The sequence below is a fragment of the Nonomuraea sp. NPDC050680 genome, assembly GCF_040654555.1.
Classification (GTDB): Bacteria; Actinomycetota; Actinomycetes; order Streptosporangiales; family Streptosporangiaceae; genus Nonomuraea.
In genome coordinates this window covers 110,941-195,599 of sequence record NZ_JBFAIF010000001.1, presented here as the reverse complement: position 1 = coordinate 195,599, position 84,659 = coordinate 110,941, and the positions used below count along the sequence as shown (strand labels likewise).

The following is an 84,659-nucleotide window of genomic DNA, read 5'->3' as shown; positions in this document are numbered from 1 at the left end:
AGCGAGGGGACGTGAAGCGAGGGGACGCGAAAAGGGGTGGGACGCGTCCAGGTGACGCGCCCCACCTCAGGTCCACCCCAACCGGCTCGTCAGGCGCGGCGCAGCTGGAACGTCAGCCCCAGGTCCGTCTCCGAGTGCGACGGCAGCCCGTCCTCGGTTCCCTCCGTGACGGTCGTGGCGAGTACTTCCTCCGCCACCACCTGCCACCCCGACCGCAGCGCCTGGGCCAGGTCCGGGTCGGAGGACGACCACCACAGGGAGATCCGGTCCGTGATGGTCAGGCCCGTCGACTTGCGGGCCTCCTGGACCAGGCGGATGACCTCGCGCAGCAGGCCGGCCCGGCGCAGCTCGTCCGTCAGCTCCAGGTCGAGCGCCACCGTCTCGCCGGTGCCCGTGTCGACGGCGCCGGTCTCGACGGCCCAGCCCGAGCGCGGCTGCTCGGTGACGATCACGTCGTCGGGGCCGAGTGACACCGTGCCGAGCTCCGGTACGTCCACCGTGACAGAGGCGCCGGAGCGGAGGGTGGGCGCCAGGGAGGCGGCCTCCGCCGCGCCGACGGCCGCCGCCACCAGCTTGGTCTGCGAGCCGAACCGCTTGCCGAGGGCCCGGAAGTTGGGCTTGACGGTGTAGGACACGAGATCGGCGCTGAAGCCGGACATGTCCTCAAGAGCCTGGACGTTCAGCTCGTCGGCGATCAGGTCACGCAGTTCGGACGGGAGCGAGGGCCAGCCGTGCGCCCCGACCAGGGCCCGGCCCAGCGGCTGCCGGGTCTTGACGCCGGAGGAGGCGCGGGCCGAGCGGCCCAGCTCGACCAGCCGTCGTACCAGCGCCATCCGCTCCGACAGCGCGGGGTCGAGCAGGTCGTCGCGTACGGCGGGCCACGAGGTCAGGTGTACGGAGGAGGGCGCGCCCTCGCCACGCAGCACGTCCCACAGGTAGTCGGTGACGAACGGCGCGATGGGCGCCATCAGCCGCGTGACCGTCTCCAGGCATTCGTACAGCGTCGCGAACGCGTCCGCCGACCCCTGCCAGAAGCGGCGGCGCGAGCGGCGCACGTACCAGTTGGACAGGTCGTCCAGGAACTCGGCCAGCCGGCGCCCGGCCCGCTGGGTGTCGAACTCGTCCAGCGCGCCCGTGACCTCGGCCACCGTGCGGTGGAGCTCGGCCAGCGCCCAGCGGTCGAGCAGCGGCCGCTCGGCCGCGGGGGTCGCCTGCGCCAGCCGCTCGGGTGTCCACGACTCGGCGTTGGCGTAGAGGGTGAAGAAGGACGCCGTGTTCCAGTACGTCAGCAGGACCTTGCGGACGATCTCCTCGAGGGCGTTGTGCCCCACGCGGCGGGCCGCCCACGGTGAGCCGGAGCAGGCCATGAACCAGCGCAGCGCGTCGGCGCCGTGCTCGTCCATCAGCGGCATGGGCTCCAGGATGTTGCCCAGGTGCTTGCTCATCTTGCGGCCGTCCTCGGCCAGGATGAGCCCGAGGCAGAGTACGTTCTCGTAGGAGGACTGGCCGAACACCAGCGTGCCCACGGCCATCAGCGAGTAGAACCAGCCACGCGTCTGGTCGGTGGCCTCGCAGATGAACTGCGCCGGGTAGAGGCCCTCCGGCTTGCCCCGCTCGCCCCACTGGGCGAACGGCATGGACCCGGAGTCGTACCAGGCGTCGATGACGTCGGGCACGCGGCGGGCCTCGGCCGAGCACGACGGGCAGGGGAAGGTGACGTCGTCGACGTACGGGCGGTGCGGGTCGAGCGCGGACACGTCGCGGCCGGCCAGCGTGCCCAGCTCCTCCATCGACCCGACGCACGTCACGTGGGACTCGTCGGCGGAGCACACCCACAGCGGCAGTGGGGTCCCCCAGTAGCGCGAGCGCGACAGCGACCAGTCGACGTTGTTGCGCAGCCACTCGCCGAACCGGCCCCACTTGATGGTGTCGGGGTACCAGTTGGTCTTGGCGTTCTCGGCCAGCATCTGGTCCTTGACCGAGGTGGTCCGGATGTACCAGGAGGGGAGCGCGTAGTAGAGCAGCGCCGTGTGGCAGCGCCAGCAGTGCGGGTAACTGTGGTCGAAGTGGCCGCCGCGGAACAGCAGACCGCGGGCCCGCAGGTCCTCGGTGAGGCCCTCGTCGGCGTCCTTGAAGAACTGGCCGCCGACCATCGGCACGTCGTCGAGGAAGCGGCCGTCGGGGCCGATCGGGTTGACCACCGGCATGTCGTAGCGCTTGGTCACCGCCAGGTCGTCGGCGCCGAACGCCGGAGCCTGGTGAACCAGCCCGGTGCCGTCCTCGACCGTCACGTAGTCGCCGAGCACCACGTAGTGGGCACCGGGGATGTCGACCAGCTCGAACGGCCGCGTGTAGGAGGTGTGCTCCAGCTTGCGGCCGGTGAAGCGGGCGACCTCGGTCGCACCCTCGCCGAGCACCGACAGCAGCGGCTCGGCGACGACCAGCACCTCGCCGTCCGCCGTACGGGCCGCGACGTAGGTGACCTCGGGGTGTACGGCCACGGCGGTGTTGGAGACCAGCGTCCACGGCGTCGTCGTCCACACCAGCAGGGCGGCGCCGAGCTCGCTCAGGGGGCCGGAGGTGACGGGCATGCGTACGTAGACCGACGGGCTGGAGACGGTCTCGTAGCCGCCGGGCTGGCCCAGCTCGTGGTCGGACAGGCCGGTGCCGCAGCGCGGGCAGTAGGGGGTGATGCGGAAGTCGCGGAACAGCAGGCCCTTGTCGAAGACGACCTTGAGCGACCACCAGACCGACTCGATATAGGACGGGTCCATGGTCCGGTAGGCGGTGGACAGGTCGATCCAGTAACCCATCCGCTCGGTCATCTGCTCGAAGGCGTCGACGTGGCGCAGCACTGACTCGCGGCATTTGGCGTTGAACTCCGCGATGCCGTACGCCTCGATGTCCTTCTTGCCGGTCAGGCCGAGCTCCCGCTCGATGCCGACCTCGACCGGCAGGCCGTGGCAGTCCCAGCCCGCCTTGCGAGGCACGCTGAAGCCCCGCATCGACTTGTAGCGGGGGAACAGGTCCTTGAACACCCGGGCCTCGACGTGGTGGACGCCGGGCAGGCCGTTGGCGGTGGGCGGGCCCTCGTAGAAGGTCCAGGAGGGGTTGCCGTCGTTCTGCTCGACGGAGCGCTCGAAGATCTTCCCGTCCCGCCAGCGATCGAGGACCTCGCGCTCGAGCGCGGGCAGGTCGACCTGCGCGGGAAGAGGGCGGAAAGAAGGGGAAGACATCTCGGGCGGGCCTCCACGCGATCACTGACTGACAGGTGAGCGTGAAGGGACGAAGCCTTGCGGCCCCGCGGTACCACCCTTCTTGACCTCGATGAGGCCCTCTTCGTTTGGTCTGCGGCCGGGTCTAGTGAGCTCGTGAGAGCCGTTCTTCCGGCGGCTCCGGGGTGATGTCCGTCACAGACGGGCCCCATCAACGCCTTGCAGCTTCACACCATAACGCAGAGTGGACCGCAAAGCTTCCGGGTTCGCGGTCGGCAGGTAGTGAACTCGTAAACTCCGACAAAGTTGTGGGAATGGGCACCTCTGAGGAGGAGTTGAACGAGCGGGGCGGGATATTACGGGAGAGGTAAATCGTCCGGCGGGTCGTTTGCTGTTCTGTTATGGGGGACCTAAGCTGCCCGCACCATTTACGGCCTTGTTCCAGCATGGGGAGGTAGCCATGGCGCCAGTCACGCAGACCGCTACACCGTCGATGTGGTCTGAGGAGGAGCTCGCCGACGTCCGCGGCCGGCTGCAGAGCGAGATCGACGAGCTCAACGCCGACATTCTTCGCCATGAGTCCGAGATCGCCTCGGGTGACGTCACCCAGGGGGCCGGTGACGACCAGGCCGACGCGGGTGCCAAGACGTATGAGCGCGAACGCGAGATCGCCCTTACCCTGAATGCGCGCGACCTCGTCGCGCAGAACGAACGTGCGATCGCCCGGATCGACGCAGGGACCTATGGAGTGTGCGAATCGTGCCACAAGCCGATCGGCAAGGAACGCCTGCAGGCGTTCCCGAGGGCGACGCTGTGCGTGGCCTGCAAGCAGAAGGAGGAGCGCCGGTAGAGGGACGGCGCGGCCGCCTTTTCGCGGTCCTCGTCGTGCTGGCGGTCGTGATCTACGCGGCCGATCTGATCACCAAGACGCTCGTCCTGCGGACACTCGAGGGCAAGGCGCCCCTGGTGGTCATCCAGGATGTGCTGCAGTTCCGGGTGATCTTCAATTCCGGTGCCGCCTTCAGCATCGGCACCGGAATGACGATCATCTTCACGTTCATCGCGGCGGGCGTGGTGGTGGCCATCCTCCGTACGGCCCGCAAGATGCGCAGCCTGCCGTGGGCGATCACGCTGGGGCTGCTGCTCGGCGGGGCGCTGGGCAACCTGACCGACCGGCTGCTCCGCTATCCGTCAGGGATCGGCAGGTCCGTGCAGTTCCAGGGGCATGTGGTCGACTGGATCGAGGTGCTGCCCGGACACTTCCCGGTGATCGACTACTTCCCGGTGTTCAACGTGGCCGACTCGGCGATCGTCTGCGGCGGGATCCTCGCGGTGATCCTGGCCTGGCGGGGCTACCAGATCGACGGCACCAGGGAGGGCGGCAAGCGTGGCTGACCAGCGCAGTCTCCCGGTGCCCGACGGGCTGGAGGGCGAGCGGCTCGACGCCGCGATCTCCCGCCTGTTCGGCTTCTCCCGCACCCGCGCCGCCGAGCTGATCGTCGCGGGCGAGGTGCTCGTGGACGGGCACGCGTCCGCCAAGTCCGACCGGGTGCACGCGGGCGCCTGGCTCGATGTGACCCTCCCCCCGCCGGTCAGCACACCCATGCCGGTCGCCGAGCCGGTGCCCGGCATGTCGATCGTGTACGAGGACGACGACATCGTCGTGGTCAACAAGCCGATCGGGGTGGCCGCTCACCCGACCGTCGGCTGGACCGGCCCGACCGTGATCGGCGGCCTGCTCGGCGCCGGCCACACGATCGCCACCAGCGGCGCGGCCGAACGACAGGGCATCGTGCACCGGCTCGACGCCAACACGACCGGCGCCATGGCCGTGGCCAAGAGCGAGCACGCCTACTCCCACCTCAAGCGCGCCTTCAAGGAGCGCACGGTCGACAAGCGCTACCACGCGCTCGTACAGGGACATCCCGACCCGTTCAGGGGTACGGTCGACGCGCCCATCGACCGGCACCCGTCGGGCGACGGCCGGTTCGCCGTGGTCGCCGGAGGCAAGCCGTCGGTCACCCATTACGACACCATCGAGGCGTTCCGGGCGGCCTCGTTGCTGGACATCAAGCTCGAGACCGGCCGTACGCACCAGATCCGGGTGCACATGTCCGCGCTGCGCCACCCGTGCGTGGGCGACCTGATGTACGGCGCCGACCCGACGCTCGCCGCCCGGCTGGGCATCACCCGGCAGTGGCTGCACGCGGTGTCGCTCGGCTTCGAGCACCCGAGCTCTGGCGAGTGGCTGACGTTCACCACCGACTACCCCGATGACCTGCGGCGTGCCCTCGACATCGTGCGCGAGGAGTCCTGACCGGCTCCCTTCCCCGGTGTGGGACGGCGTCCTAGTCGGCGTTGTCGGCCGGAGGGACGTCGACGGGGTCGGTGGGCTCCTCGCTGGCCTTCGCCGAGGTCTTGGTGCTCTTCTTGGGGGTCTTGCTCTTGGTGGGTTTGGCCGAGGGCTGCTTCGTCGGCTCCTTCTTCGTTGGTTTCTTCGTGGGCTGCTTCGTAGGCTCCTTCTTCGTCGGCCTGCCGGTCGGGGCCGGGGTGGGCTCGCCGGTCCGGTGGCTGGAGGGCGGGGTGCCCTGCCGTTCCTGGTTCTGGTCGGTGGTCGGCTCGTGCGTCTGTGTCTGTGTCTGCGTGGGCGTCGCCGAGGGGGTCGGGCCCGAAGGGCGGACGTTGGTCGTACGCACCACGGCCGGGACCGTCGTGACCGGCTGGCGGGCTTGGGACTGCCGGTTCGTCCACCACGCCGCGCCCGCGGTCAGGACGACGAGGGCGAGCGTGCAGGCCGCGATCGCGGTGAGCGGCGGTCTGCGACGCCTTCTGTGTCGCGCCGGGGCCGCTTCAGCGACCACGTCCGGCTCGGCGGCCGGGTCGGGCGCGACCATGGCTCCGGGCCCGGCCATCGCGCCCGTTTGCGGCATCGGGTCCCGTTTGGACACCGTGGGCGGGGCCGGGACGTACACCGGCGCGGTCTCCTCCGGAGAGCTGCCGATCAGCAGTCGGTGGATCCGCTGCTCGGCCTCGTCCAGCGCCATCCGCTCGGCCGGGTCCTTGCGCAGCAGCCCGAGGATGACCGGGGCCAGCATGCCCGCGCGAGCCATCGGGGCGGGCTCGGAGTGCAGCACCGCGCCCAGCGTGGCCAGCGCGTGGGGGCGCTGGAACGGCGACTGGCCCTCGACGGCGTAGTACAGCGTCGCGCCCAGCGCCCACAGGTCCGAGGCGATCTGAGCCTCACCGCCGGACGCCCGCTCCGGCGCCATGAACGCGGGCGTGCCGAGCAGCACCCCGGTCCTGGTGACGGGCGCCTCGCCTTCGGTGGTGGCGATGCCGAAGTCGGTGAGCACCGCCCGGCCGTCCGGGGTCAGTAGCACGTTGTCCGGTTTGACGTCGCGGTGCAGGACCCCGGCGGCGTGCGCGGCCCGCAGCGCCTCCAGTAACTGCAGCCCGATGTCGGCCGCCTCGGCCGGGGCCATCGGCCCGTCCTCGCGTACCAGCTCGCCGAGGGTGCGCGAGTGGACGAGCTGCATGACGATCCACGGATGGCCGTGCTCTTCGAGCACGTCGTAGACCGCGGCGACGCCGGGATGCGCCACCCGCCCCGCGGCCCTGGCCTCGCGGAAGGTACGCACGGAGAAGACGTCTCGCTCGGGGTCGGTCAGGTCAGGAGGGGGATGGATCTCTTTGACCGCCACATCTCGGCCGAGTACTTCGTCGTGGGCTTGCCAAACGGTTCCCATCCCACCCTGGCCGATGGTCCTGATCAGTCGGTAACGTCCGCCGACCAGCAGCGCAGAATCGGACATGCTCCGCCGTCTACCCGATAAAAACCCGGACAAGCGCGGTCACTATGGCTGCTGTCGCCAGAATCACCAGGAATGGGGCGCGCAGCAGGAGTGCGACCACGGCCGCGCCCAGCCCGGCCGTGCGGGCGGCGTCGAAGTGGAGCTCGCCGTGCTCGGTGAACATCTGCACCGCGATGAGGGCGGCCAGCAGCGCCACGGGAACGAGCTCGGCGAAGCGGCGGACCCGGGGGTGGTCGAGCACCCTGCGTGGTGCCGCCAGCCCGGCCAGCTTGAGGGCGTAGCACCCGGCGCACACGGCCGCGATCGCCCACCACAGCGTCATCGGACCAGCGCCGCTCATCGGACCAGCACCGCCAGAACGACGATCGCCGACAGCAGCACCGGCACGCCCGGCGGGAAGAACGGCGTGGCGCAGAGCGCGACCGCCGCGCCGGCCACCGCCAGCCACCTGAGCTGGGCGCTGCCCGTCAGGCGCGGCCACAGGATGGCCAGGAAGGTGGCCGGGCCGACCGCGTCCAGCCCCAGCATGCCCGGATCGCCCAGGAACGACGTGCCGAGCGCGCCGGCCAGGGTGGTGAGGTTCCAGGTGACGTACAGGCTGGCGAAGGTGGTCGCGAACGCGGTGCGCGCCGCCTCGGGCGAGGGCTGGGCGAGCGTGACGGCGGTGGTCTCGTCGATCACGCCCTGCGCGGCGAGCAGCCGGCGCGGGCCGCGTACCCGGAGCAGGTCGGCCAGGCGCAGACCGTAGAGGGTGTTGCGGCCACCCAGCAGCAGCGCGCCCGCGGCGGCCGACACCAGGTCGCCGCCCGCGCCCACCGCGCCGGCCAGCGCGAACTGCGAGGCGCCGGTGAACGCCAGCAGGCTCAGCACGCACGCCTGCGCCACGCTGAGGCCCGCGGTGATCGCCGCGGCGCCGAAGGCGAGCCCGGACAGCCCCACGGCCAGGCCCACGCCAAGACCGTCCCGTATTGCGGCGGAACGGTGTGTTGTCTGTCCCATGAGACTTGAGGCTAGGTGAAGTGGAAATCGCCGGTCTTGTACGTTCCTGCTGACCGTTGGTAGGCCGCGGGTGGTACGCCCACGATGCGTTTGAAGTGCCGGTTCAGGTGGGCCTGGTCGGTGAAGCCCACCTCAGCGGCCACCTGCGCCGGCCGGACGCCGGAGTCCAGGAGACGGCGGGCCCGCTGGATCCGCATGGAGATCAGGTAGGCGTGGGGCGGCAGGCCGGTCGCAGCCTTGAAGGCGCGCAGCAGCGGGAACGGCCGCGCCCCGACGGCCTGCGCGAGATCGTCCAGGGACGGCGGGTCCACCAGGCTCTCGTGCAGGACGTCCAGCGCCTCGGCGACCGCCCGTCCGCCCTCGGCGGGCAGGACGGCGGACGGGCGCGGCGTGGCGTGCCGGATCAGCAGGCGGGCGAAGAAGCCGCGCATCAGCGACGAGGCGGCCAGCGCGTCACCGCGCTCGGCGGCCAGGTGCGCCCGGCCGAGCAGCGCCGCGACCGCCCGGTCCCGCACCACCTGCTCGGGGAAGTACGGCGTCGTGTACGGCAGGCCGAGCTCGGCCGCGAGCTCCGAGAGCGCCTCCACCGAGGGGTAGAGCATCCGGTACGACCAGCCGTCCGCCGTGCCCGCCTGGCCGGTGTGCACCGCCTCCGGGTTGACCAGGACCACCTCGCCCGCGCCCGCCCGATGCAGGTGGCCGCGGTAGTCGAACTCCTCCACGCCGTCGAGGATGAGCCCGATCGCGTAGCCGTCGTGCACGTGCCGGGTGAAGCGGTGGGTGACGTAGTGGGCCTTGAGCAGGTCCAGCTGGGGGAGCGCCGGGTGACGCCAGAAGCGCGCCCGCTCCTTCGCCGCCTCGTTCGCCACGCCGTTCGCCCGGTCGTTCGCCGCCTCGTTCGCCACGCCGTTCGCCGGGTCGTTCGCCGGGTCGTTCATTGGGGCCTGAACGTCTTGACGAACTCGTCGAAGTAGTGCCGGTCCTGATCCCACGACGAGTCGGCCGTGTCCCAGTAGAGGGCGAAGTGGCGGCCGTCGGCGGTGCGGAAGCCGCGGTTGATCACGTGGATCATCATGCTGCCGCGCACCCTGGTGAACTCCCAGTCGGCGGCCGGCCGGCCGAGGTAGGTCGTGGCCCGGATGCCGATCCGCTTGTAGCGCTGGAACTCCCCCTTGGCCTGGATCTCCTTCTCCAGCTCCACCCAGCGGTTCTCGGGGTCGGCCGAAGGCTTCTCGGGGACGGTCCACTCGACGATCATCTGGCCCGGTGTGCCGGGGCCGGTGATGGTGACGCTGTCCCTGTTGGGGTTCTTCCTGGCCTGCCAGCCCGCCGGCAGGCCGATCGAGAAGCGCCCGGTGGAGTTGACGAGCCGGCGCCAGCCGTCGGGCAGGCGCGCCGGGGTGGGGGTCGCGGACGGCTCGGCGGTGCGGGTGGGCGGCGGCGTCGTCTCGCTGGAGGTGGGGGTCGGGGTGGCGCTGGGGGTGGGGGCCGGGGTGGACGTGCCGGTAGGGGGCTGTTGGGAGGTGATGACGTACCAGCCGCCCGTGCCCAGCGCCACGACGGCGATCACGACCGCGGGCACGGCCATGACCCACCCGCGCCGACGGGCCCGCACGGGCACGGTCCCCGCGGGCCCGAACCCGCCGGGCGGGGTCATGCCTGGGGCGGACCCACCAGGGGCGGACATGCCCGGCGAGTAGCCGCCTGACCCGGGCATGCCTGGTACCGGCCCGCCGGGTTGGGGGGTCGGATGTCCGGCATATCCGTACACGATGGGTTCGGCGGCGGCGGCCCGCAGCAGGTGGGCGGCCTCGTCGGCGGACATCCTCGCGGCCGGGTCCCGGTGCAGCAAACCCATGATCACCGGGCCGAGCACACCCGCCCTGGCCGGTTGCCCGGGCAGGTCACGCAGCACCGCCGCGACCGTCGCCGCCCACGAGTCCCGCTTGAACGGCGGTGTGCCCTCGACGGCCGCGTACAGCGTCGCGCCCAGCGACCACAGATCGGACTCGGGCCGGGCGGGCTCGCCGTTGAGGCGTTCGGGCGGCATGTAGGCGGGCGTGCCCACCAGGCCCCCGGTGGCGGTCAGACCTGCCTCGGCCTCCAGCGAGGCGATGCCGAAGTCGGTGAGCACCACCCGGCCGTCGTCGGCGAGCAGCACGTTCTCGGGCTTCACGTCGCGGTGCAGCACACCGGTCGCGTGCGCGGCCCGCAGCGCGTCGAGCACCCTGCCGCCGATCGTCGCGACCTGGGCGACCGGCAGCGGGCCGTGCTCGCGGATCACGTCGGCCAGCGACCGCGAGCGGATCAGCTGCATGACGATCCACGGGCGGCCGTCCTCCTCGACGACGTCGTGGATGACGATCACCGAGGGGTGGTCGAGGCGGCCCGCCGCCCTGGCCTCCCTGATGGTCCTGCGGTTGAGCTCGGCCCGCTTGTCCTCACCGACGCCCGTGTAGCGGACCTCTTTGATCGCCACCGTACGGTCGAGCAGCTCGTCGTAGGCACGCCATACCACGCCCATCCCGCCCTCGCCAAGCGGTTCGATGAGCCTATATCGGTTGCTGACCTGCCTTTCCACGCAGGGAAGCCTACTTGGCCGGGGTGAAGGTCGCGGCGAACGTGTCGAAGAAGTGCTTGTCCTTCTTCCACCGGCTCTCGAGGTTGTGCCAGTAGATCGCGTAGCCGCGGCCGTTGGCGACGAAGCCGCGGTTGCGCACCCTGGTCGGGCCCGTGTTCGTGTTCCAGGTGAAGTCCCAGTCGGCGGCCGGCCAGCCGCGGTAGTCGACCCCCTTGATGCTGATCTTGTCGTAGCCGCCGAACCCGTACTTGGCGGTCCGCTCCTGATTCTTCCAGTCCTTGACGGGGTCCTTGCCGGGGCTCGTCGTCATCTCGAACATGATGTACGCGTTGCTGCCCGCCCCCTCGCCATGGAAGGCGATCTGGTTGCCGCTGTGCCGGTACCTCGTCCAGCCCTTCGGCAGCGCGACGGAGAACTTCAGCTTCTTGTTCGTGTACATCTTCCAGCCGTCGGGCACCGCGGCGGCCGTCTTGGTCGGCGTCGGCGTCGGCGTGGCGGACGGGCTGACGGACGGCGTGGCGGATGGAGCCGCGCTGCTCGGGGTGGCCTTAGGCGGCTCGGCGGTCGCCGCGGGCGGCTTGGCCGACTCCTTAGGGGTGCCCGCAGGAGACGTGACGGACGCGGACTTCGTCCCGTCCTCCGGCCTGCCCGTGGCCGAGCGCAGGCCGAGATAGCCGCCCAGGCCCGCCACGAGCACGACCGCGACGATCACGGCGACGATCGGGCCCCACCGTCGGCCGTCGTGCCGGACGGCGTTCCGGGTGGACTGGGCAGGCTCCTCGGGATGCGCGCCGGTCGCCGGGGTGAGCCGCGCACCGGTCTCGGGTGGGGCGGCGGCCGCGGCCAGCAGGTTGGGGTCGGTCGGGGTCTCGTCCACGGCCGGCGGGATCACCGCGGTCGGCGCGGGCGCGGACATCGGGGACTTCCGTGGCCGTTGCTGCGTGATGACGGCCCGCAGCAACTCCCCGGTCTCCTCGTAGCCGAGGCGCTGCACCGGCTCCTTGGTCAGCAGGCCACTGATCACGGCGCTCAGCGGCCCGGCATGGGGGGCCGGGTCCGGTTCGTCGGTCAGTACGGCGTGCATGGTCGCGAGCGCCATCCCGCGCTCATGTGGCGAGCGGCCTTCCACCGCCGTGTAAAGGGTCGCGCCGAGCGACCACAGGTCCGACTCGCGCCGTGCGGGCAGCCCTTTGAGCCGCTCGGGCGCGATGAACGCCGGAGTGCCCGCCAGCCCCGTCACCGTGAGCTGCGTCTCCGTCTCCAGCGTCGCGATGCCGAAGTCGGTCAGCACCACTCGGCCGTCGTCGGCGAGCAGTACGTTCTCCGGCTTGACATCCCGGTGCAGGACGCCGGACTCGTGCGCGCGATGCAGCGCGTCGAGTACGGCCAGGCCGATCTCGGCCACCCGCTTGGGCGGCAATGGCCCGTCCTGCTTGATCACTGCTCCCAGGGAGCGTGACTGGACGAGCTGCATGACGATCCAGGGCCGGCCGTCCTCCTCGATCACGTCGTGTACGACGATCACGTTCGGGTGCTCGAACCTGGCCGCTGCCCTCGCCTCACGCATCGTGCGCCGGTTCAGCAGCTGCACCTCGTCACCCAGGGCGGCGGCGTATCTGACCTCCTTGACCGCGACAGTGCGGTCGAGAAGCTCGTCATGGGCTCGCCAGACGATGCCCATGCCACCCCTGCCGATGGGTTCCTGCAGCTGGTAACGACCGGCGATGCGGCGTCCGTCCCGCTTGCGATCCGACATCAACGGCCTCGTAACCTCCTCTAGGCCAGGAAATACTCCCATAGCGAGGGATCAACGGCGACTCGCCTGAAGGCTAGTCCGCTATGTGAGAGGGGGAGTCCAGCAGGTGGAGGGCCGGTGTAAAGTTCAGACATGACTTGTCGCTACGTGTTTACCGAGCCGGCTCCGGGAGGGCCGGTCGTCGGCTAGCGACCACCCGGAGTCGGCAACAGGCAGAGACGCCATCGTCTCTGCCTTTTTGATTTCCTGCCGGTTCCAGGGGAGCCGGCCGATGTGGGGAGCCGAGATGTCATCGACCTTGGAACGGCACGTGGTGACCGTGGGCGGCCTGCGGGTGGGCGACGGCCCGGCCGTGGTGATCGACCGCCGGATCAGCCTGCGCGGACTGGACGGGATGGCCGGGATGGCCGGGGCAAGCGGGGCAAGCGGGTCTGGCAGGTCTGGCGGGGCGACAGGATGGGACCGGGTGGAGGCCCGGCGGGACGGGGTGACGCTGGTCGAGCCGGGCTCGGCGGCCGACCTGCCGGCGATCGCCGGGGCGGCCGACGGCGTGGTCATCGGGGCGGCGTGGACCCGCGACATCCCGCTGGTGCGGGCCGTGGCCGGGCTGGGACTGCCGGTGGTGGTCGAACGCCGGGCGTCGGCGACGCTGGAGGAGTGGCTGGGGCTGGCCGACTACTGCGCCCTGGAGTGCGAGGACCGGGTGATCCTGTGCGAGACGGGACGGCTGGACCTGGGGCTGCTGCGGGCCGCGCGGGCGGCGTCGGGGCGGCCGGTGCTCGCCGACGTGAGCGCGGACCTCGGACTGTCGGCGGCGGCGGTGGCGGCGGGCGCGGACGGCCTGATCGTGGCCCGCCCTCCGGCGAACGGCCCCGTTGGGGGTACGGGTGACGCCCGCCGGACGGAAGAGCACGATGTGCGGCTGGCCGAGGAGGCGGTGGCGCTCGTCGGAGCACTGGTCCGTCCCGAGAGGCCCGCCACGCTGCCCGAGTGCAGGCAGGCGATCGACCGGGTCGACGCGGCGCTGGCCACGCTGCTGGAGCGCCGCGCCGAGCTCGCCGGGATCGTACAGACCCTCAAGCCGGTAGGCGGCTTCGCGGGCCGCGACATGGCGCGCGAGCGCGCGCTCGTCGCCCGGATGGCCGAGCACGCCCCCGAACTGGGCGAGGCCCGGCTGGTCCCCATCATGAACGCCGTCATCGAGGCAGGCCTGAGCCTGGCCGAGGAACGCTCGGCCAACGGCCGGAGCTCCCAACCGGAAGCGACGGCCTAGAGGCGAGGAGCTCACGGCGGCGGACGAGCGGCGGCTAGAAGCGGCCGTCGCCGGTGGTCGGGGTCGCGAGGTGGAAGTTGTTCATCGGCCGCCCCGGCCCGGCGGCGATCCGTGCGTTGATCAGCTCGGCGAAGCGCCGGTAGCCGGCGCCCGTCGGATGGAAGCTGCGGCTGTTGACGACCAACTCGTCCAGGTTCAGCGCCAGCCCGTTCACGTACGGGTCGGGCCGCCCCACCTCGTGCCCGGCGAACGCGTCATAGGCGTCCACGTACTCGACGCTCCCCGTCCCCCCGAACGCCACGATCTCCCGGTCGAACTCCCCGGCCACTTGCGCCACCACATCGTTCAACTGCCGCGTCATGCCGTTGAGCCACCGCTGGTCCTCGACGGTCAGGTTGTCGACCCCGTCCGGGGGCGCGGCGGGGAACGGCCGGGGATAGCCGAGCACGATGATGCGCGCGTTCGGTGCCCGGCTCCTGAGCTCCCGCAGCACCTTCGTCATGCTGGGCCGCAGCCCCGCGATCCGCTTGGCCACCTGCGACTGCTGGTCGACGCACGCCGAGGACCAGGGCAGCTTGACGATGCAGCCGGTGAGCACGCTGGTGAACCCGGCGTCGTTGCCGCCGATGCTGAGCGTCACCAGGCTGGCGGCCGTGCCCACGCGCTCGATCTGCGGCTGCTGGCCGTACTGGCCGGAGAAGAGCTGACGCGTGGTGGCGCCGCTGCAGGCCCAGAAGGCGCTGCCGCCGCCGAACCGGTGGGCGCCCGCGACGAGCGGGACGTAGGAGCCCGGCGAGCGGTGGCAGCGGTCGGCGCCGCTGTTGATCGGCCGCGCGGCGCGGTCGTAGACGCCCTCGCCGGAGGAGTAGGAGTCGCCGAGTGCCACGTACGTGCCGCTCTGCGCGGCCTGCACCGGCGACAGGCGGGTCAGGACCGGAAGCCGGCCGGGCGATGGCCGGTCGGCTGGGCAGCCCGCGCCGATGGTGGCGCAGGCCAGTGAGGTGTACAGGCCCAGGGGAGCGCCCGCGAGAGCGAGCGCGGCGCCGAGCAGAGCGGCCGCGGCGATCTGGACGATCTTCCCTTTCGTCCCGTTCAGCGCGGCCTCCCCCAAGCGGTGACGATTCCGCCAGGAAGCCTAATCGACCCATGATCGCCGCGACCTGCCTTCGCGGTGCGGATGCCCGTTCCGTACGACATCAGGACTGTCGGTGGCGGCCACTAGAGTCGGAGCGCGGACCACGATCCTGCCTGGGCGCGTGAGCGACAACCGGCTCGCGGCCACCGGAGGGCGTGAGTGACGACCGGATCGTGACCGCCTGGGCGCGTGAGCGACAATCGGATCGTGACCGCACCGCACTACCTGACCGCGACCGAGATGGCCCACCTGGTCAGGACCCGCCAGGTGAGCGCCGTCGAGCTGCTCCAGGCCCACCTCGACCGCATCGAGCAGGTCAATCCCCAGGTCAACGCCATCGTGACGCTGGTCGCCGAGCAGGCGCTGGACGCGGCCAAGGCCGCCGACGCCGGTGAGGCGACGGGGCCGCTGCACGGGGTGCCGATGGCGCACAAGGACCTCGTCGACACCAAGGGCATCCGCACCACCTACGGGTCGCCGATCTACGCCGACCATGTCCCCGACAAGGACGACGTGATCGTGGAGCGGCTCAGGTCGGCCGGGGCGATCCTCGTGGGCAAGACCAACACGCCGGAGTTCGGCACCGGCTCGCACACGGTCAACGAGGTGTTCGGGGCCACCCGCAACCCCTACGACCTGTCCAGGTCCGCCGGGGGCAGCAGCGGCGGGGCGGCGGCGGCGCTGGCGTCCGGGATGGTGCCGCTCGCCGACGGATCCGACATGGGCGGGTCGCTGCGCAACCCGGCCTCGTTCTGCAACGTGGTGGGGCTGCGGCCGACGCCGGGCCGGGTGCCCGCCCTGTCGGACCAGGCCGCCTGGTACACGCTGTCCGTCCAGGGGCCGATGGCCAGGACGGTCGAGGACCTGACCCTGATGATGTCGGTTATTTCGGGATTCGACGCTCGTTCTCCGTACTCGATCACCGAGGACTTCACCCCTGACGAGCGCGACGTCGCCGGGCTGCGCGTGGCCTGGAGCCCCGATCTGGGTGGGCTGCCGGTGGACCCCGAGACCGCGGCGGTCACCGCGACGGCTCCCGGCGTGTTCGAGGGGCTCGGCGCGCGCGTCGAGCAGGTCGAGCTGGATCTGTCGGACGCCGACGACGCCTTCCGCGTCTACCGGGCGTGGTATTACGCGCTCGCCTTCGGTGAGCTCGACGGGCTGGGCGCCAACACCGCCTGGAACGTCGAGCAGGGCCGCAAGCTCACCGGCGCCGACCTGGCCAGGGCCGAACGCCTGCGCAGCGGCCTTTACCACCGCATGGCGGCCTTCTTCGACACCTACGACGTGCTGATCGCCCCGGTCAGTCAGGTGCCGCCGTTCCCCGTCGAGCATCCCTACGTGAGCGAGATCAACGGGGTCCGGCTGCCCGACTACCTGGCGTGGATGCGCTCCGCGTACTGGATCAGCGTGCTGCACGCACCCGCCGCGTCGGTCCCCGCCGGGTTCACGCCGTCGGGGCTGCCGGTCGGCGTGCAGATCATCGGCCGGCCGTTCGCCGACGCCACGGTGCTGCGCGTGGCCCGCGCCTTCGAGCAGGCCACCGAGCACGGCCTGCGCCGCCCGCCCCTCTGACCGGCCCTTCCGACGATCAGCCTTCCGACGATCAGCCTTCCGACGATCAGCCTTCCGACGATCAGCCTTCCGATGACCAGCCTTCCGGCCCGGCCCCTCCGCACGCCCCTGAGTGGCGACGTCAACCGATCCCGTACGGCTTGCGCAGCGGCGACTCGCGATACCCGTGCATGCCCTCCAGCAGCCCGAAGAAGCCCACCGCGACCAGCGGCCAGGACACGATCACGCCCGTGGCGGTCAGCGCCAGCGACCCGGGGACGACCTTCACCCCGGGCTCGGCCGCGGCCTCCACGACCACCACGCCGAACGTGAACGTCGAACCCACCCAGAGCGTGAGGAAGGCCGCCAGCACCCCGCCGAGGCCGAGCCCCAGCAGGACGGCGAGCTGGTGCCGCCGGCCGAGGAACCAGGCGAGCGCCCCGCAGGCCAGCCCGAGCCCGCCGGTGATCACCGCGTACCATCCGTCGGCGGCGATCAGCGCCTGCGTGGACGGGTCCGCCAGCACCGGCCCCTGCGTCGTGACCTGGTACGGCGCGCGAGGGGACAGGTGGGACCACAGCAGCCCGGCCAGCACCGCCAGAGTGGCGAGGATGAGGACAGTAACCGCAAATGCGCGAACATGCCTCGCCACGCCGCTCCTCCTCACATTTGCCTATTAATCAGGTCGATCGTATCTCCCGGCTAGGCTCGCTTCGTGATTGAAGACAAGGTCTGGCTGATCGAACCCTCCGGTCCCCTCAGGGGTGACGTCGAAGTGCGCGGCTCCAAGAACGCGGTGTCCAAGCACATGGTCGCCGCCATGCTGGGCACCGGGGAGAGCATCATCCACAACGTCCCCGAGGTCGGCGAGGTCGGCATCACGGCGGCGATGCTCGACGCGCTGGGCATCAACGTGGAGATCACCCGGTCGGAGATCCGCATCGGGCAGGGCCCGGAGATCCGGCCGCGGGTGCCCGACGCCTTCACCGGACTGAACCGCATCCCGATCCTCATGCTGGGCCCGCTGCTGCACCTGGCGGGGGAGGCGTTCGTGCCGCTGGTCGGCGGCGACCCCATCGGCCGGCGGCCGGTGAACTTCCACGTCGAGGCGCTGCGTGCGATGGGCGCCGAGGTCGAGGTGGGCGACACCGGGATCTTCGCCAAGGCCAAGCGGCTGAACGGAACCCGGCTGGAGCTGCCGTATCCGAGCGTCGGGGCGACCGAGACGATCCTCATGTCCGCGGTGCTGGCCGAGGGCAAGACCGTGGTGAAGAACGCGGCGATGGAGCCCGAGGTCGTGGAGCTGGCGCTGTTCCTGCAGCGGATGGGCGCCAGGATCGAGCTCTCGCCCGACCGCAGGATCGTCATCGAGGGCGTCGAGCGGCTGCACGGCGCCTCCATCTGGCTTGCCGGCGACCGCATCGAGGCCTTCTCCTACCTCGCGGCGGGCCTGATCACCGGCGGTGAGGTGCGGGTGCACGGCTGCCCGCAGGACCGGCTGGTCACCGCGATCACCACGCTGGCCAGGATGGGCGCCCAGTTCGACATCAACGACGAATACCTGTGCGCCACCGCGCCGCCCGAGGGGCTGCGCGCGGCGGCCGTGCAGACCGACACGCATCCCGGGTTCATGACCGACTGGCAGACGCCGCTCATGGTGCTGTTCACGCAGAGCCAGGGCATGTCGGTGCTGCACGAGACCGTCTTCGAGAACCGCCTGGTGTACGTCCCGGCGCTGCAGAAGATGGGCTGCGAGATCGAGGTGTTCGACCAGTGCCTGGGCGGCCCGGCCTGCCGCTACCACGACACGAACGCCAGGCACTCGGCCGTCGTCCGGGGCGTGTCACAGCTCAAGGGCGCGGACGTGACGCTGCCCGACATCCGGGCCGGGTTCTCGGCCGTGCTGGCCGCAGCGGTGGCGGACGGGACCTCGACGCTACGCGGCGTCAACCACATCGAGCGCGGCTATCACCAGCCGTTCGAGCAGTTCGCGTCACTTGGTCTGAATATCCGCAGACAACAGTAAAGACGCGCGAGGCCGGTGTTTGCCGATGCCTTCCCAGCCGCAGATCAACTGAGTGACTGTGCTCAGATCCATCGGCGTGCTCGCCATGGCCGGGGCGATCGGCGGGATCCTGGCGGCGGCGCTGGCCGCCCCGGTCGTGACCGGGGCGGGTCTGTCCGCCAAGAACGTCGCCACGACGTTCGTCGACCTGCCGCCCGCCCCTCGTGAGGAGCCGCTGTCCCAGGTGACCCGCCTCCTCGACCGGAACGGCAAGCAGTTCGCCCAGTTCTACGAGGCCAACCGGACGACGGTCCGGCTCGACCAGGTGGCGCCCGTGATGCGCAAGGCGATCGTGGCCATCGAGGACGCCCGGTTCTACGAGCACGGCGGCCTGGACGTCAAGGGCACGATCCGGGCGCTGCTCACCAACACGCAGGCGGGCGGGATCAAGCAGGGCGGCTCGTCCCTCACCCAGCAGCTGGTCAAGAACATCCTGGTGGAGGGCGCCCGAAGCGACGCCGAGCGCGACCGGGCCCGCGCGCCCAACCTGGCCAGGAAGATCACCGAGCTGCGATACGCGCTGGCGATGGAGGAGAAGTACCGCAAGGACGAGATTCTGGAAAAATATCTGAACATCGCGTACTTCGGCGCGGGCGCACATGGCGTCGAGGCGGCGGCCAGGCGGTTCTTCTCGACCACGGCCGCCCGCCTCACCCTGACCCAGGCGGCCACGCTCGCGGGGGCCGTGCGCATGCCGTACTCGACCGATCCCTCGCTGGGTGACCGGCACCTGGACCGGCTGCGGCAGCGGCGCGACATCGTGCTGGACCGGATGGCCGGGGTGGGCGCGATCTCGCCGCAGGAGGCAACCGCGGCCAAGCGGACCGGCCTCGACCTCAAGCTCCATCCGGAGCCCGGCGGTTGCGCGCAGAGCGACTACCCGTTCTATTGCTATTACGTTCAGCGGGAGCTCCTGACCAACCCGGCCTTCGGCGACACCGCGGCCAAACGGCAGGCCAGGATGAGCACCGGCGGTCTGGTGATCCGTACGAGCCTCGACCCGGTGGCGCAGCGGGCCGCCGAGCACGCCATCCAGCGGCGAGTGCATCCCGACGACACCCAGGTGGCCGCCGAGGCCATGGTTCAGCCGGGCACCGGGCGGATCATGGCGATGGCGGCGAGCAAGCGCTTCGGCCGCAACCCGGGCAACAAGAAGAACGGCGCCAGGACCACCTTCAACCTGCCGGCCGACATGACGCACGGCGGCGGGATGGGGTTCCAGGCCGGCTCCACGTTCAAGGTGTTCACCCTGGCCACGGCGCTGGGGCAGGGCTGGCGGTTCGGGGACGGCTTTCAGACCCCCGGTGAGCTGTCGCCTGACCAGGGCTATCGCGACTGCCGGGGCCGACGCGTCAACGACCCGCGTACGACCATCTACAACGCCTCCGGCGAGGGCACCGGCGGCCCGCACAGCCTGGAGACCGGTACCTGGAAGTCGGTCAACATCTTCTACATGATGCTGGAGCGCAAGGTCGGCCTCTGCAACGTGGTCACGACCGCCAAGGCGCTGGGCATCGCCCGCGCCGATGGAACGCCGCTGCGCGAGGTGCCGACGTTCACGCTCGGGGCCAACGAGATGGACCCGGTGACGGTGGCGGCGGCGTTCGCGGCGTTCGCGGCCAGGGGGAGGTACTGCCGGCCGCTGGCGATCGTGGAGATCACCGGCCGGGTCGGCGAACGCACCCGGGTGCCGCCCGCCTGCGAGCAGGCCATCGACCGGCCGGTGGCCGACGCGGTCAACTGGGTGCTGGGCGGCGTCTTCACCGAGGGCACCATGCGCGGCCAGAGCATCGGCCGTCCCGCGGCGGGCAAGACGGGCACGAACAACGGCTACACCTCGGCGTGGTTCGCCGGCTACACCCCGGATCTGGCGGCCGCGGTCAGCGTCGGTGACATCAGGGGCGCCTACCGCTACCCCCTGCAGAACGTCCAGATCGGCGACGAGTACTACGGCTCCGTGCAGGGCGCCTCGCTACCGGGCCCGATCTGGGTCGACTCGATGGAGGAGGCCCTGCGCGACATCGCCCCGTCGGGCTTCCCCGGCCCCGACATGGCCCGCTTCGGCGGCGGCTACACCCCGGGACTGAAGGAGGCGCTGGAGGCGGAGGCGAAGGCGAAGGCCCGCGACGAGCACGGGCGGCCCGCCCGCGACAGGCGCCGGAAGTTCGACCACCGCAAACGCTTCACGTTCATGGAGCCGTGGAACCGCCGGGACGTCCGGGAACCACGGCATCGCCGCGACGCCCAGGAACGGCGTCCCGGTGCCGCCCTGGAACCTGGCCGTCCCGAGGACGTCCGGGAACCGCGGCGCCCCGCGGACGTCCGGGAGCCTCGCCGTCCCGAGGGCGTCCGCGAGCCTCGGCGCCCCGATGACGTCATGGGACCGCGGCGTCCCCGTGATCTCCTGGAGCCCCGTCATCGCCGTGAAAGGATCAGCCGGCACTTCCGATAGCGGCGGTGACGGCGCCGGTCAGCGCGATCAGGTTGGCGGGGGCGGTCTCGATCTGCAGCCCCCGCTTGCCCGCGGAGAAGTAGATCGTCCCGAACTCCAGAGCCGACGCGTCGACCACGGTCGGCAGCCTCTTGCGCTGGCCGAGCGGGCTGATGCCGCCGACCACGTAGCCCGTGACGCGCTCGACCTTCGCCGCGTCGGCCATGGCCGCCTTCTTGCCGCCGAGCGCCGCCGCCAGCGCCTTGAGGTCGAGCTTGCCCGAGACCGGCACGACAGCCACCGCGAGCGCGCCTTCCACCTCGGCCACCAGCGTCTTGAAGATCCGCTCGTGCGGCACGCCGAGCGCGTCGGCCGCCTCCTCGCCATAGGCCTGCGCGTGGGCGTCGTGCTCATACGGATGAAGGGTGAACTCGGCCTTGGCCTTCGTCAGCGCCACCGTGGCCGGAGTGCCCCCTTGGGCTTTCGCTCTGCTCACAGGATGTCAGTGTAGCGAATCTACATTGTAAAGGCGCGGCCCGGGGTGTACCCGAGAGCTCGCCGGAACGCGACGATGAAGGCGCTGGGGGTGGCCCAGCCGCAGCGGTGCGCGACCGTGGTGACCGCGAGCCCGTCGGCCAGCAGCAGCAACGCGTGGTGCAGGCGCAGCTGCGTACGCCATTGCGGGAACGTCATCCCCAGCTCGCCCCGGCAGAGCCGGGCCAGCGTGCGGTCGCTGGTGCCGGCCTGCCGCCCGAACTGCGCGAGCGTGCGGGAGTCGGCCGGGTCGTCGTGCAGGAGCGCGCAGACGGCGGCCAGCCGGGGGTCCTTGGCTGTGGGCAGGTGGAACGGCTGCTCGGGGGAGCGGCGGAGCTGGTCCAGCAGGACGGCCCGCAGCCGCTGCCGCTCGGCGCCGCCGTCGCCGGGGTCCGCTCCCACAGCGGCGCCGGTGTAGGCGATGATCAGCTCGCGCAGCAGCGGGCCGACGGCGAGCACGGCGGGCCGGTCGAGGCGCAGGGGGTTGTCGGCGATGGGCAGGCCGACGAGCCGCAGGTCGGTGTCCCCGTGCGCGCGGTGCTCGTGGACGGTTCCGGCCGGCACCCAGATGGCCCGGTTGGCCGGGGCCACCCAGGTGCCCGCGCTCGTCGTCACCGACAGGACGCCCCGGCAGGCGTAGGTGATCTGGTGGGTGTCGTGGCGGTGCGCGTCGATCCCGGTGCCGGGCGCGAGCGGCCGGATCCCGGTGGGCGCCTCCGGAAGATGGCGGATTTCCATCATGGGTTGGCATTTTATCGGAAGCGGGCCAGGTCATCCCGGGGCGACGATCGGAGGGTGAAGGCGAACAAGATCGTGATGCTGGCCGTGGGCCATGCCGGTGTGGACGTGTACCAGGGGGCGGTTCCGGCGCTGGTGCCCTTCCTGGTGGCGCAGCGCGGCTATGGCTACGTCGCCGCGTCGGGCATCGTGCTCGCCGCGACGCTGCTGTCCTCGATCGTCCAGCCGGTCTTCGGCGCGCTCACCGACCGCCGGCGGATGCCGTGGCTGATCCCGGTCAGCACGCTCACGGCCGGGCTCGGGGTGGCGCTCAGCGGTGTCACCGACGTGTACGCCCTCACCTGGCTGGCGGTGGCGCTGTCGGGTCTCGGTGTGGCGGCCTACCATCCGGAGTCGGCCCGCCTGGCCAGGATCGCCAGCGAGGGCAGTCACGTGCGGATGAGCTGGTTCTCGCTGGGCGGCACGCTCGGCTTCGCCACCGCGCCGATCGTGGTCACGCCGCTGCTGTCGCTGTGGGGGCTCGGCGCCTCGCCGTTGCTGGTCGTCCCCGCCGTGGTGGGCGCGCTGCTCACGCTCACCGTGATCCGCTCGCTCTCCCGTCACGGCGAGGCGGCTCGGGCGAGCGCCCGTTCCGCCGGGCGTGACGACTGGCCGTCGTTCGTCCGGCTCACCCTGGTGATCGTCTTCCGGTCGATCGCGTACGTGGGGTTGAGCGCGTTCGTCGCCCTGTACATGGGTGGGGGAGCGGCGGGGGCGGTGGCGTTGTTCGTGCTGTTCGCCGGGGGTGCGGTGGGGACGCTCCTCGGCGGCCGGCTCGCGGGCCGCTGGGGCCGGGTGCGCACCATGAGCCTGGCCTACGCGGCCGCTGTCCCGGCCATCGCCGGGGTGGTGCTGGCGCCGGGTCCTTCCGCGTACGTGTTCATCGCGGCCTCCTCGATCACCCTGTACGCGCCGTTCTCGCTGCATGTGACGCTGGGCCAGGACTTCCTGCCCAACCGTCTGGGCACCGCCAGCGGCGTCACGCTCGGCCTGGCGGTGAGCGCCGGTGGTCTGACCAGCCCGCTCGTCGGGGCGGTGGCGGAGGCCACCTCGCTGCGGGTCGCGCTCGCCGGCCTGATCGCCTTCCCGGCCCTGGCCTGGCTGCTGGCCCGTACGCTCAAGGACCCCGCTCCCGCGGTACGGGAGCCACTGCCCGCTCCCGGCGCATAGCGATCAAGGGCTCAGCCGGCGGCCCAGTCGCCGGTGTCCAGGCGGATCTCGTCGGGCTCACGGTCGGGGCGCAGGCCGCGCCAGGAGGGGTGGCGCAGGCGGCCGTCGCCGGTCACCTCGGCGTACTGGACCTCGCCCACCAGGCGCGGCTCGACCCAGTGGGCGTCGCGGGCGTGCTCGCGGGGCACCGGTACGGCGAACGGTGACTCGGGCCGCTCCAGCGGGGCGAGGCGCTCGTACAGGTCGTCCAGCATCGCCTGGGTGAAGCCGGTGCCCACGTGGCCGACGAACAGCAGCCTCCCGTCCCGGTCGTGCGCGCCGAGCAGCAGGGAGCCGATCGTGCCCGCGCGCCGGCCCGCGCCGGCCTTCCAGCCGCCGATGATCACTTCGACGGCCGTGACGTTCTTGACCTTGGTCCATTCGGAGCTGCGCCGGCCCGGCCGGTACGGCGACGACAGGCGCTTGCACACCACGCCCTCCAGGCCGAGCCGGCGAGAGGAGTCGAGCGCGCCCTCCGCGTGGTCGTGGAACCACACCGGCACCTGCCAGCGGAAGCCGGGCGTCAGGACCCGCTCCAGCAGCTCGCGGCGTTCGGTGTAGGGCCGGCCGATGGTGCTGTCGGAGCCGAGGTGCAGCAGGTCGAACGCCATGAGCGTCACCGGTACGGTCCTGGCCAGCTCGGCGACCTTGGCCGGGTGGCGCTGGTGCATGCGGGGTTGCAACGCGCCGAAGCTGGGTCGTCCGGCGTTGTCGAAGGCCACGATCTCCCCGTCGACGACCGCCGGCCGCCGGCCGGTGGCGCCCGCCATCAGCTGCAGTTCGGGGTAGGCCGCGGTGACGTCCTTGCCGTTGCGCGACAGCAGCCGGACGCCGCCGTCCTCCAGGTAGACGAGGGCGCGCACGCCGTCCCACTTCATCTCGACGGCCCATTCGTCCCCGCGTACCGACGGCAGGGAGCCGAGCTGAGCCAGCATCGGCGCGTAGACCGGCAGCTGCGCCATGACCCCTGGCATACCCCCGCGGCGAGATCGGCACAAGGGGCGGGGGTCCGCAGATGGTCAAGCCGGGGGACGGTCTCCGTCGCGTGGCTCTTCGACCAGTTTGGCCAGGTCGACGCCGTGCCCGCCGAGCTCTTCGACGCGGGCGCAGTAGCCGCGGAAGTAGGCCCGGCCGTTGACGTGCCGGGACACGCGCAGCAGCGGCCGGTTGCCGAGCACGATCGCCTCGACGACGATGCCGTCCGGTCCATGCCACTTTGCCATGCCCTCAGCGTACGAGATTCGTATATAGAAGGACAAATACACATAAAACCGGACAGGGGATGTTGTCCGGAAAGTCCCCGAGCGGGGCATTCGGGGCGACGCGCCCCCGTCCCGGATACTGGACAGAACCGGATTCAGGGAAGGGACTCCGTAAACTGGGTGGGTGATTTCCCGTATTGACATGCGCGGTTCCCTCCCGGCGAACCTGCGCGACGTGCTGCCCCGCGCCGAACTCGACGTCGAGGCCGCCCTGGAGAAGGTGCGGCCCATCTGCGAGGCGGTCCGCCATCGGGGGGCGGCAGCCGTACGGGAGCTGACCGCCAGGTTCGACGGTGTCGAGGTCCAGCAGGCGCGGGTCCCGCGGGAGGCGATCCAGGCGGCGCTGCGGGAGCTGCGGCCGGAGGTCGTGGCCGCGCTGGAGGAGGCGATCCGGCGCACCAGGCTGGTCCACCGAGATCAGCGCCGCGCCGATGTCACGACGCGCGTCGTGCCGGGCGGCACCGTGACCGAGCGGTGGGTGCCGGTCGACCGCGTGGGCCTCTACGTCCCCGGCGGGCGCGCCGTCTACCCGTCGAGCGTGGTCATGAACGTGGTCCCGGCCCAGGAGGCGGGCGTGGAGTCGCTCGCCGTGTCGAGCCCGCCCCAGGCGGACAACGGCGGCCTGCCGCACCCCACGATCCTGGCGGCCTGCGCGCTGCTGGGCGTGGACGAGGTCTACTCCGTGGGCGGCGCCCAGGCGGTGGCGATGTTCGCCTACGGCACCGAGGAGTGCCCGGCCGTCAGCATGGTGACCGGGCCCGGCAACATCTGGGTGGCCGCCGCCAAGCGCCTGCTCAAGGGCCGCATCGGCATCGACTCCGAGGCGGGGCCGACGGAGATCGCGATCCTGGCCGACGAGACGGCCGACCCGGTGCACGTGGCGTCCGACCTGATCAGCCAGGCCGAGCACGACGTGATCGCGGCGGCCGTGCTGGTCACCGACAGCCTCCGGCTGGCCGAGGCCGTGGAGAAGGAGCTACCGGGACAGGTCAATGCCACCCGGCACTCCCAGCGCATCATCGAGGCGCTCGGCGGCCGGCAGTCCGGCATCGTGCTGGTCGACAGCGTCGACGACGGCCTCAAGGTCGTCGACGCTTACGCCGCCGAGCACCTGGAGATCCAGACCGCCGACGCCGCGGCCGTCGCGGCGCGGGTCCGCAACGCGGGCGCGATCTTCGTGGGCCCCTACGCTCCGGTGTCCCTGGGCGACTACCTGGCCGGCTCCAACCACGTGCTGCCCACGGGCGGCTGCGCCTGCCACTCCAGCGGTCTGTCGGTTCAGTCGTTCCTGCGCGGCATCCACGTCGTCGACTACACGCGCGAGGCGCTGGCCGAGGCGGCCGGGCACGTGACGGTGCTCGCCGACGCCGAGGACCTCCCGGCGCACGGCGCCGCCATCCGCGCCCGCTTCGACTGGCAGGTCCCATCGCGAAACGAGGCCCAGTGAATCCCCGCGCCGATCTTGACGTGACGCTCGACGACCTGCCGATCCGCGACGACCTGCGGGGCCGTACGCCTTACGGCGCTCCGCAGATCGAGGTGCCCGTCAGGCTCAACACCAACGAGAACCCCTACCCGCCCTCCCCGGCCCTGGTCGCCGACCTGGCGGAGGAGGTGCGCGCGAGCGCGGCCGAGCTCAACCGCTACCCCGACAGGGACGCCGAGGCGCTCCGCACCGACCTGGCCGCCTACCTGGGTCACGGGCTGACCAAGGACCAGGTCTGGGCGGCCAACGGCTCCAACGAGATCCTCCAGCAGATCCTTCAGGCGTTCGGCTCCTACGGGCGCACGGCGCTGGGCTTCGAGCCGTCCTACTCGATGCACCCGATCATCACCACCGGCACCAGTACGGAGTGGATCTCGGGGGCCCGCGAGCCCGACTTCTCGCTCGATCCGGACAAGGCGGTCGCCGCGGTCGAGGAGCACCGGCCCGACATCGTGTTCCTGACCTCGCCCAACAACCCGACCGGCACCGCGCTGCCGATGGAGACGATCAGCCGGGTGCTCGACGCGGCCAAGGGCATGGTCGTGGTCGATGAGGCCTACGCGGAGTTCGCCCGGCAGGGCACGCCTTCGGCGCTCACCCTGCTGCCCGCGCACCCGAGGCTGATCGTCACGCGGACCATGTCCAAGGCGTTCGCCATGGCGGGCACCCGTCTGGGCTATCTGGCCGCGCACCCGGCCGTGATCGACGCGCTGCTGCTGGTGCGGCTGCCCTACCACCTGTCGACGCTCACGCAGACGGCGGCCCGCGTGGCGCTGCGCCACCGGGCCGAGCTGCTCGCCACGGTGGACGCGCTCAGGCAGGAGCGCGATGACATCGTGGCCTGGCTGCGCGATAAGGGGTTGACCGTCGCCGATTCCGACGCCAACTTCGTGCTGTTCGGGCGCTTCGCCGATCGGCGGAAGGTGTGGGAGGGCCTGCTGGCGAGCGGTGTGCTCATCCGCGAGGTGGGACCGCCAGAATGGCTGCGGGTGTCGATCGGCACCGATGAGGAGATGGCGGCGTTCCGCGCCGCTCTGGAGGGAGTCCTGCTGTGAGCGAGCCAACCAACGGACACGGCGCTTCTGCGGCTCACAGCCCCGACGAAGGTGGGCCGGTGGGCCGGGTGGGTCGCGTCGAGCGCGCGACGAAGGAGACCTCGGTCCTGGTCGAGGTGGGTCTCGACGGCACGGGCCGGGTCGACGTCTCGACCGGGGTCGGCTTCTTCGACCACATGCTGGCGCAGCTCGGCAAGCACGGGCTGTTCGACCTGACCGTCAAGACCGAGGGCGACCTGCACATCGACTCGCACCACACGATCGAGGACACGGCGCTCGCGCTGGGCGCCGCGTTCCGCGAGGCCCTGGGCGACAAGTCGGGCATCAGGCGGTTCGGTAATGCGTCGTGCCCGCTGGACGAGTCGCTCGCCCAGGTGACCGTCGACCTGTCGGGCCGGCCCTACCTGGTGCACGCCGAGCCCGAGGGCATGGCGCCGATGATCGGGCCCGACTACGACACGACGATGACGCGCCACGTCCTGGAGTCGTTCGTCGCCCAGGCGGCGATCTGCCTGCACGTACGCGTGCCCTACGGCCGCAACGCGCATCACATCGTCGAGGCCCAGTTCAAGGCGCTGGCCAGGGCGCTGCGCGAGGCGTCGGAGTTCGACCCGCGCGCCACGGGCGTGCCGAGCACCAAGGGCGTCCTGTGACCGGCAACACGATCGCCATCGTCATGGTGTTCATCGGGCTGTTCCTCATCGGCGGCGTGTTCTCGCTGGGCAGGCAGGGGCTCAAGCTCGGCGCCGCCGTGTGCGCGATCGGCGCCGCGATGGCGATCACCGCGGGGGTGATGTGGTGGTGAAGAACATCGTCGTGCTCGACTACGGGTCGGGCAACCTGCGTTCGGCGGAGCGGGCCCTGGCCCGGGTGGGCGCGAACGTGACCGTCACCTCCGACTTCACCGCCGCGCTCGAGTGCGACGGCCTGGTCGTGCCGGGCGTGGGCGCGTTCGAGGCGTGCATGGCCGGACTCAAGAGCGTGTACGGCGAGCGGATCATCGGCCGGCGTCTGGCCGGTGGCCGCCCGGTGCTCGGCATCTGCGTCGGCATGCAGATCCTGTTCGCCAGGGGAGTGGAGCATGGGGTCGAGACCGAGGGCTGCGGCGAATGGCCGGGCACGGTCGAGCGGCTCGACGCGCCCGTCCTGCCGCACATGGGCTGGAACACCGTCAAGGCGCCCGCGGGCAGCACGCTGTTCGACGGGATCGACGAGGCGACGCGCTTCTACTTCGTGCATTCCTACGGCGTGCGCGAGTGGGAGCTGCACCCGGGTGACGGCTTCGCCGAACCGCTGGTCACCTGGGCGGAGCACGGCGTGCCGTTCGTGGCGGCCGTGGAGAACGGCCCGCTGATGGCCACCCAGTTCCACCCGGAGAAGTCCGGCGACGCCGGAGCCGCGCTGCTGTCCAACTGGCTCGGCACTCTTGAGTAAGGAGCGGGCGCGCCGCCGGGCCGAGCGTGAGGCGGAGCGGGCGCGCGCGATCCTGCTCAACGAGGCACGGCAGGCGCGGGCAGCGCGCCGCCGCGCCTTACTCGGCCGGCTGGTCCCGCGCCCGGTCCGGATCGCCCGGCAGGGCGGTCTGCTCGCCCGCCGCCGCCGCGGCCAGAACGCCGTGGTGGGGCTGCTGTTCGTGCTGGTTCAGGTGGTGGCGTGGCTTGTGTGGGGCGCGCCGTTCCTGAGCCTGGCCGTGTTCGTGTTTTCCCTGCTGCTGGCACCTGTTGTCATGACTCTCGCTTTCGACCGGAGGACCTGATGTCGCTCGTATTGCTCCCTGCCGTGGACGTCGCGGACGGCCAGGCCGTCCGCCTCGTCCAGGGCGAGGCCGGGACTGAGACCGGCTACGGCGAGCCGCTCGCCGCGGCGCTGGCCTGGCAGGAGGCGGGCGCGGAGTGGATCCACCTGGTCGACCTTGACGCCGCCTTCGGCCGGGGCTCCAACCGGGAGCTGCTCACCGACCTGATCGGCCGGCTGGATGTGAACGTGGAGCTGTCGGGTGGAATCCGTGACGACGCCTCGCTGGCCGCGGCGCTGGCCACCGGCTGCCGCCGGGTGAACATCGGCACGGCCGCGCTGGAGAACCCCGAATGGTGCCGCCGGGTCATCGCCGAGCACGGTGACAAGATCGCCGTCGGGCTGGACGTACGCGGCACGACGCTCGCCGCCCGCGGCTGGACCGAGGAGGCCGGGGACCTGTGGGAGGTGCTCGAACGCCTGGAGGCCGACGGCTGCCCCCGCTACGTGGTCACCGACGTCACCAAGGACGGCACCCTGCGCGGGCCCAACCTGGAGCTCCTTCAGGCGGTCTGCAAGCGCACCGACAAGCCGGTGGTGGCCAGCGGCGGCGTCTCCTCTCTTGACGACCTGGTGGCGCTGGCTTCGCTGGTGCCGGACGGCGTGGAGGGTGCCATCGTGGGCAAGGCCCTTTACGCTCAAGCTTTCACGCTGGAGAGCGCGCTGATCGCGGTTCGCGCTTAGTTCCTCGGGAGGGGCCGTGATGGGCAGCATGAGCATGGAAAGCACCGGACCAAGGGTGTTCTCCGGAGGCATCTGGGAAGAGAGATACGGCTACGCGAGGGCTGTGGTCGTCGGTGACCGGGTGATCGTGTCCGGGTGCACCGCCACCGTCGACGGCGAGGTACGTCACCATGGTGACGCCTACCTGCAGAGCAGGACGGCCATGGACATCGCCCTGGAAGCGGTCGCGATGGGCGGCCTGAGCAGGGAGGATGTCGTCATGGTCCGCTACTACGTGGTCGAGCACGGCCACTTCGACCAGGTCGGGCGGGCGATCGGCGAGGTGTTCGGGCGGGTGCGCCCCGCCTGCACCGGCGTCCGCGTCGCCGGGCTGGTGGATCCCCACATGCTGGTCGAGATCGAGATCGAGGCGCTGCGAGCATGACGGTAGCCGTACGGGTGATCCCGTGCCTGGACGTGGACGCGGGGCGCGTGGTCAAGGGCGTCAACTTCGCCAACCTGCGCGATGCGGGCGACCCGGTCGAGCTGGCCAGGCGCTACGACGCCGAAGGGGCCGACGAGCTGACCTTCCTCGACATCACCGCCTCGTCGGGCGAGCGCGACACCATGCTCGACGTGGTGCGCAGAACCGCCGAGCAGGTGTTCATCCCGCTCACCGTGGGCGGCGGCATCCGCTCGGTCGACGACGTCAACCGGCTGCTGCGCGCGGGAGCCGACAAGGTGTCGTTCAACACCGCCGCCATCGCCCGGCCCGAGTTGCTCACCGAGGCGTCGCGGCGCTTCGGCGCGCAGTGCGTGGTGCTGTCGGTCGACGCGCGGCGGGCGCCGGGCACCGCGAGCGGCTTCGAGGTGACCACGCACGGCGGGCGCCGCGGCACCGGCATCGACGCGGTCGAGTGGGCCGCGCGCGGTGAGGAGCTCGGCGTCGGCGAGATCCTGCTCAACTCGATGGACGGCGACGGCACGCTCGACGGTTACGACCTCGAACTGCTGCACGCGGTCAGGGGCGCGGTCCGGGTGCCGGTGATCGCCAGCGGCGGCGCCGGGCGGCTGGCGGACTTCCCTCCGGCGGTCGCGGCCGGCGCCGACGCGGTGCTGGCGGCGAGCGTGTTCCACTTCGGGACGCTGAAGATCTCCGAGGTCAAGGACACGCTGCGGATGGCCGGTCACCCGGTCCGCTAGAAGACCCGCATGTGGTGGAACAGCTCATAGGAGGCGTCCTTGGCCGCGAACGCGGCGGCCTCGGACCGCTTCACGGCCAGGTACGCGCTACGCCGTAGCGGTCCGAGCGCCTCCATGAGCACCTCGTCCGCCTCCAGGGCGTCGAGCGCCTCCTCCAGTGAGGCGGGCAGACGCGGGTAGCGGCCGGGGCGGGTGTCGGGGTCGACGTCGACCGCCTCGCCGGGGTCCAGCTTGCGCCGGATCCCGTCGAGCCCGGCGTGGATGACCGCGCCGAGCGACAGGTACGGGTTGGCCGAGGAGTCGGACGGCTTGAGCTCCAGGTTCGGCTCGCCGCTCTCGCCGAGCGGCGAGCAGATCCGGATCGCCGCCTCCCGGTTGTCGGGGCCGTAGACGGCGTAGGCGCTGGCCCAGGTGCGCGGCGCCAGCCGCCGGAAGCCGTTGACGCTGCCGCAGGTCAGCGCGGTCAAAGCGGGCAGGTGGGCGATCAGGCCGCCGATGAAGCCGGCCCGCAGCTCGCTGTCGTCGGCGAACATGTTCTGGGTGTCGTTCCAGAGGGACAGGTGCAGGTGGGCCCCGTTGCCCGCCTGGTCGGCCAGCGGCTTGGGGGCCAGTGACGCCCACATCGACATGCGCATCGCCACCCCGCGCACGGTCTCGCGGTAGAGGACGTGGTTGTCGGCGGCCCGTAGCGCGGGCGCGTGGCGTACGGACAGCTCCTGCTGGCCCGGCCCGAGCTCGGGGTGGTAGTGCTCGACGTGCAGGCCCTGCGTCTCCAGGGCGCGGATCAGTTTGATCGTGTAGTCGTGGGCGGTGTCGAAGCCGGTGGCGGCATAACACAGCGTGTCGTCGAGAGGCACCAGCCGGTCGAAGCCGCCTGCGGGGTCGGGCAGGCGCCGGCCGAGCGTGAACTCCGGCTCGAAGGCGGCCAGCAGTGTGTAACCCTCGTCCGCCAGCGCGCCGACCGCGTCCTTGAGGAAGGTGCGTGCGCAGGCCGCCCAGGGTGAGCCGTCCGGCTCGCGGAGATCTGAGAGCATCGCCGCGGCGCCGGGAGCGTGGGGGAGCGGGACGAAGGTGGAGGGATCGGGGACGATGCGCACCTCGCCCACCGGACCCAGGTGCTCGACCTCCTGCAACTGGTCGAGCATGTTCATCGCCATCATCGCCACCGTGTGCCCGATCCCGGTGTTGAGCCGCTCGGCGAGTCGTGACCGGGATGCCGCCTTCCCACGGATGACGCCTCCGTGGTCGGCGTACAGGAAGCGAATCAGCTCGATCCCCTCGATCTCGGCGCGTTCGAGGACGTGCCGGGCGTGGGGATCAGGCTGATCAAGGTTGGTGACGCTTGGGCGATCTCTCATTCTGCCTGCGTAACACGATCTGGCATCGTGGGGAAGCGTCTAGCGCAGACAGAACCACACCTCAGGTCAGCACATTGGTAAAGAAGACAGCCAACTGGTTGGCGCCATGAACGATCCCGTCGAACACGCCGTTAACCGCGGATGCGGCCTGGGCCGGCCGGGTGAACAGGTAGAAAATCACGAACGCCACTAGAACGTACGTGACCACCTTCTTGACCTGCATGGGGGCCTCCTGCAGTCCATTCCCAGCCGTATATACCCGGATCTGGGCGATCCTTGGCATCTTCTGTGAAGACGTTCCTTGATCCTAACCGGGGGGCTTGTTTCTCACGCCATGGTAAGGCCAAGAGGTATCGGCGAACCCCCTGCCGAACCCCGGAAGTTGGTGCGCCATCACATGCCCAGGTTGGCGTCCTTGAGCCGGGCGACGGCGTCGGCATCGCCCACCAGTTCGACCCTGGCGTGCTCCTGACGCCCGAAGCAGAACAGCACCAGCTCGCCCGCCCGGCCCGTCACCTCCACCTTCGGGCCCTGCTGCGCGCCGCCCAGCGTCACGCCGCCGCCCAGGCGGTGCAGCACCACGCCCACGGGTGATCGGCGCAGCATGAGCCGTCCGCCGCCGGCCACCCGCTTCCACAGGACCTGCTCCAGGTCGGCGGGCAGCTCGCGCGGCTCCCACTCCGGCTGCGCGCGGCGCACGTCCTCGTGGTGGACGAAGAACTCCAGGGTGTTGACGGCGTCGTCGAGGAAGGGGAGCACGCCGTACACGCCGCCCGGTTTGCGGACCAGGTCGACCAGTTCGGGGTAGGAGTGCTTGGCCTTCAGCCCCTCCTGCACCGAGGCCGTGTAGCCGGCCAGCGACTTGAGTGCGATGCCGCCCATGGCGTCGGGCCGGCGCTCGCGCAGGACCAGATGGGCGGCCAGGTCAGAGGTGTTCCAGCCCGTGCAGAGCGTCGGCGCGTCCGGGCCGAGCAGGTCGAGCAGGTCGCACAGCGCGGCGCGTTCGCTACGAGCGTGAGTCACGCGGCCAACCCTACCCGCGGGAATAACGTGTTGATCGCCAGTGATACTGACATATGTAGAAATGGGCGGGGAAAGGAAAATTTGCGAGTGGCGACCAAGGTCACCTCGGCTGTCATGCGTCAAGGGCTGGGCGTCCTTGGGGTGGCCGTCCGTACGGAGAAGGCGGTTTTCGCCGCGGCAGTCCTGTCCAGCGCGCTCTACGGTGGCATGACCGTGGCCTCCGCCTGGGCGCTCGGCTGGGCCACCCAGAACGTCGTACTCCCCGCTTTCGATCAGGGCGACACCGCCGCGGGCGCGCTCTGGACCGGAGTGCTGCTCATCATGGGCGCGGCGCTGCTCAAATCCATCGGCGTGGCGGGACGCCGCATCCTGGCCGGACTGCTGCAGTACCGCATGCAGGCCCGCTCGCGGCGCGCGGTCACCAGGCAGTACCTGCGGCTGCCGCTGTCATGGCACCACCGGCACCCGACCGGGCAACTGCTGTCCAACGCCAGCGCCGACGCCGAGGCGGCCTGGGCGCCGCTCGCGCCGCTGCCCATGGCCGTCGGCGTGATCGTCATGCTGTTCACCGCGGCGATCGGCATGCTGTTCACCGATCCCATGCTCGCCCTGGTGGGCTTCCTGATCTTCCCGGCCATCGCCGTACTGAACCTGGTCTACCAGCGCCGCCTGAGCCCGCTCGCCACCCGCGCGCAGCAGCTGCGCGCGGAGGTCAGCGAGATCGCGCACGAGAGCTTCGACGGCGCGCTGGTCGTCAAGACGCTCGGCAGGGAGGCGATGGAGACCGAGCGCTTCCGGCGGCGCGCGCACGAGCTGCGTGATGCGAACATCGCGGTCGGGCGGGTACGCGGGCTGTTCGACCCGCTGCTGGAGGCGCTGCCCACGCTCGGCGTGCTCGCGGTGCTCGGCGTCGGCGCGCTGCGGCTGTCCACCAGCTCGATCGACTCCGGCGAGCTGGTGCAGGTCGCCTACCTGTTCACGCTGCTGTCCTTCCCCATCCGGGCGCTCGGCTGGGTGCTGGCCGAGCTGCCGCGCAGCGTGGTCGGCTGGCAGCGGGTGCAGGCCGTACTGGACGCCGAGGGGTCCATGGAGTACGGCGAGGTCGCGCTCAGCGAGGCCCGGCCCGCCAAGCTGGAGGTCTCGGACGTCTCCTACGCCTACGGCGCGGACGAGGTGCTGCACGACGTCACCTTCGACGTGCCGGCCGGCGCCACCCTCGCGCTGGTGGGGCCGACCGGGTCCGGCAAGTCGACACTGGTGCAACTGCTCGTGCGGCTGGTCGACCCGGCTTCCGGACAGGTGCTGCTCGACGGCGTCGACGTGCGCCACCTCGCCTACGGCGGGCTGGCCGAGTCCGTCGCGCTGGTGCCGCAGCAGACGTTCCTGTTCGACGACACCGTGCGCGGCAACATCGCGCTCGGGCTGGACGCCGACGACGAGGACGTGTGGGCGGCGCTGCGCGTGGCCCAGGCCGACGGGTTCGTCGGCAGACTCGCCTCGGGACTCGACACGCGCGTCGGCGAACGCGGCACGTCGCTGTCCGGCGGCCAGCGCCAGCGGCTCGCGCTGGCCCGCGCGGTCGTCCGCCGCCCGCGCCTGCTCATCCTCGACGACGCCACCTCCAGCGTCGATCCGCAGGTCGAGGCCAAGATCCTGTACGGCCTGCGCGACGCGGCGTCGAGCGTCGTGGTCGTCGCCTACCGGATGGCCACGATCGCACTGGCCGACGAGATCGTCTACCTGGACCGGGGGCGGGTCGTCGACCGGGGCAGCCACGAAGAGCTGCTGGAGCGCTGCGAGGGCTACCGGAACCTGGTGACCGCCTACGAGCGGGAGGAGGCCGAAAGGGCCGCCATCGAGATCGAGCCCATCGAAGCAGCGTCAAGCGAGGAAGAAGAGGTCAGCGCATGAGCGTCGGGCAGGGGATCTCCGGCAACGCCGGGCGGGAAGTCAGCGCATGAGCGTGGAACAGGGGATCCGCGGCAACGCCGAGCGGTCGGCGCTGGCCACGATCCGCCAGGGGTTCTCGCTCACGCCGGAGTTCCGCAGGGGCCTGGCCGGGACGCTTGCGCTGGCCGTCGTCGCCACCGGCGGCAAGATCATCGTGCCGATCGCGGTGCAGCAGACCATCGACACCGGCCTCAAGGGCGGCACCCCCGACCTGCCGTACATCTGGCGGGCCGTCGCCCTGTGCGCCGCCGCCGTGATCCTTACCGCCCTCGCCGGATATGTCATGAACGTTCGCCTCTATAAGGCGACCGAGTCCTCACTGGCCACCCTGCGGGTTCGCGGCTTCCGTCACGTGCACGACCTGTCCGTGCTCACCCAGAACACCGAGCGCCGCGGCGCCCTGGTCTCCCGCGTCACCAACGACATCGACCAGATCAGCACGTTCATGCAATGGGGCGGGCTGATGATCATCGTGGCGTTCGGCCAGGTGCTCGTGGCCAGCGTGCTGATGTTCATCTACTCCTGGCAGCTCACGCTGCTGGTCTGGGCCTGCTTCATCCCGCTGGTGATCGCGCTGCCACGCTTCCAGCGCTGGCTGTCCGGCGCCTACACCACCGTCCGCGAGCGGACCGGCGACATGCTCGCCGCCGTCAGCGAGTCCGTCGTCGGCGCCGCCGTCATCAGGGCGTACGCCTCCGAGCGGCGCACCTCCGACCGCATCGACACCGCCGTCGACGCCAACAGGTCCGCGCAGATCAAGGCGCAGACGATCGTCGGGTTCGTCTTCCCGCTGACCGAGATCGTGGCCGCCGTGGCCATCTCCGGGATCGTCCTGCTGGGGGTCCGGCTCGGGCTGTCGGGCGAGATCACGGCCGGGCGGCTGGTGGCGTTCCTGTTCCTCGTCACGTTGTTCGTCTCGCCCCTGCAGACCGCCACCGAGGTGCTGAACGAGGCCCAGAACGCGGTCGCCGGCTGGCGGCGCATCCTCGGCGTCCTCGACACCCCGCCGGACGTGGCCGACCCCGGCGACTCCGGCGTGGACCTGCCACGCGGCCCGATCTCCGTCGCCTTCGAGGACGTGCACTTCAACTACCCCGGCGGCGTTCCCGTACTGCGCGAGGTCACACTGTCGATCCCGCCGCGCTCGCGCATCGCGATCGTGGGCGAGACCGGCTCCGGCAAGACCACGTTCGCCAAGCTGCTCACCCGGCTCATGGACCCGGTCGCGGGCCGCGTCACCGTCGACGGCCACGACCTGCGCGACGTGCGCTTCTCCTCGCTGCGCGAGCGCATCGTGATGGTGCCGCAGGACGGCTTCCTGTTCGACGGCACCCTGGAGCAGAACGTCCGGTACGGCCGGCCCGCCGCCACGCGCGAGGAGATCCAGCTGGCCATGACCGAGCTCGGCCTGGCCGACTGGCTGGAGGGCCTGTCCGCCGGCCTCGACACCCCGGTGGGCCAGCGCGGCGAGTCGATGTCGGCGGGCGAACGCCAGCTCGTCGCCCTCGCCCGCGCCTACCTGGCCGATCCCGACCTGCTGCTGCTCGACGAGGCCACCTCGGCGGTAGACCCGGCGACGGAGGTACGACTGGCGCGGGCGCTCGAAGGCGTCACCAGGGGGCGGACGGCCATCTCGATCGCGCACCGGCTGTCGACGGCCGAGAACGCGAACGAGGTGCTCGTCTTCGACGCGGGGCGGCTGGTGCAGCGGGGGTCGCACGCCGAGCTGGTGACGGAGCCGGGCGTCTACGCGGACCTGCACGCCTCCTGGGTGTCGGCCGCCCACTCGTAGCGTCTTGCCTGGCCATGCTGGAGATCTCAGGCCGGAACTGCGGCTGTGCCGCCGTCGATTCGGGGCGCGGCCGCTCCGGCTGGTTGAATGACGACATGTCCCTTGACCCCAAGATCGCCGCGCGACTCAAGCGCAACGGCGACGGGCTGGTGCCCGCGATCGTTCAGCAGTACGACTCGGGCGAAGTGCTGATGCTCGCCTGGATGGACGACGAGGCGCTGCATCGCACCCTCACCACGGGACGGGCCACCTACTGGTCGCGCAGCCGGGGGGCCTACTGGGTGAAGGGGGATACGTCGGGACACGTGCAGCACGTCAAGGCGGTGTCGCTCGACTGCGACGGTGACACGCTGCTGCTCAAGGTGAACCAGGTGGGGGCGGCCTGCCACACGGGTGACCACACCTGCTTCGACGCCGACGCGCTCGAGGTGACGATCACACCATGACGGCCACCGGACCTGACCCGGAGGACACTGGATCCGGGTCGGCCACCGGACCTGAGCCAGGCGCTGGCGATGTGTCCGAAGCAGGAGAGCAGGGCGGGTCTCCGGCTGAGGTCGCGGCTCGGCGGGGGCGCCGGGAGCTGACCGCTTGGCTGGTGGTGACGGCGCTCGGCTGCGTGCTGGTGCTGGTCGCCGCGGGCCGGGCGTGGGTGACGAACGTGCGTGTCACCGGCACAGGCGCTGTGGCCGTGCCGAGCGGTGGTGACCTCAGTCCGGTCCTGACGCCCCTGGCGCTGGCCGGGCTGGCGGGGGTGGTGGCCGTGCTGGCCACCAAGGGGGCCGGCCGCCGGGTGATCGGCGTGCTGCTGGCCCTGTGCGGGGTGGGCGCCGGGCTCGGCGCGTGGCAGGCGGCCGGCGGGAGCGGAGTGCTGAGCTGGCTGCGCGAGCGGAACGTCATGCGTGCGACCGGTGCGATCCAGTGGGACCTGGTGGCGCTCTGGCCCGTGGTGTGCGGCCTCGGGGCGGTGCTGATGGTCGCGGGTGGCGTCGTGGCCGTCGTACGAGGTGGCGGATGGGCCGGCATGTCCGCCAGGTACGCCCGTGAGCGTCCTGAGGCCACCGGCGACCGCTCCATGTGGGACGCCCTGGACCGGGGCGACGACCCGACCTAGCCGCGGGCGACCTCTCTCCGTCGCGGGCTCATCACAAAAAGTCCACGGTCTGAACCGTTGCCAGACCGGCGCACGTTTCGTCAATAAGCTTCCCTGCAACGGGCCAAGAGGGGATGAGGTGCCAGTGGCATGAGTTACGGGGATCAGGGCAACAGCGGGGGTTACGGCGCGCAGCCGCCCGGCGGAGGCTACGGACAGCCTCCGGGCCACGGTCAGCCTCCGGGCTATGGCCAGTCTCCGGGTCACGGCCAATCTCCCGGCTATGGCCAGTCTCCGGGGTACGGTCAGCAGCCCCCGAGCGGTTATTACGGTCAGCAGCCGTCCGGCGACTACAGCTATGGTCAGCAGCCGTCCGGCGAGTACGGGTACGGCCAGCAGCCGCCTGGCGCCTACGGGCAACCCGGCTACGGTGCGTACGGGGCCCAGCAGAGGTCCACCAGCGGCCTGGCCGTCGCCTCGCTCGTCCTGGGCATCGTCGGGCTGTTGTTCTGCGGCCTGACCAGCATCCCCGGTGCCATCGTCGGCCACATCGCCCTCAACCGCATCAAGCGCACCGGCGAGGAGGGTCAGGGCATGGCCATGGGTGGCCTGATCACCTCGTACATCACGATCGTGCTCTGGGCGATCCTCTGGCTCGTGTTCGGCGGTATTTGGCTGACCTTCGTGGGGCTCGCGACCGCCACCACGACCGGAAGCTACTGACCCGCAGGGCATCCAGTCGGTTACAAATTGTCCGCAACGTGGACGTTATTCCACGTCGATAGTGGTTTGTCGCTAGGCTGCCGCGCGCAACGCGCCACAGATTTGAGGAGTCATCAGCATGAGCTACGGAAACCAGGGCGACGGCGGTTACGGCGCCCAGCCGCCCGGTGGCGGTTACGGTCAGCAGCCGCCCAGCGGTGGTGGCGGTTACGGTCAGCAGCCGCCCAGTGGGGGTGGCTATGGTCAGCAGCCGCCCAGTGGTGGCGGTGGTTACGGTCAGCAGCCCCCGAGTGGTGGTGGCGGTTACGGTCAGCAGCCGCCCAGTGGGGGTGGCTATGGTCAGCAGCCCCCGAGCGGTGGCGGCTACGGCGCCCAGCCTCCCGGCTACGGCCCGCCCCCCGGCGGCGGCTACGGTCAGCCCGGCGGTTACGGCGCGCCGCAGAACCCGCCGGACAACCACCTGGTCGCGGCCATCCTCACGACGCTGTTCTGCTGCCTTCCCTTCGGTATCGTGTCGATTGTCAAGTCGTCGCAGGTGAACTCGAAGTGGCAGGCCGGTGACTACCAGGGCGCGGTGCAGTCCTCGGAAGAGGCCAAGACCTGGTGGAAGCGCGCGCTGATCGTCGGCGCGATCATCAACATCCTCATCGTCATCGGCTACATCCTGCTCTTCGTGATCGTCGCCGCGAACACGTCGACCTCCGGATACTGATGGACATCGCGAACTTCGAGCGGCGCGGCACCGACCGGCTCCGGTCCGTGCTCGCGCCGCTCGGCGTCGCCGCCGCGGCGGGGGCGGTGTTCGCGGTCGTCGGCACGATCGACCCCAACCAGCCGGGCCACTATCCGACCTGCCCGTTCTTGTGGGCCACCGGCCTCTACTGTCCGGGCTGCGGCACGTTGCGCACCATCCACGCGCTGGCCCACCTCGACCCGGTGGCCGCGCTCGGCCTCAACCCGCTCGCCATGGCGATGATCCCCTTTCTGCTGTTCTGGTGGGGGCGCTGGCTGGTCCGTGCCTGGCAGGGCAAGCCCCGGCGGACGACACTCGCGCATCCAGCTTGGCTTTGGGCGTTTCTCGGCATAGTGCTGGTGTACTGGGTGGTCCGAAACCTGCCATTCGGGGCGTTTCTCGCGCCGTAGTCGGGGGCCTGTGGTGAGGTGACCACGTCGGGGCCGATACCATCGCAAGACAGGCCGGGAGCGGACGCGATGCGAACTCTCTGCCGCCCCCAACTGCCGACCGGAGGGACCCCAAGCGCGTGAGTGAGCGGACCGAAGGGCCGAGCGTCCTCGACGACATCCTCGACGGGGTGCGCGCCGACCTCGCCACCCGCCAGCAGGCCGTGTCGCTTGACGAGCTCAAGCAGCGGGCCGGGCGGGCTTCGGGGCCCAAAGACGCGCTCGCCGCGCTCGGCGGCGACCGGATCTCGGTGATCGCCGAGGTGAAGCGCTCCAGCCCGTCCAAGGGAGCGCTGGCCGCCATCGCCGACCCGGCCGCGCTGGCCGCCGACTACGAGGCCGGCGGCGCCCACGTCATCAGCGTGCTGACCGAGCGGCGCAAGTTCGGCGGCAGCCTCGAGGACCTGGCCGCGGTCCGTGCCCGCGTCGACATCCCGATCCTGCGCAAGGACTTCATCCTCACCTCCTACCAGCTGTGGGAGGCCAGGGCCCACGGCGCCGACTTGGCGCTGCTGATGGTGGTCTGCCTGGAGCAGGAGGCCCTGGTGTCACTGATCGAGCGGGCCGAGTCCATCGGGCTCACCCCGCTGGTCGAGGTGCACACCGAGGAGGAGCTGGAGCGGGCGGTCGCGGCGGGCGCCCGGATCATCGGGATCAACGCCCGTAATCTGAAGACACTCGAGGTCGACCGCGACGTGTTCGCCAAGCTGGCGCCGAAGGTCCCCGATAATGTGATCAAGATCGCGGAGTCGGGCGTGCGGGGTCCGCATGACCTGCTCGCCTACGCACGGGTCGGCGCCGACGCCGTCCTGGTGGGCGAGAGCCTGGTCACCGGTAAGGATCCACGCAAGGCCGTGGAGGCGCTGGTGACCGCCGGCGCCCACCCCGCGACGCGCCCCGACCACGGAGCAGAGGGATAGCAGTGGCAAACGACGGCACCATTCTCACCGCCGCCGACCTGGCAGGTAACGGCGCCTACGGCAACGACCCCGATGTGCACGGCAAGTTCGGCATCTTCGGCGGGCGCTACGTTCCCGAGGCGCTCATCCCGGCACTCGACGAGGTCGCCGCGGTCTACGAGAAGGCCAAGAACGACGCCGAGTTCCTACGCGAGTTCGACCACCTCTTGCGTACGTACGCGGGCAGGCCGACCACGCTGACCGAGGTGCCGCGCTTCGGCGAGCAGGCCGGCGGCGCGCGGATCATCCTCAAGCGCGAGGACCTCACGCACACCGGCGCCCACAAGATCAACAACGTGCTCGGCCAGGCGCTGCTGACCAAGCGGCTCGGCAAGAAGCGGGTGATCGCCGAGACCGGCGCGGGCCAGCACGGCGTGGCCACCGCCACCGCGGCGGCCCTGCTCGGCCTGGAGTGCGTCATCTACATGGGCCAGGTCGACTGCGAGCGCCAGGCGCTCAACGTGGCCAGGATGAAGCTGCTCGGCGCCACGGTGGTGCCGGTGACCAACGGTTCCCAGACGCTGAAGGACGCCATCAACGAGGCGTTCCGCGACTGGGTCACCAACGTCGACACGACCCACTACCTGTTCGGCACCATCGCCGGCCCGCACCCCTTCCCCGAGATCGTCCGCGACTTCGCACGCATCATCGGCGTCGAGGCCCGCCGCCAGATGCTGGAGCTGACCGGCCGGCTGCCCGACGCGATCGCCGCCTGCGTCGGCGGCGGCAGCAACGCGATCGGCATCTTCCACGCCTTCCTCGGCGACGAGGGCGTCCAGCTGCACGGCTACGAGGCCGCCGGCCACGGCCTGGAGAGCGGCGAGCACGCGCTCACGCTCACCGCCGGCTCCGTCGGCGTGCTGCACGGCTCGCGCACGTACGTCCTGCAGGACGAGGAGGGCCAGACGATCGAGTCGCACTCGATCTCGGCCGGTCTCGACTACCCGGGCGTCGGGCCCGAGCACGCCTGGCTCAAGGACAGCGGGCGGGCGGTCTACCACGGTGTGACCGACGACGCGGCGATGGCCGCGTTCTCGCTGCTGGCCAGGACCGAGGGCATCATCCCGGCCATCGAGTCGTCACACGCCCTGGCGGGCGCGCTGGAGCTCGGCCGTGAGCTGGGTCCCGAGGCGACCATCCTGGTCAACCTCTCGGGGCGCGGTGACAAGGACATGGGCACGGCGATGAAGTACTTCAACCTCTGACGGCCCGGGGTTCGCGCCGCACCGGCTCTGGAAGATGTCCGAGCACCGCGGCCGATGGCACCATGGCAAGGACGGCGGCGATGCGGCCCCTGACCACTGAGAACGGACGATCATGACTACTCTTCAGACGGTTTTCGCCACGGCGAAGGCGGAGAACCGGGCCGCGCTCGTCGGCTACCTGCCCGCGGGCTTCCCGTCCAAGGAAGGCGCCATCACCGCGGCCGCCGCCCTGGTCGAGGCCGGCTGCGACGTGATCGAGATCGGGCTGCCCTACTCCGACCCGCTCATGGACGGGCCGACCATCCAGGACGCCGTGCACCGGTCGCTGCTCAACGGCACCCGGATCGCCGACGTCCTGCGCACGGTCGAGGGAGTCGCCGCCACCGGCGCGGCCACGCTGGTCATGACGTACTGGAACCCGATCGACCGCTACGGTGCCGAGCGGTTCGCACGTGACCTGGCCGGCGCGGGTGGCGTCGGCACGATCACGCCCGACCTGACGCCGGAGGAGTCGGAGCCGTGGCGGGCGGCCTCGGCCGCGGCGGGCATCGACACCGTGTTCCTGGTGGCGCCCAGTTCCACCGAGGCGCGCATCAAGGCCGTCGTCGACTGCTGCACCGGGTTCGTCTACGCGGCCTCGCTGATGGGCGTCACGGGCGCCAGGGAGACCGTCAACGTGGCGGCCGAGGACCTGGTCAAGCGCACCCGCGCGCACACCGCGCTGCCCGTGTGCGTGGGGCTGGGCGTCGGCACCGGCAAGCAGGCCGCCGAGGTGGCCGGCTACGCCGACGGCGTCATCGTGGGCTCGGCGTTCATCCGCCGGATGCTCGACGCGCCCGACGAGGCGGCGGGCCGCGAGTCGATCGGCGTGCTGGCCCGGGAGATGGCGGGGGGCGTCCGCTCCCGCGCCTAACCCGTTTCTGTCAAATCACGCGACTCGCAACTGGACAAGTGTCAGAATTTCTGGCGTCGGTCCATGGCGCGTGTTGCGGCGGCGGGTGTTGGTATCGGGGCCCCACGCAGTACGACGCATACCTGTGAAAGGACATATATGCGTCGGAGTCCCGTTACCTTCGTAGCCGCCCTCCTCGCCTTATCGGCCGTCGTCCTGGCCGCCCCCGCCCAAGCCACGCGCGTACCGGCGACTTCCGCACAAAACGCCGCGGCTTCCGTGCAAGACGTGCAAGACGCCGCGAGTTCCGTACGAGGCGAGGAGCCCACTCCGGAGCCGACGCCCACCTACGAGCTGTCCTCGCCCGACCAGTCGACCACCGGCCCCACGCCCCCGTCCCCCACGCAGCAGAACCTGGCCCCCGAGCCCACCACCGTGGCCAAGCCCGTCAGGATCTCCTCCGGGCAACTGGCCGTCGACCTCGACCCGGCCTTCCCCAGGATCCTGCGCTACACCGACAAGGCGAGCGGCGCCGTCCTCGACGGCAGCACCGCCGTGCCCGGCGTGGTGCTGAACGGCACCCCGTACGAGGCCACGGTCGCGCTGCGCGGCACCGACGGCGCGTCCGCCCGCTACCGGCTGACCTTCGAGGCGGGCGTCACGCTGGAGGCCAGCATTCGCGTCAAGGACCGGGTGACGACGTTCGCGATCGACGCGGTCACCGACACCGCGGCGTTCCGGGTCAACACCATCGACCTGCCGGGCCACGACCTGGTGTCGGTGACCAGCGACCAGCCGGGCGCCGCGACCGCGTTCACCAGGCTCGACCCCAACTCCGCCCGTACGGCCGACGTCTTCGCCGTCGTCACCCCGCGCACGGCGCCCGACGCCGCCCCGGTCGGCGCCTCGTACGCCATCGTCAACACCGGCGCCCTGGCCGCCGCGGTCGAGTCGAACTCCACCTACGACCGCCCCTCAGGCGTCACCGACAAGGACGCGGCCCGCTTCTGGCACCAGGCCAGGCAGGAGGACGGCGGCCGGATCAGGGTCGGCGTGTGGAGCGGTCAGTGGACCTACCGTGGCTCCGGCGCGCCTTTCACCGAGGACCTGCCGTGGGCCAAGGTCGTGGTCACCCCCGACGCCAACGGCGACGGCGGCCTCGACTGGCAGGACGGCGCCGTCGCCTTCAGGAGCATCGGCGTCAAGGCGCCGGGCGCGGACCGGACCAAGGACCGGGTGATCGCGCACATCCCGTTCAACTTCTCCAGCCAGGCCACCCACCCGTTCCTGCGCACTCTCGACGACGTCAAGCGGATCTCGCTGGCCACCGACGGCCTGGGGCAGCTGGCCCTGCTCAAGGGGTACCAGTCGGAGGGCCACGACTCGGCCCACCCCGACTACGGCGGTAACTACAACAAGCGAGCCGGCGGCCTGGCCGATCTCAACACCCTGCTCAAGACCGGAAAGGACTGGAACGCGACGTTCGGTGTGCACGTCAACGCCACCGAGTCCTACCCCGAGGCGAAGAGCTTCAGCGAGCAGCTCGTCAACAAGGACGCCAAGGGCTGGAACTGGCTCGACCAGTCGTACCTGATCGACCAGCGCGGCGACCTGACCAGGGGCACCCTCGCCAAGCGGCTCCAGCGGCTGCGCGCCGAGACCGACAGGAACCTGGCCGTCCTGTACGTGGACGTGTACCGCCCGCACGGCTGGGTGGCCGACCGCCTGCTCACCGAGCTGCGCGGGCAGGGCTGGCAGGTGGCCACCGAATGGGCCGACAAGCTGGAGCGCTCGTCGCTGTGGTCGCACTGGGCCAACGACCTCAACTACGGCGGAGCCACCAACAAGGGACTGAACTCGCAGATCATCCGGTTCATCCGCAACGGCGAGAAAGACGTCTGGAACGCCCATCCCATCCTGGGCAACGCCCGCATCGTCGAGTTCGAGGGCTGGACCGCGGAGAACGACTTCACCGCCTTTTACCGCAACATCTGGGAGTACAACCTGCCGGCCAAGTTCCTGCAGCACTACCAGATCACCGACTGGAACCCCGATGAGATCGTCTTCACCGGAGGCGTGCGCGGCACGGTGGTGGACGGCAGGCGCCGGCTGTTCGCGGGCGGTCACAAGGTGCTCGACGGCACCACGTACCTGCTGCCGTGGGCGGGCAAGTACTACCACTACAACCCGGCCGGCGGCACCACCACCTGGGACGCCACCCGGCCGCTGACCGTCTACAAGCTCACCGACCAGGGCCGGGTCCGGGTAGGCGTCGCCACCCCGGCCGACGGCAAGATCACCCTGCGGGCCGAGGCGGGCGTGCCGTACGTGCTCTACCCCGGCAGGGCGCCCGCCCAGGCCGAGCCCCGCTGGGGCGAGGGCAGCGGCGTCCGCGATCCCGGCTTCAACGGCGACGGACTGCGCGACTGGCAGGTCACCGGCCCGGTGAGCGTCCAGAAGAACGAGCGTGGCCAGCGCGTGGCCCTGCTCGGCGGCGGTCCGCAGGTCCGGCTGGAGCAGCGGCTGAGCGGCCTCCAGCCCGGCCACACCTATACCGCCTCGGCGTTCGTCGAGGTCGAACCCGGGCAGTCCCGGCAGACCACGCTGGAGGCCGGTGGCCGGAAGACGACGATCCAGCGCTCGACCGCGAAGAACTACATCGCCTCCGACGAGAAGCACGACACCTACTTCCAGCGCGTCAAGGTCGCCTTCACCGCGCCGCGCGAGTCCGTCACGCTGCGGATCACGGCCGCCGCCGGTGCGGCGAAGGTGCGGGTGGACGACGTACGGCTCATCAGGGGCGATCCGGCGGGTGGGATCGAGACCTTCGAGTCCGCCGAGCCGGGATGGGGGCCGTTCGTCAAGGGTGACGCCGGTGGCGCGTTCGACGCGCGTACGCATCTGTCGGAGCGGTACGAGCCGTACACGCAGGCCGGCTGGAACGGCAAGGTCGTCGACGACGTGATCAGCGGCGACTGGTCGCTCAAGGCGCACGAGGAGCGGCAGGGGCTGGTCTACCGGACCGTGCCGCAGACCGTCCGGTTCGAGCCGGGACACGCCTATGAGGTGTCGTTCGGCTACCAGAGTGCCCTGGCGGACGCCTACGCCTGGGTGACCGGCTACGACAAGGGCACCTCCAGCGTGGAGACCCGGCGGACGCCGGTGCCGGAGCGGCGGAGTACGGGCAGGTTCGCCGAGCGGGTGGTCGCGGGCTGCGGCGACGTCTGGGTCGGGCTCCGCTCGCTGCTGCCCGAGCAGGCCGGGGCCGATTTCGTCCTCGACGACTTCGCCGTCAAGGACCTGGGCGAGGATCCCGAGGCCCAGGCGTGCGCGTCGCTGGACGTGGTGCCCGCGACGCCCGCGTTCGAGCAGGGCGCGGCCTCCGAGGTCACCACCACGTTCGTCAACCTGGAGGACGTGGCGGCCCAGGACGTCAAGGTGACGCTGACCGTACCCGAGGGCTGGACCGCCGCCGGGGACGGGACCGGCACGGTGGAGCCCGGCACGGTGGAGCCCGGCACGGTGGAGCCCGGCGGCAAGCGGGTGACCACCTGGAAGGTGACGCCGCCCGCGGACACGCCCTATGACACCTACGAGCTCAAGGCCAACGCCGCCTACACCGCGGCGGGAGCCGCCAAGTCGGTCGGCGCGGTGACGACGGTACGGACGCTGCCTCCGCCACCCACGGCGGAGGCCTGGGCGAGCGACCTGGAGTGGGTCAGCGCGGCCAACGGCTGGGGGCCGGTCGAGCGCGATCGGTCCAACGGCGACCTCGGCGCGGCCGACGGCACGCCGATCGTGATCGGCGGCCAGAGGTTCGCCAAGGGGCTGGGCACGCACGCGCCCGCCGACGTCCGTGTCTACCTCGGCGGCCGGTGTACGGCCTTCACAGCCTCCGTCGGTGTGGACGACGTCCAGGCCACCAGAGGGTCCGTGGAGTACAGCGTCGTCGCCGACGGGGTGGTCAAGGCACACAGCCCGGTGCTGCGGGCCGCGGATCCGGCCTACGACCTGACCGCCGACCTCACCGGGGCCCGCTACGTGGACCTCGTGGCGGGCGACGGCGGCGACGGCAACGGCAACGACCACGCGGACTGGGGCGCCGCCAAGTTCGTCTGCGGTCAGGCCGGGTCATCTGCGGTTGACGCTCGGCCGGGTTCGACCGCGGTCGGTGCTCGGCCGGGCGCGTCTGTGGGTAGGGCTCGGTGAGTCGGGGCCGTCCGCCCCGGCGCCGTGAGCAGCGCGTACGGCCCGCGCGCGGGAAAACCCTCTTAACCGAGTCTTATCCCGGGCGTGGTCAGATGGGTTCCGATACTGTGCGCTTTCCAGCGCAGAGAAAGAGGAGCCCTAGCCGTGGTCGCGTCGAAACAGTCACTTAACGCTCGGACGGCGGTACCCTGGGTGACGACCGTTGCCCGGCTGGTCCTGGGCGGGGTGCTGATCGTGGCCGGGTGGCTGAAGATCGGCAACCCGTCCGACTCCGTCGTGGCGGTCAAGGCTTACGAGCTGCTGCCCGACTCGCTCGCCACGACCGTGGGCTACGGCCTGCCGATCCTGGAGATCGTGGTCGGAGTGCTGCTGGTCGTCGGCCTGCTGAGCAGGGTGGCCGGGGTGGTCGGTGGGCTGCTCATGTTCGCCTTCGTCTTCGGCATCGCCTGGGCGTGGGCGCACGGCCTGCGGATCGACTGCGGCTGCTTCGGGGGCGGCGGGCAGCTCGGGGCGGGGGAGCAGCCGGCCTACCTGCTCGACATCCTGCGCGACTTCGGTCTCGTGGTGCTCGGCGCCTGGATCGTGCGCTTCCCGCCAGGACACTTCGCGCTCGACTCGGCACTCGGGTTGGCGGGCGGCGAGCGTGAATACGATGAACAAGAGGGGATCGGCTGATGAGCAAGGGGGACCGTGCGAAGTCCGCACGGGAGAAGATCAAGGCGCAGCAGGCCGCCGACCGTGCGCGGGACCGGCGCAGAAAAGCCGTCACCTACACGACCGTGAGCGCGGTCGCGGTGGCGGCGGTCGGGCTCGGCGTCTGGTACGCCGCCAGCACGTCGCAGGCGGAGCAGGTCGGCGGCGCGCTCCCGCCGACCACAGTGAACCCCGACGGGTCGGTCACCATGGCCCAGAGCGGTGTCACCAAGCCCGTCATCGACATCTTCGAGGACTTCCAGTGCCCCGCCTGCAAGCAGATGGAGGAGGTGAGCGGCAGCACGTTCAGGAACCTCGCGGCCGAGGGCAAGGCCAAGGTCGTCTACCACCCCATCACGATCTTCACCAGCGATCCGACGAAATCCAACTCCCTGCGGGCCGGCGCCGCCGCCCGGTGTCTGACCGACGGCAGGCAATGGGCCGGCTTCCACGACCTGCTCTACAAGAACCAGCCCAGTGAGACGGTCGAGGGCTTCAAGACCGACCAGATGGTGGCCTGGGCCAAGGAGGCCGGGGCCACGGGGGCGGGTATCGACACCTGCATCACCGGCCAGAAGAACGTACAGGCCCAGCTCGACTACAGCGCCAAGGTCAGCAAGGAGCAGAAGCTGACCGGCACGCCGACCGTCAAGCTCAACGGCACGGCCCTGGACAACAAGGTCGTCTTCGCGCCAAAGGATCTTCGCGATGCGGTCACGAAGGCGGCCAAGTAGTCCCGCTTCCGCTACCCTCACCTGACATGCCCCTTGCCTCGATTCCCAGCCCTTCCCAAGGGGTCTGGTATCTCGGATTCGTGCCGATCCGGGCCTATGCCCTGTGCATCGTGCTCGGCGTCATCTTCGCCGTCTGGCTGAGCGAGCGCCGCTGGCGCGCCCGTGGCGGCCAGGCGGGCACGATCATCGACATCGCCGTGCCCGCGGTGATCTTCGGTCTCATCGGCGGACGCCTCTACCACGTCATCACCGACTGGCAGACCTACTTCGGCGACCGCGCGATCAAGAAGCCCTACCAGGCCCTGTTCATCTGGGAAGGCGGGCTGGGCATCTGGGGCGCGGTCGCGCTCGGCGGCGTCGGCGTCTGGCTGGCCTGCCGCCGGCGCGGCCTGTCGCTCAGCGCGGTGGCCGACACGGTGGCGCCCGGCATCATCTTCGCGCAGGCGATCGGCCGCTGGGGCAACTGGTTCAACCAGGAGCTGTACGGCGGGCCGACCACGCTGCCGTGGGGTCTGGAGATCGACCAGCTGCACGGGGGCGAGCCGGGAGTGCTCTACCACCCGACGTTCCTGTACGAGTCGATCTGGGATCTCCTGCTGGGCTTCGTCCTGCTCTGGGCGGGCAAGCGGTTCGCGCTGCACCATGGGCGGCTGTTCGCCCTCTACGTCGCCGGCTACACGCTGGGGCGGTTCTGGATCGAGGGGCTGCGGATCGACCCCGTCGGCGGGGTGGACCACGCGGTGACGCTCCTGGGGCTTCGGCTGAACCAGTGGACGTCGATCGTGGTGTTCATCGGAGCGCTGGTCTACTTCTGGCTGACCCGCAACAAGGACAGCGAGGAGTTCATCCTCCCGGCCGCCGAGCGGGAGGCCGCCGCGAGCGGCCCGGATCCGGCCCACGGGGTCGACCAGGCCGACTCGGCAGGCGACACCACGGCGGCTTCGGAGGCCGCTTCAGAGGCCGGGGAAGCGGACGACACCCCGGATCCTGAGGTCGCAGGCGCGGATGCTCCGGACCCGGCGGTGGTCGCTGAGGACGGCGCGCCGGACAAGGAGCCCGTACGCGAGGAGCCCGTACGCGAGGAGCCCGCCCGCGAGGGCGACGCGAGCGAGGGCGACGCGACCGCGAAGCAGGAGGAGACCCCCGAGGCCGTTCAGCAGGAGAAGAACTCGAGATGAGCGGGGGCGCGGAGCAGCACCACCAGCACCGTGACGTCACCGGCGGCTGGTTGCGGCCGTCGGTGTTCGGCGCGATGGACGGCCTGGTGTCCAACTTCGCGCTCATCGCCGGTGTCGCGGGCGGCACCGGCGAGACCAAGGTCATCGCCCTGGCGGGCATCGCGGGCCTGGCGGCGGGCGCCTTCTCGATGGCCGGGGGCGAATACGTCTCGGTGGCCAGCCAGCGCGAGCTGGCCCTGGCCGAGATCGCCGTCGAGCGCCGCGAGCTCGAACGCCACCCCGAGGCCGAGCAGGAAGAGCTCGCCCAGGTCTTCATCAGCAGGGGCGTGACGCCGGAACTGGCCGCCGAGGTGGCCAGGCAGATCTCCGAGAACCCGGCCCAGGCCCTGGAGGTCCACGCCCAGAGCGAGCTCGGCGTCGACCCGCACGACCTGCCCTCGCCCAAGGTGGCCGCGGGCTCGTCGTTCCTGTCCTTCGGCGTGGGGGCGCTCCTGCCGCTCGCGCCGTACCTGGTCGGCGTGACGAGCCTGTGGGTGTCGGCGGTCATCTCGTGCCTGGCACTGTTCGGGGCGGGGGCGCTGGTCTCCACGGTGACCGCGCGTTCCTGGCTGTACTCCGGGCTGCGGCAGCTGATCGTCGGAGTGGTGGCGGCCGGGCTCACGTTCGGGCTGGGCAATCTGATCGGGGCGGGTGGGCTGTGACGGCCTCCAGAACGGCGACCCGCAAGCGCCGGCGGCCCGCGCGCTCCGACTGGCAGTTCCCCCTGCTCACCGATTTGGGGATGGACCCCAAGAAGCAGAAGCTCCTGGTGATCATCGTGTCGGCGGTGGGTGTGCTGGTCGCGGCGTTCGCCCTGGTCGCCTTCGTGAACTCGCTGGGCCAGTACACCCCCGAACAACGCACCGGCGCCCCCATCGTGCAGGCCGACGCGGCGCTGCCGGAGGTCTACCACAGCTGGGCCTCGCCCAAGCTGTTCGATCCGATCGCCGACCGGGCCAAGGACCGCACGCCGCTCACCGAGAAGGAGGTGTTCGGGCAGAAGACGCTCACCGGTGAGAAGAAACTCACTCTCAAGCTGGCCGGCAGCAAGCTCGACACCGACTGCTCGGCCGCCGTCTGGGGCCAGGAACTCCTCGACCTGGTCGCCGACGCGGAGTGCAGCCAGGCGGCCCGCGGTGCCTACACCACCCCGGACGGCCGCTACGTGGGCCAGTACACCCTGCTCAACCTGGGCGACGGCAAGGCCGCCAGTGAGCTGGTCGAGTCGCTCAAGACGCTCTACCGGGGCGGCTGGTCGCGCCCGGTCGGCTCCGGCAAGACCGCCTTCCCGCCGGGAGCTCACACCGAGGGAGGGGGCTACGCCCTGGGGCACTATGTCGGGCTCGTCTGGATCGGCCGGGCCGACGGCGCCGCCCCCACGCCCAAGGACGACTTCGTCTCGCTCTCGCTGACGCTCCGGGGGGCCGAGAAGGCCGTCTACCGCCGGGTCGTCTCGGTCACCGGGCCGGCGTCCTGATGCGCGCCCGCGTCGTGATCCCGCTGGGCGTGGCCCTGGTGGCGGTGCTCGCCGTCGCGGGCTGGCTGTTGTTCCTGCGGCCCCAGGCCCGGCCGTCCACCTTCCGTGGCGAGCCGACCTCGGCGCTCTACTCCCTCATCGACTCCCGGCAGCGTGACGCGGCTCCGCTGACCGTGGACGAGGTGTTCACCCCCGCCACGCAGACGCTCGGCGGGTTGCGCCGGGCCTCGGCCGAGCAGCTCGCGGACTGTGACGACGCCCTCTGGGGCGCCTCGGCGGCGGGCTGCACGCAGGCGCTCCGGGCCACGTACACGGGCGACTCGGGGGCGGGGCAGTTCGTCATCTTCAACCTCACCGACGGGCGGGCCGCCGACGCGCTGGTGAAGGCGCTGGCCAAGGACGGGTTCGTCCGGCAGGCGGTCCCCTTCGACGCCGTACGCAGCCGCGCGCAGGCCAGGGCGCTCGGCCATTACGTCACCGTCGCCTGGGTGGGGCCGGTGCGGCCGGAGGATGCGGGGGACCTGGTGTCGCAGCTCGTCGCCCTCGACGGGCTCGGGCACATCATCCAGAAGCGCGTGGTCGCCGCGACCTGACATCGGCGTCGGCGGGACCAGCTCACGTGGGCCCGGCGTCGGCGGGCCCAGATCACGTGGGCCCGGCGTTGGCGGGCCTGGCGTCCGCGGTCGCGGTCAGGTGGTCTTGGACAGGGCCGTGACCGTGGCGGAGACCGTGGTGGGCAGGTCGGCGAGGCGGTGGAGGGGCGTCTCCAGTGGGGTGACGCCCTCGGCCCAGGGCGCCGCCTGGCGGATGAGGGAGCGGGCGTCGTTCTTGGTGAGGGTGGTGCCCTGTGAGCGGGCCAGCGCGATGAGCCCCTCGCGCCAGGTGTTGGCCAGTTTGCCGTGCCCGTTGTCGAGGATCCGCCGCAGCACCCCGGCCTCGTCGCCGATCGGCTGCGGGAGCCGTACGGCGTCCAGGACACCGTCGTCGGACGTCAGCTCATAGACGGACCCCAGGATGTCCGGGAGGGGGGTCGGCGCGGGCAGCAGGACCCGCACCCGGGCGGCGCGCGTGGCCAGCAGGAGGCGTGGGAGCGCGGCCTCCAGGCCGGCGGGCAGCGCGATCGCCACCCGCTCCACGGCGGCGGCGTAGGGCTTGGCCAGCCACGTGGACAGCTTCACCCGGGGCTGCGGCAGCTCCTTCGGCCAGTCACCCACCAGCAGGTCGGCGTCGGCCGCCGAGGAGCTGTCGGCCGCCGAGGAGCCGGTGGACTCGATCGACTGGGGGCCCTGGGTGTAGATGGCGGTGGTCAGGCGGTCGAGACGGGCGGTGACGGCGGGACGGGTTTTGGTGGTGGGACGCAGAACGTAGAGGTCGGCGGCGGAGCCGATGGCTTCCGCCCCGAAATATCTATTGAAATCTGGGTAAATAGCGTCATATGTGAGGTTGAGGGCGGAGAGGGAGTTCTGCACCTTCAGGGCGAGCATCGGAGTGCGCTCGCTCGCCCCGTACGCCAGCAGCACCCGCCCATCGTCCTTGAGCCCCTCGATCGCGCGCGCCACGAACAGCCCGACGCCCTCCGGTGTGTACGGCGGGTCGGTGACGGCCAGGTCGTGCTCGCGGGCCGACGGTGGCAGCGACAGCCGCAGATCGGCCCACCGGGTGCGCACGCCGAGATCCTGGGCGTCCAGATAGGCCAGGATGCGCTCGTCTATGTCGACCACGGTGACCTCGGCCTCGGGATGGACCAGCTTGACGGCCAGCGAGGTGAGGTCGTGGTCGCCCACGAACAGCAGCTTCGCGCCCCGCAGCCAGAAGCGGGAACCGAGCAGCAGCGCCCTGCGCAGCACGGTGTCGGGGGTGGCGGCCACGTGGTCCAGCGCGTGGCGGGAGCGCGGCGCCCCGTCGATGAGGCGGCGCAGCCGGTCGAGCACCTGCGTGTAGTGGGGGAGCAGGTAGGCGACCGGGTCGGCCGGGGGCGGGGCCACGGCCAGCAGGTCCTGGAAATCGGGAGAATGCGTGAGCGGCACCCGGAACCTGTCGCCAGAGCGCTCCAACGGGACCTCGCGCAGCAGCGCCTCGATCGTCCGCCGGGCTGTCGCCGCCTCCCTGACCAGGTCGGACAGGGTCCACCACTGCCCGTCGCAGAGGAGCGTCAGGGCGTGCCTGAGCCGTCTGCCGTCGACTCCGGCCTCGTCGAGCAGGCGTTCCACCCCGTCACGGTCCATGGTCCAACCCTATCGAGGGAATTCCGGGCCTCCAGTCCGGTGTTTGGGACATAGCAGGCCGTATGTCGGGATTGTCGCCAATGTTCGCGATGTGGACCAGGCGGGAACTATTCCGGCAGGGTGTTGTAGCCTCTACGCACACGCAGCAGGGCCAACGTCGTCCCCGCCTGTAGAGCAGTTCTTGACAGACGATGACGACGGGAGGGATTCAATGCCTGCTGCCCACCTCGGGTTCCCCGAGCCCCAGGGCCTCTACCACCCCGCCAACGAGCATGATGCCTGCGGAGTCGCCATGGTGGCCGACGTCGCCGGGCGCCGCGGGCACGGGATCGTGGTGAAGGCGCTGACGGCGCTGTGCAATCTCGATCACCGGGGGGCCAAGGGTAGCGAGCCTGACACAGGCGACGGAGCCGGGATTCTCACCCAGATCCCGGACACTTTCTTCCGTACGAACGTGAGCTTCGCGCTGCCCGAGTCCGGCCACTACGCCGTCGGCATGGCCTTCCTGCCGTTCGACGGTGAGGCGCGCGACATCGCCTTCCGCATGATCGAGGAGATCGCTGCCGAGGAAGGCCTGAACGTCCTGGGCTGGCGCGAGGTGCCGGTCGACCGGGCGCTGCCCGGGCCGAGCGCCAGAGCCGTCATGCCGCACTTCACGCAGCTGTTCGTGGCGGGCCCCAACGGAGAGTCGGGGCTCGAGCTGGACCGGCTGGCGTTCTGCCTGCGCAAGCGGGCCGAGCACGAGGTGGACGTCTACTTCCCCTCGCTGAGCGCCCGTACGATCGTGTACAAGGGCATGCTCACCCCCGACCAGGTCGAGCCGTTCTTCCCCGACCTGTCGGACGAGCGCTACGAGAGCGCGATCGCGCTGGTGCACTCGCGCTTCTCCACCAACACCTTCCCGAGCTGGCCGCTGGCCCACCCCTACCGTTACATCGCCCACAACGGCGAGATCAACACGGTCAAGGGCAACCGCAACTGGATGCGGGCCCGCGAGGCGATGCTCGAATCCGCCCAGATCCCGGGCGACATGTCGCGACTTTTCCCGATCTGCGATCCAGACGGCAGCGACACCGCATCCTTCGACGAGGCCCTGGAGCTGCTCCACATCGGCGGCCGGAGCCTGCCCCACGCCGTCCTGATGATGATCCCCGAGGCGTGGGAGAACCACACCGAGATGGATCCCGCGCGGCGGGCCTTCTACGAGTTCCACTCCTCGATGATGGAGGCGTGGGACGGCCCCGCGTCGATCACCTTCACCGACGGCACGCTGGCCGGAGCCGTGCTCGACCGCAACGGCCTGCGCCCGGGCCGCTTCTGGGTGACCGCCGACGGGCTGGTCGTGCTGGCCTCCGAGGCGGGCGTGCTCGACTTCAAGCCAGAAGACGTGGTGCGCAAGGGCCGCCTGCAGCCCGGCCGGATGTTCCTCATCGACACCGCCCGCGGCAAGATCATCGAAGACGACGAGATCAAGGCCGAGCTCGCCGCCGCGCTGCCGTACGAGGACTGGCTGCACGCCGGCCTGGTCCGCTTCGAGGAGCTGCCGGCCCGCCAGCGGGAGATCCCCACGCACGAGGCGCTCGTCAAGCGGCAGCAGACCTTCGGTTACACCGGGGAAGAGCTGCGGATCATTCTGTCGCCGATGGCCAGGAACGGTGCCGAGCCGATCGGCTCCATGGGCACCGACACGCCTGTCGCGGTGCTCAGCGAGAAGCCCAGGCTGCTGTTCGACTACTTCACCCAGCTGTTCGCGCAGGTCACGAACCCGCCGCTGGACGCCATCCGCGAGGAGCTGGTGACCTCGCTGGCCAGCGTGCTCGGGCCGGAGGGCAACCTGCTCGACCCCGGGCCCGCGTCGTGCCGCCAGCTCGTGCTGCCGTACCCGGTGATCGACAACGACGAGATCGCCAAGATCATCCACATCAACGACGAGCACGACCTGCCCGGCTTCGACCCGCACGTGATCTCCGGCCTCTACGAGGTGTCGGGCGGTGGCGCGGCGCTGCTGCACCGCCTGGAGGAGATCCGCGCCGAGGCGTCGGAGGCGATCGCCAACGGGGCGCGCATCATCGTGCTGTCGGACCGCGGCTCGTCCGACACGCTGGCGCCGATCCCGGCGCTCCTGCTGACCGGGGCGGTCCACCACCACCTGATCCAGGAGAAGACCCGCACCAAGATCGGTCTTGTTGTCGAGACCGGTGAGGCGCGGGAGTGCCACCACATGGCGCTGCTCATCGGCTACGGCGCGGGCGCGGTCAACCCGTACCTGGCCATCGAGACCGTCGAGGACCTGGTCGACACCGGTGTGCTCCAGGTCGACAAGCACAAGGCCGTACGGAACCTGATCAAGGCCTACGGCAAGGGCGTCATCAAGGTGATGTCGAAGATGGGCGTCTCCACCGTGGCCTCCTACACCGGCGCGCAGATCTTCGAGGCGCTCGGCCTGAGCCAGGAGGTCGTCGACGCCTGCTTCACCGGCACCACCTCGCGGCTCGGCGGCGTCGGCTTCGACGTGCTGGCCGAAGAGGCCGCCCGCAGGCACGCGCACGCCTACCCGAGGGTGCCGAACGCGCACCGCGGGCTCCAGATCGGCGGCGAGTACCAGTGGCGGCGCGAGGGCGAGCCGCACCTGTTCAACCCCGAGACGGTCTTCAAGCTGCAGCATGCCACCCGCACGCGCCGCTACGAGATCTTCAAGGAGTACACCGGCATGGTGGACTCCCAGGCGGAGCGGCTCATGACGCTGCGCGGGCTGTTCAAGCTGAAGGAGGGCCGGAGCCCGATCCCGATCGACGAGGTCGAGCCGGTCTCCGAGATCGTCAAGCGGTTCTCCACCGGCGCGATGTCGTACGGCTCCATCTCGATGGAGGCGCACGAGACGCTCGCCATCGCCATGAACCAGCTGGGCGGCAAGTCCAACACCGGCGAGGGCGGCGAGGACCCGGAGCGCCTGTACGACGCGAGGCGGCGCAGCGCCATCAAGCAGGTGGCGTCGGGCCGGTTCGGCGTGACGAGCGAATACCTGGTCAACGCGGCGGACCTGCAGATCAAGATGGCCCAGGGCGCCAAGCCCGGTGAAGGCGGCCAGCTGCCCGGCCACAAGGTCTACCCGTGGATCGCCAAGACCCGGCACTCCACGCCCGGCGTCGGCCTCATCTCGCCGCCGCCGCACCACGACATCTACTCGATCGAGGACCTGGCCCAGCTCATCCACGACCTGAAGAACTCCAACCCCGAGTCGCGCGTGCATGTCAAGCTCGTGGCCGAGGTCGGAGTCGGCACGGTCGCGGCGGGCGTGTCCAAGGCGCACGCCGACGTGGTGCTCATCTCCGGCCACGACGGCGGCACCGGCGCCTCGCCGCTCACGTCGCTGAAGCACGCGGGCGCGCCGTGGGAGCTCGGCCTGGCGGAGACGCAGCAGACGCTGCTGCTCAACGGGCTGCGCGACCGCATCGTGGTGCAGGTGGACGGCCAGCTCAAGACCGGCCGTGACGTGGTCATCGCCGCGCTGCTCGGCGCGGAGGAGTACGGCTTCGCCACCGCTCCGCTGGTCGTGTCCGGCTGCGTGATGATGCGGGTCTGCCACCTCGACACCTGCCCGGTGGGCGTCGCCACGCAGAACCCCGAGCTGCGCAGGCGCTTCACCGGCAAGCCCGAGTTCGTGGTGAACTTCTTCGAGTTCATCGCCGAGGAGATCCGCGAATACCTCGCCGAGCTGGGCTTCCGCTCGCTCGAAGAGGCGATCGGGCACGTCGAGCTGCTCGACATGACGGCCGCCGAGGACCACTGGAAGGCCAGCGGTCTCGACCTGTCGCCGATCCTCCACCAGCCGGAGCTGCCGGCGGGGACCCCGCTGCGCCGCACGGTCGAGCAGGACCACGGGCTGCAGCACGCGCTGGACAACACGCTGATCCAGCTGGCCGAAGGTGCCCTGAACAACGGCACCCCGGTCACGCTGGAGCTGCCGATCCGCAACGTGAACAGGACAGTCGGCACCATGCTCGGCTACCAGGTCACCAAGCGTTACGGTGGCGCCGGCCTGCCGGAGAACACGATCGACATCAGTTTCACCGGCTCGGCGGGCAACTCGTTCGGGGCATTCCTCCCGCGCGGCATCACGCTGCGGCTGACCGGTGACGCCAACGACTACCTGGGCAAGGGCCTGTCGGGCGGGCGCATCACGCTGCGGCCGCACGAGGAGGCCCCGCTCGACGGTCACATCATCTCCGGCAACGTCGCCCTCTACGGCGCCACGTCCGGGGAGGCGTTCATCCGCGGCGTCGTCGGCGAGCGCTTCTGCGTCCGCAACTCCGGCGCCACCGCGGTCGTCGAAGGCGTCGGCGACCACGGCTGCGAGTACATGACCGGCGGCAAGGCGGTCGTCCTCGGCCCGACCGGGCGCAACTTCGCGGCGGGCATGTCCGGCGGCGTCGCCTACCTGCTCGACCTCAACCTCGGGCGGGTCAACCGCGAGATGGTCGCCATCGAGGAGCTCACCGAGGAGGACGGCGAGTTCCTGCGCGAGACGGTCGAGAAGCACTTCGCGGAGACCGGCTCACCGGTCGCCAAGGAGCTGCTGGCCGACTGGCACGCGGCGCTCGCCCGGTTCGGCAAGATCATGCCGACCGACTACAAGCGGGTCATGGAGGCTGCCGAGGCCGCCCGCATCGAAGGCAGGGACATCGACGAGGCGGTCATGGCCGCCGCGGTTCAGGGTTAAGGGAGGCGTAACCGATGGCTGACCCCAAGGGTTTTCTCACGCACGACCGGGAGCTGCCCGAGCGCCGCCCCATCGACGTCCGCATCGGCGACTGGCGGGAGGTCTACCAGGACTTCTCCCAGGACAAGCTGACCAAGCAGGCGGCACGCTGCATGGACTGCGGCATCCCGTTCTGCCACAACGGCTGCCCGCTCGGGAACCTCATCCCCGAGTGGAACGACCTGGTCCACCGCGCCGACTGGCGGGAGGCGATCGAGCGGCTGCACGCCACGAACAACTTCCCGGAGTTCACCGGCAGGCTCTGCCCGGCTCCGTGCGAGGCGGCGTGCGTGCTCGGCATCAACTCCGACCCGGTGGCGATCAAGCGGGTCGAGGTCGAGATCATCGACCGCGCGTTCGCCGAGGGCTGGGTGAGCCCGCAGCCCCCGCTGGTGAAGACGGGCAAGAAGGTCGCGGTCGTCGGCTCGGGTCCCGCCGGGCTGGCCGCGGCTCAGCAGCTCACCCGGGCGGGCCACGACGTGGTGGTGTTCGAGCGCGCGGACCGCGTCGGCGGCCTGCTGCGTTACGGCATCCCCGAGTTCAAGATGGAGAAGCGCCACATCGAGCGGCGTCTGGACCAGATGCGGGCCGAGGGCACCGAGTTCCGCACCGGCGTGAACGTCGGCGTCGACGTCACGGCGGCCGAGCTGCGCTCGGAGTTCGACGCGGTGGTGCTGGCGGGCGGTGCCACCCTGTGGCGCGACCTGCCGGTGACCGGGCGCGAGCTCGGTGGCGTCCACCAGGCGATGGAATACCTGCCCCTGTCGAACAAGGTGCAGGAGGGCGACCTCAGCGAGCCTCCCATCTCGGCCAAGGACAAGCACGTCGTGGTCATCGGCGGCGGCGACACCGGGGCCGACTGCATCGGCACGGCGATCAGGCAGGGGGCCAAGTCGGTCACCCAGCTGGAGATCATGCCGCAGCCACCCGCCGCCCGGCCCGGCAGCCAGCCGTGGCCGACGTTCCCCATCCTGTTCAAGATGGAGAGCGCGCACGAGGAGCTGGCGGAGGGCGGGGGCGCGCGGGTGTACGCGGTCTCGACGACGGAGTTCGTCAGCGACGACGCCGGAAACATCCGCGCGTTGCGGCTGGTCGAGGTCGAGGGTCCGCAGAACGGCTTCAAGCCGATCCCCGGCACCGAGCGGGAGATCCCGGCCGAGCTGGTCACGCTCTCGATGGGCTTCCTCGGCCCGGAGAAGGGTGCCCTGCTCCAGGACCTGGCCGACGTCGGTGGGGACGGGTTCTACGACGCGCGTGGGAACGTCTCCCGCGACAAGTCGTACATGTCCAAGGTCGACGGGGTCTTCGTGGCGGGCGACATGGGTCGCGGGCAGTCGCTCATCGTCTGGGCGATCGCCGAGGGCCGCGCGGCCGCCTCGGGGGTGGACCGGTTCCTGTGCGGCGACACCTCCCTGCCGTACCCGATCCTGCCCACCGCGCGTCCGCTCGTCTGACGTTCATGATCTGACGCCGGCGGCACGTCTGCTCGTCTGACGGTCTATTCGTCTGACGGTCTTGCTGTTTCGAGGCGCCCGCCCGGTCTGTCCGGGCGGGCGTTTCGGTTTCTTTACGGCCGGCAGTGGCCGGCCCCACCCTCTGCGCGGGGCTGGGCTCCGTCCAGGGGAACGCTCCTCCGGTTCCCGGGCCGGCCGCCGTGACGTGCGTACTCTTGACCACGGCTGCCCTTTTGCCTGACCGGGACCGGCAAACTGATCCCACTTTGCCCTCTAAAGACCGAAATTTTGCGACAAAGTTGCATCTAGGGACTCGGGTCGGGAAGATGCACTTTCTGGTGTGACGCCGTGGATGGGGGAAGAATGAGGCGATTCGCCGCCGGCCTGATGGCCGTGGCCGTGGCCGGTTCGCTAGCGGCCTGCGCGCCCCCTGCGGGGCCCAAGGCGGGGCCGGACAAGGAGTACCTGGTCTTCTATGCCGACGGCCGAGCGGGGGCGGCACTCTCCGCCGTCGAGCGCGCGGGCGGCCACCTCGTCAGCACCGACGCCAAGCTCGGCTACGTCGTGGCCAAGGGCGGCGGCGACGCGTTCGTCGAGGCCCTCGGCGCGGACCAGGCCGTCGTCGGCGTCACGACCGACCGCGAAATCGGCTTCGCGGCCGGGCTCACACCCACCCAAGGCACGACGGCCGCGCTGGAGCCGCAGGCGTTCCCCGACGCGTCGGCCCTCACCACCAGGGCGGGAGAGCCGCTCGCTCCCCGCCAGTGGGACATGAGGATGATCGGCGCCGACCGCGCCAACAAGAAGGTGCCCGGCAGCAAGAAGGTGCTCGTCGGCGTCATCGACACCGGTATCGACGGCAAACACCCCGACATCGCCCCGAACTTCAACCGCGCCCTCAGCCGCAACTTCGTCACCGACAAGCCGAACGACGAGAACGGCGACACGCTCGACGGCCCCTGCGAGGTGTCGAGCTGCAAGGACCCGGTCGACCAGGACGACGAGGGCCACGGCACCCACGTGGCCAGCACGATCGGCTCGCCGCTGAACCACATCGGCATCGCGGGCGTGGCGCCGGGTGTGCAGCTCGTCAACATCAGGGCGGGGCAGGACTCCGGGTTCTTCTTCCTCAAGCCCAGCCTCGACGCGCTCACGTACGCCGCCGACATCGGCGTGGACGTGGTGAACATGAGCTACTACGTGGACCCGTGGCTGTTCAACTGCGCGCACAACAAGGCCGACAGCAAGAAGCAGCAGCTGCAGCAGCGCGCGATCATCACCGGCATGCAGCGGGCACTCGACTACGCGCGCAAGAAGGGCGTCACGCTCATCTCCGCGCTCGGCAACGGCTCCACCGACCTCGGCAGGCCCAAGGCCGACACGAGCAGTCCCGGCTACCCGCGCGGCAGCGAGAAGACCCGCAAGGTCGACAACTCCTGCATCAATGTGCCCGCCGAGTCCAGGGGCGTCATCTCGATCGCCGCGGTGGGCCCCTCAGGCCGCAAGGCCGGCTACAGCGACTACGGGATCGAGCAGGCCGACCTGGCCGCGCCCGGCGGCGACGTGACGGAGGGCAAGGGCGCCTCGACCACCAGGTCGATCCTGGCGGCCGCCCCCGAGGCTGTGCTCCGTCGTACCGGCCTGCTGGACAAGTCGGGCAAGCCGAAGACCTCCGCGGTCGTCCGTGACTGCAGCAGCAGGCCCTGCTCCTACTACCAGTATCTGGACGGCACCTCGATGGCGGCCCCACACGCGACCGGCGTCGCCGCGATCCTGATCAGCCGCTTCGGCAAGCCCGGCAAGGGCGGAGTGGCGCTCTCTCCCGCCACCGTCGAGAAGCTTCTGTACAAGACCGCCGACCACAGGGCGTGCCCGTCGCCCCGTACGTACACCTACGAGAGCGACAAGCAGACCTGCGAGGGCGGCAAGTCCAAGAACGGTTTCTACGGCCACGGCATCGTCGACGCCTGGAAGGCCGCGACCATCACGCCATGACGTCCCGGGAAACGGTGACCGCCAGTCCATGATGTTCTGGAAGCGCGCTACCGTCAGACCATGATGTATCGCCTCTTCGCGGACACCGCGATGGTGGTGCACTTCGCCTTCCTGGCCAACATGGCCGTGGGCGGGTATGTCGCATGGCGCTGGCGGCGCACGATCTGGGTCCATCTCGCGGTCGCGACCTGGGGCCTGATCTCGCTGGCCACCGGCGTCGAATGCCCGCTCACGGTGGTGGAGGATTGGGGGCGCCGCAACGCCGGCCTCCAGGGCCTCCCGCCCACCGGCTTCATCGACCACTACATCGAAGGCGTGATCTACCCCGAGGAATACGCGAACTTGGCCCGTCTGGGGGTCGCCATTCTCGTGTTGTTCTCCTACGCCGGGTACGTTCTGCGTCGTCAATGACAGCCAAGTGGTCTGTACCAATTAAGGTAGGACTCGTGACTCGTCGCGCGAAAATAGTCTGCACTCTAGGTCCTGCCACGTCCTCTCCCGAACGCCTGCGTGAGCTGATCGCCGCCGGCATGGACGTGGCCCGGTTCAACCTCAGTCATGGCGACCATGACATGCACCGTGAGGTATACGACCGGGTCAGAGAGGTGGCGGCCGATCTCGGCCGCGGTGTAGGCGTGCTCGCCGACCTGCAGGGCCCCAAGATCCGCGTCGGCAGGTTCGAGGAAGGCCCGGTCCGGCTCGGCTTCGGCGACGTCTTCACGATCACCACCGAGGACGTGCCGGGAGACCGCGAGCAGGTCTCCACCACCTACAAGGGCCTGCCGGGCGACGTACGCCCCGGTGACACCATCCTGGTCGACGACGGCCGCCTCGTCCTGGAGGCGACCAGCGTCGAGAGTGACCGCGTCATCACGCGCGTCGTCATCGGCGGCATGATCTCCGACAACAAGGGCCTCAACCTGCCGGGCATCAACGTCAGCGCGCCCGCGCTCACCGACAAGGACGAGGCCGACCTGCGCTGGGCGCTGCGCACCGGCTTCGACATGATCGCCCTGTCCTTCGTCCGCCGCCCGTCCGACGCCGACGTGGTGCGCAACATCATGGAGCAGGAGGCCGTCCGGCTCCCGCTGCTCGCCAAGATCGAGAAGCCGCAGGCGGTCGACCGCCTGCCCGAGATCGTCGAGGCCTTCGACGGCATCATGGTCGCCCGCGGCGACCTGGGCGTCGAGCTGCCCCTGGAGCAGGTGCCGATCGTCCAGCGGCGCATCATCGAGCTCTGCCGCGAGAAGGCCCGCCCGGTCATCGTCGCCACCCAGATGCTCGACTCGATGATGAGCGCGCCCCGCCCCACCCGCGCCGAGGCGTCCGACGTCGCCTACGCGGTCATGGACGGCGCCGACGCGGTCATGCTCTCGGGCGAGACCTCGGTGGGCAACTATCCCATCGAGTCGGTCTCCACCATGGATCGCATCGCGCGCGCGGCGGAGGAGCACTCGCTGCACGCCACCCACTCCCTGGAGCGCCTGCCGGAGACGACGGGCGGCGCCATCGCCCGCGCCGCCGCCGAGGTCGGCGCGATCGTGGGCGCGAAGGCCCTGATCGCGTTCACGATGTCGGGCGAGACGGCCCGCCGCCTGGCCCGCTACCGCTCGCCGATCCCCCTGCTGGCCTTCACCTCGGCAACGCACGTGCGGGGGCAGCTGTCGCTGACGTGGGGTGTGGAGACCTTCCACGTGCCGTTCGTCCACCACACGGACGACATGGTGCGCCAGGTGGAGGCGTCGCTGCTGACGCTGGGCCGCCTGGAGAAGGGCGACAAGGTGGTCATCGTGGCCGGCTCCCCTCCCGGCACGCCGGGCTCCACCAACGCCCTCCGCGTCCACACCATCGGCTCCGCGGTCTCCCACGGCAATTAATTTAACGGCAAACCTTTTAGGGCCATCTTTTACGGCAAAGCACGGGAAGACCCACCCTGGACGGCCGGCTGACGGCCCTCCAGGGGAACGCTCCTCCGCTTCCCCGGCTCGCCGCCGTGACGTGCGCGTTCTTGGCCGTCTCCGTGGGCAGCGCGGGGACGGGTCACGGTCGGCGGCTCAGGGGGTGCTGCCGGTCAGTTGGCGTGGAGCGAGGCGTTGAGCTCTACGGGGCCGCCGGCGCGAGGGGCGGCTTCCACGGCGCCGGTCTGGGAGTTGCGGCGGAACAGGAGGCCGTTCGTGCCGGACAGTGACTTGGCCTTGACGACGCGGCCGTCCGGGAGCGCGACCTTGGTGCCCGCTGTGACGTAGAGGCCCGCCTCCACCACGCAGTCGTCGCCCAGCGAGATGCCGATGCCCGCGTTCGCGCCCAGCAGGCAGCGTTCGCCGATGGAGATGACCTCCTTGCCGCCGCCGGAGAGCGTACCCATGATCGAGGAGCCGCCGCCCACGTCGGAGCCGTCGCCGACGATCACGCCCGCCGAGACGCGGCCCTCGACCATCGAGGCGCCCAGGGTGCCGGCGTTGAAGTTCACGAAGCCCTCGTGCATCACTGTGGTGCCGGTGGCGAGGTGCGCGCCGAGGCGTACCCGGTCGGCGTCGGCGATCCGGACACCCGCCGGCAGCACGTAGTCGACCATCCGCGGGAACTTGTCCACCCCGTACACCGACACCGCCCCCCGGGCCCGCAACCTCAGCCGGGTCTGCTCGAACCCCTCCACCGGACACGGCCCGAAGTTGGTCCACACGACGTTGGCCAGCAAGGAGAACAGGTTGTCGAGGCTCAGACCATGCGGCTGGACCAGGCGGCTGGAGAGCAGGTGCAGTCTGAGGTAGGCGTCGTGCGTGTCCGCCGGCGGCTCGGAGAGCTTGGCGATGCCGGTGCGCACGGCCACCACCTCGACACCTCTGGCCGGGTCGGGACCCACCAGCGAGGCCAGCTCGCCGGCCTCCTCGGCGGAGAGCCGCTCGGTGCCCGTAACGGGCGGGTCGCCCAGCTGAGGAGCGGGGAACCAGGTGTCAAGTACGGTGCCGTCAGCGGCGATGGTCGCGAGCCCGATGGCGTGCGCGCCGGTCACGGTGGGATCGATAGCTGTCACTGGCACAAACTATCGTCATCCGGTTCGGTCCCAGCGCCCGGAGTCTTCCGTGTCACCCGCGACGTCCGCACCCGCGATGCTCGCGGTCGCGACCTTCGCGATGTCTGCGGCGGTGCGGACGAAGGCGGCCAGGGCGGCGGAGCGGGTCTGCTCGGGCCAGGCCAGAACGACCGTGGTGGGGGCGGCGTCCACGACCGGGACGCAGACCAGATCGCGCCGTACCTGCTCCTTGGCCGATTCGGGGACGACGGCGATCAGTCTGCCGAGTGCGACCAACTGCATGATCTGAGCGGCATCACCCGCCCGCAGCCCGGCCGCGACATGCGACTCGGACCCGCCCAGCGACTTGGACGCGACCTGCGGTCCGGAGGCGTGCGGTCCGGAGACGTGCGGTCCGGAGACGTGCGGTCCGGAGACGTGCGGTCCGGAGACGTGCGGCTCGGAGGCATGCCGCCCGGAGGCGCCAGGATTGGGAGTGCGGGGATCGGGCCAGCGTGGGGTCGGGTCGGCGTCCAGGTCGGCGAGGTGGACGAACGGCCGTCCCGCCAGCGGGTGCCGGGCAGGTACGACGGCCACACCGCCCTCCACCAGCAGCGGCTCCGTGTCGAACCCCGTCATGTCCTCCCAAGGGCGGTGCAGGAACGCCACGTCCGCCGTACCGTCACGCAACAGCCGGGCCCGCTCCGCCACCCCGCACAGCACCACCTCCACCGGCAGGGCGTCCGGGCACGACTGGTAGGCGGCCAGGATGTCCGGCAGCAGCGCGCCGTCGCCGCCCGGCTTCAGGGCCACCACGAGCCGTGGCTCGGTGCGCCCCGCCCTGCGGGTGCGGTGTTCGGCGGCCGCCACCGCGTCCAGGGCCTTGGCGGCCTCCCGGGCCAGTACCTCGCCCGCCGGGGTGAGCGCCACCCGGCGGCCCGAGCGGTCGAAGAGGGTCACCCCGAGCCGTCGTTCGAGTTTCTGGATCGCCCTCGACAGCGGCGGCTGCGCGATCCCCAGCCGCGCGGCCGCCCGGCCGAAGTGCAGCTCCTCGGCGACGGCGGCGAAGTAGGCCAGCTCACGCGTCTCCATACCCGCAGGGTATCGATCGTGACCCAGCTGGTGTTGGCCCGGCCACGATCAATGGTGGTGTGCTCGGGGAATGACCGCATCGACGATCGCCCTGGTGACCGGGGCGAACAAGGGCATAGGTTTCGAGGTCGCCGCGCAATTGGCCGCCAGGGGCATGACGGTGCTGCTCGCCGCCCGCGACGCACGCCGCGGTGAGGCGGCAGCCGCCAAGCTACGCACGACCGCCACAGACGTGGCCACGCCAGACTCCGCCACCATGGACCGGCCTGGCTTGGCCACCATGGAGGCGCCAGATTCCGGGGGAGGGGATAGACCTAGATTCGGCGGAACGTACAAGGCCGCTGGCGTCGACATCCATTCGATCGTCCTCGACGTCACCGACCCCGCCACCATCCAGGCGGCCGCCACCCACGTTGCCGACCGCTACGGCCGTCTGGACGTACTCGTGAACAACGCCGGAATCTCCGGCCATCACGCGGGTGAGGCGCCGAGCACCACCCAGCCCGAGCTGGTGCGCCAGGTGTTCGAGACGAACGTCGTCGGCGTACTCATGGTGACGAACGCGTTCCTGCCCCTGCTCAGGCGCTCGCCCGCCGCCCGCATCGTGAACGTCTCCAGCGGCGTGGGCTCCCTGGCCCATCACACGAACCCGGATCACTACCTGTCGGGACTGCTGGCGTCGGCGGTGTATCCGCCGTCCAAGACGGCGCTCAACGCGCTGACGATCCAGTACGCCAAGGAGCTCCGCGAGGACGGCATCCTGGTCAACGCCGCAGCGCCCGGAGCCTGTGCCACGGACTTCACCAAGGACCTCGGGTTGCCCATCACCCGCACGGCGGCCGACGGAGCGGCCGTTATCGTCAGACTGGCCACCCTCGGCCCCGACGGGCCGACGGGCGGATTCTTCGACGATGACGGGACAGTGCCTTGGTAGACATCATTGAGCTCAACCGCCGGTCCGTGCGGGCGACCGTGGACCTGGTGGCGACCATCAAGCCGGGCGACCTGGACCGGCCGACCCCGTGCGCCGGCTGGGCGGTGCGCGACCTGCTCGCTCACCAGATCGTGCAGAACCACGGCTTCGCCTTCGCCGCCTCCGGTGCGCGGTCCGATCTTGAGAGGTGGGAGCCGAGGCCGGTGGGCGATGACCCGGTGGAGGAGTACACGGCGTCGGCGCGGGCGGTGATGGACGCCTTCGCCGCGGACGGCGTGCTTGATCGGAGGTTCTACCTGCCGGAAATTCGCGACGGCGGTCCGTTCCCGGCGAAGCTCGCGATCGGGTTCCACTTCGTCGACTGCGTGGTCCACGACTGGGATTTCGCCAAGGCGCTGGGCGTCCCCGCGAACGTGGACGAGGATCTGGCCGAGGCCGCGCTGCCGGTGGCCGCCCAGGTGCCTGACACGCCGGAGACGCGCGGGGAGGGCAGGGCGTTCGTGGCCGGGGTGGCGGCGGCGGACGACGCCCCGGCGCTGGACCGGGTGGTGGCACTACTCGGCCGCTCACCGGGCTGGACGGCGAGCTGAAGCGCCTCACCAAGTTGGCCGTCAGCTGAAGCGGCTCATCGGGGTGGGTGGCCGCGCGCCTGAAATGTCGGTCTAGGTCAGTACCGTCCTGCCATGGGTGTCTTGGTGGACTATTTCGCGGCTGATGCTGATCAGGCCGCTCAGCTAGACCTGATCATGGGGCCGAACCACCTCGATGGGCCGTACGTGAACACGACGCCTCCACAGCCCGTCCCCAAAACAGCGCCCGTCCGGGAGGCGGCGCCAGGGAGACGGCGCCCGTCCCGGAAACAGCGCCCAGACAAGGAACAGCGCCCAGACAAGGAACAGCGCCCGGCCGAAGCGGCCGGGCGACTGATCGAGGTGCCCCGGGTGGGACTCGAACCCACACTGTGCGGGTTTTGAATCCGCTTCCTCTGCCAATTGGGATACCGAGGCAAGGATCCGGAAATATCCGGATCCGTCCTTATCGCACGGCGAAAGGGTAGCCGAAATTCGCTGCCACCCACCACCGGCGTCGCTCTAATCTAGCGGACATCGGTACTCTCTTGCTCGTGAGTACGCAGCGGCGAGTGGTGATCGCGGAAGACGAGGCCCTGATCCGCCTCGATCTCAAGGAGATGCTCGAGGAAGACGGCTACATCGTCGCAGGCGAGGCCGGTGACGGCGAGCGGGCGATCGAGCTGGCCACCGAGCTGAGGCCGGACCTGGTGATTCTCGACGTCAAGATGCCCGTCCTCGACGGCATCTCGGCGGCCGAGCGGATCGTGGCGGAGCGGATCGCCCCGTGCCTCATCCTGACCGCCTTCTCCCAGCGCGACCTGGTCGAGCGGGCCAGGGACGCGGGGGCCATGGCCTATCTGGTCAAGCCGTTCACCAAGGCCGACCTGGTGCCCGCGATCGAGATGGCGGTCAGCAGGCACGAGGAGATGGTGGCGCTGGCCGCCGAGGTGTCGAGCCTGTCCGACAGGCTGGAGACCAGGAAGCTGGTGGAGCGGGCCAAGGGGCAGCTGATGTCCGCGCACGGCTGGAGCGAGCCGCAGGCGTTCCGGTGGATCCAGAAGGCGTCGATGGATCGCCGGCTGAGCATGCGCGAGGTTGCCCAGATCGTTATAGATGACACGGCGGAGCGTGCCTGAGGGGCCATATATCACCGGATCTGCCCCCTCGGGTTGTGGCGCGATTACGAGTGGGCATCCAACCGGCCTCGGTTTCCTCGCCTGAGGCGTCCCGGTCGCATGCTGATGGGCGGACAGAAGATCCGCTCACCTGGACGGAGACGCTTCGATGATCCGTATTTCCCGGGCCATGGCCGCTGCCACCGCGGCGGTCATGGCACTGGCGGCCTGTTCCACCGGGGGCACCACCACTCGATTCGAGATCGGGATCGTCCGCCACTGACGGAGACAGGACAAACACCCCCCCGCAGTGACGGCCGGGCCCCTGGTTCGAAGATCTGGGCCGCCCGCCACTGACAGAGACATTACAAATGGGTATAAAAAGGCAGTAAGAACTCCACGCCTCCTCCCCGGACAGGCATGCTGAGCTTGGGAAACGCGGCGAGGTAGATCGTTCCCTTCGCTGACAGAGAGAGGGGAGTCACACATGATGCTCAAGCGCCTGTTGACGGCCGCGGCGGTCTCGAGCCTGGCGTTGACGGCCTGCGGTGGCGGCGGTGGCGGCGCGGACACGGGGGCCAAAAGCGCGACGTCGGCCGCTCCGACCTCCACCGCCGCAGCGGTCAAGGGCGACGGCACCTTGACGATCGGCACCCTGCTGCCGCAGACGGGGTCGCTGGCCTTCCTCGGGCCGCCCGAGTTCGCGGGGGTCGACGCGGCCGTGAAGGAGATCAACGACGCCGGCGGGGTGCTCGGCAAGCCGGTCAGCAAGATCGATACGGACTCGGGCGACACGACGACGAACATCGCCTCGCAGTCAGTGGACAAGTTGCTCACGCAGAAGGCGGACGCCATCATCGGCGCCGCGTCGAGCTCGGTGTCGGAGTCGGTGATCGACAAGATCACGGGTGCCGGGGTGGTCCAGTTCTCGCCGGCCAACACCTCCGACAAGTTCACCACGATCAACGACAACGGCCTGTACTTCCGTACTGCTCCGCCGGACAAGCTGCAGGGCCGGGTGCTGGGCGATCTCATCGTGGCCGACGGCAACGACACGGTCGGCATCCTGGCCATGCAGGACTCCTACGGCTCCGGCCTGGCCGACCAGGTCACGAAGACCGCGGAGGCGGCCGGGGCCTCGGTGGTGGAGCGGGTGGACTACGACCCGAAGGCCGCCGACTTCTCCGCCGACGTCGCGAAGATCAAGGCGGCGAACCCGAAGGCGGTCGTCCTGATCGGCTTCGAGGAGAGCGCCAAGGTCGTCGCGGAGCTGGTCAAGCAGGGCCTGACGGCCGACAAGGTCAAGTGGTACATGGTCGACGGCAACATGTCCAACAGCAACTACCTGAAGATGCCCAAGGGCACGCTGGCGGGCGTCAAGGGCACCATCCCCGGCGCCGCGGCGCCCACCGACTTCCGGAAGAAGCTGCTGGCGATCAACCCCAAGCTGACCAGTTACACCTACGCCGCGGAGTCGTACGACGCCACGATCCTCATCGCGCTGGCCGCCGAGGCGGCCAAGGACGACAGCGGCCGGTCGATCGCCGCCAAGCTGCCCGAGGTGAGCGAGGGCGGCGAGAAGTGCAAGACCTTCAAGTCGTGCGTCGACCTGCTCAAGACCGGCAAGGACATCGACTACGACGGCGTGAGCGGGCCGGTCGAGTTCAACGCCGCCGGTGACCCGTCGGTCGCGACGATCGGCGTCTACCAGTACGGCGAGAACAACGAGTACGACGCCACGAAGGCGCTGGAATATCGCACCGGCAAGATCGAGAGCTGAGGCTCAGCCGCCCAGCCCGCACGTCTTGAGCGCGTAAGCGGTCAGCCGCTCCTGGAGCGGTTTGGGCGGCACGACGATGACCACGCGTTCCTCGCCGCCGTCGATGGTGGCCCGCACGGGGAACAGGAACGCCTTCTTGCCCTCGGCGAACGCGTGCGGGTCGCAGCGGCCGGGGGTGAGCACGAGGGCGACCTGCGCCCGCTGCGCTCCGGCGTCCAGGGTGGCCAGCGGCCTGCTCTTCTTGACGGGGGTGGCGATGTAGTGGGTGGTGCCGCCCACATCCTGTACGGCCACCACGCCCGTGCCGCGGCGGGTCAGGACGAGGCTGCCGCGCATCACCTTGCCGACCTGCGTCCAGTCGTCGCCGAACTCGATGTCGGCCGCCTCCTTGATCAGGAACGCGGAGCACTCGTCGCGCAGCAGCCTGGTCAGCAGCGGGTCCGGGTGCGGCACTTTGAAGACCACCCTGCGCAGCGCCTCGGACCCGGTGCGGAGGTGGGCCACGACCGTGGCCGGCCGCAGCGACGGCAGGCCCTTGGGCGAGCAGTTGGCCGCGCCGTACGGGATGCGCAGGTCGGTGCGGGGCGTCCGCTTCAGGAGCGCGTCGGCCCGTTCGGGAGGCAGCGTCTTGAACGACGGTGTGACAAGCTGAACGTCGGAGAAGTAGACCGGCGTGTCCGTCGCGTTGGTCACGGCCACTTCGATGGCGTGTACGGGCTCGTCAGAGCGCCACTGGGCCAGCGAGACCGACACCCCCTTGGGAGGGTCGGCAGGGGGCGTGGCGGGCGTCTCAGGGGCACCACAGCCCGTCAGAAGAGCAATGGGCAGGATCGCCAGAGCGAGGAAGGCCGCGGTGCGCTTCACCAGTCGAACATTAGGCGTGATCCTCAGGCTCCCGTAAGTTGAGGAGTGATTACGACTCCGCATCCAAGTACCGACAGTTCTCTCTTTCATCTGTTGAACTGGCCTTATGTTCTATAGCTTTCCGTCATTCGATTCGGGAACGTCGGCGGTGCTGACCTCACCCGGCCTGGAGATGAAGGAGACACTTCATGATCCGCATTGCTCCCGCGGGACGGGCGCTGGCTGTCGTGGCTGCCACGAGCCTGGCCCTGACAGCCTGCGGTGGTGGCGGTAACACCGCTGCGCCGGCCTCGTCCTCGGCCGCGCCGTCCAGTGCGGCTGCCGCGGCCAAGGGCGACGGGACCTTGACTGTCGGCACTCTGCTGCCGCAGACCGGTTCGCTTGCCTTCCTCGGCCCGCCCGAGTTCGCCGGTGTGGACGCCGCGATCAAGGAGATCAACGAAGCCGGTGGCGTGCTTGGCAAGCCGGTGACCAAATATGACACCGACTCCGGTGACACCACCACGAACATCGCTTCGCAGTCGGTGGACAAGCTGCTGGCGCAGAAGGCCGACGCCATCATCGGCGCCGCGTCCTCCTCGGTGTCGGAGTCGGTGGTCGACAAGATCACGAGTGCCGGCGTGGTGCACTTCTCGCCCGCCAACACCTCTGACAAGTTCACCACGATCAAGGACAACGGCCTCTACTTCCGTACGGCTCCGCCGGACAAGCTGCAGGGCCGTGTGCTGGGCGACCTGATCATCGCCGACGGCAGCGACACGGTCGGCATCCTGGCCATGCAGGACTCCTACGGCACCGGCCTGGCCGACCAGGTGGCCAAGACCGTCACCGACGGTGGCGCCGAGGTCGTCGAGCGCGTGGACTACGACCCGAAGGCCGCCGACTTCTCCGCCGACGTCGCGAAGATCAAGGCGAAGAACCCGAAGGCCATCGTGCTGATCGGCTTCGAGGAGACCGCCAAGGTCATCCAGGAGCTGGTCAAGCAGGGTATGCCGGCCAGCAAGCACAAGTGGTACATGGTGGACGGCAACACCTCCAACACCAACTACGCCAAGATGCCCAAGGGCACGCTCAAGGGCGTCAAGGGCACGATCCCCGGTGCCGCCGCTCCGGATGACTTCAAGAGCAAGCTCATGGCGGTCAACCCCAAGCTGGAGGACTTCAGCTACGCGCCTGAGTCCTACGACGCCATGAACCTCATCGCGCTGGCCGCCGAGGCCGCCAAGAGCGACGCGGGTGTCGACATCGGCGCCAAGCTGGCCGAGGTCAGCAAGGGCGGCGAGAAGTGCAACAACTTCAAGTCGTGCGTCGACCTGCTCAAGGCCGGCAAGGACATCGACTACGACGGCGTGAGCGGTCCGGTCGAGTTCAACGAGGCCGGTGACCCGGCGGTCGCCACGATCGGCATCTACGAGTACGGCGCCGACAACAAGTACCCGACCAAGGCGCTCGAGTACCGCACCGGCAACATCGCCGGCTAGTCCGTACGCCGCACACCCTGAAAGGCTCGGTCCGCTGACCGGGCCTTTCGGCTGTCCCCGGGCTGTTCGCAGCAGGCTGTCCCCGGGCTGTTCGCCGCGAGCTGTCCTCCGGCCATTCGCCGCGAGCTGCTCCCCGGCTATCGGCCGCAGGATGTCCGCCGGCTATTGGCCGCAGCCCGCCACGATCTCGTCCGCGGCGATCCGGTACCGCGTGAGCAGCGCCACCTGCCGCTCACGCGGAACGTCGGCCCTGGACAGGCCGGCCGTGGTGGACTCGACCGTGCGCACGGCCGTACCCAGTGACTGGGGCAGGCGCCCGCCGAACTGCAGCGTGATACCGCGCGCCTCCGCGAGGCGGCCGAGCAGCGCGTCCTCGAAGTTCTGGGTGTTCTCCTGGCCCTTCGGCTTCAGCATGAGGCCGACGTAGCCGATCGCGGAGACCACGCGCGCGCAGGGGTCGTCCGTGGGGTCGCCGCCGGTGCTGTACTTGCCGGCCGAGGCGGCGCCGTTCTGACAGGCGACGAGGATGGGCAGCAGGAGCGCGATTGTCGCAATTCGTCTCACAGCGCTCATTAAAGAACGGCGAAGGGGCTCATGGGGAGCCCCTTCGCCGTTCTGAGATCTTCTAGGCCTTGGCCAGGGTGCCGAGGTAGAGCTCGATCACCTTGGGGTCGTCGGCCAGCTGGCGGCCGGTGCCGGTGTAGGCGTTGCGGCCCTGGTCCAGCACGTAGCCGCGGTGGCAGATCTGCAGGCAGCGCCGGGCGTTCTGCTCGACCATGATGACCGTCACGCCCGCCTTGTTGATCTGCTGGGCCTGGATGAACACCAGGTCCTGCAGCATGGGCGACAGGCCCGCCGACGGCTCGTCCAGCAGTAGCACCGACGGCTCGGTCATGAGCGCCCTGGCCATCGCCACCATCTGCCGCTCGCCGCCCGACAGCGAGCCGGCCCGCTGCTTGCGCCGCTCCTTGAGCGCCGGGAACAGCTCGGCGACGAACTCGAAGCGCTCCTTGAACTTGCCGGGCACCTGGAAGGCGCCCATCTCGAGGTTCTCCTCGATGGTGAGGCTGGGGAAGACGTTGTTGGTCTGCGGGACGTAGCCGACCCCGCGGGAGACCAGCGAGTGCGCCTTCATGTTCGTGATGTCCTCACCCTTCAGCACCACCGTGCCGCTGCGGATGTTGACGAGCCCGAACATGGCCTTGAGCAGCGTCGACTTACCGGCGCCGTTGGGGCCGATGATGCCGATCAGCTCACCCTCGCCGACGTAGAGGTCGGAGCCGTTGAGGATGTTGACGCCCGGCAGGTAGCCGGCGATGAGCTCGTCGCACCGCAGCACGGCGTTCGCGGCGCCCGCCAGGTGGGCGCCGCGGTCGGTGATGGCCGCCTTCGACTCGGGCACGGAGCCGGGTGCGGACTCGGGGACGGCGTTCACTTCTGCGTCTCCTCTTCGATCTCGGCCTCCAGCGCCGCCTCCGCCTGGTGCAGCTGCTCCTCGAGCTCGCTGTCGGACAGCGGTGCGTCGTGGTGGGCGCCCAGGTAGGCGTCGATGACGCGGGAGTCGGACATGATCGTGTCCGGTGGCCCCTCGGCGATGATGGCGCCCTGGGCCATGACGATCACCCAGTCGCTGATGTCGCGGACCATGTCCATGTCGTGTTCGACGAACAGCACGCTCATGCCCTGATCGCGCAGGTCCTTGACGTGACCGAGCAGTGACTGGGTCAGCGCCGGGTTGACGCCGGCCATCGGCTCGTCGAGCATGACCAGCTCGGGCTTGACCATGAGCGCGCGGGCCATCTCCAGCAGCTTGCGCTGGCCGCCGGACAGCGATCCGGCGAAGTCGTCGCGCTTGGTGTCGAGCTTGAACCTGGTCAGCAGATCCTCGGCCTGCTCGGTGATCGCCTCCTCCTGGGCGCGCCAGGAGCCGGGCACCAGGGCCCGCCAGAAGTTCTCGCCGCGCTGGTGCTGGGCGCCGAGCCGCATGTTCTCCATCACCGTCAGCCTGGACAGGGCCTTGGTGAGCTGGAAGGTACGGACCATGCCGGCGCGGGCCACCCGGTGGGCGGGCACTCCGCTCATGTTGTTGCCGTTGAATGTCCACTTGCCGGCGTCAGCGGTGTCGAAGCCGGTGAGCTGGTTGAAGAACGTCGTCTTGCCGGCGCCGTTGGGGCCGATCAGGGCGGTGATGGAGCCGCGCTGGATCTCGACATGGTCCACCTCGACGGCGGTCAGGCCGCCGAAGCGGCGCACGACGCCGTCGACCACGAGGATCGGGTCGGGCTTGGGCACGCCGGGATCGCGGGCCAGGTCCTTGAAGGCGGCCAGAGCCGCGGCCTTGCGCTCGGAGATCGTGGTTGCGGACGTCGTTTCAGCGGACATCGAAAGCTATCTCCCTCTTGTCACCGAAGATGCCCTGTGGCCGGAAGATGAGCAACAGGATCAATCCGAGACCGACCAGGATGTAGCGCACCGGGCCGACCTGGATCGAGGTCATAAACGGGATGTACCCCGCCTGAACCGCTTCACTGAGCACGCCGTTGACCAGGACCAGCAGCACCCAGAAGATCATGGATCCGACGACGGGGCCGAGCACGCGGGCCGCGCCACCGAGGATCACGATCGTGTAGGCGAAGAAGGTGGTCTCGGTGCCGAAGACGTCGGGCTGCACCGAGGCGTAGGCCAGGCCGTACACGAAGCCGCCCAGGCTGCCGATGACGCCGCCGAGGATGAGCGACTGCATCTTGTAGGAGAAGACGTTCTTGCCGAGGCTGCGTACGGCGTCCTCGTCCTCGCGGATGGCCTTGAGCACGCGGCCCCACGGACTGCGCATGAGCAGGTAGACGATGCCGCAGGAGAGGGCGACCAGCAACCAGCCGACGAGCATGATCCACAGCAGCCGGTGGCTGAAGGTGAACCAGCCGATGCCGTACTCGCCCGCGGGGAAGGGGTTGAGCGCGTAGAAGCCGTCGGAGAAGCCGCGCTGCCCGTCGGAGCCGCCGAAGACCTCCTTGAACTGCACCGAACGGAAGACGAGCCTGACGATCTCGGCGGCCGCGATGGTGACGATGGCCAGGTAGTCGGCTCGCAGGCGGAGCGTCGGCGCGCCCAGGAGCAGGGCCAGGAGTACCGCGGCGATGAGGCCGACCGCGATGCCGACCCAGAAGGGCAGGTTCATGACGGTGACCGTGACGGCCAGGCCGTAGCCGGCGACGCCCATGAACGCCGCCTGCCCGAAGTTGAGCAGGCCCGTGTAGCCGAAGTGGATGTTGATGCCGATCGCGGCGAGCGCGTAGAGCACCGTCTCGACGCCGATGGCGGACTTGACGGTGGTGCTGATGATCGTGATCCAGTCCATGTGACTCCCCCCGTCAGCCGATCCGCTCTCGGCGGCCCAGGATGCCCTGTGGCCGGAAGAGGAGCACGATGATGAGTACGGCCAGCGCGCCGACGCTCTTGAGCTCCGGCGGCACCCACAGTGTGGAGACCTGGATGAACAGGCCGACCACGAGCGAGCCCACCAGGGCGCCGAACGCGGTGCCGAGCCCGCCGAGCGTCACGCCGGCGAAGATGAGCAGCAGGATGTCCTGGCCCATGGTGTATTTCAGGTTTTGGGACAGGCCGAGCATGATGCCGGCCAGCGCGGCGATGGCGCCGCCCGTGGTCCAGATGATGCGGATGACCCGGTCGACGTTGATGCCGGAGGAAGCGGCCAGCGCCGGGTTGTCGGCGACCGCGCGGGCCGCCTTGCCGGTGCGGGTGCGCAGCAGCGCCACGCCGACGATGATGAGGACCACCAGTTCGATGCCCATCGCGACGAAGTTCTTCGGAGCCGCGGAGATCGGGCCGATCTCGATGCCCGGCTGCGCGGTGTACTGGGCGAACGACTCGTTCTGCCCGCCGAACAGGATCAGGAAGACATAGCGCAGGAAGAGCGCCACGCCGATCGAGATGATCATCATGGCGATGGTGCCGGTGCCGCGCCTGCGCAGCTGCCCCCAGAAGAAACGGTCCTGAAGGTAGCCGAGCGCGCCCCCGGCGATCACCGCGATCACGGCCGCGGGAATCAGATGCAGGCCGAAGCCCACGTTGAACATGTAGGCGAGCAGCGCGCCCATCGTGACGAGCTCACCGTGGGCGAAGTTGGTCAGGCCCGTGGTGCCGTAGATCAGCGAGAGGCCGAGCGCGGCCAGCGCGATGATCAGGCCGAGGTTCAGGCCCTCGAAGGTGAGCTGCGCCGCCTGGTCCAAGAAGGGGCTGGTCTCGCCGCCCTCCTCCGCGGCCGGTTGGCCCGCGGCGCCCTTGGGCTGCAGGGCGAACAGGACGTTGGACATATTGCCGGAGAAGACGGTCAGGTTGCGGACGGCGTTGCCGCCCCGGATCGCCGCGTTGGCAGGAAGCGTCTTGACATCCAGCGTGACCTTGTACTTGCCCGGTTTCTCAACCGGGACTTCCCACGCGCCCTGGGCGTTGCTTGTGACCTCCTTGACGGGTTGTCCGCCTTCGGTGGTCACGACGATTTTCACGCCGTTCACTGGTTGGCCTTGGAGTTTGAGTGTTCCCTTCAAACCCTGATCGGGGGCCGCCGCCTGGGCGGGGACCGCGAGCAGGAAGATGAGTCCACCCAGGAAGGCCGTGAACGCGATCACGGCTCTGCGCAATGGTGCTCCCTCAAATAGGTCAAGGCGGGGTTGTGCCCCTCCATCTCGACACGTGGGCATCGCAGGCACAACAAAACTGGATGCTGTGGCGGGAGCTTATTCTGGTCGCGCCCGGTTCAGTATCGTTCGTCACCAATTAGTGACACGTGCGTGTCGCTCATGTGAGGAACCAAGACACCAGGTCAGGGGCTAAATCCCGCTAGACGCCTGGCGCTTCGGGGGCGCTAATGCATAACCATCGCTGCAGAACGTGAACGAGCCCGCGGAAGAGGACCTTTGGGACCATGTAGGGCTTCCCCGGCCTCACACGTTATCTACTCGGGCCTCCCCGCGGGCTCCGCTCGGACAACCGTAGCGACCCATGGGGCTCGTGTGCAAAGAGAGTGGGAAAGTCGCGTGGCGTTCAGCCGTGACCTCAGCGATCGCGCAGCATGCAGGTCAGCCGTGAGGTGCACACGCGCCGCCCCTGCTCGTCGGTGATCTCGATCTCGTACGTGGCCAGCGAGCGCCCGCCGTGCAGCCGGGTCGCCACGCCGGTGACGAAGCCGGAGGTGGCCGAGCGGTGGTGGGTGGCGTTGATCTCGATGCCGACGGCGATGCGGTCCGCGCCCGCGTGGATGGCCGCGCCGGTCGAGCCCAGCGTCTCGGCGAGCACGACGGACGCCCCGCCGTGCAGCAGGCCGTACGGCTGGGTGTTGCCCGCGACCGGCATCCGGCCCACGACCCGCTCCGCGCCGGCCTCGACGAACTCGATGCCCATCCGGTCGGCGAGCGTGCCCTCGTGGACGGCGTTCAACGTCAGGAAATCGGCCGGGTCGATCCGCGTCAAGGGGAGTCCTCCAGTCTTCCGAGCTCAGGTTTTCTGTCGTAGATGGAGACTAGGCTGCTTGTGTGCCGAAGAGTGAAGTGACCCCCAGCCGCCCGTGCCTGTTGCTGCTCGACGGGCATTCCCTGGCCTATCGCGCGTTCTACGCGCTCAAGGACGCCAACCTCATGACCACCGACGGTCAGCACACCGAGGCGGTCTACGGGTTCACCTCGATGCTGACCAACATCCTGCGCGACGAGCAGCCGTCGCACGTGGCCGTCGCGTTCGACCGGTCGGAGCCGACGTTCCGGCACGAGCAATACGCCGACTACAAGGCCAACAGGAGCGAGACCCCCGAAGACTTCCGGGGCCAGATGCAGCTCATCTACGAGCTCCTCGACACGCTGCGCGTCCCGCACCTGTCCAAGGCCGGGTTCGAGGCCGACGACCTCATCGCCACGCTCGCCACCCGGGCCAGCGCCGAGGGCATGAACGTGCTGATCGTCACCGGTGACCGCGACGCGCTCCAGCTGGTCGACGAGCACGTCACGGTCCTGATGACGCGCCGCGGCATCAGTGACATGACCAGGTTCACGCCCGAGGCCGTAGAGGAGAAATACGGCCTGACCCCGGTCCAATACCCCGACTTCGCCGCGCTGCGCGGCGACCCCAGCGACAACCTGCTCAGCATCCCCAGCGTGGGCGAGAAGACGGCCGCCAAGTGGGTTCGCGAGTTCGGCTCGCTGACCGCGCTGGTCGACCGGGTCGACGAGGTCAAGGGCAAGGTCGGCGACAAGCTGCGCGAGCACGTCGCCCAGGTGCTGATGAACCGCCGGCTCACCGAGCTGCTCCGCGACGTCCCGATGGAGGTCGATCTGGGCGAGCTCAAGCAGGGCGTCTGGGAGCGCGAAGAGGTCAACAAGCTCTTCGACACCCTGCAGATCCGCGGCGAGCTGCGTGAACGCGTCTTCAAGGTGCTCGGCACCGGCGAGCAGGAGCCCGACCAGGGCTTCGAGGTGGAGACCATCATCCTCGGCCCCGACCGGGTCGCGGGCTGGCTGGCCGCGCTGCCCGCCGGACGAGCGGGCGTGGCCTTCAAGGGCGCCTACGGCAGCGGCACCGGGCGCATCGACGCCCTCGCGATCGCCTCGCCCGACGGCACGGCCGCCTTCATCGACCCGGTCAAGCTCACCGAGTCCGACGAGGTCGCGCTGCGGGCCTGGCTGGCCGACACCGACCGGCCCAAGGCCGTCCACGACGCCAAGGGCCCGATCCTGGCGCTCTGGGCGCAGGGCATGAGCCTCAAGGGCCTGACCTGCGACACGGCGCTGGCGGCCTATCTGGCGATGCCCGGCCAGCGCACCTTCGCCCTCGAAGACCTGGCCCGCCGCTACCTCAACCGCGATCTGCGCGCCGAGGAGGAGTCCAGCGGGCAGGCCGCGCTGTTCGGCGACGACGAGGACGCGCCCGCCAAGGACCTGGCGCTGCGCGCCCATGCCGTGCGCGAGCTGGCCGAGGCCCTGGAGACCTTCCTGACGGGCCGCGGCGGCACCCAGCTGCTGACCGACGTGGAGCTCCCGCTGCTGAGCGTGCTGGCGGAGATCGAGCGGGCGGGCATCGCCGTCGACAGCGAATACTTCGCCGCTCTGGAGGCCGAGTTCGGCGCCGCGGTCAAGCACGCGGTCGAGGAGGCGCACGCGGCCGTCGGCGAGCAGTTCAACCTGGGCTCGCCCAAGCAGCTGCAGGAGATCCTCTTCACCAAGCTCAACCTGCCCAAGACGAAGAAGATCAAGACCGGCTACAGCACCGACGCCGACCAGCTCGCCTGGCTCGCCACGCAGACCGAGCACGAGCTGCCGATCATCATGCTGCGCCACCGCGACCAGACCAAGCTGCGCACCACCGTCGAGGGCCTGATCAAGGAGGTCTCCGACGACGGGCGGATCCACACCACGTTCAACCAGATCATCGCGGCCACCGGCCGCCTGTCGTCGGAAAAGCCCAATCTCCAGAACATCCCGATCCGCACCTCCGAGGGCCGCCGCATCCGGCAGGGCTTCGTGGTCGGCGAGGGTTACGAGACGCTGCTCACGGCCGACTACAGCCAGATCGAGCTGCGCATCATGGCCCACCTGTCGGGCGACGAGGCGCTGATCGCCTCCTTCGAGTCGGGCCACGACTTCCACCGGGCGACCGCGGCCCGGGTGTTCGACCTGCCGCCCGAGCAGATCGACGGCGAGCTGCGGGCACGCATCAAGGCCATGAACTACGGCCTCGCCTACGGCCTGTCCGACTTCGGGCTGTCCGGGCAGCTCAACATCCCGGTGGCCGAGGCGCGGGCGCTCAAGGAGGAATACTTCCAGGAGTTCGGCGGCGTCCGCGACTTCCTGCACGCCATCGTCCAGCAGGCGCGCAGCGACGGCTACACCGAGACCATCATGGGCCGCCGCCGCTACCTGCCCGACCTGACCAGCGACAACCGGCAGCGCCGCGAGATGGCCGAGCGCATGGCGCTCAACGCGCCCATCCAGGGCTCGGCGGCCGACATCATCAAGGTGGCCATGCTCAACGTCTCCCAGGCGATGAGCACGGAGGGGCTGGGCTCCCGGATGCTGCTGCAGGTCCACGACGAGCTGGTGTTCGAGGTGGCCGCCGGCGAGCTCGACCGGCTCCGCACCCTCGTGTGCGACCAGATGAACGCGGCCTACCACCTGCGGGTCCCGCTGGAGGTCTCCGTGGGCGTCGGCCGTACGTGGGAGGACGCGGGCCACTAAGGACGTGGGCCACTGACCGGCCGCCGACGCTCGCGACGGCTCGCACGGCCGAGCTCGTCGACGCTCGTGACGACGCGTGAGGGTCCGCGTGGCCGATCCCGCTGACCGGCCGGTGACGCCCGTGACGGTGAGCGTGACGGGCCGTGCGGCCGACTCCGTCCTACCGGACGTTTATCCCCGTACGGTGGGGCAAGTCGATCTTTGTCCGGTGGGACCGTCCGGCGCTGAGCGGCGGCGGCCCCACACCGTGAATCAGGGTGGCCCGGCGGGTCGCGAACAGCGGCCGATACGGGGTTCTGGACTACCCTGAGGGTAATTTCCCCCGAGTGGCACGGGAGCCTTGTGCGATCGTCAGCGTCCTTCCCCCGGTTCATCGCTCTCGCGAACGTCTTGGTCGTGACAGTGGCGGTCGTCGGGCTGATGCTGCAGTCCTCCTCCGGCCGGTCCGTGCCCGGGCCACCGGTGGCGGCCAGGATCGAGCAGTCCGCGCAGCCCACTCCCGCCGAGCCCGTGCCGACGTTCGCCGAGCCGCCCGGGGTGGTGTCCACGCCGGAGTTCGCCAAGCAGGTCAAGGCCAACGAGCTCGGGCTGGTGCCGGTGCTGATGTACCACCGGATACTCAGGAAGCGGATCGCCTCCATCGACCGCACACCCGACCAGCTGCGCAGGGAGTTGGAGAAGCTGGCCAAGCAGGGCTACGCGCCGATCACCGCCAAGGAGTTCGCCACCGGCGACATCCGGGTGCCCGCCGGCCGGTTCCCCGTGGTGCTGACCTTCGACGACGGGCACGAGAGCCACTTCAGACTCGACGCGAGCGGCAACCCCGCGCCGGACACCGCGGTCGGGGTGCTCCTCGACGTGGCCCGGCGCTATCCCGAGTTCCGGCCGGTCGCCACGCTGTGGATCAACCACGACCCGTTCGGGCTGAGGAAGCCCGACCAGCAGGCGGCGGCCGTGCGGTGGCTGGTCGAACACGGGTTCGAGGTGGCCAATCACACCTGGTCCCATCCCAATCTGGCCGCCCTGCGGAAGAAGAAGGTCAAGGAGCAGATCGTCCGGCTCGAACGGCTGCTGAAGAAGCTCGGCGCCGGCCCGGCCGTCACCATGGCCCTGCCGTTCGGGGCGATGCCGCATCCGAAGAAGATCGCCCGGCACGGTGAGTGGGACGGCACGTCCTACGACTTCGCCGGGGTCTTCCTGGCCGGGGCCGAGCCGTCTGTTTCGCCCTTTGCGAAAAAATTCGATCCCGTGGCCATCCAGCGCATCCAGAGCAACGGCAAAAAGGGCGAATGCCGCAAATGGTGCTCGCAGTACTGGCTGGAGTGGCTGAACAAGCACCCCGGGGACCGCTACGTCTCCGACGGGGACCCCACGAAGATCTCCATTCCGCAGCGCCTTCAGGGTAATATCGTACCGAAGCGGAAAGATCAGCTGATCGTTTACTGACCAGTGCGGGGCCGGTTGGATTGACCCCACGCTCAAGGTCTCATATGCTGATCGCTGCGCTGTGGGCTCGCGCGCGCCTCAGACGGAGCGGGCTCGCGCTCGGTCACGTCGATGTCGTAATTTCCTCGGCTTGATGCGGAAGAGGGCCTGCCGCGCGTCCGCCACATCGACATTCTGTCCGCGTTCGGAGCAATTCCACACATGACGTCCAGCACTGAGGCCACCTCGAGCACCCCGCAGGTAGCGGTCAACGACATCGGGTCCGAGGAAGACTTCCTCGCAGCGATCGACGAGACCATCAAGTACTTCAACGACGGCGACATCGTCGAGGGCACCGTCGTCAAGGTCGATCGAGACGAGGTCCTTCTCGATATCGGCTACAAGACCGAGGGTGTCATCCCCTCGCGTGAGCTTTCGATCAAGCACGATGTCGATCCGGCGGACGTCGTGGAGGTCGGCGAACACGTCGAAGCCCTGGTTCTCCAGAAGGAGGACAAGGAGGGCCGTCTGATCCTGTCCAAGAAGCGTGCTCAGTACGAGCGCGCCTGGGGCACGATCGAAAAGATCAAGGACGAGGATGGCATCGTCACCGGCACCGTCATCGAGGTCGTCAAGGGTGGACTCATCCTCGACATCGGCCTCCGTGGCTTCCTGCCGGCGTCCCTGGTCGAGATGCGCCGTGTCCGCGACCTGCAGCCGTACGTCGGCCGCGAGCTCGAGGCGAAGATCATTGAGCTGGACAAGAACCGCAACAACGTGGTCCTGTCCCGCCGCGCGTGGCTTGAGCAGACGCAGTCCGAGGTTCGCCAGACGTTCCTCAACACCCTCCAGAAGGGGCAGGTCCGCAAGGGCGTCGTCTCCTCGATCGTCAACTTCGGTGCGTTCGTGGATCTCGGCGGCGTCGACGGCCTGGTCCACGTGTCCGAGCTGTCCTGGAAGCACATCGACCACCCCTCCGAGGTCGTCGAGGTCGGCCAGGAGGTCACGGTCGAGGTCCTCGATGTCGACATGGAGCGCGAGCGCGTCTCCCTGTCGCTCAAGGCCACTCAGGAAGACCCGTGGCAGCAGTTCGCCCGCACCCACCAGATCGGCCAGGTCGTGCCGGGTCGCGTCACCAAGCTGGTGCCGTTCGGCGCGTTCGTCCGGGTCGAGGAGGGCATCGAGGGCCTGGTCCACATCTCCGAGCTGGCCGAGCGCCACGTGGAGATCCCGGAGCAGGTCGTCCAGGTCGGCGACGAGATCTTCGTCAAGATCATCGACATCGACCTCGACCGGCGTCGCATCAGCCTCTCGCTGAAGCAGGCCAACGAGGGTGTCAGCGGCGCCGAGGTCGAGTTCGACCCGACGCTCTACGGCATGGCGGCGACCTACGACGACCAGGGCAACTACATCTACCCCGAGGGCTTCGACTCGGAGACCGGTGAGTGGCTCGACGGCTTCGACAAGCAGCGCGAGGAGTGGGAGCGGCAGTACGCCGAGGCCCAGACCCGCTTCGAGGCGCACAAGAAGCAGATCGAAGAGGCTCGCAAGGCGGAGGCCGAGGCGGGCGAAGCCGCTCCCTCGTCCTACACCGGTGAGACCGCGGCTCCGGCCAGCAGCTCGGGCTCGTCCGCTCCGGCGGCCGGCGCCCTCGCCTCCGACGAGGCTCTCGCGGCTCTGCGCGAGAAGCTCGCGGGCGGCCAGAGCTGACCTGGTTGACTAGCTGACAGAGAAAGACCCCGCACCATCCGGTGCGGGGTCTTTCTTTTGGGTCCATGCGGAACGATCCCTTCCGCGATCCTTCCTAGGGTTGCCGCATGATCGCACCCTTCCGCATCACCATCCCGCAAACCGACCTCGACGACCTGAAGGACCGGCTCACCCGTACCCGCTGGCCGCGGCAGCTGCCCGGCGGCGGCTGGCGCCGGGGCGTCCCGGTCGGCTACCTGCGCGAGCTGGCCGCGTACTGGGCCGACGAGTTCGACTGGCGGGCACAGGAGGCCAAGCTCAACGCCTTCCCGCAGTTCACCACGGACATCGACGGGCAGCGCGTGCACTTCCTGCACGTCCGCTCGCCGGAGCCCGGCGCGCTGCCGTTGATCGTCACGCACAGCTGGCCGAACACCGTCGCCGAGTTCCTGAACGTCATCGGCCCGCTCACCGACCCGCGCGCCCACGGCCTCGACCCGGCCACGGCCTTCCACGTGGTGGCCCCCTCGCTGCCCGGCTTCGGCTTCTCACCCTTCCCCGAGCCCGCCGACGAGCGGCCCTGGAGCATCCTGCGGGTGGCGCGGACCTGGGCCGAGCTGATGGCACGGCTCGGATACGAGCGGTACGGCGCACACGGCAACGACGCCGGTGCCCTGGTCACCCCGCAGCTGGCGGCCATCGACGGC

The 84,659-nt window shown here is 70.1% G+C and carries 74 protein-coding genes and 1 tRNA gene (1 of these 75 running past the window's edge); 48 read left to right on the top strand and 27 right to left on the bottom strand.

All coding sequences use genetic code 11. The features are described from left to right. Positions 1-89 precede the first annotated feature (89 nt). Positions 90-3,236 carry an isoleucine--tRNA ligase gene (ileS, locus tag AB0H88_RS00960; protein ID WP_357639561.1) on the bottom strand — a complete coding sequence of 1,049 codons (3,147 nt, stop codon included), beginning with the start codon at positions 3,234-3,236 and terminating at the stop codon, positions 90-92. 439 nt (positions 3,237-3,675) lie between these two features. On the opposite strand from ileS, the gene AB0H88_RS00955 reads away from it, so the two are divergent. Genes AB0H88_RS00955 through AB0H88_RS00945 form a run of 3 tightly spaced genes read left to right on the top strand, consistent with a single transcriptional unit; the run spans position 3,676 to position 5,532 of the window. After that, on the top strand, positions 3,676-4,065 hold the full coding sequence (locus AB0H88_RS00955) for a TraR/DksA C4-type zinc finger protein (RefSeq protein WP_225291773.1): 390 nt from the start codon (positions 3,676-3,678) through the stop codon (positions 4,063-4,065). Continuing rightward, a complete protein-coding gene (lspA, locus tag AB0H88_RS00950) occupies positions 4,029-4,610 on the top strand; it encodes a signal peptidase II (RefSeq protein ID WP_357639557.1) in 582 nt (193 codons plus the stop codon). Before AB0H88_RS00955 ends, lspA begins: the two co-directional genes overlap by 37 nt. Beyond that, the gene (locus AB0H88_RS00945; RefSeq protein WP_357639555.1) at positions 4,603-5,532 is read left to right on the top strand and encodes an RluA family pseudouridine synthase; all 930 of its coding nucleotides are present in this window, start codon (positions 4,603-4,605) and stop codon (positions 5,530-5,532) included. The genes lspA and AB0H88_RS00945 overlap by 8 nt, the downstream gene beginning before the upstream one ends. 31 nt (positions 5,533-5,563) lie before the next feature. Here the strand turns inward: AB0H88_RS00945 and AB0H88_RS00940 are convergent, their stop codons facing one another. The 6 genes from AB0H88_RS00940 to AB0H88_RS00915 are packed head-to-tail and all read right to left on the bottom strand — an operon-like array spanning position 5,564 to position 12,363. Beyond that, a complete protein-coding gene (locus tag AB0H88_RS00940; protein ID WP_357639552.1) occupies positions 5,564-7,027 on the bottom strand; it encodes a protein kinase in 1,464 nt (487 codons plus the stop codon). Between the two features lie 10 nt (positions 7,028-7,037). Further along, entirely contained in the window at positions 7,038-7,349 is a 312-nt protein-coding gene (locus AB0H88_RS00935) for an AzlD domain-containing protein (protein ID WP_357641961.1), read from the bottom strand. Between the two features lie 14 nt (positions 7,350-7,363). Next, the gene (locus tag AB0H88_RS00930; RefSeq protein ID WP_357639550.1) at positions 7,364-8,026 is read right to left on the bottom strand and encodes an AzlC family ABC transporter permease; all 663 of its coding nucleotides are present in this window, start codon (positions 8,024-8,026) and stop codon (positions 7,364-7,366) included. An 11-nt stretch (positions 8,027-8,037) separates the two neighbouring features. After that, the gene (locus AB0H88_RS00925; RefSeq protein ID WP_357639548.1) at positions 8,038-8,964 is read right to left on the bottom strand and encodes an AraC family transcriptional regulator; all 927 of its coding nucleotides are present in this window, start codon (positions 8,962-8,964) and stop codon (positions 8,038-8,040) included. Further along, positions 8,961-10,607: a serine/threonine-protein kinase gene (locus AB0H88_RS00920; RefSeq protein ID WP_357639546.1), complete on the bottom strand. Its 1,647-nt coding sequence runs from the start codon at positions 10,605-10,607 to the stop codon at positions 8,961-8,963. Before AB0H88_RS00920 ends, AB0H88_RS00925 begins: the two co-directional genes overlap by 4 nt. 10 nt (positions 10,608-10,617) lie before the next feature. Beyond that, the gene (locus tag AB0H88_RS00915) at positions 10,618-12,363 is read right to left on the bottom strand and encodes a protein kinase (protein ID WP_357639544.1); all 1,746 of its coding nucleotides are present in this window, start codon (positions 12,361-12,363) and stop codon (positions 10,618-10,620) included. Between the two features lie 286 nt (positions 12,364-12,649). On the opposite strand from AB0H88_RS00915, the gene AB0H88_RS00910 reads away from it, so the two are divergent. Continuing rightward, entirely contained in the window at positions 12,650-13,636 is a 987-nt protein-coding gene (locus AB0H88_RS00910; RefSeq protein WP_357639541.1) for a chorismate mutase, read from the top strand. 34 nt (positions 13,637-13,670) lie between these two features. On the opposite strand, the gene AB0H88_RS00905 is transcribed toward AB0H88_RS00910, so the two are convergent. After that, complete coding sequence (locus tag AB0H88_RS00905) at positions 13,671-14,747, bottom strand: SGNH/GDSL hydrolase family protein (protein WP_357639538.1); 1,077 nt, start codon at positions 14,745-14,747, stop codon at positions 13,671-13,673. 231 nt (positions 14,748-14,978) lie between these two features. Between AB0H88_RS00905 and AB0H88_RS00900 the strand changes: the two genes are divergently transcribed. After that, positions 14,979-16,346: an amidase gene (locus tag AB0H88_RS00900; protein ID WP_357639535.1), complete on the top strand. Its 1,368-nt coding sequence runs from the start codon at positions 14,979-14,981 to the stop codon at positions 16,344-16,346. A 121-nt stretch (positions 16,347-16,467) separates the two neighbouring features. Here the strand turns inward: AB0H88_RS00900 and AB0H88_RS00895 are convergent, their stop codons facing one another. Next, the gene (locus AB0H88_RS00895) at positions 16,468-16,977 is read right to left on the bottom strand and encodes a hypothetical protein (protein WP_357639533.1); all 510 of its coding nucleotides are present in this window, start codon (positions 16,975-16,977) and stop codon (positions 16,468-16,470) included. A 63-nt stretch (positions 16,978-17,040) separates the two neighbouring features. On the opposite strand from AB0H88_RS00895, the gene murA reads away from it, so the two are divergent. Both murA and AB0H88_RS00885 read left to right on the top strand, forming a co-directional pair. Further along, entirely contained in the window at positions 17,041-18,351 is a 1,311-nt protein-coding gene (murA, locus tag AB0H88_RS00890) for a UDP-N-acetylglucosamine 1-carboxyvinyltransferase (RefSeq protein ID WP_357639530.1), read from the top strand. Between the two features lie 58 nt (positions 18,352-18,409). Then, entirely contained in the window at positions 18,410-20,842 is a 2,433-nt protein-coding gene (locus tag AB0H88_RS00885; RefSeq protein WP_357639527.1) for a transglycosylase domain-containing protein, read from the top strand. Here the strand turns inward: AB0H88_RS00885 and ybaK are convergent. Further along, complete coding sequence (gene ybaK, locus AB0H88_RS00880) at positions 20,823-21,317, bottom strand: Cys-tRNA(Pro) deacylase (protein WP_357639524.1); 495 nt, start codon at positions 21,315-21,317, stop codon at positions 20,823-20,825. The two genes, AB0H88_RS00885 and ybaK, sit on opposite strands and share 20 nt — an antisense overlap. A gap of 20 nt (positions 21,318-21,337) precedes the next feature. Next, the gene (locus tag AB0H88_RS00875) at positions 21,338-22,096 is read right to left on the bottom strand and encodes a helix-turn-helix transcriptional regulator (RefSeq protein ID WP_357639522.1); all 759 of its coding nucleotides are present in this window, start codon (positions 22,094-22,096) and stop codon (positions 21,338-21,340) included. A 54-nt stretch (positions 22,097-22,150) separates the two neighbouring features. On the opposite strand from AB0H88_RS00875, the gene AB0H88_RS00870 reads away from it, so the two are divergent. Then, entirely contained in the window at positions 22,151-23,302 is a 1,152-nt protein-coding gene (locus tag AB0H88_RS00870; RefSeq protein ID WP_357639519.1) for an MFS transporter, read from the top strand. A gap of 11 nt (positions 23,303-23,313) precedes the next feature. Here AB0H88_RS00870 and ligD read toward each other — a convergent pair whose 3' ends face one another. Next, positions 23,314-24,303 (bottom strand): non-homologous end-joining DNA ligase, encoded by a 990-nt coding sequence (ligD, locus tag AB0H88_RS00865; RefSeq protein WP_357639518.1) that lies wholly within the window; start codon positions 24,301-24,303, stop codon positions 23,314-23,316. 57 nt (positions 24,304-24,360) lie between these two features. After that, complete coding sequence (locus tag AB0H88_RS00860) at positions 24,361-24,564, bottom strand: hypothetical protein (RefSeq protein ID WP_357639515.1); 204 nt, start codon at positions 24,562-24,564, stop codon at positions 24,361-24,363. Positions 24,565-24,727: 163 nt separating this feature from the next. Here AB0H88_RS00860 and hisD point away from each other — a divergent pair, with 163 nt between their 5' ends. From hisD to hisF, 9 genes are read left to right on the top strand one after another with little or no spacing between them, the layout of a single operon-like run. Further along, positions 24,728-26,050 (top strand): histidinol dehydrogenase, encoded by a 1,323-nt coding sequence (hisD, locus tag AB0H88_RS00855; RefSeq protein ID WP_357639512.1) that lies wholly within the window; start codon positions 24,728-24,730, stop codon positions 26,048-26,050. Further along, positions 26,047-27,144, top strand: coding sequence for a histidinol-phosphate transaminase (locus tag AB0H88_RS00850; protein WP_357639509.1), 1,098 nt, complete (start codon positions 26,047-26,049; stop codon positions 27,142-27,144). The genes hisD and AB0H88_RS00850 overlap by 4 nt, the downstream gene beginning before the upstream one ends. A gap of 59 nt (positions 27,145-27,203) precedes the next feature. Then, positions 27,204-27,797: an imidazoleglycerol-phosphate dehydratase HisB gene (hisB, locus tag AB0H88_RS00845; RefSeq protein WP_225291752.1), complete on the top strand. Its 594-nt coding sequence runs from the start codon at positions 27,204-27,206 to the stop codon at positions 27,795-27,797. Then, positions 27,794-27,949 carry a hypothetical protein gene (locus AB0H88_RS00840; protein WP_357639506.1) on the top strand — a complete coding sequence of 52 codons (156 nt, stop codon included), beginning with the start codon at positions 27,794-27,796 and terminating at the stop codon, positions 27,947-27,949. The genes hisB and AB0H88_RS00840 overlap by 4 nt, the downstream gene beginning before the upstream one ends. Beyond that, positions 27,943-28,578, top strand: a complete 636-nt coding sequence (gene hisH, locus AB0H88_RS00835; protein WP_357639503.1) for an imidazole glycerol phosphate synthase subunit HisH — start codon at positions 27,943-27,945, stop codon at positions 28,576-28,578. Before AB0H88_RS00840 ends, hisH begins: the two co-directional genes overlap by 7 nt. Next, the gene (locus AB0H88_RS00830) at positions 28,571-28,900 is read left to right on the top strand and encodes a hypothetical protein (RefSeq protein WP_357639500.1); all 330 of its coding nucleotides are present in this window, start codon (positions 28,571-28,573) and stop codon (positions 28,898-28,900) included. Before hisH ends, AB0H88_RS00830 begins: the two co-directional genes overlap by 8 nt. Then, positions 28,900-29,622: a bifunctional 1-(5-phosphoribosyl)-5-((5-phosphoribosylamino)methylideneamino)imidazole-4-carboxamide isomerase/phosphoribosylanthranilate isomerase PriA gene (gene priA, locus AB0H88_RS00825; protein WP_357639497.1), complete on the top strand. Its 723-nt coding sequence runs from the start codon at positions 28,900-28,902 to the stop codon at positions 29,620-29,622. Before AB0H88_RS00830 ends, priA begins: the two co-directional genes overlap by 1 nt. A 28-nt stretch (positions 29,623-29,650) precedes the next feature. After that, positions 29,651-30,046: a Rid family hydrolase gene (locus tag AB0H88_RS00820; RefSeq protein WP_357639495.1), complete on the top strand. Its 396-nt coding sequence runs from the start codon at positions 29,651-29,653 to the stop codon at positions 30,044-30,046. Beyond that, positions 30,043-30,804, top strand: coding sequence for an imidazole glycerol phosphate synthase subunit HisF (gene hisF / locus AB0H88_RS00815; RefSeq protein ID WP_357639492.1), 762 nt, complete (start codon positions 30,043-30,045; stop codon positions 30,802-30,804). The genes AB0H88_RS00820 and hisF overlap by 4 nt, the downstream gene beginning before the upstream one ends. Here the strand turns inward: hisF and AB0H88_RS00810 are convergent. From AB0H88_RS00810 to AB0H88_RS00800, 3 genes are all read right to left on the bottom strand, one after another. Next, positions 30,801-32,162 (bottom strand): glutamine synthetase family protein, encoded by a 1,362-nt coding sequence (locus tag AB0H88_RS00810; RefSeq protein WP_357639490.1) that lies wholly within the window; start codon positions 32,160-32,162, stop codon positions 30,801-30,803. The genes hisF and AB0H88_RS00810 overlap by 4 nt on opposite strands. 61 nt (positions 32,163-32,223) lie before the next feature. Continuing rightward, positions 32,224-32,385 carry a hypothetical protein gene (locus AB0H88_RS00805; protein WP_214637633.1) on the bottom strand — a complete coding sequence of 54 codons (162 nt, stop codon included), beginning with the start codon at positions 32,383-32,385 and terminating at the stop codon, positions 32,224-32,226. Between the two features lie 170 nt (positions 32,386-32,555). Further along, on the bottom strand, positions 32,556-33,185 hold the full coding sequence (locus tag AB0H88_RS00800) for a TIGR03085 family metal-binding protein (RefSeq protein WP_357639488.1): 630 nt from the start codon (positions 33,183-33,185) through the stop codon (positions 32,556-32,558). Between the two features lie 114 nt (positions 33,186-33,299). Here AB0H88_RS00800 and AB0H88_RS00795 point away from each other — a divergent pair, with 114 nt between their 5' ends. The 17 genes from AB0H88_RS00795 to AB0H88_RS00715 all read left to right on the top strand — a co-directional run bounded on the left by AB0H88_RS00795 (position 33,300) and on the right by AB0H88_RS00715 (position 51,904). After that, the gene (locus AB0H88_RS00795; RefSeq protein WP_357641959.1) at positions 33,300-35,096 is read left to right on the top strand and encodes an ABC transporter ATP-binding protein; all 1,797 of its coding nucleotides are present in this window, start codon (positions 33,300-33,302) and stop codon (positions 35,094-35,096) included. Positions 35,097-35,142: 46 nt separating this feature from the next. Next, positions 35,143-36,927, top strand: a complete 1,785-nt coding sequence (locus tag AB0H88_RS00790) for an ABC transporter ATP-binding protein (protein WP_357639486.1) — start codon at positions 35,143-35,145, stop codon at positions 36,925-36,927. 95 nt (positions 36,928-37,022) lie between these two features. Further along, the gene (gene hisI / locus AB0H88_RS00785; protein ID WP_357639484.1) at positions 37,023-37,373 is read left to right on the top strand and encodes a phosphoribosyl-AMP cyclohydrolase; all 351 of its coding nucleotides are present in this window, start codon (positions 37,023-37,025) and stop codon (positions 37,371-37,373) included. Between the two features lie 71 nt (positions 37,374-37,444). After that, the gene (locus AB0H88_RS00780; protein WP_357639481.1) at positions 37,445-38,041 is read left to right on the top strand and encodes a Trp biosynthesis-associated membrane protein; all 597 of its coding nucleotides are present in this window, start codon (positions 37,445-37,447) and stop codon (positions 38,039-38,041) included. A 129-nt stretch (positions 38,042-38,170) separates the two neighbouring features. Continuing rightward, positions 38,171-38,743, top strand: coding sequence for a DUF4190 domain-containing protein (locus tag AB0H88_RS00775; RefSeq protein WP_357639479.1), 573 nt, complete (start codon positions 38,171-38,173; stop codon positions 38,741-38,743). A 118-nt stretch (positions 38,744-38,861) separates the two neighbouring features. After that, complete coding sequence (locus AB0H88_RS00770; protein ID WP_357639476.1) at positions 38,862-39,455, top strand: CD225/dispanin family protein; 594 nt, start codon at positions 38,862-38,864, stop codon at positions 39,453-39,455. After that, complete coding sequence (locus AB0H88_RS00765) at positions 39,455-39,886, top strand: DUF2752 domain-containing protein (RefSeq protein ID WP_357639473.1); 432 nt, start codon at positions 39,455-39,457, stop codon at positions 39,884-39,886. Before AB0H88_RS00770 ends, AB0H88_RS00765 begins: the two co-directional genes overlap by 1 nt. A gap of 119 nt (positions 39,887-40,005) precedes the next feature. After that, complete coding sequence (gene trpC / locus AB0H88_RS00760) at positions 40,006-40,845, top strand: indole-3-glycerol phosphate synthase TrpC (RefSeq protein ID WP_357639471.1); 840 nt, start codon at positions 40,006-40,008, stop codon at positions 40,843-40,845. A 38-nt stretch (positions 40,846-40,883) separates the two neighbouring features. After that, on the top strand, positions 40,884-42,089 hold the full coding sequence (gene trpB / locus AB0H88_RS00755) for a tryptophan synthase subunit beta (protein ID WP_357641957.1): 1,206 nt from the start codon (positions 40,884-40,886) through the stop codon (positions 42,087-42,089). Between the two features lie 112 nt (positions 42,090-42,201). Further along, entirely contained in the window at positions 42,202-43,002 is an 801-nt protein-coding gene (gene trpA / locus AB0H88_RS00750; protein WP_357639469.1) for a tryptophan synthase subunit alpha, read from the top strand. Positions 43,003-43,269: 267 nt separating this feature from the next. Next, positions 43,270-47,190: an endo-alpha-N-acetylgalactosaminidase family protein gene (locus tag AB0H88_RS00745; protein WP_357639467.1), complete on the top strand. Its 3,921-nt coding sequence runs from the start codon at positions 43,270-43,272 to the stop codon at positions 47,188-47,190. A gap of 192 nt (positions 47,191-47,382) precedes the next feature. After that, positions 47,383-47,865 (top strand): MauE/DoxX family redox-associated membrane protein, encoded by a 483-nt coding sequence (locus tag AB0H88_RS00740; protein ID WP_357639464.1) that lies wholly within the window; start codon positions 47,383-47,385, stop codon positions 47,863-47,865. Continuing rightward, positions 47,865-48,617, top strand: a complete 753-nt coding sequence (locus tag AB0H88_RS00735; RefSeq protein WP_357639461.1) for a thioredoxin domain-containing protein — start codon at positions 47,865-47,867, stop codon at positions 48,615-48,617. Before AB0H88_RS00740 ends, AB0H88_RS00735 begins: the two co-directional genes overlap by 1 nt. A gap of 26 nt (positions 48,618-48,643) precedes the next feature. After that, entirely contained in the window at positions 48,644-49,795 is a 1,152-nt protein-coding gene (gene lgt, locus AB0H88_RS00730; protein WP_357639457.1) for a prolipoprotein diacylglyceryl transferase, read from the top strand. Further along, positions 49,792-50,496 (top strand): VIT1/CCC1 transporter family protein, encoded by a 705-nt coding sequence (locus tag AB0H88_RS00725; protein ID WP_357639454.1) that lies wholly within the window; start codon positions 49,792-49,794, stop codon positions 50,494-50,496. The genes lgt and AB0H88_RS00725 overlap by 4 nt, the downstream gene beginning before the upstream one ends. Then, complete coding sequence (locus AB0H88_RS00720; RefSeq protein WP_357639452.1) at positions 50,493-51,311, top strand: hypothetical protein; 819 nt, start codon at positions 50,493-50,495, stop codon at positions 51,309-51,311. The genes AB0H88_RS00725 and AB0H88_RS00720 overlap by 4 nt, the downstream gene beginning before the upstream one ends. Beyond that, the gene (locus AB0H88_RS00715; protein ID WP_357639449.1) at positions 51,311-51,904 is read left to right on the top strand and encodes a hypothetical protein; all 594 of its coding nucleotides are present in this window, start codon (positions 51,311-51,313) and stop codon (positions 51,902-51,904) included. Before AB0H88_RS00720 ends, AB0H88_RS00715 begins: the two co-directional genes overlap by 1 nt. 96 nt (positions 51,905-52,000) lie before the next feature. Here the strand turns inward: AB0H88_RS00715 and AB0H88_RS00710 are convergent, their stop codons facing one another. Then, on the bottom strand, positions 52,001-53,536 hold the full coding sequence (locus AB0H88_RS00710; protein ID WP_357639448.1) for a bis-aminopropyl spermidine synthase family protein: 1,536 nt from the start codon (positions 53,534-53,536) through the stop codon (positions 52,001-52,003). 211 nt (positions 53,537-53,747) lie between these two features. On the opposite strand from AB0H88_RS00710, the gene gltB reads away from it, so the two are divergent. The 5 genes from gltB (at position 53,748) to pyk (ending at position 63,621) form a co-directional block, all read left to right on the top strand. Next, on the top strand, positions 53,748-58,256 hold the full coding sequence (gltB, locus tag AB0H88_RS00705; protein ID WP_357639446.1) for a glutamate synthase large subunit: 4,509 nt from the start codon (positions 53,748-53,750) through the stop codon (positions 58,254-58,256). Between the two features lie 14 nt (positions 58,257-58,270). Continuing rightward, complete coding sequence (locus tag AB0H88_RS00700; RefSeq protein ID WP_357639443.1) at positions 58,271-59,749, top strand: glutamate synthase subunit beta; 1,479 nt, start codon at positions 58,271-58,273, stop codon at positions 59,747-59,749. A gap of 363 nt (positions 59,750-60,112) precedes the next feature. Continuing rightward, entirely contained in the window at positions 60,113-61,744 is a 1,632-nt protein-coding gene (locus tag AB0H88_RS00695) for a S8 family serine peptidase (RefSeq protein WP_357639440.1), read from the top strand. A gap of 60 nt (positions 61,745-61,804) precedes the next feature. Continuing rightward, positions 61,805-62,155, top strand: a complete 351-nt coding sequence (locus AB0H88_RS00690; protein ID WP_357639437.1) for a DUF2784 domain-containing protein — start codon at positions 61,805-61,807, stop codon at positions 62,153-62,155. A 35-nt stretch (positions 62,156-62,190) separates the two neighbouring features. After that, on the top strand, positions 62,191-63,621 hold the full coding sequence (gene pyk, locus AB0H88_RS00685) for a pyruvate kinase (protein WP_357639435.1): 1,431 nt from the start codon (positions 62,191-62,193) through the stop codon (positions 63,619-63,621). A gap of 194 nt (positions 63,622-63,815) precedes the next feature. On the opposite strand, the gene dapD is transcribed toward pyk, so the two are convergent. Next, on the bottom strand, positions 63,816-64,778 hold the full coding sequence (gene dapD, locus AB0H88_RS00680) for a 2,3,4,5-tetrahydropyridine-2,6-dicarboxylate N-succinyltransferase (protein ID WP_357639433.1): 963 nt from the start codon (positions 64,776-64,778) through the stop codon (positions 63,816-63,818). A 15-nt stretch (positions 64,779-64,793) separates the two neighbouring features. Continuing rightward, the gene (locus tag AB0H88_RS00675; protein ID WP_357639432.1) at positions 64,794-65,849 is read right to left on the bottom strand and encodes a LysR family transcriptional regulator; all 1,056 of its coding nucleotides are present in this window, start codon (positions 65,847-65,849) and stop codon (positions 64,794-64,796) included. A gap of 70 nt (positions 65,850-65,919) precedes the next feature. Here AB0H88_RS00675 and AB0H88_RS00670 point away from each other — a divergent pair, with 70 nt between their 5' ends. Further along, positions 65,920-66,783, top strand: coding sequence for an SDR family oxidoreductase (locus AB0H88_RS00670; protein ID WP_357639430.1), 864 nt, complete (start codon positions 65,920-65,922; stop codon positions 66,781-66,783). Continuing rightward, positions 66,777-67,373 carry a TIGR03086 family metal-binding protein gene (locus AB0H88_RS00665; RefSeq protein WP_357639428.1) on the top strand — a complete coding sequence of 199 codons (597 nt, stop codon included), beginning with the start codon at positions 66,777-66,779 and terminating at the stop codon, positions 67,371-67,373. Before AB0H88_RS00670 ends, AB0H88_RS00665 begins: the two co-directional genes overlap by 7 nt. 343 nt (positions 67,374-67,716) lie before the next feature. On the opposite strand, the gene AB0H88_RS00660 is transcribed toward AB0H88_RS00665, so the two are convergent. Further along, a tRNA-Leu gene (locus AB0H88_RS00660) sits at positions 67,717-67,790 on the bottom strand. A gap of 116 nt (positions 67,791-67,906) precedes the next feature. On the opposite strand from AB0H88_RS00660, the gene AB0H88_RS00655 reads away from it, so the two are divergent. Both AB0H88_RS00655 and AB0H88_RS00650 read left to right on the top strand, forming a co-directional pair. Continuing rightward, a complete protein-coding gene (locus tag AB0H88_RS00655) occupies positions 67,907-68,491 on the top strand; it encodes a response regulator (RefSeq protein ID WP_357639427.1) in 585 nt (194 codons plus the stop codon). Between the two features lie 466 nt (positions 68,492-68,957). Beyond that, entirely contained in the window at positions 68,958-70,250 is a 1,293-nt protein-coding gene (locus tag AB0H88_RS00650; RefSeq protein WP_357639424.1) for an ABC transporter substrate-binding protein, read from the top strand. Positions 70,251-70,253: 3 nt separating this feature from the next. On the opposite strand, the gene AB0H88_RS00645 is transcribed toward AB0H88_RS00650, so the two are convergent. Then, complete coding sequence (locus AB0H88_RS00645; RefSeq protein ID WP_357639422.1) at positions 70,254-71,114, bottom strand: hypothetical protein; 861 nt, start codon at positions 71,112-71,114, stop codon at positions 70,254-70,256. A 188-nt stretch (positions 71,115-71,302) separates the two neighbouring features. On the opposite strand from AB0H88_RS00645, the gene AB0H88_RS00640 reads away from it, so the two are divergent. Next, positions 71,303-72,595, top strand: coding sequence for an ABC transporter substrate-binding protein (locus AB0H88_RS00640; RefSeq protein ID WP_357639420.1), 1,293 nt, complete (start codon positions 71,303-71,305; stop codon positions 72,593-72,595). 162 nt (positions 72,596-72,757) lie between these two features. Here AB0H88_RS00640 and AB0H88_RS00635 read toward each other — a convergent pair whose 3' ends face one another. From AB0H88_RS00635 to AB0H88_RS00610, 6 genes are all read right to left on the bottom strand, one after another. Further along, positions 72,758-73,159, bottom strand: coding sequence for a hypothetical protein (locus AB0H88_RS00635; protein ID WP_357639417.1), 402 nt, complete (start codon positions 73,157-73,159; stop codon positions 72,758-72,760). 61 nt (positions 73,160-73,220) lie between these two features. Further along, positions 73,221-73,976: an ABC transporter ATP-binding protein gene (locus tag AB0H88_RS00630; RefSeq protein WP_357641955.1), complete on the bottom strand. Its 756-nt coding sequence runs from the start codon at positions 73,974-73,976 to the stop codon at positions 73,221-73,223. 50 nt (positions 73,977-74,026) lie between these two features. Further along, on the bottom strand, positions 74,027-74,977 hold the full coding sequence (locus AB0H88_RS00625) for an ABC transporter ATP-binding protein (RefSeq protein WP_357639414.1): 951 nt from the start codon (positions 74,975-74,977) through the stop codon (positions 74,027-74,029). After that, positions 74,967-75,953, bottom strand: a complete 987-nt coding sequence (locus AB0H88_RS00620) for a branched-chain amino acid ABC transporter permease (protein ID WP_357639411.1) — start codon at positions 75,951-75,953, stop codon at positions 74,967-74,969. The genes AB0H88_RS00625 and AB0H88_RS00620 overlap by 11 nt, the downstream gene beginning before the upstream one ends. A gap of 13 nt (positions 75,954-75,966) precedes the next feature. Next, positions 75,967-77,256 (bottom strand): branched-chain amino acid ABC transporter permease, encoded by a 1,290-nt coding sequence (locus AB0H88_RS00615; protein ID WP_357639408.1) that lies wholly within the window; start codon positions 77,254-77,256, stop codon positions 75,967-75,969. A 415-nt stretch (positions 77,257-77,671) separates the two neighbouring features. Further along, positions 77,672-78,016: a hotdog fold thioesterase gene (locus AB0H88_RS00610; protein ID WP_357641953.1), complete on the bottom strand. Its 345-nt coding sequence runs from the start codon at positions 78,014-78,016 to the stop codon at positions 77,672-77,674. 131 nt (positions 78,017-78,147) lie between these two features. Here AB0H88_RS00610 and polA point away from each other — a divergent pair, with 131 nt between their 5' ends. The 4 genes from polA to AB0H88_RS00590 all read left to right on the top strand — a co-directional run. Next, positions 78,148-80,838: a DNA polymerase I gene (gene polA, locus AB0H88_RS00605; protein WP_357639406.1), complete on the top strand. Its 2,691-nt coding sequence runs from the start codon at positions 78,148-78,150 to the stop codon at positions 80,836-80,838. Positions 80,839-81,234: 396 nt separating this feature from the next. Then, positions 81,235-82,284 carry a polysaccharide deacetylase family protein gene (locus tag AB0H88_RS00600; RefSeq protein WP_357639403.1) on the top strand — a complete coding sequence of 350 codons (1,050 nt, stop codon included), beginning with the start codon at positions 81,235-81,237 and terminating at the stop codon, positions 82,282-82,284. 201 nt (positions 82,285-82,485) lie between these two features. Further along, positions 82,486-83,973, top strand: coding sequence for a 30S ribosomal protein S1 (rpsA, locus tag AB0H88_RS00595; RefSeq protein WP_357639400.1), 1,488 nt, complete (start codon positions 82,486-82,488; stop codon positions 83,971-83,973). A gap of 107 nt (positions 83,974-84,080) precedes the next feature. Next, positions 84,081-84,659, top strand: the 5' portion of a protein-coding gene (locus AB0H88_RS00590; RefSeq protein ID WP_357639397.1) for an epoxide hydrolase. The gene runs 591 nt beyond the window's last position; only the first 579 of its 1,170 coding nucleotides appear in the window; it begins with the start codon at positions 84,081-84,083; the stop codon falls past the right edge of the window.

Excerpts from the sequence above, each read along its gene's own strand:
- ileS (WP_357639561.1), bottom strand. The coding sequence starts at position 3,236 with ATGTCTTCCCCTTCTTTCCGCCCTCTTCCCGCGCAGGTCGACCTGCCC.
- AB0H88_RS00690 (WP_357639437.1), top strand. The coding sequence starts at position 61,805 with ATGATGTATCGCCTCTTCGCGGACACCGCGATGGTGGTGCACTTCGCC.
- lgt (WP_357639457.1), top strand. The coding sequence starts at position 48,644 with ATGCCCCTTGCCTCGATTCCCAGCCCTTCCCAAGGGGTCTGGTATCTC.
- AB0H88_RS00695 (WP_357639440.1), top strand. The coding sequence starts at position 60,113 with ATGAGGCGATTCGCCGCCGGCCTGATGGCCGTGGCCGTGGCCGGTTCG.
- hisI (WP_357639484.1), top strand. The coding sequence starts at position 37,023 with ATGTCCCTTGACCCCAAGATCGCCGCGCGACTCAAGCGCAACGGCGAC.
- priA (WP_357639497.1), top strand. The coding sequence starts at position 28,900 with ATGTCGCTCGTATTGCTCCCTGCCGTGGACGTCGCGGACGGCCAGGCC.
- AB0H88_RS00640 (WP_357639420.1), top strand. The coding sequence starts at position 71,303 with ATGATCCGCATTGCTCCCGCGGGACGGGCGCTGGCTGTCGTGGCTGCC.
- rpsA (WP_357639400.1), top strand. The coding sequence starts at position 82,486 with ATGACGTCCAGCACTGAGGCCACCTCGAGCACCCCGCAGGTAGCGGTC.
- AB0H88_RS00610 (WP_357641953.1), bottom strand. The coding sequence starts at position 78,016 with ATGGGCATCGAGTTCGTCGAGGCCGGCGCGGAGCGGGTCGTGGGCCGG.
- AB0H88_RS00875 (WP_357639522.1), bottom strand. The coding sequence starts at position 22,096 with ATGATGGAAATCCGCCATCTTCCGGAGGCGCCCACCGGGATCCGGCCG.
- AB0H88_RS00650 (WP_357639424.1), top strand. The coding sequence starts at position 68,958 with ATGATGCTCAAGCGCCTGTTGACGGCCGCGGCGGTCTCGAGCCTGGCG.
- AB0H88_RS00710 (WP_357639448.1), bottom strand. The coding sequence starts at position 53,536 with ATGGACCGTGACGGGGTGGAACGCCTGCTCGACGAGGCCGGAGTCGAC.
- AB0H88_RS00670 (WP_357639430.1), top strand. The coding sequence starts at position 65,920 with ATGACCGCATCGACGATCGCCCTGGTGACCGGGGCGAACAAGGGCATA.
- AB0H88_RS00925 (WP_357639548.1), bottom strand. The coding sequence starts at position 8,964 with ATGAACGACCCGGCGAACGACCCGGCGAACGGCGTGGCGAACGAGGCG.
- AB0H88_RS00700 (WP_357639443.1), top strand. The coding sequence starts at position 58,271 with ATGGCTGACCCCAAGGGTTTTCTCACGCACGACCGGGAGCTGCCCGAG.
- AB0H88_RS00625 (WP_357639414.1), bottom strand. The coding sequence starts at position 74,977 with ATGTCCGCTGAAACGACGTCCGCAACCACGATCTCCGAGCGCAAGGCC.
- AB0H88_RS00930 (WP_357639550.1), bottom strand. The coding sequence starts at position 8,026 with ATGGGACAGACAACACACCGTTCCGCCGCAATACGGGACGGTCTTGGC.
- AB0H88_RS00940 (WP_357639552.1), bottom strand. The coding sequence starts at position 7,027 with ATGTCCGATTCTGCGCTGCTGGTCGGCGGACGTTACCGACTGATCAGG.
- gltB (WP_357639446.1), top strand. The coding sequence starts at position 53,748 with ATGCCTGCTGCCCACCTCGGGTTCCCCGAGCCCCAGGGCCTCTACCAC.
- AB0H88_RS00770 (WP_357639476.1), top strand. The coding sequence starts at position 38,862 with ATGAGCTACGGAAACCAGGGCGACGGCGGTTACGGCGCCCAGCCGCCC.
- AB0H88_RS00725 (WP_357639454.1), top strand. The coding sequence starts at position 49,792 with ATGAGCGGGGGCGCGGAGCAGCACCACCAGCACCGTGACGTCACCGGC.
- trpA (WP_357639469.1), top strand. The coding sequence starts at position 42,202 with ATGACTACTCTTCAGACGGTTTTCGCCACGGCGAAGGCGGAGAACCGG.
- AB0H88_RS00775 (WP_357639479.1), top strand. The coding sequence starts at position 38,171 with ATGAGTTACGGGGATCAGGGCAACAGCGGGGGTTACGGCGCGCAGCCG.
- AB0H88_RS00795 (WP_357641959.1), top strand. The coding sequence starts at position 33,300 with ATGCGTCAAGGGCTGGGCGTCCTTGGGGTGGCCGTCCGTACGGAGAAG.
- AB0H88_RS00735 (WP_357639461.1), top strand. The coding sequence starts at position 47,865 with ATGAGCAAGGGGGACCGTGCGAAGTCCGCACGGGAGAAGATCAAGGCG.
- AB0H88_RS00715 (WP_357639449.1), top strand. The coding sequence starts at position 51,311 with ATGCGCGCCCGCGTCGTGATCCCGCTGGGCGTGGCCCTGGTGGCGGTG.
- hisF (WP_357639492.1), top strand. The coding sequence starts at position 30,043 with ATGACGGTAGCCGTACGGGTGATCCCGTGCCTGGACGTGGACGCGGGG.
- AB0H88_RS00935 (WP_357641961.1), bottom strand. The coding sequence starts at position 7,349 with ATGACGCTGTGGTGGGCGATCGCGGCCGTGTGCGCCGGGTGCTACGCC.
- AB0H88_RS00675 (WP_357639432.1), bottom strand. The coding sequence starts at position 65,849 with ATGGAGACGCGTGAGCTGGCCTACTTCGCCGCCGTCGCCGAGGAGCTG.
- AB0H88_RS00915 (WP_357639544.1), bottom strand. The coding sequence starts at position 12,363 with ATGTCGGATCGCAAGCGGGACGGACGCCGCATCGCCGGTCGTTACCAG.
- AB0H88_RS00860 (WP_357639515.1), bottom strand. The coding sequence starts at position 24,564 with ATGGCAAAGTGGCATGGACCGGACGGCATCGTCGTCGAGGCGATCGTG.
- AB0H88_RS00820 (WP_357639495.1), top strand. The coding sequence starts at position 29,651 with ATGAGCATGGAAAGCACCGGACCAAGGGTGTTCTCCGGAGGCATCTGG.
- ligD (WP_357639518.1), bottom strand. The coding sequence starts at position 24,303 with ATGGCGCAGCTGCCGGTCTACGCGCCGATGCTGGCTCAGCTCGGCTCC.
- AB0H88_RS00955 (WP_225291773.1), top strand. The coding sequence starts at position 3,676 with ATGGCGCCAGTCACGCAGACCGCTACACCGTCGATGTGGTCTGAGGAG.
- AB0H88_RS00910 (WP_357639541.1), top strand. The coding sequence starts at position 12,650 with ATGTCATCGACCTTGGAACGGCACGTGGTGACCGTGGGCGGCCTGCGG.
- AB0H88_RS00765 (WP_357639473.1), top strand. The coding sequence starts at position 39,455 with ATGGACATCGCGAACTTCGAGCGGCGCGGCACCGACCGGCTCCGGTCC.
- AB0H88_RS00805 (WP_214637633.1), bottom strand. The coding sequence starts at position 32,385 with ATGCAGGTCAAGAAGGTGGTCACGTACGTTCTAGTGGCGTTCGTGATT.
- AB0H88_RS00790 (WP_357639486.1), top strand. The coding sequence starts at position 35,143 with ATGAGCGTGGAACAGGGGATCCGCGGCAACGCCGAGCGGTCGGCGCTG.
- AB0H88_RS00810 (WP_357639490.1), bottom strand. The coding sequence starts at position 32,162 with ATGAGAGATCGCCCAAGCGTCACCAACCTTGATCAGCCTGATCCCCAC.
- AB0H88_RS00620 (WP_357639411.1), bottom strand. The coding sequence starts at position 75,953 with ATGGACTGGATCACGATCATCAGCACCACCGTCAAGTCCGCCATCGGC.